This window comes from Sphingobacterium sp. UBA865 (assembly GCF_002295765.1).
Taxonomy (GTDB): domain Bacteria; phylum Bacteroidota; class Bacteroidia; order Sphingobacteriales; family Sphingobacteriaceae; genus Sphingobacterium; species Sphingobacterium multivorum.
On the sequence record NZ_DBGB01000033.1, the window covers coordinates 1 to 100728 of the forward strand.

The 100728-nt window shown below is 40.7% G+C and carries 89 protein-coding genes and 2 pseudogenes; 43 read left to right on the forward strand and 48 right to left on the reverse strand.

Annotated elements, in window-relative coordinates:
• Positions 1–505 precede the first annotated feature (505 nt).
• Entirely contained in the window at positions 506–2236 is a 1731-nt protein-coding gene (locus tag B2O97_RS18430) for a tetratricopeptide repeat protein (protein ID WP_286767857.1), read from the forward strand.
• Between the two features lie 75 nt (positions 2237–2311).
• Here the strand turns inward: B2O97_RS18430 and B2O97_RS18435 are convergent, their stop codons facing one another.
• From B2O97_RS18435 to B2O97_RS18445, 3 genes are all read right to left on the reverse strand, one after another.
• Positions 2312–3220, reverse strand: a complete 909-nt coding sequence (locus tag B2O97_RS18435) for a fimbrillin family protein (RefSeq protein WP_286767858.1) — start codon at positions 3218–3220, stop codon at positions 2312–2314.
• A gap of 80 nt (positions 3221–3300) precedes the next feature.
• The gene (locus B2O97_RS18440; RefSeq protein ID WP_286767859.1) at positions 3301–5007 is read right to left on the reverse strand and encodes an SUMF1/EgtB/PvdO family nonheme iron enzyme; all 1707 of its coding nucleotides are present in this window, start codon (positions 5005–5007) and stop codon (positions 3301–3303) included.
• Positions 5008–5069: 62 nt separating this feature from the next.
• A complete protein-coding gene (locus B2O97_RS18445) occupies positions 5070–6713 on the reverse strand; it encodes a fimbrillin family protein (RefSeq protein ID WP_286767860.1) in 1644 nt (547 codons plus the stop codon).
• Positions 6714–7446: 733 nt separating this feature from the next.
• Between B2O97_RS18445 and B2O97_RS18450 the strand changes: the two genes are divergently transcribed.
• Positions 7447–9009, forward strand: a complete 1563-nt coding sequence (locus B2O97_RS18450) for a TlpA family protein disulfide reductase (RefSeq protein WP_286767861.1) — start codon at positions 7447–7449, stop codon at positions 9007–9009.
• 31 nt (positions 9010–9040) lie between these two features.
• Here B2O97_RS18450 and B2O97_RS18455 read toward each other — a convergent pair whose 3' ends face one another.
• Together B2O97_RS18455 and B2O97_RS18460 are read right to left on the reverse strand one after the other, a co-directional pair.
• Positions 9041–10048: a S41 family peptidase gene (locus tag B2O97_RS18455; protein WP_115048413.1), complete on the reverse strand. Its 1008-nt coding sequence runs from the start codon at positions 10046–10048 to the stop codon at positions 9041–9043.
• Entirely contained in the window at positions 10045–10518 is a 474-nt protein-coding gene (locus B2O97_RS18460) for a DinB family protein (protein ID WP_115048411.1), read from the reverse strand. The genes B2O97_RS18455 and B2O97_RS18460 overlap by 4 nt, the downstream gene beginning before the upstream one ends.
• Before the next feature lie 199 nt (positions 10519–10717).
• Here B2O97_RS18460 and B2O97_RS18465 point away from each other — a divergent pair, with 199 nt between their 5' ends.
• From B2O97_RS18465 to B2O97_RS18475, 3 genes are all read left to right on the forward strand, one after another.
• Positions 10718–11014 carry a hypothetical protein gene (locus tag B2O97_RS18465; RefSeq protein WP_147282034.1) on the forward strand — a complete coding sequence of 99 codons (297 nt, stop codon included), beginning with the start codon at positions 10718–10720 and terminating at the stop codon, positions 11012–11014.
• Positions 11015–11305: 291 nt separating this feature from the next.
• Positions 11306–12856 (forward strand): PAS domain-containing sensor histidine kinase, encoded by a 1551-nt coding sequence (locus B2O97_RS18470; RefSeq protein ID WP_286767862.1) that lies wholly within the window; start codon positions 11306–11308, stop codon positions 12854–12856.
• A gap of 4 nt (positions 12857–12860) precedes the next feature.
• The gene (locus tag B2O97_RS18475) at positions 12861–13226 is read left to right on the forward strand and encodes a response regulator (RefSeq protein ID WP_286767863.1); all 366 of its coding nucleotides are present in this window, start codon (positions 12861–12863) and stop codon (positions 13224–13226) included.
• Positions 13227–13316: 90 nt separating this feature from the next.
• On the opposite strand, the gene B2O97_RS18480 is transcribed toward B2O97_RS18475, so the two are convergent.
• The 4 genes from B2O97_RS18480 to B2O97_RS18495 all read right to left on the reverse strand — a co-directional run bounded on the left by B2O97_RS18480 (position 13317) and on the right by B2O97_RS18495 (position 19280).
• A complete protein-coding gene (locus tag B2O97_RS18480; protein ID WP_286767864.1) occupies positions 13317–13679 on the reverse strand; it encodes a response regulator in 363 nt (120 codons plus the stop codon).
• Positions 13680–13849: 170 nt separating this feature from the next.
• The gene (locus B2O97_RS18485; protein WP_115048401.1) at positions 13850–16051 is read right to left on the reverse strand and encodes an ATP-binding protein; all 2202 of its coding nucleotides are present in this window, start codon (positions 16049–16051) and stop codon (positions 13850–13852) included.
• Between the two features lie 299 nt (positions 16052–16350).
• A complete protein-coding gene (locus tag B2O97_RS18490) occupies positions 16351–18351 on the reverse strand; it encodes a BCCT family transporter (protein WP_286767865.1) in 2001 nt (666 codons plus the stop codon).
• 80 nt (positions 18352–18431) lie between these two features.
• Positions 18432–19280 (reverse strand): mechanosensitive ion channel family protein, encoded by an 849-nt coding sequence (locus B2O97_RS18495; protein ID WP_070566538.1) that lies wholly within the window; start codon positions 19278–19280, stop codon positions 18432–18434.
• A 259-nt stretch (positions 19281–19539) separates the two neighbouring features.
• On the opposite strand from B2O97_RS18495, the gene B2O97_RS18500 reads away from it, so the two are divergent.
• Complete coding sequence (locus B2O97_RS18500) at positions 19540–20832, forward strand: TIGR00341 family protein (RefSeq protein WP_286767866.1); 1293 nt, start codon at positions 19540–19542, stop codon at positions 20830–20832.
• A gap of 2 nt (positions 20833–20834) precedes the next feature.
• Here B2O97_RS18500 and B2O97_RS18505 read toward each other — a convergent pair whose 3' ends face one another.
• Both B2O97_RS18505 and B2O97_RS18510 read right to left on the reverse strand, forming a co-directional pair.
• Positions 20835–21512, reverse strand: a complete 678-nt coding sequence (locus B2O97_RS18505) for a potassium channel family protein (RefSeq protein ID WP_070566542.1) — start codon at positions 21510–21512, stop codon at positions 20835–20837.
• A 72-nt stretch (positions 21513–21584) separates the two neighbouring features.
• The gene (locus tag B2O97_RS18510; RefSeq protein ID WP_204991180.1) at positions 21585–22967 is read right to left on the reverse strand and encodes a TrkH family potassium uptake protein; all 1383 of its coding nucleotides are present in this window, start codon (positions 22965–22967) and stop codon (positions 21585–21587) included.
• A 231-nt stretch (positions 22968–23198) separates the two neighbouring features.
• On the opposite strand from B2O97_RS18510, the gene B2O97_RS18515 reads away from it, so the two are divergent.
• The 5 genes and pseudogenes from B2O97_RS18515 to msrB all read left to right on the forward strand — a co-directional run bounded on the left by B2O97_RS18515 (position 23199) and on the right by msrB (position 29127).
• On the forward strand, positions 23199–24656 hold the full coding sequence (locus B2O97_RS18515) for an alanine/glycine:cation symporter family protein (protein WP_286767867.1): 1458 nt from the start codon (positions 23199–23201) through the stop codon (positions 24654–24656).
• Entirely contained in the window at positions 24640–25815 is a 1176-nt protein-coding gene (nhaA, locus tag B2O97_RS18520) for a Na+/H+ antiporter NhaA (protein WP_286767868.1), read from the forward strand. Before B2O97_RS18515 ends, nhaA begins: the two co-directional genes overlap by 17 nt.
• A gap of 132 nt (positions 25816–25947) precedes the next feature.
• On the forward strand, positions 25948–27747 hold the full coding sequence (locus tag B2O97_RS18525; RefSeq protein ID WP_286767869.1) for a chloride channel protein: 1800 nt from the start codon (positions 25948–25950) through the stop codon (positions 27745–27747).
• Positions 27748–28128: 381 nt separating this feature from the next.
• Positions 28129–28596, forward strand: a pseudogene (gene msrA / locus B2O97_RS25145) (peptide-methionine (S)-S-oxide reductase MsrA); the annotation flags it as partial.
• A gap of 33 nt (positions 28597–28629) precedes the next feature.
• Positions 28630–29127, forward strand: a complete 498-nt coding sequence (msrB, locus tag B2O97_RS25150; protein ID WP_349675900.1) for a peptide-methionine (R)-S-oxide reductase MsrB — start codon at positions 28630–28632, stop codon at positions 29125–29127.
• A 104-nt stretch (positions 29128–29231) separates the two neighbouring features.
• Here msrB and B2O97_RS18535 read toward each other — a convergent pair whose 3' ends face one another.
• The 4 genes and pseudogenes from B2O97_RS18535 to B2O97_RS18550 all read right to left on the reverse strand — a co-directional run bounded on the left by B2O97_RS18535 (position 29232) and on the right by B2O97_RS18550 (position 32359).
• Entirely contained in the window at positions 29232–29705 is a 474-nt protein-coding gene (locus tag B2O97_RS18535; protein WP_286767871.1) for a DUF1501 domain-containing protein, read from the reverse strand.
• 42 nt (positions 29706–29747) lie between these two features.
• Entirely contained in the window at positions 29748–30425 is a 678-nt protein-coding gene (locus B2O97_RS18540; protein ID WP_286767872.1) for a DUF1501 domain-containing protein, read from the reverse strand.
• A gap of 16 nt (positions 30426–30441) precedes the next feature.
• Positions 30442–31815: pseudogene (locus B2O97_RS18545) on the reverse strand (DUF1800 domain-containing protein).
• Positions 31816–32002: 187 nt separating this feature from the next.
• Entirely contained in the window at positions 32003–32359 is a 357-nt protein-coding gene (locus B2O97_RS18550) for a response regulator (RefSeq protein ID WP_070566557.1), read from the reverse strand.
• Positions 32360–32719: 360 nt separating this feature from the next.
• On the opposite strand from B2O97_RS18550, the gene B2O97_RS18555 reads away from it, so the two are divergent.
• The 5 genes from B2O97_RS18555 to B2O97_RS18575 all read left to right on the forward strand — a co-directional run bounded on the left by B2O97_RS18555 (position 32720) and on the right by B2O97_RS18575 (position 37968).
• Positions 32720–33727, forward strand: coding sequence for a S41 family peptidase (locus tag B2O97_RS18555; protein WP_286767873.1), 1008 nt, complete (start codon positions 32720–32722; stop codon positions 33725–33727).
• A 201-nt stretch (positions 33728–33928) separates the two neighbouring features.
• Positions 33929–34177: a hypothetical protein gene (locus B2O97_RS18560; protein WP_070566561.1), complete on the forward strand. Its 249-nt coding sequence runs from the start codon at positions 33929–33931 to the stop codon at positions 34175–34177.
• A gap of 668 nt (positions 34178–34845) precedes the next feature.
• Positions 34846–35037: a cold-shock protein gene (locus tag B2O97_RS18565; protein ID WP_070566563.1), complete on the forward strand. Its 192-nt coding sequence runs from the start codon at positions 34846–34848 to the stop codon at positions 35035–35037.
• A 243-nt stretch (positions 35038–35280) separates the two neighbouring features.
• The gene (locus B2O97_RS18570) at positions 35281–35640 is read left to right on the forward strand and encodes a response regulator (RefSeq protein WP_115048386.1); all 360 of its coding nucleotides are present in this window, start codon (positions 35281–35283) and stop codon (positions 35638–35640) included.
• A 168-nt stretch (positions 35641–35808) separates the two neighbouring features.
• Positions 35809–37968, forward strand: a complete 2160-nt coding sequence (locus B2O97_RS18575; protein WP_286767874.1) for an excinuclease ABC subunit UvrA — start codon at positions 35809–35811, stop codon at positions 37966–37968.
• 370 nt (positions 37969–38338) lie between these two features.
• Here the strand turns inward: B2O97_RS18575 and B2O97_RS18580 are convergent, their stop codons facing one another.
• The 11 genes from B2O97_RS18580 to B2O97_RS18630 form a co-directional block, all read right to left on the reverse strand.
• Positions 38339–38791 carry a hypothetical protein gene (locus B2O97_RS18580; RefSeq protein WP_286767875.1) on the reverse strand — a complete coding sequence of 151 codons (453 nt, stop codon included), beginning with the start codon at positions 38789–38791 and terminating at the stop codon, positions 38339–38341.
• Positions 38792–39020: 229 nt separating this feature from the next.
• A complete protein-coding gene (locus B2O97_RS18585) occupies positions 39021–39191 on the reverse strand; it encodes a hypothetical protein (protein WP_201639283.1) in 171 nt (56 codons plus the stop codon).
• Positions 39178–39477, reverse strand: a complete 300-nt coding sequence (locus B2O97_RS18590; RefSeq protein WP_286767876.1) for a hypothetical protein — start codon at positions 39475–39477, stop codon at positions 39178–39180. The genes B2O97_RS18585 and B2O97_RS18590 overlap by 14 nt, the downstream gene beginning before the upstream one ends.
• Positions 39478–39752: 275 nt before the next feature.
• Entirely contained in the window at positions 39753–40157 is a 405-nt protein-coding gene (locus tag B2O97_RS18595) for a DUF5675 family protein (RefSeq protein WP_286767877.1), read from the reverse strand.
• Complete coding sequence (locus B2O97_RS18600; protein ID WP_286767878.1) at positions 40154–40687, reverse strand: DUF6266 family protein; 534 nt, start codon at positions 40685–40687, stop codon at positions 40154–40156. Before B2O97_RS18600 ends, B2O97_RS18595 begins: the two co-directional genes overlap by 4 nt.
• A gap of 51 nt (positions 40688–40738) precedes the next feature.
• On the reverse strand, positions 40739–41383 hold the full coding sequence (locus B2O97_RS18605; RefSeq protein WP_286767879.1) for a DUF6266 family protein: 645 nt from the start codon (positions 41381–41383) through the stop codon (positions 40739–40741).
• A gap of 639 nt (positions 41384–42022) precedes the next feature.
• Positions 42023–42337, reverse strand: a complete 315-nt coding sequence (locus B2O97_RS18610; protein ID WP_070566596.1) for a MerR family transcriptional regulator — start codon at positions 42335–42337, stop codon at positions 42023–42025.
• Between the two features lie 31 nt (positions 42338–42368).
• Complete coding sequence (locus tag B2O97_RS18615; protein WP_070566598.1) at positions 42369–43112, reverse strand: LytR/AlgR family response regulator transcription factor; 744 nt, start codon at positions 43110–43112, stop codon at positions 42369–42371.
• Positions 43113–43114: 2 nt separating this feature from the next.
• Positions 43115–44122: a hypothetical protein gene (locus B2O97_RS18620; protein WP_286767880.1), complete on the reverse strand. Its 1008-nt coding sequence runs from the start codon at positions 44120–44122 to the stop codon at positions 43115–43117.
• A 28-nt stretch (positions 44123–44150) separates the two neighbouring features.
• The gene (locus B2O97_RS18625) at positions 44151–45089 is read right to left on the reverse strand and encodes a hypothetical protein (protein WP_286767881.1); all 939 of its coding nucleotides are present in this window, start codon (positions 45087–45089) and stop codon (positions 44151–44153) included.
• Positions 45090–45156: 67 nt separating this feature from the next.
• The gene (locus B2O97_RS18630) at positions 45157–45285 is read right to left on the reverse strand and encodes a hypothetical protein (RefSeq protein WP_262511804.1); all 129 of its coding nucleotides are present in this window, start codon (positions 45283–45285) and stop codon (positions 45157–45159) included.
• Positions 45286–45601: 316 nt separating this feature from the next.
• Between B2O97_RS18630 and B2O97_RS18635 the strand changes: the two genes are divergently transcribed.
• The 3 genes from B2O97_RS18635 to B2O97_RS18645 all read left to right on the forward strand — a co-directional run bounded on the left by B2O97_RS18635 (position 45602) and on the right by B2O97_RS18645 (position 47307).
• Entirely contained in the window at positions 45602–46147 is a 546-nt protein-coding gene (locus B2O97_RS18635; protein WP_286767882.1) for a hypothetical protein, read from the forward strand.
• Positions 46148–46490: 343 nt separating this feature from the next.
• The gene (locus B2O97_RS18640; RefSeq protein ID WP_286767883.1) at positions 46491–47006 is read left to right on the forward strand and encodes a MauE/DoxX family redox-associated membrane protein; all 516 of its coding nucleotides are present in this window, start codon (positions 46491–46493) and stop codon (positions 47004–47006) included.
• Between the two features lie 4 nt (positions 47007–47010).
• Positions 47011–47307, forward strand: a complete 297-nt coding sequence (locus B2O97_RS18645; protein WP_286767884.1) for a hypothetical protein — start codon at positions 47011–47013, stop codon at positions 47305–47307.
• A gap of 52 nt (positions 47308–47359) precedes the next feature.
• Here the strand turns inward: B2O97_RS18645 and B2O97_RS18650 are convergent, their stop codons facing one another.
• The 5 genes from B2O97_RS18650 to B2O97_RS18670 all read right to left on the reverse strand — a co-directional run bounded on the left by B2O97_RS18650 (position 47360) and on the right by B2O97_RS18670 (position 54883).
• On the reverse strand, positions 47360–48838 hold the full coding sequence (locus B2O97_RS18650) for a TlpA family protein disulfide reductase (protein WP_286767885.1): 1479 nt from the start codon (positions 48836–48838) through the stop codon (positions 47360–47362).
• Positions 48838–50127 carry a RagB/SusD family nutrient uptake outer membrane protein gene (locus B2O97_RS18655; protein ID WP_286767886.1) on the reverse strand — a complete coding sequence of 430 codons (1290 nt, stop codon included), beginning with the start codon at positions 50125–50127 and terminating at the stop codon, positions 48838–48840. The genes B2O97_RS18650 and B2O97_RS18655 overlap by 1 nt, the downstream gene beginning before the upstream one ends.
• Before the next feature lie 94 nt (positions 50128–50221).
• A complete protein-coding gene (locus B2O97_RS18660) occupies positions 50222–53677 on the reverse strand; it encodes a SusC/RagA family TonB-linked outer membrane protein (RefSeq protein ID WP_286767887.1) in 3456 nt (1151 codons plus the stop codon).
• A 10-nt stretch (positions 53678–53687) separates the two neighbouring features.
• Entirely contained in the window at positions 53688–54068 is a 381-nt protein-coding gene (locus B2O97_RS18665) for a hypothetical protein (RefSeq protein ID WP_286767888.1), read from the reverse strand.
• A gap of 629 nt (positions 54069–54697) precedes the next feature.
• Positions 54698–54883 carry a hypothetical protein gene (locus B2O97_RS18670; protein WP_286767889.1) on the reverse strand — a complete coding sequence of 62 codons (186 nt, stop codon included), beginning with the start codon at positions 54881–54883 and terminating at the stop codon, positions 54698–54700.
• A gap of 135 nt (positions 54884–55018) precedes the next feature.
• On the opposite strand from B2O97_RS18670, the gene B2O97_RS18675 reads away from it, so the two are divergent.
• Genes B2O97_RS18675 through B2O97_RS18695 form a run of 5 tightly spaced genes read left to right on the forward strand, consistent with a single transcriptional unit; the run spans position 55019 to position 57032 of the window.
• On the forward strand, positions 55019–55594 hold the full coding sequence (locus B2O97_RS18675; protein WP_286767890.1) for a hypothetical protein: 576 nt from the start codon (positions 55019–55021) through the stop codon (positions 55592–55594).
• A 14-nt stretch (positions 55595–55608) separates the two neighbouring features.
• A complete protein-coding gene (locus B2O97_RS18680) occupies positions 55609–56028 on the forward strand; it encodes a nuclear transport factor 2 family protein (RefSeq protein WP_286767891.1) in 420 nt (139 codons plus the stop codon).
• Between the two features lie 12 nt (positions 56029–56040).
• Entirely contained in the window at positions 56041–56412 is a 372-nt protein-coding gene (locus tag B2O97_RS18685; protein ID WP_070566626.1) for a hypothetical protein, read from the forward strand.
• Between the two features lie 41 nt (positions 56413–56453).
• Complete coding sequence (locus tag B2O97_RS18690; RefSeq protein ID WP_286767892.1) at positions 56454–56672, forward strand: hypothetical protein; 219 nt, start codon at positions 56454–56456, stop codon at positions 56670–56672.
• Positions 56673–56687: 15 nt separating this feature from the next.
• Positions 56688–57032 carry a hypothetical protein gene (locus B2O97_RS18695; protein WP_286767893.1) on the forward strand — a complete coding sequence of 115 codons (345 nt, stop codon included), beginning with the start codon at positions 56688–56690 and terminating at the stop codon, positions 57030–57032.
• 385 nt (positions 57033–57417) lie between these two features.
• Here the strand turns inward: B2O97_RS18695 and B2O97_RS18700 are convergent, their stop codons facing one another.
• The gene (locus B2O97_RS18700; RefSeq protein ID WP_286767894.1) at positions 57418–58143 is read right to left on the reverse strand and encodes an IS4 family transposase; all 726 of its coding nucleotides are present in this window, start codon (positions 58141–58143) and stop codon (positions 57418–57420) included.
• An 89-nt stretch (positions 58144–58232) separates the two neighbouring features.
• On the opposite strand from B2O97_RS18700, the gene istA reads away from it, so the two are divergent.
• The 7 genes from istA (at position 58233) to B2O97_RS18735 (ending at position 66520) form a co-directional block, all read left to right on the forward strand.
• Entirely contained in the window at positions 58233–59294 is a 1062-nt protein-coding gene (gene istA, locus B2O97_RS18705) for an IS21 family transposase (RefSeq protein ID WP_286767895.1), read from the forward strand.
• 19 nt (positions 59295–59313) lie between these two features.
• On the forward strand, positions 59314–60027 hold the full coding sequence (locus tag B2O97_RS18710; RefSeq protein WP_286767896.1) for a PDDEXK nuclease domain-containing protein: 714 nt from the start codon (positions 59314–59316) through the stop codon (positions 60025–60027).
• A complete protein-coding gene (locus tag B2O97_RS18715) occupies positions 60024–62447 on the forward strand; it encodes a DEAD/DEAH box helicase (RefSeq protein ID WP_286767897.1) in 2424 nt (807 codons plus the stop codon). Before B2O97_RS18710 ends, B2O97_RS18715 begins: the two co-directional genes overlap by 4 nt.
• A complete protein-coding gene (locus B2O97_RS18720) occupies positions 62440–63645 on the forward strand; it encodes a GIY-YIG nuclease family protein (RefSeq protein WP_286767898.1) in 1206 nt (401 codons plus the stop codon). Before B2O97_RS18715 ends, B2O97_RS18720 begins: the two co-directional genes overlap by 8 nt.
• Positions 63646–63751: 106 nt before the next feature.
• Complete coding sequence (locus B2O97_RS18725; RefSeq protein ID WP_286767916.1) at positions 63752–64225, forward strand: AAA family ATPase; 474 nt, start codon at positions 63752–63754, stop codon at positions 64223–64225.
• Positions 64226–64507: 282 nt separating this feature from the next.
• Entirely contained in the window at positions 64508–65545 is a 1038-nt protein-coding gene (locus B2O97_RS18730) for a hypothetical protein (protein WP_286767899.1), read from the forward strand.
• 45 nt (positions 65546–65590) lie between these two features.
• Positions 65591–66520, forward strand: a complete 930-nt coding sequence (locus B2O97_RS18735; RefSeq protein WP_286767900.1) for a hypothetical protein — start codon at positions 65591–65593, stop codon at positions 66518–66520.
• 180 nt (positions 66521–66700) lie between these two features.
• Here B2O97_RS18735 and B2O97_RS18740 read toward each other — a convergent pair whose 3' ends face one another.
• Positions 66701–67228 (reverse strand): hypothetical protein, encoded by a 528-nt coding sequence (locus tag B2O97_RS18740; RefSeq protein WP_286767901.1) that lies wholly within the window; start codon positions 67226–67228, stop codon positions 66701–66703.
• Positions 67229–67379: 151 nt separating this feature from the next.
• On the opposite strand from B2O97_RS18740, the gene B2O97_RS18745 reads away from it, so the two are divergent.
• Positions 67380–67784: a hypothetical protein gene (locus B2O97_RS18745; RefSeq protein ID WP_286754573.1), complete on the forward strand. Its 405-nt coding sequence runs from the start codon at positions 67380–67382 to the stop codon at positions 67782–67784.
• Between the two features lie 437 nt (positions 67785–68221).
• Here the strand turns inward: B2O97_RS18745 and B2O97_RS18750 are convergent, their stop codons facing one another.
• Entirely contained in the window at positions 68222–68545 is a 324-nt protein-coding gene (locus tag B2O97_RS18750; protein WP_286767902.1) for a hypothetical protein, read from the reverse strand.
• A gap of 231 nt (positions 68546–68776) precedes the next feature.
• A complete protein-coding gene (locus B2O97_RS18755) occupies positions 68777–69760 on the reverse strand; it encodes a hypothetical protein (RefSeq protein ID WP_286754571.1) in 984 nt (327 codons plus the stop codon).
• Between the two features lie 257 nt (positions 69761–70017).
• On the opposite strand from B2O97_RS18755, the gene B2O97_RS18760 reads away from it, so the two are divergent.
• Positions 70018–70533, forward strand: a complete 516-nt coding sequence (locus B2O97_RS18760; RefSeq protein ID WP_286767903.1) for an O-acetyl-ADP-ribose deacetylase — start codon at positions 70018–70020, stop codon at positions 70531–70533.
• Positions 70534–70740: 207 nt separating this feature from the next.
• Entirely contained in the window at positions 70741–75249 is a 4509-nt protein-coding gene (locus tag B2O97_RS18765) for an AAA domain-containing protein (protein ID WP_286767904.1), read from the forward strand.
• A 193-nt stretch (positions 75250–75442) separates the two neighbouring features.
• Here B2O97_RS18765 and B2O97_RS18770 read toward each other — a convergent pair whose 3' ends face one another.
• The 4 genes from B2O97_RS18770 to B2O97_RS18785 form a co-directional block, all read right to left on the reverse strand.
• Positions 75443–76069 carry a hypothetical protein gene (locus tag B2O97_RS18770; RefSeq protein ID WP_286767905.1) on the reverse strand — a complete coding sequence of 209 codons (627 nt, stop codon included), beginning with the start codon at positions 76067–76069 and terminating at the stop codon, positions 75443–75445.
• An 11-nt stretch (positions 76070–76080) separates the two neighbouring features.
• Complete coding sequence (locus B2O97_RS18775) at positions 76081–77199, reverse strand: lipid A-modifier LpxR family protein (RefSeq protein ID WP_286767906.1); 1119 nt, start codon at positions 77197–77199, stop codon at positions 76081–76083.
• Positions 77200–77238: 39 nt separating this feature from the next.
• On the reverse strand, positions 77239–78102 hold the full coding sequence (locus B2O97_RS18780; protein WP_286767907.1) for a hypothetical protein: 864 nt from the start codon (positions 78100–78102) through the stop codon (positions 77239–77241).
• A 270-nt stretch (positions 78103–78372) separates the two neighbouring features.
• Positions 78373–79506 carry a 2-isopropylmalate synthase gene (locus tag B2O97_RS18785; RefSeq protein WP_286767908.1) on the reverse strand — a complete coding sequence of 378 codons (1134 nt, stop codon included), beginning with the start codon at positions 79504–79506 and terminating at the stop codon, positions 78373–78375.
• Between the two features lie 81 nt (positions 79507–79587).
• On the opposite strand from B2O97_RS18785, the gene B2O97_RS18790 reads away from it, so the two are divergent.
• On the forward strand, positions 79588–80370 hold the full coding sequence (locus tag B2O97_RS18790) for an AraC family transcriptional regulator (protein ID WP_286767909.1): 783 nt from the start codon (positions 79588–79590) through the stop codon (positions 80368–80370).
• 49 nt (positions 80371–80419) lie between these two features.
• On the opposite strand, the gene B2O97_RS18795 is transcribed toward B2O97_RS18790, so the two are convergent.
• The 6 genes from B2O97_RS18795 to dinB all read right to left on the reverse strand — a co-directional run bounded on the left by B2O97_RS18795 (position 80420) and on the right by dinB (position 87706).
• A complete protein-coding gene (locus B2O97_RS18795; RefSeq protein WP_286767910.1) occupies positions 80420–80806 on the reverse strand; it encodes a hypothetical protein in 387 nt (128 codons plus the stop codon).
• 11 nt (positions 80807–80817) lie between these two features.
• Entirely contained in the window at positions 80818–81615 is a 798-nt protein-coding gene (locus B2O97_RS18800) for an SOS response-associated peptidase (protein ID WP_286767911.1), read from the reverse strand.
• A gap of 110 nt (positions 81616–81725) precedes the next feature.
• The gene (locus B2O97_RS18805) at positions 81726–82199 is read right to left on the reverse strand and encodes a hypothetical protein (protein WP_286767912.1); all 474 of its coding nucleotides are present in this window, start codon (positions 82197–82199) and stop codon (positions 81726–81728) included.
• 349 nt (positions 82200–82548) lie between these two features.
• The gene (locus B2O97_RS18810; RefSeq protein ID WP_070568761.1) at positions 82549–83475 is read right to left on the reverse strand and encodes an Rpn family recombination-promoting nuclease/putative transposase; all 927 of its coding nucleotides are present in this window, start codon (positions 83473–83475) and stop codon (positions 82549–82551) included.
• Between the two features lie 132 nt (positions 83476–83607).
• Complete coding sequence (locus B2O97_RS18815) at positions 83608–86544, reverse strand: DNA polymerase III subunit alpha (protein ID WP_112374604.1); 2937 nt, start codon at positions 86542–86544, stop codon at positions 83608–83610.
• Positions 86525–87706, reverse strand: a complete 1182-nt coding sequence (gene dinB / locus B2O97_RS18820; RefSeq protein WP_112374820.1) for a DNA polymerase IV — start codon at positions 87704–87706, stop codon at positions 86525–86527. The genes B2O97_RS18815 and dinB overlap by 20 nt, the downstream gene beginning before the upstream one ends.
• 213 nt (positions 87707–87919) lie before the next feature.
• Between dinB and B2O97_RS18825 the strand changes: the two genes are divergently transcribed.
• Complete coding sequence (locus tag B2O97_RS18825) at positions 87920–88075, forward strand: hypothetical protein (RefSeq protein WP_159332907.1); 156 nt, start codon at positions 87920–87922, stop codon at positions 88073–88075.
• A 462-nt stretch (positions 88076–88537) separates the two neighbouring features.
• Positions 88538–89695: a zinc-dependent alcohol dehydrogenase gene (locus tag B2O97_RS18830; protein WP_088161295.1), complete on the forward strand. Its 1158-nt coding sequence runs from the start codon at positions 88538–88540 to the stop codon at positions 89693–89695.
• A gap of 138 nt (positions 89696–89833) precedes the next feature.
• Here the strand turns inward: B2O97_RS18830 and B2O97_RS18835 are convergent, their stop codons facing one another.
• Positions 89834–89959, reverse strand: coding sequence for a hypothetical protein (locus B2O97_RS18835; protein ID WP_256603312.1), 126 nt, complete (start codon positions 89957–89959; stop codon positions 89834–89836).
• A 331-nt stretch (positions 89960–90290) separates the two neighbouring features.
• On the opposite strand from B2O97_RS18835, the gene B2O97_RS18840 reads away from it, so the two are divergent.
• The 5 genes from B2O97_RS18840 to B2O97_RS18860 all read left to right on the forward strand — a co-directional run bounded on the left by B2O97_RS18840 (position 90291) and on the right by B2O97_RS18860 (position 98111).
• A complete protein-coding gene (locus B2O97_RS18840) occupies positions 90291–91760 on the forward strand; it encodes a hybrid sensor histidine kinase/response regulator (protein WP_112374603.1) in 1470 nt (489 codons plus the stop codon).
• A gap of 8 nt (positions 91761–91768) precedes the next feature.
• Positions 91769–95353 carry a response regulator gene (locus B2O97_RS18845; RefSeq protein ID WP_070568397.1) on the forward strand — a complete coding sequence of 1195 codons (3585 nt, stop codon included), beginning with the start codon at positions 91769–91771 and terminating at the stop codon, positions 95351–95353.
• Positions 95354–95360: 7 nt separating this feature from the next.
• Positions 95361–95732 carry a response regulator gene (locus B2O97_RS18850; protein ID WP_286767913.1) on the forward strand — a complete coding sequence of 124 codons (372 nt, stop codon included), beginning with the start codon at positions 95361–95363 and terminating at the stop codon, positions 95730–95732.
• 2 nt (positions 95733–95734) lie between these two features.
• Positions 95735–96106, forward strand: a complete 372-nt coding sequence (locus B2O97_RS18855) for a response regulator (RefSeq protein ID WP_070568401.1) — start codon at positions 95735–95737, stop codon at positions 96104–96106.
• A gap of 457 nt (positions 96107–96563) precedes the next feature.
• Positions 96564–98111 (forward strand): AAA domain-containing protein, encoded by a 1548-nt coding sequence (locus B2O97_RS18860; protein ID WP_286767914.1) that lies wholly within the window; start codon positions 96564–96566, stop codon positions 98109–98111.
• Positions 98112–98395: 284 nt separating this feature from the next.
• Here B2O97_RS18860 and B2O97_RS18865 read toward each other — a convergent pair whose 3' ends face one another.
• Together B2O97_RS18865 and B2O97_RS18870 are read right to left on the reverse strand one after the other, a co-directional pair.
• A complete protein-coding gene (locus B2O97_RS18865) occupies positions 98396–98791 on the reverse strand; it encodes a hypothetical protein (protein WP_286709303.1) in 396 nt (131 codons plus the stop codon).
• Complete coding sequence (locus tag B2O97_RS18870; RefSeq protein WP_172462372.1) at positions 98791–99957, reverse strand: FAD-dependent monooxygenase; 1167 nt, start codon at positions 99955–99957, stop codon at positions 98791–98793. The genes B2O97_RS18865 and B2O97_RS18870 overlap by 1 nt, the downstream gene beginning before the upstream one ends.
• Positions 99958–100040: 83 nt before the next feature.
• Here B2O97_RS18870 and B2O97_RS18875 point away from each other — a divergent pair.
• On the forward strand, positions 100041–100728 hold a 688-nt coding region (locus B2O97_RS18875; RefSeq protein WP_286767915.1), incomplete at its 3' end, for a hypothetical protein.

A 100728-nucleotide genomic window follows, 5' to 3' on the forward strand; every position in this document is an offset into this window, starting at 1 on the left:
TGTGTGTTTAGGTATATTGAGGATTGGTATAATAAAGGCAGATTACATTCAGCAATTGGATATAAGACACCTCGTGAGCTAGAATTGGAAATGGAAAAAGCTGCTTAAAAAGTCTCCGATTTACTATTGCAATTCCAATCTGTCTTTGCATCCTGATTCGCTGAAGATCGTATTACCAAATTGGAAAACAGGTGAGAAAGTACTTTTGAAGTCTTCATTTATACCTGTCAAGAATGCAATTGATGTATTTACAGCGTCTTATACAGACACACTTCTTATCAACTAAGTTCTCTTTTTAACTTAAAAATCCGCTTGGTAAGTCTAGGCGGATTTTTAAAACCGATCGCCATGCGATTAATTTAACAGATGAAGCACATATTAGGCTCAGATAAAAGGAAGCATCTATTAAGCTTAAATATTTTTATTATCTTTACACGAAAATTACCTTATTAAATTAGTTAAGGTGGTTTTATTCATATTAACCGTTAAATTCACGCTATTGAGGATGAAAGTCTATTGGTATTACATTTCACTTATACTCATTATATTTTTTAAAAGCACTGACTTACTAAATGCACAGTCTATCACCCAAATACAAGCCATAAAAAATCCATTGCAGCAGATAGAAGCCGTGTTAAACCTTCCAAGCCACTTTAATCGCGACACCACTTTATTGAAAAAGGAATTAGAGCCCATAAAAACATTAGCCAAACAGCACAACAGTATTCCCCTAGAATGGGCCTATTATATGCTCATGGCAGATGGTTATTCCGTTGCTTTCGACCATACAAATGCTCGTTCTGACCAATATTACAAATACGCCAGAAACTTAATCGAAGCGCATCCAAACCCAGAACTGGAGATGATCGGGAATATACGACAGGGCTATTATAATTTCGTATACCGCAAGGTCATCGATGCTTTCCCTTATTTCTTACGAGCCAATGATCTAAATGCCAGAATAGACAGAAAAAAAATACCATTGCCCGTAAAACATTATCAATTTATGGCGAGCTTTTTTAATCATATCGGCGACCAAAAAAAAGCTGTAAACTATCTTCATGAAGCTTTGCCTTTTGCAAGACCTGCTTCAAGAGCACGGATTGATCTACTCAATTCAATAGCTGTCTACCTATCGGTAGACAATCCTGTTCCTGAAGCGCTTAAATACCTAAAACAGGCCATGGCCGAAGCTCAACAAGCAAAAGATTCTGTGTGGATCGGAATTATATCCGGCAACATGGCGGATTATAGTTGGGAAGCAGGAGATAAAAAAAAAGCAATCGAACTGGTCAAACAAAATATTGACCTCTCATTACGGTATCACGAGCCCAATGATGCCATGCGGGCAAATCTAATTTTAGCAAGCTGGTATATTGACCAGCAGGAATGGCAACTTGCAAAAAAACATATAGAGGCGAGTGAACATCTTATGGAAGACAAACCCTACTTTCTGAAATATAAGATGGATGCAGCCAAATCATTAGCTGCGATTTCGCATGGATTAGGACAGCAGAGCAAACAACTTCACTATTTAAACCGCTATATATTGTTGAGAGATTCATTGGAGAAAAGAACAAATATCAAAGAATTGCAGAAAATCATCTGGGAGAGTGAGCAGGAAAAATATAACCGCGCCTTACTGTCCGAAGCAGAGAAAAGACAGAAAGTAAAAAGTACTTATCAATTTATGAGTCTTCTACTTGTCTTAATTTTTGCTATCGTTATTCTATTAATCAATAGGTCGAGGGCAAACATCAAAATACGTAACGCAAATCTTGAAAGGGAACAACTCCAACTTAACCACAAGAAGCAGCTTGTCGATCAAGAACTCCTCATATTAAAAAACTCGCTCAGCGAATTTACGGATACTGTCAGGCAAAATGACATCACGATTCAACAGCTGCGTGAGGAACTAAAAAAGGAAGAGAATCAAAATCCAACCTATATTGCCGAAGTAAAAGCGAACCTCAATGCCTTAATGGAAACACATATTATGACAGACGACCGATGGGCAAGGTTTAGGCATACGTTTGACCAGGTATACCCTGACTATTTACAACAGATGAAAGATGAACATGCAAAAATTACCGAAAACGACCTCCGTATATTAGCCTTACAGAAGCTGGAGCTGAGTAATGCGAGTATGAGTGAGCTTCTTTGCATCTCTATAGAGGGTATAAAAAAAGCGAAACAGCGCCTTAAAAAAAAATTGGGGGCCACTTATTCTTCCTAATAAAAAAGAAAATGGGCCGATTATCCTATTAATCGGCCCAAATGGAAAAATACAATTTAAAGAGTAGGTCCAAGTTTAATCTGCCGTACCTGTACGGCTAACGGTATCCCAATCTTTAATAGTTACATTGCCCAATACGACGCCTGTTTTATGCACTGTAATCGTATAAGTATATTCTTTGCCAGGCTCGAATTGTTCGTTCGCCTGACTTGCCCAAGCATAGGTATCGTTACCTATCTCAAAGGTGAAGCGCACAGCTCCGGCCGTTGCGTAGGTAGCCGGAAGCACAATAGCTTCATAGGCTGATCCGCTAGCTTTTACAAAGGGGCTTATATCCGCAGGGCCACTAGCTGCTCCCAGTGTCCCTGTGCTCAGGTCAATGCTCGACATGGTTTGCATACCCTTTATCTTAACTCCCATCGCGGACCAATCAGCGTTGGAAGCATCCAGACCAGTTCCTGCAGTAGGTTTGATAACCACTTTACTGAGCTTATGGTCAAAAACGAGTGGAACCTGAGTTCCGGAGCTTTTATTGAATCCATTCACGCCATTTGTTGCTTTGCTCCAAAGAAAATCAATTTTGCTCAGGTCATTTTGCGAGGAAACATCGATAGGCTGCACTGTCGACAAAGAAGCTGTGGGTACAAAAGGATAATACGCTACAAAATCCACTTTGCTGTCCGAAACAGGGTAATAAATCCCCTGTCCCGTTGCTGGAGCAAATACAGTCCCATTAAAGTTGTACTGGCGATTGCTGCTATTTTCGCTTATGGTCGTGGTCCCATGATTAACCATAAAAATACCGATCTGATCGCCCGAAGCCCATACTGTGCTCGCCCCCGAAGGGTTACTTGTTGCTTTAAGCTGACTAATTTGTCCACTGAAATTGATCACCTCATGTTCCACATCAGGTGTATCATTCTTGGCGCAGGCCCCGAGTAACAGGACTGCTGCCGAAAAGGCTGTTAACAATTGTGTTTTCATATTTAATTTTCACTTTTTAATTTATTAGTTATGACAATGTGATTTACGGCAATACGCTATGGTATTAAGACAAGCTTATTTTATCGATACTTTATTATACGAAATCCGATAAGGTAGGTCGAAGAAGAAACCAACGATTGTATTTTAGCCGCTGAGCGCGCATAAATCAAACCATTATTAAAGTTCCCCCCGCGCGCAAAGCGGTTAGTTGATGTAGCATCCGGAATGGATGGATCTACAACAGCTGTTTCCATTGTCGTTGCAGTAGACGGATAGGGACCATTGCTGAGACACCATTCTGCTACATTGCCATAGGTATCATACAATCCCCATCTATTGGGTTTCAAGGTACCAACAGCGGCACTTTTGAGCCCCGTCCCTTGCAGGTTAGTCCAAGCATAACTGTTGATTTGGGCAGGGTCATCGCCAAAAAACCAGCGATCTTCCGTACCTGCACGGCAGGCGTACTCCCATTGCGCTTCCGTCGGCAACGCCCCTCCTGCCCAGGCTGCATAAGCTTTGGCTCCCTCAAAAAATACAACCGCCATAGGCACATTTTCACTACCTGGTAATGCTTTCCATTTTCCATCTATGTAATGAGGCTGACTTACTAGATTTTGAAATACGGAAAAAGCGAGTACCATATTTCCATCGAGCGGGACATGTACAGAAAGTCCCCCTCCAACGATATTCATCGCATTTAGAAAATCAGCATACTCGGCAACGGTAACCTCATACCTGCTCATATAGAAACCTTTGGTCAATTTTACCCAATGCCGTGGCTTTTCATTCGCATCTGCATTGGGGTCAGTAGCTGGGCTACCCATTTGAAAAGTACCTGCAGGAATCCATACCGCTCGCCAGAGATTTTTGAGTTGAGGCACGTCTATCCGATGTGAGGTGCCCCCCAAAAGCTGTAAAGAGCTCTTCTGCTGCTGGATATAGGATTGACCCGATTGACTCAGAAATAAGCTCCGCTTCCCACCCTCAAGCATCTGAGCTGGCAAAAGTGCACGATAGGTAAACTTCGTTTCATAATCGGTATCATCGGGCTGCTCCACGCGATACATACGTACACTACTCTGCTGCCCGGATAGCGGGGTGAAAGTGCCGCTCGCTAGCGCCAAATGCCCATCACAAATAATATTCGTCAGGTTAACGACCATATCAACATCCGGACTAGAGGCTTTCGACGTTCCTGCTTCAAGCTCTACCTGTACCAAACTCAACAGATGTTTAAAATCAAGCTGCACCGTAGCGCCCAAGTTGATGGCTTCGGCTTTTGCAAACATCAGGTCACTCTGTTGAAAATCCGACCATATAGTTTGATCTTTCTTGACCGAGAAACTGATTGAAGCAGGATTTGTCAGCCCCGCACGATAAGGGTAATAAGCGTAAAAATCAAAACTGGTACCTGCCGGCCAATTGACGGCACCCGTCCATTTAGTACCGTTAAAAGACAATTTGGCATTAGCGATCAGGCTATTTCCAGCAGTTAATGGTTGACCCGCTGGCACAACAAAGATGCCTATCGTATCGCCAGCGCTAAAACTTGCGGTAAAATCGCTCGCAGACACTGGGGGAGTTAATGCCATATTACCGTTCGATTTACTGGACTGCAAAGTGGCTTTTGTCACATTTTTTTGATTATCATCAACTTTCGTGTTATTGATGATTCCAATCTGAAACGCCATATTCCCACGCCCCGAATTAGGATCTATGACAGCTAAATCTAATTTCTCCTGACAGGACATCAGCATAAAACAACACAGAAAAAATTGAAACAAATATTTTCTACTTAAAACTGTTATGAGGTTACTATACATAATTCGGTGCTATGTTGTATAAATTAAGGGTTAATAACAATGCGAAAACCTAGCATGTTACTGAAATAAGAAGCTTCTCTCAATGAACGGTAGGCAGCTCTCGTCTGAGTTGCTGTAAAACTCGCCATGTCATAACTTCCTCCTCGAAACGCATGATTCGCTTCTGCCTCGTTGGCCGGTCCCGGTCCAAGCAGTGCATCCGTTTGATTTTGTGCGCCAGGCGGGTAATCACCCGCAGAAAAACAATATTCTGCCACCAAACCATGCATATCATATAGCCCCCAAGGATTAGGCAACTTACTTCCAACGTCAAACTGTGAACTACCTTGATTATACCAAGCATAATTGGCCAACTGATTCTCATCATCACCAAAAGACCATCGCGTTGCTGTCCCCGAACGACAGGCATACTCCCATTGTGCCTCAGTAGGCAAGGTACCTCCAGCCCATTTCGCATAAGCCAAAGCCCCGTCAAACGTAAGTAACATCATAGGATAATGTTCAAAACCAGTCGGGGGAACCCATTTCGTCCCATTGTAGCGAGGTACATTATACTGATTATTAGCGACAAATCCCCTGACCCAATTCCCATTGAGCGGCACATTAGCGATATACCCGATGGAAGGTATGGTTACATTGCTCGCATTAATAAAATCACAGTAATCTTGAATTGTAACCAGATATTTGCTCATGTAAAATCCTTTTTCAAAACGCACCCAGTGTTGTGGCTTTTCATTGGCACTGGCATCTGTATCGGTATTGGGGCTTCCCATCAGAAAACTACCTTCGGGTATCCACACCAGGTCAGCAGCAACCGGCTCGGTCTCCGTAACCTGACCTATTGTTTGCCAATCGGTAATAGCTGCACGTTGCACTTCTATCTCTTTATTCTTAACGGTAATGGTATAATTATATTCCTTTCCTTGCTCAAATGCATCAGTTACCGGAAAAGTATAATGCATCTGTTGCGCTCCAAGTTGAATGGTTAACACCCGACCACCCGTTCCGGTATGAGGTAGCAGGATAGCCGAACGATTAGTTCCCACATGAATTGTGCCCGAGGCATTCGCATTGTGCAGGACTGCAGTCGCCAAATTGAAGGTAGCGTCGGAAGAAAAGCCTTCCAAAGAAATCTGCGCTGATGAGAGTACGACAGGAGAACCCCCCAAACCAGCAGTCAAGTTAAAGTTGATCTTGGAAAGCATATGCTTAAAATTGAAATCCACCTCCTCCTTGCTCTTCACAATTCCAATACTACTATTGCTATAAAGTAGATCTAAGCTCCTTAAATCATGTTGATCCAAAAGATCGATGGACAGTGTATTACCAGTTACTTGGCGATAGGGCGCATAAGCCACAATATCAACCTGCCCTGTAGTTGGATAATAAATCGGTTGGCCCGATAAAAAGAAAGCGGCTCCACCAGCACTATAGGTATATTTACGATTGTATTCCATGCCCAAGGACAGATTGCTTTGTCCACTCGCCATCATAAATAATCCCATCTCGTCACCATCGGCCCATACACTTGAATTACTCAGACCAGCATGGGCAGTTCGAACCCCTATTTTAAGTGAAATATCACTCATCTCCAGCGGTAAATTATCCGACTGCTTACAACTTAATAAGCTAAATACAGCAAGCAAAAAATATACTATTTTATACATCCTTTTCATATTTCAACATCATTTTCCAGCAAGGTACCCCCTAATTTCCATCGTCCTGACATGCAGCACACATCGCATTCCCCAAGTGTTGCGAACAATTTAATCTTAAGGCATAAGATCCAAAATGGCATTTAACTACAAGTCCAAAATTAGCTTAAAACCATCCTAACATCACAATTATAGGGGTGGACAGAAGGTGGACAATCCCTATACAGTGTCAATACAGTCTATCTCAGATAGTGAAAACCAAGTACATTATAATTGATTCACAACCTTTTCAAACAAACAAGGTCTTCNNGAAGACCTTGTTTGTTTGAAAAAAATGTGAGTCCGCTAATTATTTACAGGGATTCTGTAAACACCCCTTATCGCCGCCTTACCATCGGTGGTTAAGACAGCCGAGGCCACAGCCGTTGCGCCATCAATTTTATAAACGGTAGACTTACCAGCACTACCCTCGGTATAATATACTTAACATAGTGCTCATTTGGTACAGATTAGCGATCCGGATTTAGTTGTTTTAGCTATAAAAGAATTACTTCCAGCAACAATTAAGTAAATTTCTTAATCAATATGTACCTGTTACTATTTACCAACTCGCAACCTGTTGCATAAACACAAAATATCTCCCCCCAAACCTTATCGCGAGATAAAAAATACAGGTATAAGAAAGCAGGAAGAGCATCATGCTAAAGATCCGATTTTTTTTTATCTTTAATTAAATAACCTAAGCATGCTTACCACAATCCCAAAACCTAAAAAACCTTTAAAAGAGCAAAAAATACATCTTTTTTCCAGATTTCTACTCATCCTATTATGTATAGTCTGTTCGATCAGTAGTGCACAAGAAAGGGCCGTAAAAGCAATTGTACAAGGAAAGATTATACATTATGATCCTTTGATCCCCTTGAATATAACCCTGAATCGGCTGGGACTTTCTGCGATCACCATTTACCCCAAGGTCAACGATAAAGGTGATTTTTACGCGGAGGTGGATTTATATATACCTACGCAGGTTTGGTTAGGCTATCGGACGAATTTTAGCATTGTACTTCATCCCCAAGACAGTCTTTGGGTCTCTTTTGATGGTAATTCTGACCAAAGAAGTTCCCTTTTGCGCACAGTCAAATTTGCCGGGACTTCCGCCGTCACCAATACCCAGATCGCACAATTCCAAAATCTTTATTTTGCTAGTGAACTCTACGACCAAAATAAGAATTTTTATGCCGTAAAAAATTACGATCCCGTACAGTATATGCGATTCAACGATACCGTACGCCAAAAAGGCAAAGCGTTGTATGACGAGTTTGTCCATACCTATAGCCCAAATGCTGAAAGTAAAAATTGGGCTCTTTTTGAGACAGAAACTCCTTATTACGATAACATACAGTTTTATTCCATAGATCACAAAAGAGCCAATAATCTAGGCCCCATGGATACCACCTTTGTTATCCCCATAGGATTTTACGACAAGTTGGCAAAGCGTCTTCCACTCGAAAAAAGCCATTTAATGAACACAAATGCGGTATCTACATTTTCCTCATTTTATGATTATTATATTAACGAAAGACGGAGATTTGAGGAAACAAGCGACGCAAATTGGGGAATTACACCAAGTGGGGAACGGTTTGCGTCCACTACTATTGCTGACTCACTACAATTGCACGGGATAGTTAATTATGTGAGCGATCCGCTCTTACGCGAAATCATGCTGAGCCATCACTTTTCAAAAAGTTTTCGAAAACAGGATTTCAAAACCTACGAAAAATTTATTACAATTGTCACCCGACATATTACTTCCCCCTTTCTGCGGGATCCACTGCAGCAGGAATACCTTGCTACAAAAGCCCGAGTCGAGCATCCTGAACTCAATAGCCGTGCTATTCTAAAGGATATGCAATCCTCTCCGATCCAAGAGATCATGGAAGATATCTTACGAAGCAACAAGGGTAAAGTAATCTACGTCGATTTTTGGGCGACCTGGTGCGCCCCCTGCTTGAGTGAATTTCCCAACTCCAAACGAATAGAAGCCGATTTTCAGAACAAAAACGTTTCATTTGTATACCTCTGTCTTGATTCAGATCAGGACAAGTACAAGGCAACGGTTAGTAGCTATGATCTGGGCGGACAGCATTATTTCCTATCAGCCAAACAGAGCGGCTCCATTCGAGACCTATTCAAGGTCAGCGGCATACCATTTTACCTTTTGATAGACCGAGACGGCACAATTCTAGAAACAGGAAACCACCTGCGACCACTAACCGCAAAAGATAAAATCAATACGTTGCTCCAATAGCGGCAGATTTCGAGAACAGCTCATACGCCTGCTATTGGCCCAAAAGTTCCAGGGCCTTGATTATTTTACGATCCTTTTCCAGCACTGTGAGGTTGTCGTCTCCCACGACTTCAAAATCAGGCGAAATATAGGATTTATAAACTTTTAAATTCCTGTCCACCACATAATCTGTTGACAAGTTAATGCCCGCATGATCATTTATTTTAAACCCCTGCACCGCGGTTGTATAATTTGCGGTCTTTTCCCCTACAATAAACGTATTTTTTCGTCCAATAAAGGATATGGCAGTCATTTCACCCGCGCTTGCCGTATAGCAGCTGGTCAAAATAACCAATGGAACATCATTTGCAATCGGATAGATCAACGCTGATTTTCTGTCCAGCATATTTCCATCTATCAGCAACTTTCCCGCCTTAATTTCCCAGTCGCCTGTAGAATGATTACCAGCGTCCCTAAAACCTCCAAAGTGTACATTGTATCCGATAAACTCTTTCAGTCCGAGTAATATCGGATACATATTTCCTCCGGTATTTAATCTCAGGTCTATAATCCAGCCTTTAATTTCTGCTGAATTGATCCCATTGATATGGGTCACAATATCATCAGCGATACTATCAACTTTTTTAAACGCAAAATCACTGTTTCCAACTATTCGGAGATATCCTATTTTATGATCAATCACCTCACTAAACGTACTCTTCTCCGTGTTAAGCCTATTTTTCAGATAAACATTGGTCATCACATTAGGATTATTCCATCCGTAGGTTTTTCCTTTGAATTTAAGACCGCCATGATAATCGTTGAGCTGCCTAAATACGGCTTCATATAATGTTGCGGCTTCATCAATCGAGTTTAAATTTTGGGCTTTATTGTATAGTTCACGTTTAATAACCTCAAGGTTTTCTTTATGAATTGAATTGGCCGATATAAGTTCAATGGATTTATCAACAAATGATTTTACACTGTCATTTTTAAACGTTTGCGGAAACGCATATCTCGAAGAAAATAAAAGTAATAATAATAAAAACAATCTGGTCATCTTGGAATTTTTGTAGCAATAAACTTCCTTATACTCATCATATAACCCAAATGCAGGCCTTCATGAAAGTTGTTCCATTCGAAGGCATCCGTTATTGAAGTGAGACGGAAGCCCGTACCCGTTGTGCGTTGCTGATAGGTCACAAACTTTTTGTTGTTAAAATCACGGATGGTCGGTTCAATCTGTTCGAGGAGCAATCTTCTCAGCAGATCAGCTTCCTGCTGCGATACCGCTGCTGAAGGCTTTGTTCCGGATTGGTAGCTGTTGAAGATTTCCTCAGGGATATGTCCTTCTACCTCAGATCCGATATAGATTAATTTATGCTGTGTGGCAATGATGTGGCCAATATTCCAGATCAGGTTATTGCTGAAACCATCAGGAATGCGATTGAGCTGTTCCAGAGAATAGTTTTCAAAGAATTTGAGGTAAGCCATCCGACTCGTTTTCCATGCGCAAAAGAGTGATTCCATGTCCTGTTAACTGTCTGTGTTTTGTACGCAAAAATAAGCTGAATCTTTAAAACTGTCAAAGCTTATTTACGGGAATCGGATGCTATACATCAATTTCTTCCAATGGCACCTGAAGACGCTGATTCTTTTTTTATTGAACTTTTTGATTTGAGTATTGTTCAATTTGAAAGGAAATGGTTCAATTCTTAAAAAAGAAAGTATGAAAGCACAAATCGGACTCGTTATCACGGCAGTTGCCGGAGCAGCACTGCTCATTTACAGACACTGGAAACAGCGTTCTGTACAAGAATCAACAGAACAAACAGATCGCAAAGAGACGGGCAATCTAACGAACCCACCTTCTTGGTACCGCCCGCTTAATATGCCCGAAATCGACAGCATGGATATTGTATCGTTGCAATATGCCCCCGTCAGGGTATCGCCCGACAGAAATAATGCGGTGCAAGGGATCAACAAACACATTTCGTATTACCATAAAGGCAATAGACATCAATAAGGCAGTGATACGGAAACAGTTGCAGTTTAAGCGATTTCGATAGTTGAAAAAGTGCCCAAGGTCAGTATACAGCGCTGAACCGCGACAATAAATGCGCGCAGTTCCGCGTTCCAGTTAAATCGGTTCAGTCAGATCAAAAATAGGTGTCCTGATATCATTTTCATTGATTATATTTTATATTTTCAACAGGAATTTATACGGTTTTTTAATTTAGACATCCCAAAATCCGCTTCAATTTCAAAATTATCGACTAAATTGGGACACCTTAATTAATATGGGAGTTTAAAATATATGAAAAAAAATGCTTCCTGCATCAACAATTCAACGCAACGTACTGAAAACAAGAACAATGATTTAGATCTTTATCTAAAAGCATTGAATTCTGCCTATTCGGGTATTATAATTACAGACAATCTGCAGTATGATAATCCCATCATTTATTGCAATAAAGCTTTCGAAACCATCAGTGGTTATGCCCACGATGAAATTATTGGCCACAACTGCCGATTTTTACAGGCTCAGGACCGTTCGCAAGCCGAACGTAAGATTATCAAAGAATCCATTGAACGCGGCGAAGAATGTAAGATTGAAATTCGAAATTATCGTAAGGATGGAACGCTTTTTTGGAATGAACTTTTTATTTCACCCGTGAAGAATGAAGAAGGTCAGGTAACTCATTTTATTGGTGTTCAAAATGATATCAGTGATCGAAAAAAAGCGGAGCATGATCTTCGGGAAGAAAAGTCACATGTGGAGCTCAAAATACAGCAAAGAACCAAAGAACTGCAAGATAAAGAAAGTTTTCTGTCCAGTATTATTGAAACAGTACGAGAAAGTCTCTTGGTGCTCGATGCCAAATATATCGTCCTGAGCGCCAATAGGCATTTTTTAAACTCATTTAAAGTCACCACAGAAGAAACGGTAGGAAATTTATTATTTGACCTCGGTAATCAGCAGTGGGATATTTCTTCGTTAAAAGAGATGCTCACTCAGATATTGCCTACCAATAACCCGGTTATCGATTATGAGGTAGACCATATCTTTCCTCATATTGGTCGAAAAGTCATGCTCCTTAATGCTTATCGTATTGAATTCGAGGGCCAGTACAAAGACCGGATCCTGATCGCCATCGAAGATATTACAGAAAAGAAGGAGCAGGATCGGCGTAAAGATGATTTCCTGTCCATTGCAAGCCACGAACTTAAGACACCCCTCACAACAATTAAGGGTCTCTTCCAGATCTTACAGCGATTGAGTGCCGAAAACACCGATCCGAAGTATGTCTCAACTTTAGATAAAATCACGGTTTATATCGATCGCTTGAACTTGCTAATAGCAAAACTCTTAGATACGTCTAAAATTCAATCTGGAAATCTTGAGCTGCACATGGAGCCTTTTGAGATCGATAAGACCATCCAAGACGCCGTCGAAAGCATGCGATTGGCGGCACCTGATTCTGACATCCACCTTATAGGAAATACAGGTAGTATCGTCGAGGGCGACGAGCTCCAGATTATCCAAGTGCTGAACAATCTGCTCTCCAATGCTATTAAATATTCACCCGAATCGAAAAAAGTTGAGGTTAGTATCCACAAAGTAGCCAACTTTGTTAAAATCTCTGTACGTGATTATGGCATGGGCATAAGCTACCAGGATAGACTAAAAATTTTCGAGCGATTTTTCCGTGTCAGCCATATACAGAAAAAGTTTCCGGGTTTAGGCATTGGGCTCTATGTTTCGCATGAGATTATCTTACACCACAAAGGAACACTGTGGGTCGAAAGCGAGCCAGGAGAAGGATCCACATTTAATTTCACATTACCCACTGTAAACAACAAATAAAAATATGCAGCCTAAAAAGATAATGATCTGTGATGACGACCGAGGAATACTCGAGATGCTGGAGCTTTTTTTAGAACTAGAAGGATATCATGTCATATGCGAAATAAATAGCACGCACTTGACAAAGCAATTAATTTTGCATGAACCAGACCTCTTGCTGCTAGACCTCTGGATGCCCATAATTTCTGGTGACCAGCTGATCAGAATTATCCGCAGTACGCCTGAAATCAAAGAAACTCCTATCATTGTGCTATCGGCAAGCGTCGATGGACCTGAAATAGCAGGGAACTTAGGCGCAAATGGCTTTATTGCTAAACCCTTTGATTTAACCGATATTACGGATAAAATTAATAGCATACTAAAAACCTAATCCCCAAATACACGCTGGCCAGGCACATAAAAGCACTTTTTAATGGAAAGTGCTTTTATGCAGCTGATGTGATCATTCAAAGCTAAACGCTTACGCTTGGCCCATTTTATCCACGAGAAGTAATAGATCGTCCAGTTCAAATGGTTTGGCCAAAAAAGCGTCGGCTCCACACTCAGAAGCTATCTGCTTCCCACGCGAACTCGCAGACATCATGATCACCGGAATATTTTGATGTTTTTCCGAACTTCGGAGTTCACGAAGGATATCGCCGCCTGACAACCATGGCATTTTAATATCCAATAGTATAATATCAGGGTCAATTTCTTCGACAGAAGCAATTAGTTCTCTGCTTTTTGACACTAAATAAACCTCTCTAAATTCATTCTTTAGAGCCAGCTCCAAAACGTGAAGGATGGTGGCATCATCATCACAAACAACAATTTTCTTTTTCATTTTTTGATTGTTTAAAAACACCGCAATGATTGAAAAATATGGTCTTGTGGGGGGATTTAAAATATAGACCTAAGCTGGGCAGATAGTTGGTTACCAAACCGTTTATATAATCTTTCTTTGAGATTTTACAAGATAGACAATTTATTGGATAAAAGTTTACGTTCCTTTGATTAAGATACTAAATGCATACGATCTGCTTCAGGCACATCTTTGAAGACGACTGAAAATGTAGTACCGACATCTAATTCGCTTTCTACATGAATAGTTGCGTTGAGCTTACTCGCAATTTGTTTAACAATGGACAGGCCAACCCCCGAACCCTCAAAGCCTTCTGAATTGGGCATTCGGGCAAAGATTTCAAAAATTTTGTCGCCCTCCTTCAAATCAATTCCGATTCCATTATCCTTGATATCATACCGGACCGTATTTCCCTGCCGCATGCTCTTAACGGACACCTGCGGGTTTTGCCTTTTGCTGCTGTATTTTATGGCATTGCCAACAAGGTTCAGAAACAATTGATAGATCAATGTTCTCTCCCCCAATACAGGCAGTGTTTCGCCCATTATAAATTCTAAATGCGGGACCTGGTATTGCTGTTTGCAATTTTCAACGATATTGACAATCTTGGACTTTGGATTAATTGGTTCGAACACAAAGTCGACATGATTTACCTTTGACATTTGGTAGACTCTATCCATCATATCCCGCATCAGCTGCGTCCCATCTAAGATATTTTTCATTGACTTTGCAAGCAGTTCCTCAGAGATGTCTTTTTTATGGAGCAACATTTGTGCAGTGAGCTGTATCGTCGTCAGCGGATTTTTAAGATCATGGGTCAGTGTGTAGCCAAAAGTATCAAGCGCATTATTAGAGCGCACCAGTTTCTTGTTCAATTCATCAATCTCTCCACCACGTTGTGCTACCGCTTGCTGAATAATTTGTGTAATATCCTCAATAAAAGCGAGTTCAGAAGATTGCCATTTTTCGGCTTTTCCTTTTGTAATTTTTTTCCATGCCTCGAATGACGAACGTGGCGAGGGAAAGGTGATCTTTCTATCTTCGTCAACCTGCATCACCTTTTCTGGCTTCCCTGCCCAGGTCTCTTCTATCAGGCGTTCTTTTCTAAAAACATATACGTACCAGTTATTTGCGGGCAGAATACTGATGCGTAGTACACCGGGAAACATTTCAACATCTTCGGAAGGACCATCCTCCTTAAATCTATCAGTCGCAAAAAACTCTGCAGTGGCTATTTTTTTATCAATTTCTCGGAGCATTTTTTTATCAGGCACCTCACCCACTATCATGATCGCACGATCACGTTTAATGAGTAGACCCTGCCCATTCATTACCTCCATAATACGCAGGGCATACTTTTCCAACACGTCATACAAGTCGCGCTTGACCAACAAATCACTTTTTAGATCATGCTTCAGCTGTGATAGATTTTTCTGAACTTTCACCTGTTTCTTCTGAAAATCTGCCAGATAATTGTTTACAGCGTATTGTGTAAGAAAAGTACATAGATGGCGCTGTGAAAGATCGACATGCATTGGCTCCCGATTCTGACAGGCTACAAGCCCCCAAAGCTCATCGTCCACGATAATGCTAAAACTTGCACTCCCCTTTACGCCGGCATTTTTAAGGTATTGTAAATGCATGGGTGAAAGCGCCCGAAGGCTGCAGCGTGTAAGATCCAGATCATCGGCACTACGCCCCATCAGCGGAATCGCTTCCGCATTGACATCCGCCGTATGGCGGGCATGAAAAATACGGTAAAGCTCGCGCGCCTGTGCAGGAATATCGAATTCCGGATAACGGTAATTCATCAAAGATTCCAGATCAGCGCTCCTGCTCTCTGCAATAACTTGTCCACTATTATCTTCCAAAAAGCGATATACCATCACCCGATCATAGTGAATAATGTCCTTAATCAATTCAGTCAATGCCTGCCAGCAAGAGTTGCCCCCGCTACGGTCATCTAAATGCTTGGCATAATAATATAATTTGGTGGTTTTGACAGCAAGCGGATTGCAGGTCTCTATTTCAAGATAAATTTTGCCATCATACCTATAGAGACTTAAAAAATAATCGTTAGCATGGATAGCTACACGATCGGCATACCTGGCAAACATGTTGTCTGAAACAGCATGTTCTATGCTCTCTCCACGAAGTTCAAAAGATGGAACAATCCGATGAAGAACATCGTCTACTGTCATGCCGAGTATTTCGGAGTAATCTTCACCTGCAATAGCTACACAGTTTTCACTTACCGCAATACACTTATCGTCTTCAAAGATAAATAAATACCCAAAAGACTGTATATTTCCACACAGGTGAATTTTTTCCTCATGACAATTGATTTCACGCATAAAGTTACTGATCTATTAAATAAAAATATGGTAAAATCAACAGAACTATCCTCCATCAATGCTATCATATGTTACTAAATTAGTAAAATATTCTGACCTATCGAAATTTGCATCTTTCACTTTAAACCCGAAGAAAAACGAACTAAATATCGACTGCTGGCCCGATTTTCGAGCTCTTTCATAAAATTCCTCCCCCAGTAATGGATAGCTTAACGCGGAATAAAAATGGTATTAAGCAGCTTCGATTTGGTTAGGCACAAGCTATCTCACATATTAAGCAATGCGTCGTAGCCTGCTGATCATCTCAGATTTTTGTTGGCATTGCTGCTAATAAACATTTCATTTTTTTCTTCTGAAATTATTTCTAAAAAGCGCTCATAATGCTTCAAAACATCACTTATCAGCTCATTTTTTGTAAAATACTGGATATCATAACCCTCACGAGCATCTCCAAAATAAGATTTCGGAAAATAAGTTTTCTTATCGGCTATATCAGGGAGATTTTCTTCTTCGACGACATAATCGGACACCACTTTAAAATGATTTTTGACCCCATATATAAAATTGTTGATTAGGTCGTGTCGGATTTCAATAGCTATCCGATTTGGTTTATCCGACTCATGAATCTTTGATTCAATACCATTCTCCTTAAACTCAGCATGCAAATCTTCGAACGCTGCCTTCACTGTACTCCTCATAAATTCATCCACCGACTCACGGCTTTTAAAAGAAACAATCTGTTGCAGGCGATCTTTCCAAAATTCGCCCGACCAGGGCACAGTACTCACCGAAAAATCACGCTCATAATAACTTCGGTCAATCGTCAATGCTTTTACCAAACTGACGCAAAAAAGCAACATGATAATTGAAAATGGCAATGCTGTTATAAGTGTCATAGTTTGTAATGCCTGCAGCCCACCCGTGTTCAATAACATGAGCGCTAAGATGGCCAACAAAGCGCCCCAAAAAACCATTTGCCATTTTGGGGACTTTGGAGCATTCTTGGTAGCAATACTATTCATAACAAATATGCCCGAATCAGCCGAGGTTACAAAAAAGATAATAATAATAAGGATAACTAGATAACTGACAATTTCCGACAAAGGCAAGTAGTCTAAAAATCGAAACATCAAGGCATCTGGATTATCTGCTAAAGAACTCAAAGCGCCTTTAGCGATATTAATATCAAACCACATGGCACTATTTCCAAAAACAGACATCCAGATAAAATTAAATATGGTCGGAATAATAAGTACCGCAGCAATAAATTCACGAATGGTCCGCCCTTTGGAAATTTTAGCAATAAACAGCCCCACATAGGGAGACCATGATATCCACCAGGCCCAGTATAGAATTGTCCAGTTATAAAACCAGGGTAATGTTGCCTCGTCATAAACATGTGTATCAAAAGTCAAACTAAAGAAATTGTTTACATAATTGCCTATTCCTTCTGTAAAACTGCCAATAAGGTAAACTGTAGGTCCAAAGAAAAGAACAAATAGCAACAGAATAATAACAGTTAGTATATTGATATTACTTAATATCTTTACACCTTTATCGACCCCTGAGGTGGCAGATAAAACAGCCAACATCGTTAACACGCCAACAATCATGATCTGATAGGTAAAATTATTATCGGGTACTAGACCCAGGGTCTGCAAGCCAGCATTTACTTGAACCACTCCGAACCCCAACGTAGTCGTGATACCGAAAAATGTACTGCAAAGTGCAAATACATCAATCGCATTACCCCATTTTCCATTGATTTTGTTTTTCAATAAAGGATAGAAGCAACTACGAAGTGAAAGCGGAAGCCGATAGCGGTATGCAAAATATGATAATGCCAAACCGACCACACCATAAATTGCCCAAGCATGTATACCCCAATGAAAAAAAGTATACAGCTGCGCATTTTTGGCTCGGTTAATATAGTGATTACCGGCAAAAGCCTCGGTCGAAAAATGTTGCATCGGCTCTGCGACACTGAAATACATCAATCCGATTCCCATACCTGCAGCAAATAACATAGAAATCCAAGAAAAGAAGGTATATTCTGGCTTACTGTCGTTACTTCCGAGCTTGATATTACCAAACTTGCTAAACATGAGGTAAACCAGGAAAATGACAAAAAGTGTCACAGCCCAGACATATACCCAATTGAGGTTCACAAAGATAAACTGTTTTATTGTATCTAGAATACTTACTTTCAACGTTGGAAAAAACACCGCTAGCAGGCAAACCCCTATAATGAAGAGCAGGCTTGGAATAATGATTCCTTTATTAAATGTCGATTTTGACAAAATCAATTGAATTAAATTTGGTTTACATTATGGTCTTTCGACCAATCATTACGTTAATCGTATGCATTATTACGCACAAATCATGCATTGCTGCGAATATGGATATCCCTTTGTGGAAATGGTATTTCAATACCAGCTTGATCCAATGCCTCTTTACAATTAATAATCAACTGTTCCTGCATGGTCCAAAAGTTTTCGTTTGACGTGGTGACACGCACCGAAAGATTAATTGCGCTGTCGCCAAGTTCGGTTACCACAACCTGCGGAGCTGGCTCCTTAAAAGCATAATCATTATTTCGAACCACTTCCATCAGAATTTCTTTCGCCTGTTTTAAGTCAGCGTTGTAGGCGACACCAATATCGAACCAAGTGCGGCGTGTGCCCAACTGGGTATAATTTGTAATGCTGCTATTAGACAATACCCCATTTGGAACTACCACTTGCTGATTTTGAGGCGTATTTAATTTGGTATTGAAAATATCAATTTCGGTGACCGTACCCGAAACATTTGAACTGGACGTGATATAATCCCCTACCCGAAAAGGTTTCAATAACAAGATCAGTATTCCACCGGCAAAATTGGATAAAGATCCCTGCAGGGCCAAACCTATGGCTAAACCTGCAGCTCCAATAATGGCAACAAATGCTGAGGTTTGAACGCCCAACTGTGTGACTACAACGATAAATAACAATATATTTAAAATCCAGCTGATCAGATTACTTAAAAAACGCTGCAAGGAGACATCCATCTGCCGGCGTTCGAAAGCCTTATCAATCATGCGCTTGACCAGTCGAATGATCCATGATCCAATTAAATATATCAGTAAAGCTGAAATTACGGCAGTAATAATTCGTGGTGCCCAGGCAATGGCTGAGGAAATAAAATTATTCCAATGTTCCTGGACGTCGTTCAATGCTAAATTGTTCATAGTTATATTTTATTAAAAATGTAAGGCGTAGGGCTTAATATATTTATTTATTGTTATAATCACAAATTAATATACCAATGATTATAATTTCAACAATTAGTTTGCCTAATTGTTTGTTAAAAACCCAAAAACGAAATTTATCTTTTTCAGGTTTGAAAACCTGTAGCTATTATACCACGCTTTTCCAAATAATTTGGTCGTATGCTCTATAAGATAAAGGATGTTTACTATATTCGTTTAAATCTAAGGTGAAAAGTGTATGAATAAAATTTTGAGCTTTTTTGATCTGCATCAAGGTGAAGAAAAAAAGGAGACGGTATTAGAAAACGTCGTTGCAAACATTTCCTTTCGGGGTTCCAATGCTTGGATCTTGGCCTGTGCTATTGTCATAGCTTCTGTGGGCTTAAATGTCAACTCAACAGCAGTAATTATTGGAGCTATGTTGATTTCTCCACTTATGGGCCCTATCGTCGGAGCAGGCTTCGCATTAGGAACATTTGATTTTCCTTTGCTTAAAAAATCCATTAAAAATCTACTGATTGCGACAGTCATCAGTCTTGTTGTATCTTTTATCTATTTCCTGCTTAGTCCATTCAAAGAAGCCCAATCCGAATTGCTCGCGCGCACATCTCCAAATATTTATGATGTAATGATTGCCATATTTGGTGGCCTCGTGGGCGTTATAGCCATTACTCGGGTTGACAAAGGCAATCCAATCCCTGGGGTAGCCATTGCAACAGCCCTTATGCCTCCCCTATGTACAGCGGGCTATGGTCTTGCAATTGGCAATTTTGCCTATTTTGCAGGGGCATTGTTTTTGTATATTATCAACTGTGTATTTATCTGTATAGCGACTTTTATTATTGTTAAATATTTGCGTTATCCAAAAACTCATTATGTAGATCAGCAACGAGAAAAAAGGATTACGCAAAGCATAACAATTATCACGCTAACGCTCGTCATACCAAGTATATATTTTGCTTACAATCTGCTGCAGGAAAAAAAATACACCAATAAAGTGAAGCAATTTGTACAGCAGGAACTAAGCAACAAAGGGTATACTGTCATTTATGAAAAAATGCAGCTCAACAGTAAACCGAAAAAACTAGAATTAGCCTTTTTGGCAAAAAAGTTCAGTAGTCAAGAGATAGAATCATTGGAACAAACAATGCATACATTCGGAATTGAAAACACCAAACTTATTATTCACCAAGATAGCCTGGATTTAAAGTCTAGTATTCTTAGCGAAATAGACAAACGTACCGCAGCTGTCAGTGAGAAAGATCTAACGATTCGCGCGTTAAACAACGAACTTACAAAATACCAGGTCGTAAGTCCGGAGCTCGATCGGGATATTAAGGTTCTGTTCCCTGAATTAAATTCATATAGCATGGGAATGCAACAGCATTACGCAAAAACCGATAGCGTGGCAAATCTCATTGCATTTATTTATACTTCCCCCGCCGCGTTAACACAAATCCAACAAGATAAATTGCAAAAATGGCTAAAAAACCACTTTCCAAAAGACAGTGTCGAAATCATTAAAAGATAGCATTAGAGGAACGCTTTGATATGATCGTTGTAGCCATAAATCACCAAAATATCTCCTTCCCGCAATCGCGTATCCGGACGAGGAATACCATGGAGTACTGTGGTTACAACACTTTTTCCAAATGAAGTCTTTTTTTCCGTATTTTTTAATATCGTAAGCACTAATAGTTCATACTTTTCTCGGAAACCGATCTCCTGAATCGTTTGTCCCACATATTTTTTAGGGACGATGGCTTCTACAATCGAATAATTACTATTAAGTTCAAAAGAATCTACAAACCCGGTCATACACAAGCGCTTGGACCACCGTTCTGCAGACTCTTCTTCCGGATGAGCTATCTCTGACACCCCTAGCGCACCTAGTACTTTTTCATGCAGTCTGTTTACGGCCCTACTGATCAGGCGTTTCACGTTAGCCTCTTTACACAAAGCACTGACCATAATATTGGCACCTTCATCCTCACCGATCGCGACGACCACAACATCCGTATTTTTTAACGGTAAAGAGTGAAAAGCCGTTTCGTCGGTTGCGTCCAAACAAATCGTATGTGTAATCTTTTCCTTCAATGCCGTCACTTTAGCGATCTGACGATCAACACCTATTACTTCATTGCCTTGTGCAGTGAGCTTTTCTGCCAGAGAAGCTCCAAAATTCCCCAATCCTAAAATGATAAATTTCATTCTTGTATGTTCTTTACAAATTATACGTACATCCCTTCCTATAGTTATTAAAACTAATACGGGAACCTTTACCTAATATATTGTCAATTCTTCTTCAGCATATCGATAGTGCGTATAGCGCGCCTTTTTGATAAAAGCGATTAATACCGATAGCATGGTTACTCGTCCAATAAACATCAAAAGAATTAATATGACTTTGCTTCCTTCCGCCAGATCACCTGTAACTCCCAAAGAAAGGCCAACGGTACTGTATGCCGAAAAACATTCAAATGCGATCTCTAACAAAGGCCGATTGCGCTCAAAAAATGAAATTGCGTATACTCCCATCCCTATAATTATAAGCGAGAGAAACATCGTAGCAAAAGCACGCTGAATTGAGATCCCTGCTATTTCGCGTCTAAATATTTCAGTTCGGTCTTTCCCTTTTGCCAAGCTGATCGCATTCAGTATGGCGAGCGCAAATGTACTCGTTTTTATCCCCCCGCCTGTGGAGTTTGGCGATGCTCCTATCCACATTAATAGCATAATAAACAAAATGCTTGAAAAATGCAGCTGTGCAAAATCAATACTGTTGAAGCCTGCCGTTCGCGGTGTTGTCGCCGTTGCGAAAGCTACTACCCATTTTCCTATACCACTATGATCAGCAAAAACATGATTATATTCGGAGATAAAGAGCACCAAAGTCGCAAACGCAGTGATACAAGACGTCGTGATCAGGTTGAGCTTGCTGTTAATGGTCATTACCCAAGGACGGTAATAATTTTCCTTCGTTGTCCATTTATGGAACAACCTATTTATCAAGTGTTTGATATATTTAAGTACATTTATAACAATTGGAAATCCTAAACCGCCAAATATATATATACTGGCTACCGCCAGTTGGAACCCATAATTATAATAAACCTGTTGATGCATCAGGCCATTTGACAACGTCGAAAAACCAGCGTTGCAGAACGAAGACACCGAATGAAATACAGCAATAAAAATGCGTTCGGCAGTACCTGCCCCGTTAAAACCATCCATAGTCCAAAAGATGACGGCAGCACCGACAGCTTCTATTCCGAATGTAATTGCGATCGTGCGCTTGAGTAAAGTAAATACTTCACCCAGTCGTTGCGTGTTCGAGAAATCCCGTATGGCAAGCTGATTTTCATAACTGCTTCCCCCTTTTAAAAAATAGGCGAAAAGACCAGCAAAAGATAGTATTCCTATTCCACCAGCTTGAATCAGCAATAAAATAAAAACTTGGCCCCAGCCAGTGAAATGGGTAGCTGTGTCAACAACAACAAGCCCTGTAACACAAACTGCACTCGTTGCAGTGAAAAGCGAATCAGTCCAGGAGATTGGTTTATTAAGGGCAATGGGAAGTTTCAACAACATAGTTCCCATAACAATCAATGCCAAGAAACTAAAGATGAACAATTGCGCCGGATTATAGAATCGTTTTTTGATCAAAATATTTTAAGGTATACCGGTAAAATTAAAAAAAATAAATTATCCGGCGCAAGCCGGAAACAATATAAAAATTTTCAATAGCAAAAATATTCCTTGTAGATGCGGCAAAGGACACATATAAATTATACGTATTAGATATTTAAAATACATAAACAAAATCTATTCGATATTTAAAGCAGCCTTGGCTGGTTTTCCCTACTTTTAGCCAGCCTACGAATTCAATGATACAACATGGACGTAATAATCAATAAAATTTATGATATCATCTGGAGTGATGCACTTGTCTACCTCTGTCTACTGACGGGCATCTACTTTACGGTACGATTTCGCTGCCCGCAGCTTATGCAGATAAGAGAAATGGTGCGATTGCTATTTAATGGAAGCAGTTCCGACAAAGGCATCTCTTCGTTTCAGGCCTTTTCGCTTGCTATTTCGGGGCGCGTTGGCACAGGCAATATCGCTGGCGTCGCTACAGCGATTGCTATGGGCGGCCCAGGAGCTATTTTTTGGATGTGGGTAATTGCGTTTTTAGGCAGTGCGTCGGCCATTGTCGAAGCTACCCTTGGTCAGATGTACAAGGAGGTAAACGATGGCGAATACCGGGGCGGACCTGCATTCTACATCCTGAAAGGGTTACGATCCAAGACTTTTGCCTGGACCTTTGCAATCGTGACGATCATCAGTACCGGATTTTTATTGCCCGGTGTGCAGAGCAACAGTATCAGCGCAGCGGTCGAGTCCGCTTTCCATGTGTCGCCGAGTATCACCGGATTGGCTATTGCCGGGCTACTGGCGATTATTATCATCGGTGGAGTAAAACGGATCAGCACCGTTGCCGAATATGTTGTACCGTTTATGGCGGGCGCCTATATTCTTATGGCTTTAGTTATTATTGCCCTCAACTTCACGGAGATCCCTGGCGTCATCGCCCTGATTGTAAAATCGGCTTTGAACATGGAAGCTACTTTCGGCGCTATCGCCGGCATGGCAATTTCGTGGGGTGTTAAACGGGGTATCTATAGCAACGAGGCCGGCCAAGGCACAGCACCACATGCAGCAGCCGCTGCAGAAGTATCCCATCCGATCAAGCAAGGCCTGGTCCAAGGATTTTCGGTGTATGTGGATACCATGTTTGTATGTACCGCCACGGCTTTAATGATTCTCTTTACCGGCCAATACAATGTTGAAAATCCAGCCGGAGGATTTCTCGTTCAACATCTTCCGGCAACGGAAATGGGACCAGCTTTCACCCAACAGGCCGTGTCACATCATTTCCCCAGCATTGGAGATGCTTTTGTCGCGCTGGCACTGGCCTTTTTTGCGTTCACGACTATTATGGCTTATTACTATATTGCCGAAACCAATATCAGCTTCGTTAGCCGAAAAAAACAACATAAAACCGTACTTATCTGGATTCTGCGACTGCTCATATTAGTATCTACCTATGTCGGATGTATCAGTACAGCAAAATCTGCCTGGACCCTGGGTGACATTGGTGTCGGTCTCATGGCTTGGCTCAACCTGATTGCAATACTCCTGCTTCACAAAAAAGTTGTCGCCATCTATGCAGACTATCGGGAGCAGCAGAGGTCCAAGAAAGATCCTATATTCGACAATTCCAAATTTCAATTTCCGAACATGGACCTATGGTCCAAAAAGAACACGCAACACGATGAGCCAATTGATTAATCTTACCGTATTCAAAAATTTTTTCAAGTCAAGTAACGCTGGCGGCATTTTATTATTTATCTGCGTCATTTTATCCCTCATCGTAGCCAATACCGCAGCTGGTCCTGGGCTGCAATCATTTTTGGATACACCCTTTGGTTTCGATTCTGACACCGTACATTTAAAATATAGCATACTGCTTTGGATCAATGATGGATTAATGGCTATCTTTTTTCTGCTCGTGGGACTGGAGATCAAGCGCGAGATCGTGGAAGGCGAACTCTCCTCGCCTAAACAAGCATCGCTCCCGATCCTTTGCGCTACTGGTGGCGCCATTGTACCGGCGATCATCTTTTTAAGCTTCAATTCAGGGCAGGCGACAGCAGGTGGCTGGGGTATACCCATGGCGACAGATATCGCCTTTGCATTGGCCGTAATCGGTATGCTAGGTAACCGGATTCCAGCAAGCTTAAAGGTATTTTTGGCCGCTTTGGCTATCGTGGACGATCTGATCGCCATTTTGGTGATTGCTTTTTTCTATTCTTCGGGCATTGAAACCACCTACTTACTGTATGCAGGTATCGGTATGGTTATTCTGTTTGTCATGAACCGCATGAATATACAAAACCCCTATCTGTATCTGATACCAGGTGTATTTATCTGGTATTTTATTCATCATTCGGGTATACATGCTACTATTGCTGGTGTGATGGTGGCGATGACTATCCCGACCAATGATACAGACCTTGAGTCGCCCTTAGAACGTCTGGAGCATGCGCTTGTCAAGCCTGTCAATTTTTTTATTATACCCTTATTTGCATTTGCCAATACCAATATCAGCATTGAAAGCGAGATGCTTACAGGATTGGTCGCTCCGATGGGCCTGGGTATTAGCCTTGGCTTATTACTGGGCAAGCCGTTGGGCATTTTAATCATGACTTTTGTCTGCTCTAAACTGGGGATTAGTAGTCTCCCGGAAGGAAGCTCATTTAAACATATCCTGGGTGTAGGCTTATTGGCTGGAATTGGCTTTACGATGTCTATATTTATTTCCATCCTGTCCTTCAGCGACGCGCTGCATATCAAAGAAGCGAAGTTATCGATTCTGCTGACCTCACTGCTGGCGGGAATTTTAGGTTATTTGGTATTGTCGGTGTTCGGCAAAAAAAGTCGTGTATAAGCCTATTTATGTAACAATACGTTAGTATTAATACCTACTATAAGACGATACAAATTATTTGCTTGCAATAATGACTATATTGGCGCACGCTACTTCATCTGTGCGTAAGTTAGTGTGCTGAATATTTCAAAAATGGCAAATTTTAAAAAGACTTTCTATAAAAAAATAGACCATATCAACCAATGGCGTATGAGAAAAGTTTCGAATCGGAACTTTATCATCATCTTGGCCTTTTTGGTCGGTATTGTTGGCGGGCTCATGGCATCCGTTTTAAAAAGACTGACTCATTTTATTGCGACAAGTATCCAGAACGATATTGACTGGAAATTAAAGTATTCTTTGTATCTGGTTTTTCCGTTGATCGGTATTCTGCTGAGTGTATTATTTGTCCGAAAATTTATCAAAGGCAAAAAGATAGAACATGGTATAACGCCGATTATTTATGCGATCAGCCGAAAAGGAAGCCGACTGGATCCCAGTAATATTTATTCACAGGTGGTGACTTCAGCGATCACTGTCGGATTTGGAGGTTCCTGTGGTTTGGAGGCTCCCGTTGCCTTGGGCGGATCTTCTATTGGTTCAAATATTGCGCGTTTTTTTGGATTACAATATAAAGAAGTGACCATGCTACTGGCCTGCGGTGCAGCTGCAGGTATTGCTGGTGCATTTAATAGTCCTTTGGCAGGAATGATCTTTGCCATTGAAATTCTGCTACCCGAATTTTCTATTCCTGTGTTTATTCCACTGCTAATTTCCTCTGCAATGGCGTCGGTGGTTTCGCGGCTGCTCTACAGTGAACCCCTATTTACGAACTTTAATTCCTACTGGCAGGTACCCGCCTTATTCTTCTACCTGCTAATGGCTGTACTGATAGGCTTATACACCGTATATTTTGCGCGCGTATCTGTTGTTGTCAACCAATGGTTTCGGAAAATCAAAAATCCTTATAACAAGGTATGGGTGAGCGGTATTGCGCTGGGACTGATGATCCTAATATTTCCTGCGCTATACGGCGAGGGCTATCTGACCATACAGCAAATTTTGAATGGACAGTTCAACGCAATTGTCAAAAATAGTTTATTCTCCGAATACCATAATATCGGCTTCGTTGTTTTTGGATATACGCTATTGACGCTCTTCGGAAAATCATTTGCCGCACTCTTTACTCTTAATGGAGGTGGCAATGGTGGCGTTTTTGGTCCAAGCTTGGTGATGGGAGGGCTCTTGGGGTTTGCATTTTCTTATGGCATCAATCTGACAGGGCTTGCAGAGCTGAACGTTCCTAATTTTGTTGTAGCTGGTATGGCCGGCGCCATGAGCGGCATTATGCATGCGCCTTTGACCGGTATGTTCCTTATTGCAGAGGTGACCGGTGGCTATACATTGATGGTCCCTTTGATGCTTGTCTGTTCGATATCTTACCTCATCAATAGAACAATGCTCAAGCATTCTATCTATACCAAGGTGCTCGCAGAATCAGGTGATTTGATCTCTTATGAAGATAAAGATCGTTCCGTATTAAGCATGATGCGTATCAAATACGTTTTGGAAACGAACTTTGTGATTTTGCGTCCTGATGAAACCCCTAAATCTAGACAGCACGATATTATTCATAGCAAAAGAAATATATTTCCCATTGTGAGCCATGATGGCAAATTCATCGGGCTGGTCAACAGCGAATATCTATTCTCGATTCTACTTGGTGAATTGGAAGGACTGGAAAGTACCTTTGAAAAACTCGCCCAGAAACCCAATGATATTGTGCTGATAAATGAAAATATGGAATCCGTGATGAACAAAATGAATAAAGAAGATACCTGGATCCTACCTGTGCTCGGACTTGAGAATAAGTATATGGGTTTTGTGTCAAAATCAAGTGTGTTTAATAAATATCGGGCATTGCTAATCCGCCAGGGGCATTATCTCGAATAGGAAACAATAAACATCCATTTAAGTTTAAAAATGGGAAGCACTATCCGTCAACTTTTAGCAACTCAACTATAGATTTCTATCGGTAACTGTATCGTATTGTCTGCTTCAGGTAAAAAAAGTACCATCATCCTAAAACGCTCTATCGATCTTTATGGAATTTCATAACTAGATATATCTTACCAATAACGAAGCAAAGAATCCCAATTTTTAAATTGATTAAAACCGATCTGGATCTTTACATCGTATATTAAAAAACAAGAATGGAGAAACGCTATGAAACAGGTATTTTTATTATTATTACTAGGATTAGGCTTATTTATGCTCAGCAAATTTGGTTTTTCACAGAAAACTAATGATTCCAAAACAATTAAAAAACAAGCTATGAACCCTAATGGTGAGAACGAGCAGGTTATTTATTTTGCAGGGGGATGTTTTTGGGGTACGGAGCATTTTCTTAAGCAGGTCCGCGGGGTGACCGCTACCGAAGTTGGTTATGCCAATGGCAATCTAAAAAACCCAAGCTATGAGCAGGTTTCCACAGGAAAAACAGGCTTTGCGGAGACTGTCAAAGTCACTTACGATCCACAAGTCGTTGACTTAAAGCTGCTCGTAGATTTATTCCTAAAGACTATCGACCCGACCTCGCTCAATAAGCAAGGAAACGATATCGGAACACAATATCGTACCGGTATTTACTATACAAATGATTCAGCAATTCCGGTTATCAAGGAAAGCCTTGCCGAACTGGCCAAAAAATATCCGGCAAAAATAGTTGTTGAACTGGAACCCTTACAAAATTACTACGACGCTGAGACATACCATCAAAAATATCTCGACAAAAATCCAGGTGGCTACTGCCATATTGATCCGGAATTATTCGAGATGGCTCGCAAAGCCAATCCTTCTCCCGCCAAAGATACAGTTGTGTTACCGACCTACAAAAGAAAGGACAAGAGCACACTTAAAAAAGAACTTACAGCACTACAATATGATGTAACACAAAATCAGGCAACCGAGCGTGCATTCGATAATGCATACAATGATGAGTTCAGAGATGGAATTTATGTAGATATTACTACCGGTGAACCGCTATTTGTCTCGACCGACAAGTTTGAATCAGGCTGTGGATGGCCCAGCTTTTCCAAACCGATCAATCCAGACTTAGTCGAAGAATTAACTGATAATTCTCATGGCATGCGCCGCACGGAAGTACGTAGCAAAACTGGCGACGCTCACCTAGGACATGTCTTTGATGACGGCCCTGCCGACAAAGGGGGGCTACGCTATTGCATCAATAGTGCCTCTCTCCAATTTGTGCCTAAAGAAGAAATGAAAGCCAAGGGTTATGAAAAATATTTGCCCTTGCTAGCCAAGAAGTAAATGGTATATTTTAAAAGGCTCTTAGCAAAAACTGATGCAAGTCTGCATCAGTTTTTTTGTGCGCTGCTACCCCGAACAGTACCGTATTCATACAGCTGTGTTTTTTAAATAAAATCATAAATCCCATTTTTCCATCCCAATATTTTGGCGGAATCCGCATGTAGCCAGTTTTTCAGCACTGTTGCATATACTTTTCGAAAATCTTCCGTATACTGGAGATCCCCCTCATTGAGCTGAGTCAGGTCAGGCAAGGCATTGAGCAGTCCCTGTCTTTTCAAGCCTCCGGATAGAAAGAAAAGCTGGTTGGCCGTACCATGGTCTGTGCCATTGCTGGCATTCTGGGCCACCCTGCGCCCAAACTCCGAAAAGGTCATGAGCATGACATGCTGAAAAAGACCATTTTTCTTGAGGTCGTCCACAAAAGCTTCCACGGCATCATTGATGGTGTGGAATAGGCTCTCCTGCCGCTGCTGCTGATTGATATGCGTATCAAAACTACCGACCTGCAGATAATATACCTGTGTATTGATATCTGATTTAATTAAGGAAGATACCGTCTTCAGATCCTTTCCAAGCACAGAATCAGGGTACGCTGCCGCGGTCTTACTGGCTTTACTCTGTTAAAAAATATAATCGGCATTGTTTATCGTATCACCCAGGGTCTGATACAGATAGGCTACTGTTTCCTCTTCATGCTGATGCTGATGTTCCTGATAGAGTGTATTAAAGTACTCTTCACGGCTGGTCTGATAAAGCTTTTTGGGGTCTTTAAACGCAAACGCTTTTTTCTTTTTTCCCTTGAGAGCAAGACTTAGCATATCATTCACTTCGAGCGCCTGCGTCGGATGATCGCAGTCGTAACAGGCTTGATCCAGGTAGCGGCCTATCCAGCCACTCTCCAGATACTCATCGCTACGGCTCGCACTATGCCATATATCCATGCTGCGGAAATGCGATTTATTGGGATCGGGATAACCGACATTGTTGAGTACAGCCAGTTCGCCACGATCATAAAGTGTCTTGAAAAAAGGCAAAGCCGGATGAATGCCCGCTTCATCCGTAAGGGCCATCGCATTATTGACCGCAATCGTCTGCCGTTCCCGAAAATAAATATCATTGCGTATCGGCACAATAGTATTCAGCCCATCATTGCCGCCACTAAGCTGCAAGATGACCAACACCTTATTTCCCCTTTCCAGTGCTTCGGGCGAGGACATGGCTTTTAAGAAATTGGGCAGCAGCAGCGATGCTGTTGCGAGTGTACCTGCTTTAAGAAATTGGCGTCTTTTGATAAACATGGTTTCCTATTTACGATTAACAAAGTTGAAATTCGGGGATGCTCATGACTTCAATAATAGTTCTACGCCGGCTTCCACCAGCGTAGCTATCGCGCAGTTTCTTACCAAACGAAGGCTGCTGCGACAGCAAGAGCTCAAAGGGATCCCGGTCGGCAAATACAGCCTCGACCCCAGCCCAGTCAATGGATATTTTGGGATTTTTGTAGGCCTTAGCCAGCGCCCGAGACTGCTTCAGCCCCATGTCGAGGTCGTCGTCATTCTGCGCATCAAGGTCCAGCGGGCGCAGGCCGGTCCATATCTGTGGAATCTGCATGCGTAGTAATAAGGTCGAGCTGTCGATCCAGGCTTTTCCCGACGGCCATCCCGCCACATTCGGCGGATACAAGAGCATCTGCCCCAGCAACTTTTGATAAACAATCAGGTTTTCAGGATTCGCTATTTCCATGGGTAACATGCGCATGATACCGGCCATGAGTTCTACCGGTTACTTTATTTTATTACCGACATTCTTGGAGTCGTAAAACCAGCCTGCTGTAAACATGCGGTCGAGCAATTGCTTGATATTGTATCCAGAATCGTAGAAATCTTTACTCAACGAAGCAATGATGCCACTATCTACGTGTTCGTTGACTAGAAAACGGTAGAGTTTTGCTGTGATAAAACGGGCCGTAGCGGGTTGATCCAGTATAATATCCAACACGGCATTACCGTCAAAATTCCCGGTTTTCCCCAAAAATGTTTTGCGGCCCGAGTCATGAAACTTTTTACGCTCCAGGAACTGGCCATCCTTATCATACGACCAACCCGTAAATGCGCGTGCAGCTTCCCTTACATCCGATTCGGTATAGTTACCAGGCCCCATGGTAAAGAGTTCCATCACTTCGCGGGCAAAGTTTTCATTGGGGTGATCTTTTTTATTCCGCTGGTTGTTGAGGAAATTGAGCATCGCCGGAGCTTTGGAAACGGCAAACAGCAAATCCCGAAAATTTCCGAGCGCATTTTTCCTGATTTCGTTGAGGATATGAGCGCTAAAATTGGAGTTGATAACCCGGCTAGCAAAATGGCCGTGCCAAAAAAAGGACATTTTCGCCCTGAGCTGATCTTCGCTATGCACCATTTCATTCAGAAAGTTGAGGTTGATTTCAATATTACGCTTTCGGTTGAGCTGCTGAACCTGCTTTTTTTCTGCGGCATTCAACTTGGAAAGTGCAGTATAGTCGAAATCGTTCTGCTCCATATTGAAACTGATCGGATGAAATTCACGTTTTTGGGCATATTGGTTCCAGAGGACTGCGGTAGACTGCTGGTCAAAAATGGGAATCTGCTGTAGGCTCATCCCAAATCCGGCACGATTTGCCAGGTGCATATTTTTTTTAAAGTCGGACATCATCCTGTTTACTTTTATACCTAAATAACGAATTATTTAGCTATGTTAGCTTACAGGAAGGTTCGATTTAACAAACATTAAGCTAAATTAACAAAGTGACTACCAGCCCGAAACTGCGACTTTAAGTTGGCCGCAATATGTTCTGCCCGCTTTTTTCATGAAAAGCCGATACATTTTTAAGTTTGGTCCGCTACATTACTTTCTCTACTAAATCATAGAGATCATCAAGTTCAAATGGCTTTGCCAGAAAAGCATCTGCTCCGCATTCGTCGGCTACTCTTGGCGCTCTAGCACTAGCAGACATCATGATAATGGGCATGTGGCTATATTTTTGCCCAGTTTTTAGCTCGCGCACAAGTTCATCACCGGTCAACCAGGGCATCATTAGGTCGATAATCAACAAGTCAGGTTGCACAATTTCAATGAGGGCGATCAGTTCTGTGCTTTTTGATGTGCTGATCACTTCAACGCTGTCACTTTCTAAGGCAATGGCTAATACATCTAAAATAAGAAGTTCATCATCGCAAATGACTATTTTCTTTTTCATTTTTTCGAATCTTTAATACGTTTATAGTTTCCTGAGATGTGCCTTCGTGGTTATACAATAACCGCGTAAACCATTATATAGCAGACTTTGCATCTTGTAAACAGTACACTATAGACAGCCGAGGTTCCACTATAGTTTTAATAAAGACGAATCAAAATCAGCAATAAGATTCATCCGTACTAATGCATCTTTTCTTCGCTGTGTACGCGTGTATTTTCTATTTTTAGTCTATATTTGTAGGATCAACAATTATTAACATTTCTTATTATACACATGAACACACGCGTCCTATTTTTATGGCTATTGCTAAGTTTACCTATCTTAAATTTCGCCCAAAACTGCAATTGTGAATCCAATTTTTTGTGGGTAAAAAAAACGTTTGAAGAGAATGATGCCGGTTTTCAATACATCATCAGCAAGAAAGGCCGGGATGCTTATGAATTGCACAATGCGCTATATCTAAAAAAAGTAAAACAATTGCCCAATAATCAGGAATGTGCTACATTGCTCAATCAATGGATCCGTTTCTTCCGTAATGGACATATCGGCGTAAATTATATTGGAAAAACAAAGAACGTCAAAAAGGCTACCGAACAACATAAACAGCCGATCGAAAAGGACCTGAATCCATTAAACGCCACAAAGCCATTTTTCGAAAAATTAAATGAAAACACGGTTTACCTCCGTATTCCTGATTTTGAAATATCCGAAAAGAAGGCGATTGACAGCCTTATATTGGCCAACCGAGCAACCATCTTATCGACCGAAAACTTTATTATTGACGTCAGAAATAATCCAGGTGGAAGTGATGCGAGTTATGGTAGCCTTATCCCCTTCTTATACACGCAACCGATCAGAACCGTAGGTGCATTATTTTATTCGACTGATTTAAATAATCAACGCATGTTGGAGCTGAGTCAAAACCCCGATTTTGACGAGGAGTCTAAAAAAACATTCAAAAACTACTACGAAAAATTGCAGGCCAATAAAGGTGAGTATGTTGATTTATTCAATAAAAAAGTAAACATAACCAAGCTGGATACCATTCAGCCCTACCCCAAAAACATAGGAATCGTTATCAATGAAAATAACGGGAGCACGACAGAGCAATTTCTATTGACTGCCATGCAAAGTAAAAAGGTAAAATTGTACGGTCGAACAACAAAAGGGATGCTTGATATTTCTAATGTAAATATCGTCACATCTCCTTGTGGCGATATTGAACTGTATTATGGATTATCTAAAAGTTACCGTATTCCGGACTTCCCTGTAGACGATATCGGATTACAACCAGACGTCTTTATTGATAAAACCATTGATCCTAAGAATTGGCTAAATTTTGTGCGCGACCACCTCAATGGAGAATAGAATTAAGATAAAAAGTTTAGTTACATATAATTTTTTTTGTGAGCTGCTTTACGATGGGTATTCCGATGCCTGAATCGCCAAATTTTAGCGCCGGATCCATAAAAGAAGGTACATTTGCGTTAAAATTGTCCGGACGTCGAACAGGTCATCAACTCAACTTGGCACATCCTGTTTCATATTTTTTTTGTATATTATCTCACTATGAAAATAGTAGACATCACAAAAGACACTTTAATCAGTGCTCAGAAAGAAGGATTTACCGTATTAATCACCAAATTTAATTCCGATCCGTTAAACCCAACCTGGATTGTCGACAAGGTTGAAAAAGACAAAATAGAAGCTAGCAAAAAGGCACTGAGCGAAAGCTACCAGCTATGCTATTCCCTTAAAGAAGCTATTCTAACGGTTGATAACCGCCCCTTCATCGGAAAGTTACAGCTAAGCCATTAATAGCGTTTGGTCAACGTATAATCCAATGCACAATCAGCAGCATGTATTGATTCATAAAGTAGGTGAGCTAATGCATAACAAAGAGGATTACTGTGAAACATGCGTAAGAATTATTAAAGCATGATATTTTTTTAACCTAGCGGACCAAACTATCCTTAAGTTTGGTCCGCTTCCTATTTCTGCTTTTCCAACTCATTCAATCACTTAGTGGCCTGAACCAACCTTAAATTCTAAAACTACGCTTACCTAACTTTCTCTACTAAATCATAGCGATCATCAAGTTCAAATGGCTCTGCCAGCAAAACATCAGCTCCGCATCGGCGGCAACTCTTTCTCCTCTAGCGCTTGCTGACATTGGCAGAAGAAAATAAAAAACTTTGTTTTTCAATAATTTATAACTACATTTGAATAATAATCAGGCTTCTGCCATTACTTCTTCTGACACTTTTGAGTTTACTCATTCTTCTCAGTCTTCGTTTTTCCAGCTGCTATTGTGTTATCAACATATAAAGTCAATTGCCTTTTTCAGATTGATAGTATCAATACGAAAAATTGCAAACTTCATTTTTTGTTGACAGATCGATTTATCCTTTACTAACGCGTATGGTTAAAGGAAAGGTATGCTGCAAAAGCGTTCTAATAAATACATAATTTAATACATATATACAATGCAACAAGGAACAGTAAAATTCTTTAATGACACCAAAGGTTTTGGTTTTATTACACCAACAGATGGCGGTCAAGATGTTTTCGTACACTCGTCAGGTTTAATCAATCATGTACGTGAAAACGATACTGTAACATTCGATCTAGAAAACGGTAAAAAGGGCATTAACGCAGTTAATGTGCGAATAGCATAATTAATTAAGTAGGAAGTTTAAAAACTTCTTTAAGTTAAGTTCAGCAGATAACATTCATGTTATCTGTTTTTTTTTGTTAAAAAATTAGCCAAAAACGACGACCTAACCCCCCTAATAGCCTACATTGCTATCAGCTCACTGATAGCCTTACTTTTGTTCTGTTTCTCCGAACTGAAAATTGCGCGTTCCCCTGTTTTTTGTATCCGCTTTTTTCCTATATTTACGCGATAAATTTCAATAGAAATGACGAAAAAGAAGGCTATAGTTATTCAAGATAATGAAGATATCTTGAATATCATGGATGAGGTCTTAGTAGATGAGGGTTTTGATGTGATTCCATCGCTTACGACTGAACCAATAGAAGAGCTTGCAGATATTGATCCCGACATTCTTATTGTGGATGACCATATTAAAGGAAGTAAAAAAGGATCCGAGGTGATCAAGGAACTCAAAGCTGATCCAGATACCGAAGAGCTTCCATCTGTCCTGACATCGACAGCCAGCGATATTGCAAAAACCGCCGCCGAATGTAAAGCCGACGACTTTATTGAAAAGCCATTTGATTTAGATCATATGGTCGATGTGGTTAAAAGAAATAGTTAAAACAGCATAAAATATACCTGACCTACGGAGCGCTATAAAAGGGACTATTCTTGAAACGCAAGTCACATTATACATGCCCGACAAAATAATCTCAAGAATATTTCTCTCCAGATCGCCAAGAAAAAGATCAGTGTTTTTACAGGAGTCTCCGGATCGGGCAAGTCGTCTTTGGTCTTTGAAATCATAGGTGCTGAAGCCCAAAGGCAGTTCAGCGAAACACAGGGCAGTTTTATCCGAAACCGGCTGCAGCACATCGGTGTTCCGGATGTGGACAAAATCGACAACCTGAATGTCCCTATTATTATCAATCAAAAAAGATTGGGCGGTAATGCACGCTCGACTGTAGGAACGGCTACCGACATATATGCTTCCTTGCGCCTGCTTTTCTCGCGCATGGGAACACCCTTTGTAGGCTATTCAAGCGCTTTTTCATTCAATAATCCTTTGGGCATGTGCAAGGCCTGTGAAGGCCTTGGCATTGTGCAGACCATTGATACGGATTCCCTTATCGACAAACAAAAATCGTTGAACGAAGGGGCTATCCGATTCCCGACCTTTCAACCGGGCGGCTGGCGCCTGACGCGCTACACCCAATCAGGCTATTTTGACAACGATAAAAACCTGCACGATTATACCCCGCAGGAATGGGAGCTCCTTTTGCATGCAGCCGAACACAAACCCAAACATCCTGATCCGGAATGGGGGAAAACGGTCCAATATGAGGGTATCATTCCCCGTATTGAAAAAGCATTCCTCAAAAAGCAGTCTAAGGAAATCATGAACCGAAAAGAGGCTTTAAATACCATTATCGTTACCAAAACTTGCCCCGTATGCAAGGGAAACCAGTTGAATGATACGATTCTGTCCTGTAAAATAGGGGGCAAAAACATTGCCGACTGTACGGCCCTTTCGATCGATGAGCTCTTGGCATTTGTTGCTTCTTTACCATCCAACGCTTTTGATGTTATTCTGACCGAACTGAAAAAGAAACTGCAGTATATCGTCAACATCGGCTTACAGTATTTGACCTTGGATAGAAGAACAGATACGCTGTCGGGCGGAGAAAGTCAGCGCATCAAAATGGTGCGAAACCTGGGGAGCAGCCTGACGGATTTACTCTATATTTTTGACGAGCCGAGCATCGGACTTCATCCAATGGATTTACAGAACATAGCCGCAATTATTAAACAGCTGCGTGATAAAGGCAATACCGTTTTACTTGATGAGCACGACCCCGATCTGATCCGCATAGCCGACCATGTAATCGATATGGGGCCAGAATCGGGAAAAAACGGCGGCGATATTGTCTATAACGGCACGGTTGCGGGACTAAAAACATCCACCGGAAAAACAGGCCTGTACTTTGCCAAACAGCCTCAAATTAATCATAAGCCACGATCGGCAAAGGGATACCTGGAAATCGAGCATGCCAATCTGCATAATCTGAAAGACGTCGATGTAAGCATTCTCCAAAAGGTGATGACCGTAGTTACCGGCGTGGCGGGTTCGGGCAAGAGTACGCTGATCAACAAAGTGCTGCCCAAATTTTATCCCGAAGCCACCATTATAGACCAGTCGTTATTTTCAACGGGTGCACGCTCCAATCTGTTGACCTACCTGGGCTTATCTGACGCGATACGTACCCTGTTTTCAAAAGCAAATCAGGTATCCGATAAGCTTTTTAGTCGAAATAGCCTCGGCGCCTGTGAAAACTGCAAAGGTATCGGTATCGAAAAAATTGATCTGGCCTTTATGGATGATATTGAACAGACCTGCGAGGTTTGCGGTGGCTCTGGCTTTAAGCCAGCGGTCTTAACATATCATTACCATGATAAAAATATTGTTGCGGTGATGGATATGACTGTAGCAGAAGCCTATGATTTTTTCCCGGACAAACTATACCGTCAGTCGTTTGATATGTTACTCCAACTCGGTCTGGGCTATTTGACTTTGGGGCAACGGTCAGACAGTTTTTCGGGTGAGGAAAGACAACGGCTCAAACTGACCAAAGAACTCAAGAACTCCAACAAGATTATCGTCCTCGATGAACCAAGCACAGGCTTACATCCAAATGATACCGAAAAGCTATTAAACTTTATCGATAACCTGGTGGACAATCACAATACGTTGATCGTTATCGAGCATAACCTTGATGTTATCGTCCAAGCGGACTGGATTATCGATATTGGGCCCGGAGCGGGCAAGTATGGCGGAAATGTGGTGTTTACAGGTACCGTTGCCGATTTGCTCAAAGATACTGTCTCGCTAACGGCAGCCTGTTTACGGCAACATATCCATTCTGCAGCCTCAATCGGCCGAAAGAAGTAACCCTCACATTGAAACTTAGGATAAGCGATTTAACGACGCTTGTTCTTGGGTTTTGAATCGTTGAAATCCACTATAAATTCAAACTGGATTCCCCTGATGTTCTAACTACGCTTTGTAACGTAAAAGTCCGCTATCCGCCATGCTCCAAGTTGGCATTTGCAATCAGTGCCAATTCAAGTTCGCCAATTTCCTGAATACTAACTCCAACGATGCGTTGTCGCCGTACAATCAATTACCACCGATAATCTAACTGCTCAAAAAACTGAGCGAGTAATACGTATCGTCCAAATTTCTTCAAAATAATAAGAAGGGCCAAATAATTTTGATCCTGCTTATTATTTAAACCTGTAATTGTACTATTTAAAACTGATCATTGGCTGATTAAAGTCCGATCTGTATTCCTAGATTTACGACACGTTGATTCTGATGCCTGGGTAAACAATCCAGAGATGGAAAGAACAAAAGCCAATTTGACTTGGCTTTCGGTCATGAGCTTCTGATCGTTCAATTGTTTGGCTATTGCGATATTGCGACCGATATAGGCGAGCGAAGAATCACAGTTTAAGGTTTGATATTCAAAAATTAGCTGATTTTGGATCTCATAGCGATCTTTGGCTGCTGAGTGATTTCTCAACCGATCTTTGATTGAATCAATCTGACGAATCTTGGTATCTAAATAAACTGTCCGATTATTTATAGCTTTATCCAAGACTTGCAGTAAGGAATCTATTTTGCTTGCCTGTAATGGTGTACAGTAAGCTATCGCAAAAATGCATAGAAGAATAAGTTGTTTCGCTTTCACTTGGTTATTATAATTGATCACCGTCACTCAAATATAGACAAAAATTTATTGGTAAAAACCCAAGCTTATATCGTTAACTTTATTTCTTTTCCTCATAAACTGCTGAATTTTGCCGCCGACCTGCCAGTAATAATGCAAAAAAATTCTTTTCTATCTGATCACGAACGCATTCCAAAATTGATAACAGTACAATATGTCGAAGCCTTACAAAAGTTAGGCGCACCCGTAGATACGCCTAAATTACATTCGTTCACCGCTTTCGTTTGCCTAACTTCGCCAATAATCTACTTGTAGCAAAACTGACCAAGGTGCCTAAAGCGGCTGTCAAGGCAGTCTGCAGCACATCACCCAGCGAGATACTGGCCCAGATGGAACATAGCGTACCACCTAGTGCTGAGATGCGAATATCATTCCATCGCATCAGCTTCGCTCCTTTCTGCATTTTGCTGGATTGCCTCGCCGTCAGACCGTCGATAAATCTCGTCTAGGTTGTTCTTTTCCTGCACATTGTCACGCGGTAGATCGATAGGATCCTCCTTTTCAGGCGAAGGTTCAGGAGGCGGCTTTTCCTCTTCCATAACTGTTTCCAAGATGCCCAGGCCCACAGCGATATATTTTAAAATGTTACCCGCCTTTCCGGGCCATTTAACGGGAGCCGCAAGAACCACTTGCAACACCTGTCCTATTTTGTTTAAGATTTTTTTCATACCTATTCGTTTTTAAAAACATTCCCTTCTTTATTCGAGCAATATAGGAGGACAAAGAATTGAAAGCCTGCTATTACTACCACCAATCTCTCCTAATACCAGCCTCGATAAATCTGCAGGTAAAGGAATAGAAAATATAGCGTTCTGACTGTCAAGCTTTGACGGGATCTGGCGTATATATGAATCACTGTCTGAGCGCAGCGAGTTTGATTCATATAGCCAGAGAACTAAAAAGATGACACCAAAGAATGCAATGATCTATTCCATACCTCCATTTATCGAATATTCAAATACACTTCATCCCCCATATCCCACAGGCTATACACTAGCGCTTTAAGTTTTGCTAAAGCTTTACCGCTGTAGTCCCCTCGACCTTCACCCGTTAAGGTGGTGACCGGTGCAATGCAGCCTTGCAGTTCTTTCAACGCATCGTTGGCTGCATGGATCAGGATCGCCTCTCGGCCCAGCACCATCGGGATGCCGATCTGCTCACCATGCTTGGGGTAACGCCGCTTTTCAAGTTTATACTGCCCAATAGGGATACAGCTGATCCGCGGAATATTATTTCTGTCGGGTAGCTCGATTGTATGACAGATTTCTTCACCCTGATACGTGATGGTGCCGTTGGTTCCCTGCGCTCCGTATTTACGTTGGAGCAACAGAATATGTTTTGTTTTCATAATGTTGAATAACCTAGATATTTTGACCTTGAATACTTTGCGCCCTTGCGATCTGACAGCAAGAGATAAAGATGGAATCCATCCGCACGAAATCCTTCAGGAATCGGCACCTTTACGCGCCCTTCCCGGCGTTGCCAAACCTGCTCATTGACGTAGGCATAGCCTTTCTCCACCTGGTAGGCGCAGAGTGTCAGCCGGTCATCCGGTTGCAAAAAACTGTAAAACATTACCTCATGCGTCAATTCAATGGAATCCGCATAACGAGTTATCCTGATGCCATATAGACCAGGCAAAGCCCCTTCACTGAGGCGCACCAAAGCAGGATCGACTACTGGTCCGTCCTCCTCCTGTCTGATGGCCACCTTAAGCAAATACCCAAGTGCCAATCCCCCTGCGAGACTGCTCTTTCTTTTGGCCATCTCGGAAAATCCGTTTTTGACCAATCCATTTAAGGGCGCCAAAAATGCCACCCCCGCTTTGAAGGCCGCACGTACCCGCTGCTGCCCGGGACTGATTGTCTTTTTTGCCATAATTAAGCGGTTAAAAAGGGACTGAGCCCGATCGGCTCAGCCCACAGTTCACTAAATAAGCTGTATCTCGCCTAGATACACACTTTTCGAAACCCGGGTTTTTGACCGATTGGACAAAAACATCCAGGTATGCACTGAACCTGTAGCTAGGTGATCGGGCACCAGAAAGGTCACCATCCCCGTCGATCGTGTGCTCGGTGCCGGCGTTGAAATAAACTCATCTTTTTCGGGATGATAAGCCAGCACATAAACCAAGTCATCCCCAAAGGTTTCGAATGTTTCACTTGCACCTGTTGACCAGGTAAAGATCAGTTCACCCGAGTCATAGGAGACTGCGACCGTACCGCCACCGTACAGGCCGCCATCTGAAATACTGATCTTCGCATAGTCAAGCGCGAAATTCGGGTAGATACCCGTAATCGCCATTTTTTGATTGAATTGAAATGCGGCATTCATCGGGGTCACTTTCTCGGTGTTTTTACCGCCAAATCCGATTTTCAGAAAGACATTGATCGGCAGCAGAAAACGCATCAGCGTCCTGAACTTTTCCTGCTGCATAAGCTGTGCTTCTGATGCGGGCTTCGTTCTTTTTTTATAAACCCCTTTGATGTAGTTGATGCTCTTCCAGCTGCTTCCAATTATAGAGCCGGCTTTACCCTTAAAGCCACCATTTGCTCCGTTTACAATAGTTCCCATGTGTTAAAATCAATCCTTTTTTATACCGGTATTCCTGATTGACATAACAAACATAAAACACTTTAAATCAACAACAAATACACAAAACACATTAGACCGACAGCTGACCGAAAGGCATCGGAAAACTGACCGATTACAGACCTTATTTGATTTCACTGCAGTTTTTTTTTCCACAAAATTGCCTACATTTGACTGCTAAATGATAGCAAATACAGCAGCAATTAACTTGGGATTTTATAGCATTCCATTAGCTGGATCGATAAAAAAGCATGGGCTCAAAAGAAGCAGCTACAGCAAGCCTCCACTGTGATGGAAGTAAAACATCTTTTCGAAACACTTCTGGTAGAACTAGAGGTTACTGCGGTCAAATAAAATCATTCACTCGATTACCTACAACTGGCTATTGATTACGGCCCAATGCCTACCTTCGATCGTATTTTCATCGGGATTTCATCGGGTACTGATCGGATTATCCCGATGAAATCCCGATGGCAACCCGATGAAAACAGCTGGAAAGGTAGAAGCTGAACAGGAGAAAGTTCGAAAAAGGTCGGGATGTGACTAAAAAACGTCTCCCCGTTAAGGGAGACGTCCGAAGAAAGTAATCGTATACAGGTAAAAATCGATTGATCGAGCAGGCTATAGGCCGCGGTAGCTCCTGCGCAACCGCTCCACATCCGTATCGCGATAATAGCGCTTGTTGCGCTCGCGCTTGGCGATGCAGATATAGCCATCCCGCTGCAGCCGATAGAGCGTTTCGGTAGAGATCCCGACATGCGATTTAACATATTCAGCATCACGAAGCAGTACATTTCCCGCATCCAGCTGCTCCCGTAGCTCGAGATAAGTTGCCAACTGACGCTTGACCGCTAACAGTTCCAGCAAGATCAATTCTTGGGCATAGGATTGCCCTGGGCTAATCGAAAGCCCTTTCAAACAGCGATTTTTACGCATACATATTTATTTAGGGTTTATAATAGACAGGTTATTCAATCGATTTTCCCATTCCAGCAATGTTCTTTCTACGCGATCGACTGATCGGAAGACTAATTTTTTCACCTTCGGCAAGCCATAACTTGCCACCATTGATATACTTAACAAATTTGAAGTTGACAATATAACCTCGGTGGATACGCACAAAATCGGCATGGGGCATATTTTCTTCAATCTCTTCCATGGTTATCCTGCAGATCAGCCGCTCATTACGAGTCACTATTTCTACATAATTGTCTATACTGTGAATATAGATGATATCTCGATATTTCAAGACCCTTTTACAACGAGAGTCTTTGACTTCGTACACGTAATATTCGCGCTGTACCGCCGGCGCGATCATGATTGGTGTCCCTAATCGTTTAAGGCATTTATTTAAAGCCAAGAATACAGCATCAAAAGTCACATTCTTTAACAGATAATCACAGGCGTCCAATTTGTAACTATCCAATGCAAATTCGGCATAAGCGGTGACAAAGACCAGTGCCGGTCTCATCGGCTGCGGCAAGATTTTGTAAAGCTCAAATCCCGAGATTTCGGGCATCTGTATATCCAGAAAAAGAATATCCACTTTATGGTGCATCAGATAGTTGAGCGCCTCCTTTCCATTCTCGAAAACTTTGACATCTTCAAAATCACCTATTTTGTGAATGTCTTTTAATTTTAAGATCTGTTCGACAACCTTGTTGGCATCCGATCTCTCGTCGTCGACTACAACAATACTATATTTAGGCATAATTAATCCATGAATTTTAACTCCACCACAAAATACATCTCTTCCTCAATACGATACGTTACATTTACATGATCTTCTTGTAAAGGTTCAAAGAGACGATTGACCAGTTCCAATCCTTTGCCCGTACCTTTTCCCTCAGTACTGCAGGCTATACGATTGCGTACCGTAAAAACGATAGCATCCTTTTGTCGAATCCACTCGATGACAATAGGGATCGTTTTCCCAATCGGGCTATAGGAAACTGCATTTTCAATCCAGGTCATCAGCGAAAGCGTGGGGACAGACCTATTCCAGATGTAATCTGTAACAAGTTCCTCTCCTTTGATCTCTATTGATCGATGCACACACATAACCACCAATTGTTTGAGATAAGCCCATTCCTCAGCCAACGCTACCCGGCTATTGCGCGAGGCGATCTTATTGATAATGTACTGAAAGAAATCCAGCACTTTAAGATCAAAAACAATTTTCTTCTCCACTGAAAACTGATAGAGTTTGAATAAAAAATGCCCCGACAGCAGTGCGTTGTCAGAAATATCTTTTACAGCGAGCTCAAGTTCATTTATTTTTATTATTTTTTGTCTCTTCTGCCACAAAACGGTATCAAGTGCGAGGAAAAGCAGCACGAATGCAAGCCCACGAACGATTATAATAAATAGCTTTTGTGCATCCCCATCTTTCCAAGGGAAATAGAACACGACCCCATGTGCCGTTAGAAAACTGTAATAATACCATTTTACGATAGGATAAACCCATATAAGCAGCACAACACCGGCCACCAATATAAACCAGAGTCGATATTTGTGCAGCCTTATAATATGGAAAGTGACAAAACTGACAGTAAAATAGGATACATACGGAATGATAAACAATATAAAGATGTTAAAAGAGTGATTTAACCACAAGTGTTTGAATACGCTGCCAAGCAATAAGATAAATAAGGTGACTCCATAAATATATCTGTAATGCAATTGGTTAAAAAAATCCAGATTGAATGAATAAGTCTTCATAATTAATTGGTCAAGTTGTTAACCCAAATTAGAGAATATCGTTCTTTTTAACAATAATTTCATAAAAAATCTTTCTAGATAAGTCAAACAAATATCCTTTATCCGCAAAAGAAAACGGAATCATCCAGCTTCCTTTACACTTTGTGCCAGATCCCGTCCGCTCGTCAAAACCCTTATAATGGTGCATAAGTCCCCAGTTTTCCCAGGCAGTCCAATCATTATGCATCATTGCCTGAAAGATTTCCTGCAGTTTTGTAAAAGCATTTAAGATCGCCGTCGGATTATTTTTGTCCGCTGAGGTTAATATGTTTATTGGATTCCCCATTTGCCAGGCTGGTTCTGTATGATGGAGTTTAGGGCTTAGATGAATGGCGTATACAGGTAAACCAAAACGATGGGCGAGCTTAAGCAGGTTACTACGCCAATAAAAATAACTTCCACCGAAAGAGACCCTTAGTCGCCCCTGCTCCTCTTTACTTTCATTGTTGCCCACTGATTCATTCGCATCCAAGAATACGATTATCAGCCGATTGAGTGAAATAGCCTGAAGCATCTTGCGTATGACCATGGTGTCACTCGCCTCCAGGCATTCGAACCTATCTGCTGGCAAGCCCATATCGGCGAGGTCTCGGGCATATTTTTTACGTTCTCTTTCCAATACCGTATTCGAGACCACCATGGTGAGTCGGTATCCTGCTGCGACAAGATAACGTGGGAGCAGACGATATGGCCCATAATGAAATGAGAAGACGATGCTACCAGCCAAAGTAGCGGGTTCAATGGTAGAAGATCCTATCCCCTTATTTTCAGTAGAAAAATCTCGATCCAATTGGGCAAACTGTTGACGGTGTTCTTTCCAGCGTTGATAGCCTGTTTCAAGTTCAACTGCGGGCTTATCCGGATAAAAGCCTTGCACATTCGCCATCCACAGCAGGCGTTGTAGTTGTTCTTTTTTTTGATTGTTCATTTGGTTTTCGGTTAATATGGCCCAGGTGAATTTGAATCACCTGAGGCCATTGGTGTACGATGAAGAACTATAGAGATCCTGTCCAACATTTATCATCATCCAGATCGCCCAATATAGGGTCGTCACCAAACAGTTCAAAAGCTGTATAGCCTTCAAATAGATCACTTGTTACGCTTGTTTGCAATTCATTTGCCATGTTTAAATCATTTTGTTGACTCGAAAGATGCAGGTCGAATCTATCCTGCTCTATCGTACGATATATTCATTTAATGATCAGCTGATAAACAAATTTGCAACAAGCAAGGAAAAAAAACAAGTCGGGGGAAACAGAGCAAAAAAACAGCACTGAACTGAAAATTAGCTAACAATCGTAGCTTAAAATACCATTTACCCATGCTATAGGTATTTCACCCATCAAATAGGTTATCTATCCCTTAATAGCACAGATTGACTAAGCATTCGTAAATTGCCTTTTCCTTTTTTATGATAAAAAATCCAATATAAACTAAACAATGAAGAAAAGTAAAGAATACCTGCTCGATCCCTTTTTCAGGGACATTGATCCCCAATGGCAACATGAAATCCCTGAATTATCTGCTGTATTTGAAGAAGAGCGTTTTAGCCCAGGAGAACGGCTCATCAACGACTGGGGTGACTTGTATCTAATCGTTGGTGGCCTCTTTGGGAAATATGAGAAGACCTGTCCCGTACGCTACGCCATTTCTGGCGAATCATTGATGATCCCCAATCATAAGCACCGCTATCAGTTTATCGCGCTGAGTGATTGCCGTACATACCGTACCTCGCTCCGGCAACTGGAAGAAATTAATACGTACAACCCGAAAGTCTTTCACCTGTATGCCAATCTCACAGACAAACAGCAGACCTATTTGGACTATCGGCATAAGTTGTTATCGTTGAACAATCAGGATAAATACGACTTTGTCTTTGACAAATATCCCGATCTTAGAAGCTATGTGAAGCATCATGAACTGGCCCTGTTTATGGGAATCAGCAGCGAGCTGCTCCGTCGGCTCTTGCGAGATCATGATTGCTAATGGCCCAATTTTTTGGGCATCCCGTCAAAATCTTTTGTCGGTGTAAACACAAAACTTAGTCTTCAAAATCCCAACATAGCTAATTAGCTGTGCTCGAACTTTGTAATAGCAGCTCGGATAAAGCAGAACAATACCATCAAGCTTAATCGAAGAAAGTAATATGTACAGGTGAAGCTTGATCCGAAAAGCCCCAATAAAAAACAAAGTTATGAAACAGCACAAAAGAAAATTTGCCCTATTCCCGCGATGTCGGTGAATGTAAATCCAAGCAGGAAATCCGGCAGTGATAAGCTGTTGGCTCCGCAGAAAAACAAAAAGAAAGAACAACAACACCAACAAGCTTATGCAAAAGCGCTTCAGTATTACAGTCAATCAACAGGATCAGCCTGCAAGCTTCCCAAAACGCGGTAGTTTAATCCGCTCGGGTGCACATTGGGTTTATCGTCGCTTACCTGATCTAATCATTTATGGTTATGCCTTTCTGTACATGTACACGGGATGGGCCAAGTTTATGAACATGGCTACTTTCATAAGAGGCAATAGCAAGATCCCCTATCTGGGAGCTTATGCGAAATTGATCGGCTATGGCATCCCCTCGCTGGAGATTGTGCTTGCGATCCTGCTCGTTATTCCTGTATACCGAATCAAGCGCTTTGCACTGTGGACATCTACACTTTTGATGGTCGTATTTACTGTCTATCTCAGTTTGATGGTCAAGTTTGCAGAGAAAAAGCTTTGTCACTGTGGTGGTGTGATCGAATCAATGGGCTGGAAAACGCATATCGTCTTTAATATTATTTGGCTGATTGCGGGAATATTTGCCCTTGTAAAAACAAAAGTTAAACATTTTAAAATTTAAACCCATGGTAAGAATTAAAAAATATGGGAAATTGCTACTGGGAGTAGCAACAATAGGCGGCGCGATATTGACGCAGTCGTTTACAAATAATTTAACTCCTCCTTCAGGAGATTATGTACTGATTAGCGGAACATGGGAGCCGAAATCCAACTATCCTCTAGGGGATTGTACGGAAAATCCATCGGCTGATTGTTCTTATGAGAAGATTGGAAGTGCACCTGGACCGATGAACGACGAGTTTAGAAATCCTGCCAATTTCCAAACTGTGGATCATGGTCAGTTTGAGACGAACGAGGAATAATAGGAGTAAATTTAATGGAAGGCGCCTGATAAGTCTATCAGGCGCCTTTCTTTTACTTTAACTTTGCAATTAAAGTGCTAAACGCCAAATCATTTTTAGCATTTCCCACTCGTGGTATCTGCGTTGAAATTATACGCATTTCCTTATCAACTAACAGCTGTCTCGGATAGCTCATCACGTTCAAGAATTTTATGATCGGATGGTTTGATTTTTGACCCATCGTATATAAGCTTACATCTGTGGAATCGGTATAAGCTCCGCTAGCCACCGATGCCTTCCATTGCGCAAAGTTTCCATCAATGGATACATTCACAAAAACCAGGTCTTTTCTATCCTTCAGTTGCTCTTTGATCGGTTTCAAGTTTTTATTCAAAATCCGGCAATTACCGCAGCCCGTATACCAGAAGTCAAGCAACACATATTTCCCCTTAAAGTCAGCAAGATGAACAGGATTACCTAAACTATCTTGAAACTGGAAATTAGGCAGTGCTACCCCGTTGGAAATATTTTTCAAAAAGGATTCCAGCTCCTGTTTATAGCTGGGATCAGAAATCTGACTTATCACTTGTTGTCTTTTCAAACTATCCATTTTGGCGTAACTTGTATAAAAATGACGGTACAATGCCCGATTTATCAAGTCTTTGTCGATCATACTTTCATGCCATTCGTCTTCGAATATCGATCCTAACCAGTCGGCATACCTAAACCGAAGCATAAAGTACAACTGCATATCATTAGCACAGTGGAAACGAGCATTTTTCAGATTATCTAAACCAGTTTTCCGCTGCGTATAGGCCTGTAACAACAAAAACTTTTGGTCTTCCAGTTCAGGGTACTTTTTACTCAACCAATTAAATTGCATATGCAGCGTTGTCAATATATTAGATTCGCATCTGCCAATCACATTTAGTTTAAATAGCGAATATAGCTCATTATTTAACAAGCGCTTATATGCATTTAATACCACGAACTGGCTATCCCTTTTTGCATAATTATACTTGATGCTTGATACCAGTTTATCGTAGAGAACGGGTGACAGATTTGCGGGCGAAGGTAAAATCATTTTACTTTCTTGTTGTTTATTGAGCAATACAAATGTTTTTTCAATCTGTGCCAGTTTATACTGCAAAGTAAACTTCTCGGATCCCTTACCCTTAAAGGAAAGGCCACCATGACCATCATCCAAAATGACAACCTGATCTCCTGGGCAAATCAAATAATCTAACCAAAATAATTTGTCTATACTATCCTTATCTGTCCCGATAAATGAGATATTGCGAAACTTCAAATCGTTATCAAAGGTAATCGTGTATCGATTTCCTTTTCTCTTGGCTATTTGTTTCTGCAAAGGTATGTGACTATTAAACTCAAAATTGTCTTCAGTCCAGTAGCAATTAATGGCTATTATTCCCTTGCTTGCCACTTTTGTTTTAACGGTGACGGTGGCTGTCTGCGCATATAATTTGCTCCAAAACGCAATGCTTAGGCTTAAAAAAGCCATAAATAGTGTGGTTTTAATCGATTTCATCATTACTTAGCTTTTGTTATTAATTCTTGTGGGATTACAGGAAACGTGTATCGAGGATCATTTGGCGGAAGTGTATAAACGCTGCCGGCCAGTTTCCGCGTTAGGCTCTTCGCAAACCGAGGGTCTTTATTAAGCCGTCTCAGATCTTCCCAACGGCAGGTGCCGGTAAAAACCAACTCTTTGTTCCTTTCCTCAAGTATCCGTTGGAGTGCAGCCTCATCTGTTTCATCAACTACTGGCGAATAATTTTTATAACGCTTTCCACAGAGCGTATTCAATAGGTCGGCTCCTTCCTTCCACTTTCCAGTACGGGCTAAGCATTCCGCCTTAATAAGCAGTATTTCATTTGTTGCCAAGCCTGAAAAAAGTCCCACAGTACCCGTATAACGCCCTTTAAAGGATTTTGTCCCGTCGGCGTTCAGTCGGAAAAAGGCGGCTTTCCGAAGATCGTTGGCTTGATAGCTGGAATAAAGAGACTCATTGACTCTAAGATTGCCAAAGGATAGCAGGGAATAACTAATCGGACCAGCATAAAAAATCACCTCCTTATTCCCTATATCTAGCGTAGGAAAAGGCAACGTCGCAGCTGTATTCAAGGTCGAGAAATCGAGCAGTTCGCTTTGATTTTCAAGATACCTTTCTACATAATCCTTGGCCTGTTCATACTTCTCCATCAGCAAATACACCTTTGCAAGCATCGCCAAGACCGCAAGCCGTGAGGGCCTGGTCTTGTTTGCAGGAACAAGTGGCAATAGTGCGAGCGCAGCATTCAGATCGGTAATCACCTGGTTATAACAATCCTCTACTGTCGACAACGTGCCCGATACGCCAACATCCGACACATCCCTTAGCGGTAGTACACAAGGCTCATTTGCCCCATCCTTATATGGCGGGGCATAAAGTTGCAGCAGCTGGTAATAGTGGAAACCGCGGTAAAATAAGGCCGAACCCCGCACATTGTCTCTTTCGGCACTCGTTTGGGTCAATTTGTCCATCCCTTCCAAGGCAATATTAGCATAAGCAATTGCCCGATAAGGAACGGTCCAATCTCCAGTTCCGACACCAATGGCTCCTTCATAGATATCTTCTTTCCAGATATAAGCATTACGCTCAGCTGGTAGGCCAGCTGTCAAAGCTGTATTTTCTAGCAGCTGAATATTATCAGACGCGACAATATCAATGCCCGGTGTTGTATTCATGACAGCTGTATTATCCAATAAGGACTGGTAGTCTGCGACGGAATTCAAAATGACGTCGCTATTTTTTGATTTTACATCGAGCCAATTATCCATTTTTTTGCATGAGCAGCAAAACAGGATCACAGCAAGATAAAAGCTATATTTTTTCATCTATTTATTTGTTTATCCTAATCATCAGTGTTAATTCTTAAAATTGAAATCGGGCACCTAGTGAGTAACTCCGCGGTACGGGATAAGCTCCCCAATAGTCGTTTACCTCAGGATCAAGCCCCCATTTATTCTTGCGCCAAATGATACCGATGTTATCGACATAACCATAAAGTTCCAGTTTAAATGGTTTAAAAGTAAACCTGTAAGACAGGGAGATATCCTGAAAACGAATATGATCACCCGGTAACGCCAAGGCTTCCGAATTTTGATAAAAAGTATTCCGATTTACATTAAGAGGATAAACAAGCGACGGCATTGTCGTTTTATCATTGGGATGTGCGGGATCAAAGGCAAGCAGATAGTCTGCATTCGGATCAACAAGTACTTCCGTTAAATTTGTGCTACTACTTTTCTTACGGAAAAAGAAACCTGCTTTAAATAGCACGTTAGCAGACAGCGACCAGTTCCCGTAGGAGAAGTTATTACGCAAAGAACCAAAAGAACTCGGTCGACTGCTTCCATGATAGATCACATTATCCATGGTATTACTTGCGATGATTCCTGTGTAATCCTTACTGATCGCCCCGTTCAGATAGCCTTGAGGATCGCCGTTTTCATCGAGTCCTGCGGACCGGTAGCTATAAACACCGTATAGTGAATTGCCCTCTTTGATGTATAATCCATAACGAGCAGAACCGCTGATGGAGGCAGAATTTGACACGAGATATTGCGTCGGATAATCTTCACTAAAAGATTGCACACGATCTTTTAAGAAGCTCCATAGCAGCACTGTATTCCAACCAAACTTTCCTTTTACGTTCGTTGTATTTAACTGGATGTCCATTCCCCTATTCCGTACTGCTGCGGCATTTCCTTTGTAACTTTCGAATCCTGTAGACGGCCGCAGAAGCACTTCCTCGATCAGATCCATGCCGTCCTTATGAAATAATTCTACTGAACCTGAAATCCGATTGTTTTTAGATGCAAACTCTAACGCTAAATTGACGTTACGAACCCGTTCCCAACGCAATGAAGGATTAGGCGGATTTTGGATTGTAGCCTGCCGGAAGCCATTGACTGCGTTGCGATTGAAACTGGCGATCAAGTATGCAGCCTGATTATAGGAGTTGCCATTAAATCCATAGGTAAAACGAAGTTTGAGCGTCGGCAAAAAGCTCAGTTTATAAAAGTTTTCTTTGGAAATATCATAAAGCAGGCCTACTGACCAGAGGGGCACAAATTTATCATTTGACTTTACGCCATAGAGATTTGCGCCGTCCTTTCGTGCGGATGCTGAAATAGTATAACGTCCCCGATATTGATATGCCCCGTTAAAAAAATAAGAAATAAAGCGTTGGGATGTCAGGCCAATGTTGCCTATACCATCATCTATCAGCTGCGAACCCAATCCTGCAGGGTTAACAGGATAATATTGATTGAAATTGAGATTTCCAGAAATCGTGCCTGTTTCCTTATCATAACCATAGTAACGCCCTGTATTCGAGCCGACTGTAGAAGATTTTATCTCCGTACCCAAAAGCGCATCAAGATGATGTATATCCGACCACGATTTGTTTACAGCGGCATTCAAGCGAAAATTATAAGCTTCCATCCGATCGTGGCTATAGTCAAATATGTCGGCATCAGGAATGGGATAAGTCATGGTTGTTCCATTCACCTGAGTAAAGCGGTTGACTAAATTTCGCACATAATAGCTATTTCTATTTTTCACATCCTGATAATCACCCTGCTGCCGTTCGTACTGAAATAAAGAAGACAGGGAGAGCCATTCCAAGGGCTGATAGTTCAATTGCCCCTTTAAAATGGTGTTTAGTCTTTTCAGGCCAGTATCTTTCAGTGCTTTCTCCTCCAATGGGCGAAGTGACCAATCTTTGAACCCCTTCGCTTCCATGTTCTTTAAGTATGCCTCTCTATAAGGCCCAGGAACACTGGCCGGGCTTCCATCGTCCTGCAGTATAGAAATGTAAGGAATTGAAGCACTATAGCTGTAGCCATACGACTGCTTGGTATGCGCTACCCATATCGATGGCGAAAAAGAAAGGTTGGATAATATTTTGAACTGTGGAGCTAAGGTCATTGTCCAACGTTGAAGGTTTGCACCTTGCACTGCTTCCCTATTATCATCATAGCCCACCGAAAAGTAAGTATTTGATTTAGGTCCACCCGACCTGATATTAAGTGCATACTGGCTTTTCCTTGAAGTTTGATAGAAATATTTAGCTGTTTCATCACGGGCATCCCTCCGCGCAAACTGACTCTCCATTAATTGGAGATCATTGTCTGTCAGATTACCCGAGCGAAGGCTGTTTAGCAGTTCTACGTATGGACTCACAACGGGGTAAGTGCTTGTATTGGACAACATATCGTCATAGAAGCCTTTATCGAATAACTGTTTCTCCACAGCCATAAATTGTGCACTGGGAATAAAATTTCGGTTATACTTGAAATTTGGGTGCGATCCTACTATTGTGGCCGTATTAAAATCCACTTTTGTTTTTTCGTTAAAAGCGGCTTTTTTAGTTGAGATAACAATAACGCCATTTCCCGATCGGGCACCCCAGATGGATGCGGCAGCGGCGTCACGTAAGACGGTAATACTTTCTACATCGTTTGGATTGATCTGATCTAAGCCCCCCTCAAAAGGAAAATTATCCAATATAATTAGGGGATCGGCACTTACCTTATCGTCAATTGTTGATCTTCCACGAATTGATAGGCCCGTTTGCTCGTTTGGAGGAAGCATGCCACCCGATCCACCCGAAGAGCGGTTAAAATTTACACCGCTTGTTACCCCTTCGAGCCGATCGAGGATGTTTGTACTTACTTTCCTATTTAACAGCTTATTATCCACCTGCACAAAACTCCCCGTCGCCCTCTCTTTCGGAATCTTTTGGTATCCTGTAGAGACCACCTCCACCTCATCCAATTGATTCTCTATCGGTATCAATTTTACTTGCAATGATACCCCAGCAACATAAGGCAGTTCTAATCGCCTGAAACCCATGTGGGAGAATGCAACTGTGCCTTTAGGATTGGAGACGTGTAACGTAAAGGAGCCGTCATTTTTTGACGAAGCCCTACCCTTTTCACTTTGCACTTGGATAGACACCCCTTGGATAGGTTTTCCGTCACTGGAGGATACGACAGTACCGCTGATAGATAACAGCCCTTCCGCCCCGCTGTCCTTGCGGGGCGTCTGAGCTGATAAACTAAACATATGAAAACTGAACATCATAAGGAACAGGATTAGAATTGTCCTTATGGTAAACATTCCCTTTACGATCTTTGGCATCGGCACAGGGGTACATGCCGACATCATCTGCCTCAAGCTATATACTATACAATCGAAGGGGTGCTTTTTACCCCACGTAAATGGTACTTTTTTAAAATTATTATTTGCGGCATCCTTTATAGCTGCCAGATATGCTACCTTATCCAATAAGGCAGCCATCAGATTTGATCTGTGTTTCATCTGCTTATTGTTAAAGGTTAGTCTGTATTCGTCCAAAAAACTCATGGATCCGCTTGGTGATCTCCAGCTCATCCAAACTAAAACCTGTTGTTTCTGCGTCTGAAAAATCTAATTTGCTCATGTCCACATAGTCTTTATGCACGTGGAAATAAGCAATCAGTACAGCTAATAGATCGAAGCCGAACATCTGCTTGTGACAGAGTTCTAATACATTTTCATTCGGCCAACGGTCTGCTGACTTCTTAAGTAGTAAAGAAATGGTATTCTGGATGGTACGGATATCATACTTTTTCCAAAAATCAGCAATCTTATCCGTAGGATCATAGTTCTGATCGTGTACTTGGTATATGGCTAGCTCTAGCGCTAGTACATTTGAATATTTTTGGTTCATTTTATAGGTTCAATAAAGATGACTCTAACCCCGCTCAATATTGTAAAAAAAAAAGAGCATAGCTTCCCCAATTGCGATTTTTTTGCATTAAAAAGGGTTGTCATTTGCAGCATTTTTTAAATACTGCTTATCCAACAAGAAAAAATTAACAGATCCGCAAAGCGCCCTCAAATTGGTTACAAGTCATCATTAGGGGTTATTATGGCGCTCCCTCCCGGAAAGAATTAAAAACCCGACCTACTTAGTATAGAATAACAATACAAAATTATAGTATTTAATTTTGTTGTTTAGAAATAAAAGTGCTACATTTAAGGTGTTCAAAGTCTCGTAAGAGCAATTTTATTAATTACACAAAATTAAAGGGCGTAGTGTATCTGATACAGATCGGGAAACCTAGTCTAAGGGCCTTTCTAGTGCTTACCTGTTCGGCACGAACTATTTTGCGAATGCCGCTATCCCCTATTTTGGTTTTATATGGTTTAACTAATTATTCTGGAGACCGAATAATCTTGCTTATTAGAATTGAATTGGAAAACTTAAGGCTCACCTCCTTGAGGTAAGTTCGGTGTTTTTGGTGGTCTTTGAATCGTTTTTTCATAATCCATTTGGTTATAAAAACGATGAAACTCCTAGGCTGGAACGTCGGATTGGTTAAAAACCAATAGGGCGAATCCCAATGCTCCGTTAGTGGTGCCGCTAAGTACCCCATGATCAAAACCATGGCTCCCCGGAGACTGACAAGGGAATCGCCCTATTGGACTAATATCTACAAAGATAAAAAAATCCAATAGAAAGCGAACCCAAGGTCGACTCATAGGGAAAAATTTAGCGGCTTCCTAATATGAGTGACATCGTTTAAGTAGAGATATCCTCTACCCTAGTTGTCGCTATATGTTGCTGAAACAAATATAGGTAATAAATATAAAATATAAAAATATTTTCAATAAATTATGAGTAAGAATATAGTTGATGAGTATGTAGATATTTTACAATATTATCTGGAATACTATGGACTCTATCACATAGATATCAAAAACCTTCTTAATACCTCTACAGATATTGTTCAAGATATTAAAAAGGGTAAAAATGGTCCTACCCTGAAAAAATTGGGAGAAATAGCTCAACTTTTTGGTTTAAATTATTACGAGTTTGGAAATCCCGAATTCAAGCTGCCTGAAAAAGAGAATTTGCCAACGCTCACCCAAGAGAAGATTTTGTGGAGAGCTGAAGTAGGACCGCCTCAATCTAAAAAATACAATAAACTTGACTTAAATAATGCTGTTATTGATGCACTAGAAGCTATTAAAGATATGGAGAAATTTCTTCCTTCAGAAGTGTATGATAATTTACCTCAAGAATTAAAAGAAAAATTAGGCTCTACAATACGCATTACTGGTCTTTTTTCTGATGAACTTAGCGAAAACGTTGAAAAAACAGGAGAAAAACTTGACAAGGGAGAGGTTGGCCGAAAACAGGAATATTATAAAGTAATATCGTTAGAAAAAGGTCTGAAACGTAAAAAATAAATCTTACTTAAATTATGGACGCAAACGGGAAAGCGCTTACTGAGCCATCCATCTTAAATAATAGAACGGAAAAGATTTTCAAATATGTCGAGGCCTATAATCAGATGGATGCGAAAAATATGATAGCAGATTTTTCTGATGATATTATTTTCAAGAATGTTGTGAATGGTGAGAAAACGATGGAATTACAAGGTATTGAAGAATTTAAAAAACAGGCTATTGAGGCGCTCTCCTATTTCAGCGAGAGAGAACAAGTCATTGAGTCAATAACTCATAATTATAGTACTACCGATATCTCAATCACCTATAGAGCAATCGCGGCGATGGATTTTCCAAATGGATTGAAAAAAGGTGAAGAGATAAGCTTGGATGGGAAGTCGATCTTTGAGTTTTCTGACGATGGTAAGATAATTAGGTTAACGGATATAGTCTAAAAAAGTACAAATATGAAAAAAGCGATCGACTGGGTAAAAGAAGCATTTGAAGGTCAAAAGATTGAGTCCATTTACCTTTACAATACAAGTCAGGGTGTTTGTATCGGCGGCATTGAGGTAGAAAGCGGTGATCTACTTTTGTTCAATAAAAATAAAAGCCCTGTTAAAATTGCTTATAAGCCTGCAAGTTGGCAAGAGAGCGATGACATTCTGGAATTGTTATCAAAAATGGAATTGGGGGAGAAAAAAACAATTGTTTTAAAGCATATAGATCCTTTCAAGCTAAGAGAAATGGCAATTCCTTACGCAGCTGGATTAAGACATAACGATCCTTACAATGTTGTAAAAATCGATGGCAACACCTGTACTATAGATTTTACTTAGTAATAATTTTTTACAATTCTAAACCACTAAACTTATAAATTATGTTTTCTTTCGGGTTATTCATGTACCTCATTTACGGAGGATTTATTGCAATCTGTCTTTACGGGCTGTTCCTGGTTCTTTCAAATCTCCTTGAAAGATACCTAATCGTCAAACGTGATTACACCGCAGCGTTACGCGAGCAAAATGAAATTTTAAAGGATATTGCAAAAGCTGTTAAACCTAGCGACGACAATTTGCCCGCTCCTCCTGCCGTATAATTAATTTAATATTTAATGAATTACGTTGTCATCACTGAAAATGACGTTTCCCAATGGAAGGACAATACAGGAAGAGAGTATCACTTCCCAAAACCTTATTTAAAATATTTAACAAAAGGAACTGTCATCGTTTACTATAAAGGTCGAATGAAGGATTCCTCATTCGCTTCAAAGCGAATGACTCGTGATCCTCATTATTTTGGGATGCCGGAAATAGGAGAAGTTAAGAAGGATAATGATTCTAAGAAAAATGATTACTATGCTGAAATTATAAATTTTAAGCCTTTCTCCTATCCTATACTTGCTAAACAAAATAGTCAATTTATTGAGAAGCGGCTGCATACACTTGCTTATAATTAAATTTTTGATTATTTTTACTAATAAAACTTTTAAAAATGAAATTTTTCGTGATATTAATAGCTTTATTTTGGTTTATTAGTTATATAGTGGCGGTCGTTCAAATAGCTAAATCAAAAGGGAGAATATCTTTTTTGAGTATCATACTAATGTTTCTGTTTCCTTTCTTATGGGTGTTTTTTGCAAAACAACTTTCTCTTATGGAAGAAATATCGAAGACCAAAAAAAAGAAATATATTTAAGCGTTTGTTATAACTTCTACAACCTAATAGAACATTAGGTTGTAGAAGTCTTTCAGACATCACATCTGTCCTAAATAAATTTTAGGATTGGATTTCTGTGGTACAAGCATAGCTTTTTTCATCATTTCGATATTGACCCCTATTTTTCAATCTGCGAAGATCTTTAGCTGTCCCTTTTTTCCTTTTATAGGCGGCCTGAGAAAGGGATCATCTATCCATTGCCAGATGTTTATTTTCACGAAGATATTCATTCTGATGAATGCGACCAGATTGGACAGGTTCCAGTCATATTTGGCCTTTTTTTGTAAGTATTTTAACAGTAATATGCCAATGAGTGAAGTCCAGATCTGGATCATCACTGCATTTTCAGAAGTCCCTATGAATGTCGATACTTTTAAGCGCTGCTTTAGATGCTTGAAGAAGACTTCGATATGCCAGCGTTGTTTATAGATGTTTGCCACCAAAGAAGCCTTCCACTTCGTATTATTGGTCAAAAAGTGGTACTCATTGCCAGTGGTGCTGTCCCAAAAGTGGACTAGGCGTAGCGGCTTGCCGTTGTATTTATTGCAGGCAGCACCGGATAGCTCAATGAGCTCATCCTTAAGGATCCCCTTTTCCATGAGTGCTTCACTCTGATAGGACTTGATAACCTTGTACATCATATTAACTTTACTCCTGGTAACGAAATAATAACCCCTGCTGTCCAAATCCCCAAGCCAGCTGTAATCCACGTAGCCACGGTCCACTACCACCACGCTTCCCTTGGAAAAACTGTACCTACCGGCTCGCTGGCTCTCATGTACTTTTCCATCGGTAATCTGCATAAAAACAGGTAGGCAGCCATCATAATCCAAGACAGTGTTAATTCGCATATAAATACCCCCAGCGATTCGCATTAAAATGCCACCACCTTAAACAATTAAGGTTTTACTTGTTGAGAGTATAATAAACTCTCAGCGTTATGTATAAAGTGGCTATGTACAATACGATAAAAACACTTTTGGAACACGGCAAATCTTTGCGGGAGATCTCAAGGGAACTTGGGATGTGCCGCAAGACCGTTTCGCGTATCCAAAAAGCGCTGCTGAATGGAGATTCAGCTCCGAGGCAGCAGTCCCGTTCCAGTGGTCTTGATGTATTTCATGAACAGATCGAGCATTATCTGGCCAGTGGACTTTCGGCACTGCTGATCCACCAGAAATTGATCCAGCAGCATGGGCTTACCCTGTCTTATTCGAGTGTCGCCCGTTACATTGGTAAATTCAAGCGGGCAGAATGTTTTGTTCCGCTGCCCAGCCTTCCTGGTGAAGAGGCACAGGTCGACTTCGGCTACTTTGGTGAGTTCCGCAGGAATGGCCGTGGTGTTAAGGTCTGGGTGTTCAGTATGGTACTCAGCCATAGCAGGCAATCCTATTATAAGGTTGTTACCAGTCAACAGGTCCGGGAGTTCCTGGACTGCCATATCAGTGCTTTTGAATATTTTGGGGGTGTCCCAAAAATGGTCAAGCTGGACAACCTGCGCTCGGGTGTAACCAAGGTAGATCTCTACGAACCCACCCTACAGGCACAGTATGTGGAATTTCTCAGTTATTATCATTGTGCGGGTATTGCCTGCAGACCCCGCCGGCCAACAGACAAAGGTAAAGTAGAGTCTTCCATAAAATATGTCAGGAACAACTTTCTGAAAGCCTTTGAAAGCAAAAGCTATGAGGACCTGATCTGTGGTCTGCGCGTATGGAATGATGAAATATGCAATAAACGTGTCCACGGCACCACCAGGCGCAGGCCTCATGATATCTTTCTTGAATCGGAGAAAGCTGCGCTGCAGCCCCTGCCTTCCAGACGTTTCCAGATACAGGATGTCAGCCACCGCAGGGTAAACCGTATGGGACATGTCGCCTATAAGCAGAATTATTATTCGGTTCCGGCTGACTATATGGGCATGAATGTAAGGCTGGAGAGCACAAACGGTAAACGAAGATGCGAAAGTGTCAACAGCGTTGACACCATCACACACCCCTGATAAATTGTATGAAAAGTTTGTGTCAACAGTGTTGACACAAATACAATGGTCATCTCATTTACACATTCTTAGCAAAACCAAAACCGCAGAGGAAAGCCTCTTCTATCTTCTGCAGACTATTACTCAAAAATTGTCGGTAAGGGAATTGGAACGACAACTAAATACGGCAGCTTTTGAGCGCACTATGTTGTCAAATAAATTAATAGCTTCCACGACATCAGGATTGCCAAAAGACTTATTCCGTGATCCGTATATGTTTGAATTTTTAGATTTACCTGATGGGCATACGGAGAAGGACTTGGAAAAAGCAATAACACTTAATTTACAGCGATTTATATTGGAAGTCGGAAAGGGCTTCACGTACATGGGGAATCAGTACCGCCTGCAAGTAGGCAATAAAGACTATTATACCGACTTATTATTTTACCATCGAGATTTACAGTGTTTAGTGCTGTTTGAATTAAAGATTGAGGATTTTGAGCCAGAATTTTTAGGTAAACTAAACTTCTATTTAGAAGCCTTGGACAGAGATGTGAAACGACCTCATGAGAAAGCAAGTATAGGAGTTTTGCTTTGCAAAGGAAAAGATAATGAAGTAGTAGAATATGCTATGGCACGCAATACAAGTCCATCTGTGATTGCCGATTACGAAACAAAATTGATAGATAAAAAAGTACTAGCGAAAAAATTGCATCAATTAGCACAGCTCTTAGATAAACCGGAAGAAAAATGAATTATTCGATCGAACTGCAACAGGTTATTAATTCTCTAGAATTGAAAAAAGAGAATATTCTTTATTTGACCATTAAGAATGTCTATCTGGACGAGATGCGTGCAGGTACCAAAAATGTGGAATACAGGGATATATCTGATTTCTATCTCAAGCAACTGTACAAAAGAGACAAGGATGGTAATTATGCTACGCCCAAGCCGCTAACGCATATTTTATTGCAAGGCGGATACAATGCTGATAGTCCACGTATCCTGATTGAATTAAAAGGGTGGGTAATCGATAAAGCTGGATACCCCTTAGGACTGGACCCTACTGGCCATGAACTTTATTCGGAAACGATTAACCTGTTGTTGGGAAAGATTGTCTACGACTCGGCTCAGCATGGTGCTACGGTTGCAGTTAACACAACATCTCAAGAAAAGAAAGTAAAAGAAAAAATAGAAATTCAACATCCCGAATATGTCAAGCCGATCAATCTGGTTAATGTAACCTATGCACAGACTGGGCAAAGCAAATCGACCAATGAATTGGGTATGCGTGAAATGCAAGCGAAAGCTTATGAGGCTCGCTCTGCTCAGTATATTTTACTGAAGGCGCCGCCCGCTTCAGGTAAATCTCGTGCTTTGATGTTTTTAGCATTGGATAAACTGATTAAACAGGGTATCAAAAAGGTAATCGTTGCTGTACCGGAGCGTTCAATAGGTAACTCTTTTGCTCCTACTGAATTGGCTAAACATGGATTTTACGCCAACTGGGAGCCTAACCAGCGATTTAATTTATGTACAGCCGGAAGCGATAAGAGCAAAGTAAAGGCTTTTCATCTTTTTTTGGAATCTGATGAGCGTATTCTGATCTGTACACATGCCACACTTCGTTTTGCTTTTGAAGGATTGAAGGAGACGGATTTTAACGATTGCTTGTTGGCGATAGATGAGTTTCACCATGTTTCAGCCAACGGAGAAAATATTCTCGGCAATGTTTTGCGGAACATTATGTCTAAGTCCAGCGCACATATTGTAGCGATGACAGGCTCTTATTTCCGGGGGGATAGTGTTCCGGTACTGTTGCCGGAAGATGAAGCTAAGTTTACGCCGGTTACCTACAATTATTACGATCAGCTGAATGGTTACGAATATCTTCGGTCATTGGGGATAGGGTATCATTTCTACCGAGGCCGCTATTACAAATATGATCCGGAAAAGGGAACGTCGGCATTAGAGGAAATATTGGATGAAAACCTTAAAACCATTATTCATATACCGAGCGTGAATTCAGCTGAATCCTCTAAAGAGAAGTTGGAAGAGGTTAATCATATTATCGACTGTATAGGGGATTTGGAATATCAGGATACGGAAACAGGTGTCTTGTATGTGAAAAGCAAACGGTCTGGTCAGATATTGAAGATAGCTGACCTCGTAAATGACAACCAAAAAGAACGGGATAAAATCGTGGCTTATTTGCGAGGCGTCAGCTCGCCGGATGATATCGATATGATTATTGCGCTAGGAATGGCTAAAGAAGGCTTCGACTGGCCTTATTGTCAACATGCCTTAACGATAGGCTATCGAGGATCATTGACAGAAATTATCCAGATCATTGGGCGCGCGACGCGTGACAGCAGCAACAAATCACACGCACAATTTACTAATTTGATTGCGCAACCGGACGCAGTTGATGACGATGTCAAATTGGCCGTCAACAACATGTTAAAAGCCATTACAGCTTCTTTGTTGATGGAACAGGTGTTAGCCCCCAACTTTAAGTTTAAGCCTACGGATGATGAGGATGAATTGGGCGATGATGAAAATACAATAAAAATTCGTGGCTTTAAGAAACCATCTTCACAACGAGCCAAGGATATTATAGAAAGTGACCTGAATGACCTCAAAGCTAGGATTTTGCAAGATGACACCATGTTGAAAGCGATGCCTGGGAATATAGAGCCGGAAGTGATCAACACGGTTATTATTCCGCGGATTATCCGGGAAGTTTATCCAGATTTGAGCACAGATGATGTAGAGGCGATAAGGCAACATGTTGTTGTGGATTCTGTTATAAAAAATGGTGAAGTTGAAGATCATGGCTCTAAGAAATTTATCCGGATGGCTGGATCGTTTGTCAATATAGATTATATTTATATTGATTTGATTGATACAATTAATCCTTTTCAAAAGGCTTTTGAAATCTTATCCAAGAGTGTGACGAAATCTGTTTTGAGATCCATTCAGGATGCCATTAATATTATCAGAATTGAAATGACAGAGGAGGAAGCTATCGCTTCATGGGATGCGATTAAGCGATGGAAATTGAATACAGGGAAGGCTCCTGATATCAATTCTTATGATCCCAAGGAGCAACGATTAGCCCAGGCTTTGTTATTTTTGAAGGACGCTAAACGGAAAAGGGCACAGCATGGCTAAGACATTAGATGATATTTTTGATGATGACGATTTTGGATTGTTAAATGCGAAGGAACCACATCATCATTATTTGAAAACAGATGAGGATCGTTTAATTGACTCTTTTGAAGAATTGAATATATTTTTCGAAAAAAACAACAGAGAGCCAGCCAGAACATCGATGTCAGAGTACGCATTGTTTGCTCGATTGAAAGATTGGCGGTCGAACCCAGCGAAAAGGAGTTTGTTAAAACCGTTTGACCGGTATAATTTATTGGGAGAAGAGGAAGTTGTTGAAGTCGAATCGATCGACGATATATTGGAAAATGATGATCTAGGCTTGCTTGATTTGGAAGGCGATAGCTCAATATTTGATTTTGTCCACACGCCAAAAAGTGGAAGTAGAGCGGATGCGGAGTATATTGCACAGCGTAAGGCATTGCCGGAAAAAGAATTTCAGCGATACGATCAGATGTTTAAACAGGTGCATCAGGAACTAAAACTAGGGAAACGACGCTTACTGCCATTTTCTGATGCTGAAAGAAATTTAAAAGAAGGGCATTTCTATCTTGTGGATGGTTTGCTTGCTTACTTAGAAGTTTCGGATGCTGAAAAGGTATTGAAAGAAAACCGATCAGGCGATCGGATGAGACTGGAGGGTAGGACGGTAACTATATTCGAAAATGGAACGATTAGTAATATGTTGTTCAGGTCTTTAGGCAAAGCTATTCAGAAGAATGGTAAGATGATCACCGATACGGATGAGAATCAGCAGAATCAATTGTTTCAGAATGCCAATATTGCCCAAGAAGAAGCATTGCAGTCAGGATGGATCTATGTACTGCGATCTAGATCATCCAATCCTGATATTAATGGCTTAAAAAACTTATATAAAGTTGGGTTTTCCAAGTTGCCGGTTAAAGAACGTATTAAAAACGCTAGCAAAGAAGCGACCTATCTGTTCGCTGATGTAGAAATAGTGGCTAGTTATAACTGTTACGGAATTGAGGTACAAGCTTTAGAAACTCTCTTACACCGTTTTTTCGGATCCGTATGTTTAAATCTAGACATTTATGATCAGAGTGGAAATAGATTTGTTCCAAGAGAATGGTTTTGCGTTCCGATTGATATTATCGATGAAGCTATTGAACTTGTTCTGAATAACACTATTTTCAATTATAAGTATGATGACACACAGGAGAAAATTGTGTTAAAGTAAATTAAAGATTCAAATTATTACAAAAACTTTACGAATAAAGTTTAATCAGTTATGATAACCAAGATAAACCTAAACAAAGTAGCAAGCTACAAACCTAACAGCTTTAATAACTGACAAAAAGGTAAACCTAATATATGGTTTAAACGGTACAGGAAAAAGTACGTTATCAAATTATTTACACCAACGAACAGACGACAGATTTAAAAATTGTTTGGTTGAAGGATTGGACGACGATCACGAAATACTCGTTTATAATCAAACTTTCATTCAGGAAAACTTTTTTGAAGCTGAAAACTTAAAAGGAATTTTCACACTTTCAAAAGAAAACAAAGAAGCAGTAACAAAGATTGCAAATGCTCTGAAAGAAATTAAAAAACTTGAGGAAGATAAAGTAATCAAAAATGCACAACTAGAAACGGAAAAATCTTCTATAAATCAAAAACAGGAGACCGCTAAAAATACGATTTGGAAAATAAAAACTGATTACAGCGGTGGTGACAGGGTTCTTGAATTTTGTTTAGACGGTTACAAAGGTTCAAAAGATGTAAATCGTCAGCAAAAAGTGGACACGTTATTTTAAAATCATAAGGTGGAGTTGCTAACTTAGTCGGCAAATCAAGTTAAGAACAATAAAATATCTTAATTTTGAAATAATGATACTGCATGCAAACAGTATGAGCATTCCCAAATAGAGGATACATTAATTTCTTCTTATGAAGAGCTAAAAGGTAAAACGACAATTCAAAATTATGATTTCACTTCCAATTGGAGCAAAAGACAAAGCGTAAACGGTGGATATTATATTCCATTGTCATCAGACAATAATCGATTCTCAAAAACGTCAGATAGCACGATATATTCATTGGCAGATAAAACTTGGTTATTTGCTTTCAAAAATGATGACAAATGGGAATTTAAGGTTCTAACCGTATTTCCAGATGATATAAATGAGGTAAAAAGTGGCGGAGTGATTGTTTCAGAAGACTTGTTAACTGGAAAGACCTCGTTTGTAAATTATTTGAACAATAAACTAGTTTCAAGAAATGACATTGTAAAAATTTATGCATCTTCGAATAGTAAGCTTGCAAAAGAAAGGCTTAAGAATTGTCGAATGATGTGGTATCAAGTCTGTTTAGACGGTACTGATATATGTTCTTCAGGATGGAAAGAAGTTTGTAGTGATGATATTGTTGATCCAAGTTTTCCTGATTTCCCACCTTTTCCTGATGGATGCGACGGGTGTTCGAGCGGAGGTGGCAACGGCGACGGTGGCACTAAACCACCCATTGATCCGACTCAGGACCAAGAAATCATAGATTCTTTACAAGGATACCCTTGTGCTCAATCCATTTTGGCAAATATTCCTAATTTAGAAAACGAAATCTCAAAATGGTTAAATTCTGTATTTAGTAACAATACCGCATTTAACATCACTTTCTCCGATGCTCCGCAATTTGTCGGAACTAAAATTGATGCAGAACACAGTTCTTTTGGTAGTGTAGGCGGTCAAACGCATAAAATAATTATCAACCCAGATGTCCTTAATAAATCTTCAAAAGAGTATATTGCAGCAACGATGTTTCACGAGGCGTTACACGGCTTTTTAAATTATGAACGCACAAGATTAATAACGGAAGGAAAGGGAGACCAATTTGGAATATTATATTCTGGCTGGACAGCAGTCAATGTGAATGGTCAACAAAGATTTGTAAACCAACATAACAGCTTTGGCACCCAGCTGGATAAGCTTGTACAGGCAATACAATCTTTTAATCCTAATTTGAGCAAATATGATGCATTGGCGCTAGCAAAAAATGGAATAGTAAATAATCTCGATGCAGTTGAGTCAAGTGTAAATTCGACTCATAGAGATGGCAAAGCAGGTACTAAATGCGACTAATTTTTAATTGAAAGAAACTAATTAACAAACAAAATGAACATTGCTATGCTTAAAACTAAGTGCCTTATAATTTGGTTGATCCTTATCTCCCTATTTTCCTTCAATAAAGGATTTAGTCAGACCAAATATTTCCTTTTTGAAGAAGATAGCAAAGAGTTTACAGCCTCATCCTTTAGGTTAAACACCTACCCGCTATATAAGATTAAGCGTGAAGTGCATATTTTCAATGTAATGAGTAAAGTACAAACGTTTATTGGTAATAAGGGTATATATAATGGACAACTTGATTATAATATCATGCTATTTTCCATTCTGCCTGATTTAGATGGTTTAGAAGATTGGTATGAAATCAACCCTGATACTGTACGTTCTTCAATGATTAACTTTAAAGATCTGGAAGAGCTTCATAAAAAAAATACGTTATCGTACTTCAACACCACTGTGAAGCAAACAACAAAGTATTTTAATGCGTATAAGCTAATTATAAAAAAAGGAGATACTTATTATGCACCAAAATATTGTTTGTTACAGTTTTATGCAGTCCGCAATCGTCCGCAAGCTTTTACGAATGTCTATGGGACTATCAATACCCAAGATTCGGCCTATAGTGTACTTCAATTCGAAAAAATATTTAAAGGCGCTTATCCTAGTTTACAATTCCCCTTATATCGGATAGGTGAAGACCCGCTCTCCTTTTTAGATTGGTCCCGGGACAGAAGAGAATATCTATCCAAAAAAATCACCTTAGCACAGCATGCAACAGGATATCAGTTTTGGACCTATGTAGATTGGACACAACATGAGTATAATTATGATTTTGAGCGAGGAATTGATCGATTTGTATATGCTCCGGATAAGGGAATCATCGGGGGCTCATTTGACTTCTATTTTTATTACAACAGAAAAAAGCTACCCATAAAATACACGAATTTTCTAAATAATATCAAGGAGGAAAAGGTGATGATTGCTGAATAATTTAATTTTAATGCCGGTAAACAGCGGCATTAAAATTGTCTGAAACCAATATTTACTTTTTCAGTAATAAAATAACCTTCCTTCTTACGTGAAGAAGAAAGGTCACAAACAATTTTCCATTTGATTTCTACAAGAAAAATGTTTATTTGTATAAACCGTTGTTCGTTCCAAATTAAACGGTTAGCTCGCTAAAATTCCTGCGCTGCGCAACTTAGCTTTTAAATCTCTAAGTTCGGCCAGCACACCCTGTGCCTCAGCCTGGGTATAAACCGTGCTTGGACTAGGTGCCGAATCCATAGATGTAGCAGCCTGATTAACGACTCCTTTTGCGGTCGTTGTTGCATTACCATTGTCAATTCGCACCCAGCCTGTACTACCATTTGTGGATTGTTTAAACCAAATCGAACCTGGAATCAAACTCCCTCCTGATTTAGCAGACCGGATATATATTGTTGACGGATCAGCAGTAACGTTACCTTCTGGTATAAGCTCTCCGTTCATAATTACATAACCTGCCTCATTTAAATTTGACACCTTAATAGTCCCATTATTAAAGACGCTTAACCGATCTCGTCCCAAAAAATCCAGCGAGGTATGAATTGGATAATTTGGATTATCTGATGCTTTTTGCTTCAACGTAATACCACGATCTAGCTGATAGGTCAATTCAGCCAAATTACTCTTTGAGTCGACATTAGTTAAGTTCAATTTCGTCGATTTCAAATATGGAAAATGGGAGCCATTTTTTGTAATTATTGAATTAGCTCTACTGCTGTAAAACAGGAGCTGTGGCGTGAAAATAAAACCAGAATAGATAGGTATTAATTATTACTTTTGACGACATTACTCCTACTGCACCATGATGAGCTATCTGCATAAAGTTAAACCAGTCGATCAAAGATTCCACGAATGGGTGGATAACATCAACAAAATTGAAAGAATTGATAAATCAATAATTGCGTTCAATTTCGGGCTTTTCGAATCTAAAGAGGGTTTCACCATGTATCTCACCGGCTCCAAAATATTCGATAAAGATGATGACGATTGGGCTGCAAATATGGACTTTGAACCTAAACAGAAATATTTTTCATTCGGTAATGAGTTGTTAAAAGATAAAGACTGGCAGGATATTTTAAAATGTGCTGAATCGTTAGTCCAATCGTATGTAAAATCCGAAGATTTCAAAACTTCAATTTTTGCCCAGGCGATAGCAATAACGTTGGGATTTGATGATGGCGAGTTAACGATAATAAAATCTCAATAACTATGGATCTTATCACAATTCTTAACTTTATTTGAAAAAAAGATTCCAGTTATAAGGAACATAACTGGAATCCATAGTTTTTATTCACATACTTATTGGGACTGCCCCGAAAAAAATGAAAAAGTTTTTTACTTGGTTAATGTATGTAGCTGCTTTTTTTTCTGTTATTATTATATTGTCGTTTATTTATTTGTCTGTTGACCCATTTCGTAAACAAAAACAAAGAAAACTTTATTATAAAAGGATCGAAGAAATAAAAACACATAGGAATCTTTACTGACAATTATATTGTAAAAGTTCTACATCTTCTGCGCCAAAGGCCCATCTTTAGTGACCAGGTTAGACCAACCGGGACACGATCCTACGGTTAGCTTTGCGATCAATCTGGACGCTAAAAATATCTTAGCCACTGTTTCTTCTCCAAAATCCCAGATTACCTAGACAAGTGAACTCGCATCAAATGGTTCAAGATTCTCTTTGACAAACGCTGCAGGATTTAAAAATGGTAGATTTTCCCTTTTATGCCATTCGGGTTCGCTCGGCGTAGGAACGCTATTGTATAACCATATATCTCTTACTATTCTTTCCTCATTCAATAAGTATGCGTAACAAACCTTATCGTCATACGGCGTAAGGAGAAAGCCTGTCTTTTCCGTAACGTCGGGCCACTCCAAGCGCTGCAGCACAAAATCGGCATAGCCCGACTCGACAAGCTCGCGAAAGGAACTTTTGGTGACTTGTTCAAAGGGATTGTACAGCATAGGACTAAGATAGGAAAGTCATCCATTAATGCAATGGTTTTATAATTTCAATACGATAATAAAAATGTATCTTAAGCTTATCAAAATCTATTGTAAAATATGAAGCAGAACAAATATGACGAGCAGACATTTCGATTGAATTGCTAACAAGCCAATGATAACCGATAAAACAGCAATTGCGGCACAACCATCAGAAGGGTGAGATTTATTTTTTTACGAGATTTCCATCTTTTAAGATCGACAATAAAAACGTAAATAGTTCCGAATCTTAAAATTCGTTTCATCGCCCAACTTTCGAAATGTAGAGGCAGCTTTTTCCTTTTGATCCGTCAATAAATACGCAATTCCAAGGTGGATAATATAATCGTGGTAAAATACATTGCCGTATCGCTCCATATCAATTTTTGTGTCTATACCCTTTTCGTATTCAAAGATTGCTTTTTCAAATTCCGAATTCCCAAACCATTCTTCTCCCTGTTGATAGGCTCGATAAACTCTTTTGGTTTCAGGATCAAAAAACTGATACATTTTAAAAAAATTAAAAGGTAGTGTGATCAATAAATCTTTCCCCGTATAATTTTTATAAAATTTACTGCAACGTTCTATTGATTTTATGACTTGCTGCCTGATGTCATCTTCTTCAATGTTTGAAACAACAATATTTGAAATCTGATTACGCCGGTCAAGGATAAACGCGGCCTTCATAAAGTAATTTTTGGATGTTTTCTTTTTCAATAGTGGTGCCCCATTCGTGATAAAAGAATTGGGATCTATGGTCCCATTATCGAATACTAATTTGGAAAGCGTATTTGCAATATATAATTCTCTACCCTCACTAAGTATGCGTTCTTCTTCAAATTCAGGATATTTTTTAACAAAATCGTCTCTCTTTAAAAAATAGAGTTTGATTTCAGTACCCTTCTCAATAACTGTCAAATAGCCATCGCTGAATGTATAACTTAGCTTCATATGACCCAGGTCGATCTCGTTATCGCCAATGTATTTCGCGTCAAATGTAAAAGCTGATATCTTCATCTTATTCCGACTTATTTCATAGATAACCTCATTGGAAAAATAGGGATTATCTAGAGGAACAAGCGAATTTTGTTCAGTCAGCGCAAAGTCTAAAACCCATTGACCTAACAATTTATCGCTTTGTGAAAACGATGGATAAACGAATAGCAGTGAGACTAAAAAAATAAATAGGATCTTCATGTAAATTAAAATGTTATATGGCCTATGGCGTAATAAATTTACATATTGATATCGAAACAGACAACAATAAAATTGACGATCTGTACTAGCGTTATGAATATTATTTAATCACATTAATCTAGCTAATTTTTACAAAAGAAGAAACCAATATTGTGTTAAGCTGATAAAGGAAGCTTTAATGGGTAACTTTTATTAAATTTAAAATATTATTGTCATCGGATACGCCAATGCAAATTTCCGAACATTATCCATACCAAATGAACAAAATAGTAAACGTTGTTAAAGGAGATATCACTAAGGTCGAAGTCGATGCAATCGTAAACGCTGCAAACAGCTCCTTACTTGGTGGTGGCGGTGTAGATGGTGCCATTCACCGAGCGGGTGGTTCAGCTATTCTGGAAGAATGCCGAATGATAGTAGCTAGACAAGGGGGCTGCAAAACGGGTGAAGCAGTTATCACCACAGCTGGCAATCTACAGGCTAAATATGTCATCCACACCGTCGGTCCTGTTTGGAACGGCGGCCAAAAGAATGAAAAGAACCTCCTGGCAAATTGTTACTTCAACTCTCTTCGACTGGCTGCGGATAATAACTGTACAACAATTGCTTTTCCGAATATCAGCACAGGTATATACAGATTCCCGAAGGAATTGGCTGCCCAAATATCGATTAACGCGATAAATCAGTTTCTTGAATCAAATACTACAATCAAACTAATTACAATAGTTTGTTTTGATGATGAAAATTTTCAGCTATTCAAACAATTACTTTGACGATAGGACTATGCTTTTACCATTAAAAAGCCTCCCTTCCCATGACTAACTGTATCGGCCAAATACCCATTACAGATGCCGAGTAGTGCAAGATGGTAAAGCGGAGAGCAGGACTCTTACAATTGGTATTCTAGGAGACCAGCAATTGATTGCATTGCTAATTGTACCGAATATTTGTATCTTAGGTTAAATACAAATATTACAATTATGTCATCCAAGATTTTCCTGCAATCTTTACAAAGTAAATTAAAAGGCGGTAACGCCCGTTCTATTCATTTAAATGCATTGCCAGGAAGGCTGGCCACCCGGTTAGACCTGCAGCAGCTTGACCTCATTGAGGATGGTCTCGCCAAATCATTTTTGGATACCTTGTTGACCAAAGCAAACTTTGAGTTTAAGATTTCATTTGATACGATAGATCTCAATGAAAAAGATACGGAGACTCAAAAGAAACTAACCTTAATTTCTAAGCGACTGAACTCCATCATCATAGAAAATGAAGATTATTTTAAAGAACATGGGATGAAGACCCTCGGATTTGGCTATCCTATTCTTATAAAAAGATCCTCAAAAGATCCTTCTAAGATCATAAAAGCCCCATTATTCATTTGGCAACTAGAGGCCGTTAAATCTAAAAACAAAGTCAATGAATGGTCGTTTTTGCGAAATAAAGCGATTCATGCAAATGGAAAAATAGTGGATTCAGATATTCACCCGATTAGTATCAACGAGGTCCTCCTTTCTTTTATCAAAAGTGAAGATGACATTACATTACCCAATCTGACCAATGAAGCCTTAGATGACGCGCTGATCGACAACAACGAGTTAGTGAACGCTTGTGCTGAAGTACTGGAAGCACTCAATTCGAATAGTAAAGAGCAGATACTTGAGGTGCTAAGCAAAAACTTTGAAACAGCTATCAATGTATTACCCGAAGCATCCCAGATAGATGCTATCGCCAATAACAAAGCTTACATTCATTTTGGTGGTGTTTTTGGTTTGTTCAGAGCGCAAAAAGAAAGTATTATCACCGACATTTCCCGCTTATTGGATCGCTTCGATGCCTTTGAATTTGATGAGCTTAAAGTGGAAAATCTATCGACAACACCTTTCAGCGCCGTAGATACAGACCCAAGCCAACAGGCCATAATAAGTGCTCTTGGAAATGAACCGAACCAAATAATACAAGGCCCTCCAGGTACGGGAAAGAGCCAATCGTTAACTGCACTGATCACAAATGCACTTGCCAATGGTCTGAAATGTCTTGTCGTCTGCGAAAAGAAAACAGCGCTTGATGTGATTAAAGCAAATATCGAACGTACGAATCCTCAGATCGGCGCGCTAGTCGGTGTAATTGATGATGTGAACGATGCGCGTGAAGCGATCGTAGATTCCGTCAGAGATCGTCAGATCGGAGTTCCGTTTCACATCTCAGGAAGGCAAGCCCAAAACCAATATGATGCGATAAAATCAAAACTCAAGGAATCAGCTGAACTTATCAATGCACAGCATGCTGCCTTAGCTCAAACGGTCTACGGCGATAAGAGTTGGCCGCAGATTGTCGGACGGTATTTGGCCTTATTAAAACACTTTAATCAAGTACCGCTCAAGAATATTATACCGAAAGAGGATTTTAATTTTGCTCAGGATCATGCAGAGCTGGAAAGGACACTTGTTGTTTTAAAGCGTAGCCATAATTTATTTAAGCAATCGCAGCAAGTCCATTCTATATTTAGACCATTGGCAGACGATCTATTTATAGATCAACAGGTTGGGCCATCGCGTGTAAGAATTGAGGATTTTGTTGCATACGCGCATAAACAGCTACCAACTATTGAACAGCTTATTACTGAACTTCAAGTGAGTGGAAAGCAGTGGGCTGATGATTTTTTGAGCGGCATCCCCACAATAATGCAGCAGGATTTTAAGTCCTATTTAGCATTTTGTATTGGAGATTCAGTGAAAGAAGAGGTATTACCATCCACTTTTCCTCAGGAACAGCGCATCAATGAAATTGTCTTAGGACTACAAACAGTAGGGATAAAAGCGCAACAATTTTTCAAGCAATATGAAGATGCTCTGCAACAACATTATAGCAGCTATCATTCATCGCTAAGCAATGCAATATCAACTTATCTTGCCTACGCTGAAACAAGCATTGCTCAATATGGCAATAACTTATTAAATAATAGTAGTGGTGCAAAATTTAAAACAAGTTTATTAAGTATATTCTCGGGAAAGCATAAACAGATAAAACAAACGAGAATCGAATTAAAGAATCGTATCGCGCAGGTAAGATCAGCCCATGTTCAGAAAAATTATATTGAACATCAATATAACGATCATTTGGAAACAACTGACTTATCTATATATCTAAACAATATAGAGGAACTCAGACAAAAGGCAGCCGCTTGGAAAGAGCAATACCCACCTACGATCAGTAACTATCTGTCCAATATTAATGATCATCATTTTCATGTTGAACTGAATGAACTAAAAGCGCAAATAGCTCCCCTACTTCAAAAATTGGATAGCATAGAGCAAATGCTAATCGCCGATTACAATATTGTTCCAACGACTCCAGTTACTGATATCAATGGGGTGATAAAGGCAGTACCCTACCTAACTGAAAGAGTAACTTTTCAATTAAGGTATTTTAATAATTTTCGTGACTATTACGCTGCACGCGCTGAAGCCTATCGAAGTCTACAAAACTCGTTTGACGATATCGAAGGTAACCGGTTAACAGGAAATATAACAAACGGGGTATTTTTGCCGTATACAAGTCTTCAGGCGGCACAGGAACTCTGTGATAAGATTAAGCATACCGTCACAACGTTCATTGACCATATGGGTGATTTCCGTAGCTATCATGAGTGGAAATCATTTTTCCTTTCAGTGGACGAAGCGCAACAAAGGCTTATTACCAGAATCAGCATACATCTTAAAGATCATTGGGCTGAAGCATTTGAATGCTGGTATCTGTATTGGGTACTCACGACAAGTGAGCCACAGGAATTGCCAAAAAGTGATTACCAATTACAACTATATCAGCAGCAAAAACAAGAGTTTAACCATGCACAGCTGAATAGTATTATTGCCTTATGGACGGAAAGGCAAGCTGACGCCGTCGGACATTTTAAAGCCAGAGGACAAAACATCAATAGTTTGTTTAACAAAAAGGGATCGAAGGGAATGCGTCGCAATTCACTCCGCACTATTGTGAACAGAGAATTTGAACTATTTACAGATTTTTTCCCGGTATTGTTGGTCAATCCATCTGTCTGCAGTTCTATCCTACCACTGGAGGAAGGAATTTTTGATGTGGTCATATTTGATGAGGCCAGCCAGTTGCGTCTCGAAGATACGTACGCGGCCCTGATCCGAGGAAAGGCTAAAATCGTTTCCGGTGATAAGCACCAGATGGCTCCCTCCTCTTACTTTGAAGGAAGTGGAGCGCTACTTGACCCGATTGATGATGAGATAGAAGATTCGGAAGACGAATTTTCAGATCGGACTGCGCTACAAGCGGCTCAGCTTAATCTTGCAGATAGTGAATCCTTGCTAGCTTATGCTGTAGACAAGGGTTTTGTAGAGTCTTATTTAAAAGTCCATTACCGCTCTAAACACCCTTATCTTATCGACTTCTCCAATCATGCGTTTTACGGAAATAGGTTGATGCCTGTCCCAGCAAAGGAGCACTACACGCCTATCGAATACTTACAGATTGATGGATTATATGAGGGACAAGTAAATAAGCAAGAGGCATTGAAAGTGGTCGAATTGTTACAACAGATCATGAAGGATGCAAAAGATAGTATCCCAAGCGTGGGTGTTGCTACTTTCAATATCTACCAGCGTAACTTGATCCTGGAGGAGCTGAGTGCAGTTCGTCAGAACGATTCTGTATTCGATAGTTTAATGGCGCAGGCAGGGGATTCATTTTTTGTTAAAAACCTCGAGAACATTCAGGGCGACGAACGGGATATTATTATTCTCTCAACGACATTTGGACGAAAAGCCGACGGTTCGTTTAGTCAAAACTTTGGTCCGATTATACAGGGCAAGGGACATCGCATGTTGAATGTAATCATTACTCGAGCACGGTCAAAGGTATATGTATGTACCTCTTTCCCGCAGGAGTATGTTGGTCAGTACCCAAATCTTATCCAACAGAAGGGCAATAAAGGCCGTGGAATTCTGTACGCTTACTTTACCTATGCGAAAGCGGTAAGTGAGGGGAATGACGAATTGCGAAGGGGCATTCTACAGCTGTTGAGTCAGTATTGTACAGATAAACTGTATGAACCAGCGGAATTTAGCTTGGGGTCTGAGTCTCCATTTGAAGATGAAGTATTCGAACAACTTGCACAGCATATCGGTGCAGACCGTTTAGAACAGCAGCATTCCGTAGGCGGTTTTAGGATTGATATCGTTGTAAAATCAAAAATAAGCCACAAACCACTCATCGCAATAGAGTGTGATGGTGCGAAATACCATAACAGTCCTGAAGCTTACGCTTGGGACAGCTTCCGCCAGGAGCAACTTGAAAGACATGGATTTATATTCCATAGGATATGGTCCATTAAATGGTGGGATGATGCCAATGGAGAATTGAAGCGACTACTTGATTTTATCCGTCAACAGGATGAGGAAGAGGCAAATTTAGGTAAGCATGTGCATGCCGCAACGAGAATCAATATAAATGATAATTAGCGTTGAATGAATAATCTAACTATACCAAAAACAACACATATGGGTTGAGTCAAAATTTTAGCATTTCATATATGTAGAATTGTTATCGGAAGCTGTCCCATTTTTATTAGTGGAGCAGTCAGTTCTTGTCCTATGGCAAGTGATAGAAAATGATTGAACTTGTATATTCGAACTACTAGTGCGGCTTTTTTATTCATAGGTTAGTAGAATTCATCGTTCCCACCAAGTACTTGACCAAGTACCCTACTTTATAAACAAAAGTTCTTTCCCGCCACGCTTGCGTGCTGAGAAACCGATAATGGTCAAATCCTAATACGTGCATGTATTCGTGTGCATAATGACCCGCCAAGGCGGCTAAATCATTGGTGGATGCCCAATGTTCTAATGCTGTTGGACAAATAGCCATAACTCCATCTCCAGCGCCATCAATGCCGATTGTCTGATTCCCAAATATGGATGGTTTTTCACAATTATCTTTCCATCTGGAATCTCTTCCATCTATCTCCAAGATCCTGACCCAAAGGTCCACTATTCCATCAGTTGCTATACTATCTTTTGGAATGTTTTTTTCATGAGCTTTCATTATTATCCCATAAAGCTGCCCCGTCGTATAGCCCTGTGTCTTTTCGGCTTTCATGGCCTCAATACCCTCTTTAAATTCATCGGAATTCAGTACCAGCTCAAATGCCTTAAAAGCTTTTTGGGCAAATTCGGTATGCTTTCCATATCCGGTTACAGAATGGACCTTAATTGTTATTTTTTGACTCAAGCATAACTGGGATGACAATAGAAATCCGAGGAATAGAATGATTTTTTTCATAAAAACATAATTTAAAAAAAGTTATAAACTAAATACACGCCGCCCCAATAATGTGTTCTTTTCAAATCAGTTTTTAATTCGGAGGTGCGTCCTGAATTAATCGCCCATGTAATATCCAATGAGCGGTAACTGCTAAATGGTATGTGGCATTGTATTCCCGTATTCCATTCAAGAATCCAGGGATTGGTTTGTTTCCAGGAGAGCTTGTGAACTGATGACCTAAGTGGTGTACCGTGCAACATGGTATTATAGGCCATGAATGTTGGTCTTGCTGCTGCAAAGAAATATAATTCCCACAGGTCCTTTTGCGCATTATCAACTAGTTGATTCATGTTTCCTAGAGGATTGAAATTCTGAACCCATTTCCTTGAATCCAAGAGTCCCATCCTCATCGTTGCCATACCATGGACTTGGGTATAATATCCGATTGAGCTACCAGCGCCAACTTTAAAATTAAAATAAGAACGTTCCGCGTGTTCAATTCCTGGATTACCAAAAATCAATTTTTCAAAATCTGCAGCGTAAAGGAATACGGGAGAAAAACCGTTGGCAATTTGATTATGCCAGCCCTCGGGATTATAAGGGGAATGCGTATTATTATCATTCATCAATTTGTGTATCCCGGTTTGGACCCATTTTCCAATGGGAAGGCCCAAGGCACCAATATTTAGCTCCGTTTGAAAAGCAACTCCATTTTTAGGCTTTACATATCCCCTCCTGGTTGATAACCCTAATAGAAAGGCATAGGGCCGATCATTGTAAACCGGGTCTTTGGCTCTAAGGTCATCAGGCGTAAACGCAACACCATTGACCATCCATGAAGGGTCAATAGGCACCACATCATTATGCGCTACATTGGTTTTCCCTAGTATCCATTGATCCAGTTTTGAAATTGGATAAAACAAAGGAGAATTGATATAATTTGAATTTGAGAAGCCAAATCCTAAACCTAATGTATAATTTTGATCTGTGGCAGGGGGAAATAACTGGAGCGGATTGAAATCTTCATCTAAGTACAATCGAAACGACTTCTGATTGCTTTGCTGCTTATTTACCCTTTCCTCCTGGCAATAACAGCAAAAGGAGATAAGCAAACAAAAAACTGTGGTGTATAATTTATTTGCGATCATAAAAATAGATTAAATAATAAAGGATAATCTCATAATATGTTATAGTACAAAGGAATTAATAAGCTTCTTAGCACTACCGCTAAATTTAAATCCCATTTCAGATCGCAACCCTATAGATATGATTCTAGTATTCTGAAATGAATTATACTTATCTGAATTTAAGAGACCGCGCCATTCTATATATAAATAAGTGGGCATTTTTGATGTAGTATTTGTTAGCTTGGTTTGTAGATTTAAATTCAAATATTGTATATCTGTCGCATCCTTACCAAATATGGATCGAAAAGCACTACTGGATTCCGAAATAGAGTTATGCCATCCATAAGTATACTGGACACTTAGGGTGAATTTATCTTTGAATTGAATTGCACCGATGGTGCGAAGATTATGCTGAGCAACGGTTACAGTAGTATCAGCAAAATTGGAAATCAGTTTGTATCCAAAATTGATCGGTGCAAGCATGAAAGAAAAACCGTCCTGATTCTCATATCTATAGGATAAATCCACTTTAATCCCTGCAACTCCTGGAAGCATTAATCCTGGAATATATGATGAGGAGTCCCGCATATTAATTTGTCCTCCAGCGTATGGCTGAATTTCCAATGCAATTTTTGATTTTTCTCTTAACTTCCATTTTTCAATCCAACCATAATTTACAATTGGGGTCAAATTGGACAACCCCTTATTATTCCCTGAAAAATTGAAAGAAAGGAGTGCATTTAAAGCCTGGAATGAAGACTGGTCCTCTTCATCAGCCCCCTCCTCATCAGCATAAAAGGCCAAAGAATTTTGGTTTTTAACTTTTAAAATTGCAACATTTGAAGTTACATGAAGGGTATCAACCTGACTAAAAACAGGCATAGATAAAGCACAAATAGTGCATAATAATAGAACTCTTTTCATAATTTAGATTAATATGGTTTTACACTACTAATCTAATATTAGAAAAATTTAATTACAAGGGTTTTGATGAAAATTAATTCACATATTTTTATCCTGATCCTATTGATCAACGTCCAATTTATAAGCATTATAAGAGCCTTTCTTATCAGCCGCTAAGAACGTGCTATGAGCTAATGTGAACTCGTATCTTTCAACCGGTTCGGCGTTTGTGCTAATATGCATCGAAAAATTTGTTTACTAAAACTAAGTTTGGATGTTCATTCATATTTTTTAAACCAAATTCCGTAGATCGTTATCTTCAATAAAACGTTTCTGATCTGCTAAAACAAGAAACTGGTTATAGATATTTTCAAAATTTTCAGCCGGGAAATCTATCTGCATACTTTTTAACCGATTTTTCAATGCTGCACGTCCGCTCCTGGCAGATAAAAACAATTCAGGCAACTTTCCTCCTATGATTTGGGGATCAATAATTTCATAGTTTCTACGGTCTTTCAGCACGCCATCCTGGTGGATGCCGGAAGAATGTGCAAAAGCATTTTTGCCGACAATGGCCTTATTGGCCTGTATAGGATTTGACATCGCCCGTTCCACCATACTACTTAATTCTACAATATATTTTGGATCAATTCCGGTCGCAATACCTAGATTTTCCTTTACAATGAGTGTCAAAATAATTTCTTCTAAGGCAGCATTTCCTGCACGTTCTCCCACGCCATTAATCGTTCCTTCCACCTGAAGCGCACCTGCCATTAACCCAGCTATACTATTCGCGGTAGCCATACCTAAATCATTATGACAGTGGACAGAAAGAATTGCGTTCTCTTTTTCCTTTCTATTTTGGTTCACGTAGGCTATCTTTTCAAAGTACTCAAAGGGTGTACAAAAACCATTGGTATCAGGAAGATTCACAACTTTCGCTCCCGCTTCAACCACCGTATTGGTCATTTGAACCAAAAAATCATTGTCTGCGCGGCCAGCATCTTCTGCAAAAAATTGTACTTCATCACATTTATCAGACGCATAAGCCACCATTTCATAAGCTTTCGCCAAGATTACCTCACGAGTGGTATTAAACTTATGTTTAATATGAATGTCCGATGTCCCAATTCCCAGCTGAATCCGTGCCACCTTAGCCGTACTCAAGGCCAAAGAGGCCTGTTCAATATCTTTCCTATTGGCTCTAGCTAATGCACAGACGGTTGCCCTTTTCACCAATTTACAAACCTCTGTGACTGCCTTGAAATCTCCGGGTGAACTTATTGGAAACCCTGCTTCTATCACATCTACCCCCATTGCATCGAGTTTTTCTGCAATTTCTAATTTATCATTCAGTGTCAATTGGCAGCCCGGGCCCTGTTCTCCATCACGTAAAGTAGTATCGAAAATCTTAACTTGTTTCATATTCAACTTATTGTTATAGATCAAAAGTACCAGAACTATAAAATTTAATATATTTGAAAATAAAACAATTGTTATTCAATAATGCCAAAATCTACCATCCCCTTCGTTCAATGTGCCAAAAACTTCCGCGATGGCACAATTGAATTACGTACCTATGGACAGTTCAATACAGAAATGCATGCTCATGAACAAGTACAGGTACTTAGCCCAACAAATGGTACCCTCTTTATCTATACTGAAAAAGCCAGCTTCTGTGTACCGAGTACTTTCTTTGTATATATTCCAGCACATGTTCCGCACAAACTCATTTCCCGCTCACAGCAACTGTCAATAAAAACCATTTTTGTCGATATGAACAATATGCACGAAGACGTTAAGGTGTATCCATCAAATGAATTATTGAATCATTTTTTGCTTTTTGGCCAGCAACATTGGAAGTTGAAAGACCACGACACGTTGACAGCATCTACCTTAGAGGCCTTTAAGTCTATGCTCCCGATACTATTGGCAAACCCGATCCTGTTGCAAATTACGCCTGCAAAAAGTGAATTGATGATCCAGGTATGCACGTATATCCTCCAACATCTCGACAATAAATTGTCAATAGCTGAGATTAGCGCTAATTTTTTTCTTTCGGAGCGGACACTTTTTAGACAGTTTAAGGAAGAAATGCAGATCACCATATTCCAGTTCATAAAACAGCATAGACTTCTAAAGGCGCTTCAATTATTGGAAAATAAGGATATGCATATCGCTGAGATTGTTTATCAAATTGGGTATGAAAGTGTACCGAACTTTTCCAATCTATTCAAAGAATATTTTGGGCTATCACCACAGCAGTATCGGGCGAGACTATGCAAATAATATTATTGAATATATCTTCTACCTACTTCCGATTCGAATCGTGAAAACGTTACATCTTCTGCGCCAAAGGCCCATCTTTAGTGACCAGGCTAGACCAACCGGGACACGATCCTACGGTTAGCTTTGCGATCAATCTGGACGCTAAAAATATCTTAGCCACTGTTTCTTCTCCAAAATCCCAGATTACCTCGACAAGTGAACTCGCATCAAATGGTTCAAGATTCTCTTTGACAAACGCTGCAGGATTTAAAAATGGTAGATTGTCCCTTTTATGCCATTCAGGTTCGCTCGGAGTAGGAACGCTATTGTATAACCATATATCTCCAACTATTCTTTCCTCATTCAATAAGTATGCGTAACAAACCTTACCGTCATCTTCGATAAGCACCGCGAATTCTGGGTGATCGTTTGATATATATTTCGTTAAACTTCCCATTGAACACTGATTTAAAACAACGAAGTCTGCACTGTATCACTTCCCAACGGCGGCAATCCTTCCCAGTCAAATTGCTCGTAACGATGCTTTCCATCCGGGCGGTTTGGATATCCTCTCAAGGTAAATACCGGATACTGCTTCAATTTTTCATTGGGAATTTCAAAAAGGAAAATCGGTGGCATATCGTCCTCCTGAATATCCTCGATCCATTGACGCTCGAGATCCTCCGGTAAGAACAAAGGCATACGATGTTTATTAGGCCCATCATTATGGATATTGGCCATCACTTCATTGGCTGCTCGTGTAAGCATTCCAAAGGAACCTACGCGTTCCACCACGCCATCCTCATCCACCGTCTCATGCCACTGGTACAAACCTGGTAAATAGAATAGATCTCTCCCCTCTGCACCGATAAAATAAGGCACTTTCTTTTTCCAACCTTTTACCGCTCGATGCTCAAAAGTACCACTCACGGGGATAAGGCAACGCTGCTTGCGCAAGCGATACCAATAGGATTTTTTATCTTCCAGGATACGCTCGCTACGGACATTGATCATATTGCGCCGGCGATCGGCCTGCAGCTTCGGATCGTCAATATAGGTAGGCAATACCCCCCACTCCATCTCGGCCAAGGCCAGCTGGCTTGAGTCTTTGTCCTTATACAGGATCGGATACTTGGGAAAGGTAATGGCCTGGACGTTTTCCAGATAGTCATAATTATAATCCAATTGACGACGCTCATCCCGCAACTGCGGAAAGGTCTTTTTGATAATCTCAATATCGGTATGGAGGCTAATATCCCAGCACATAATGGTATCCTTTCTTCTTTGGCTTTGATACGAATATACACAATTTGTGCTGTAAATAAGGATTGCCCCAAGGCAAGAAAATAGTGGATTTCAATTGGAACTAGATCTAGCTACCGAAGAATCTCTATAGCAAATACTTTCTTTTGGGTCTGCCCATCGGTGATGGTAGCCACTACCCGACCATATTCTAGCGAGAATAAGATGTCGATGGGATTTTTACGCTGAAACCTGGTCTTGGTACGCAGGTAATTGATAATATTTTTCTCGTAGAGCTTAAGCATGCGCTTGTCCCAGTTCTCCTCCTTAATGCGATTGAGAAAAATCCGATAGCGTGCTTCTGTGGTTAACAGGCTTTCAATTTTATCGGCATCTTGCGGCAGCTGCAGGGTTCTTCCCTCCTTTGCCTCCAGTTGATGGGCATGCCGATCGGCGGCATCCTTATCATCGTAAGGTGTGAGCAGAAATCCTGTCTTTTCCTTAACATCGGGCCACTCAAAGCGCTGCAGCACAAAATCGGCATAGCCCGACTCGACGAGCTCGCGAAAGGAACTTTTGGTGACTTGTTCAAAGGGATTGTACAGCATAGGGCTAAGATAGGATTTATATCCTAAAAAAGGCCGGAATAAACCAGCCCTCATATTTATAGTTATGATCCCAATAATGGGATAGTCGGTTTCAAAAAAATGCTGGCCTAACAAGTGCAAATCAAGCCAGCAAAAGCAATCTTCTCATTTTTCGAATAAAGGACAACAGAAATATAATATTCGTTTGATCTTTTTATAAAAAGGTTTCGTCTCTTCGACCTTACAATTATTTTATTTAAATGAGAGCTTATTCAAAACGGTATTGTCTAAGACCAACTTAACCTATAAAAAGAAAAAGGCCACTTAGACAGTATCCAAGTGGCCTTAAAATCTTATATTGTAATCTGTTTTATTTTCCTTTAGCCTTCTCTGCCTCGATCTGCTTTACAAACTCTATAGTGACGTCCGCTAATTCGGCTATCTCCGATATCGAAAACTTATTCGAAGACAAAAGATTTTTTATTACTTCCGCCTTTCCTTCAGCTTTTCCGATAACTTCTCCCTCAGCCATTGCTTTTTCGCGCGCTCGTTTCAATTGCTCCTCCTGACTACTTCGGATACTCTCGGCATCCCATTTATTCCTTAAACTTACGTTGTACATCTCTCGTTCCTCCGGTTTTAGTTTGCTATACTCTGCTAACTGAAATAACTTCTCAAAAATAGGCTTACGCAAATAAGTGGAAAGTCCATTTAGCGAAGACATATTTTTGAGTACATAAAGCCAACGATCTAAATCATTAACTAACTCTGCCTCAGCTTTAACAAAGTTAACCAATTCCACATATATAAAGCCTAGATCGTCATAAAATATTTTACCATGATCTCGATAACATAAACAAATATCGTGCAGAAAATACTTCTCATCCCCCGCATCAGGCATTGCAAATCCATCCATCAGTACAATGATATAAACTTCACTAATTGCATAATTCCAAGCCCTTCGGTTGCCTTTGGGTGCCTGATCCGCTATCAATTTACTGCTGTAATAAAGCATGCGCTTTTTCAAATTATCCTGCGCCGTGCGCTGCACTTCAATAATAAAACGTTCGCCATTGTCTGCCGTGCAGGTCAGATCAAAAATAACGGTACCGATATCCTCTGTATCCCCGACATGCTCATTTTTGTTATAATACAGGTCGGCAATAATCTTGCGTCCTCTAAACAGTTCGTTTAAGAAAGCGATCAGAAGATCTTTATTGGTATCTGATCCGAAAACTTTTTTAAATCCATAATCTGTTGTAATATCGATATATTTCGACTGTTTCAACTCACTCATAATACATTGTTTTTAAATTGGTTAACAATGCAAATATAAGTAAAAAAGCATTTTAATACTAATATTTTTAGCGTAAAAACATTAGTATGTATATGAATTAAAACAACTTCCCCAATGAAGATCATTTCCGTCCTATTCACTCCTCGGATCGGGTTTTAGTGGCATCTTGGCACAGCGGATCACCTCAATAGAAGGGCAACCATATTCCAGAACAATTTTGCCTTCAACCAAATAGATTCCGGCCCCACGGAGCGGATATTTGGCTAAGGTCTGTGGGAAATGGACGGTATCAAAAAATCGTCCCTCGGCATCGAGGAAAGTACCAAATTTCATCAGGTCGCCACGCTTGGTCTTCACAAATTTCTCACAGACAAAATCCCCCACCACACGGACTATCTTTCCTTCATGCAGATGGAGTTCCCGAGCGGGCATATCGCCCCGGTAATCGCTTTTGGTAAGATCAAATAGCGTACCCGTTACGCAAAAGCCAATCAGCTCCATCTCGTCATAATAATCCTCCAGGATATCTTCTTCCAAAGGGGGAAGAATAGGCTTGCGACTTTCGGTCTCAAAGAGCGCCATACCTGCTGCGACAGGCTTATGCTTGCTCATCATCAGGTGAGCTGCCCACAGCAATTGCTTTTTCCCCGTCCCCGTAAAGCGCAAGGCACCTACACGAATTAGGATAACAACCTGCTCAATACCCGTCTGTGTGCGCTTAACAAAATTTTCCAGGCTCGTGTACTTGCCATTGGCTTCGCGCTCCTCAATAATGCGATGGGCCAGTTTACCTTCCAAATTGAGCAGGCAGTCAAAACCCAGGTAAATATCCTTACCCTGAATGGAGGTATTAAAGACCGACTGATTGACACACGGCAGGCAGATATTGCCCCCTGAAATTCGTGCTTCATTGACATAGACCTTACGATTGTAAAACCCACCATAATTGTTGAGCACCGCAACCATAAACTCCAAAGGATAGTAGGTCTTGAGGAAAAGACTCTGATAACTCTCTACGGCAAAGGATGCTGAATGCGCCTTGTTAAAGGAATAACCGGCAAAACTCTCCATCTGCCGCCATATCTCGCGGCTAGTCTTCTCGTCATAGCCTTTGGCCTTACAGTTGGAAAAGAATTTATCCTCGATTTCGATCAGGTGGTCTTTGCTCCGGTATTTGCCCGACATCATCCGCCGGAGCACATCGGCATCGGCCATATCGAGCCCGCCATAGGCATTGGCGATCTTCATCACATCTTCCTGATAAACCATCACGCCGTAGGTCTCTTCGAGCTGCTCCTTAAATACGGGGTGTGGATAGACGACCGTCGTGGGGTCGTGATGCCGACGGATGTACTCGCCCATCATGCCCGAACTGGCCACGCCGGGCCGAATGATGGATGACGCAGCCACTAAAGTCAGGTAATCATCGCAACGTAACTTGGTGAGCAGCTGCCGCATAGCCGGACTCTCGATATAGAAGCAGCCGATGGTATTGGCCGATTTGAGCTGGGCGGCAATATGGACATCCTGAAAAAAACGCTTGGGGTTATCGGTATCAATGACCACGCCCAAGTTTTCCCGCACAATGGTACGGCAATCTTTGATATGGCCGATGCCACGTTGCGAAAGGATATCGAACTTTTCAAAACCGATATCTTCGGCCACGTACATATCAAACTGCATGGTAGGCAATCCCTTGGGCGGATTGTCCATCGCCGAATAACAGGTTAATGGTTCCTCTGAGATCAGCACGCCACTGGCGTGTATGGTGCGTTGATTGGGGAAATCGGCCATGCGGTTGTACACGCTTAATATGGTGTTGGTTACTTCATTCTTGTTGAGCATATGCTCGGGTTCATGCACGAGACGGTCGATCTCGGCCTTGGGCAGTCCATACACCTTACCCAGCTCGCGCAAGATGCTGCGGGAGCGAAAGGTGCTCATGGCCCCCATCAATGCCGTATGTCCTGTCTGATAACGGTTAAAGATATAATCGTACATCTCGTCGCGCTCATTCCAGCTAAAGTCCACATCAAAATCAGGAGGACTCTTGCGCTTGGGATTGAGAAAACGCTCAAAGGGAAGTTTGAGTGCTATGGGGTCAACATCGGTGATCCCTAAGCAGTAAGCAACAGCAGAATTGGCCCCCGACCCGCGGCCTACGTAGTGAAAATTGCGGCCACGCGCGTAGCGGCAGATATCGTCCGTAATCAGGAAATAACTGGAGAAACGCAGGTTTTCGATAATCTCAAGCTCGCGCTGAATGCGTTCGGTTGCGACCCGATCATTGCGGCCATAGCGCCTGGTAAAGCCATCCATGCAGTACTTGTGCAGGAGCTGCTTATCGTTGTAGCGGTTACCGGTAAAGGTTGCTTTATTCTTGACACTGGTAAAATCAAAGCTGAAAGAACACTGGCCCAGTATACGGTTGGTGTTGGCCAGCAATTGGGGCAAGTCGGCAAATAAGCGCATCAGCTTCACACGAGGAATAAATACCTCGTCCTCAGCAGCTATCTGCTCATCGCCGAGCTGCGAGATCAGCAAGTTGTTATCAATCGCCCTCAACTGCCGATGTAAGGTATAATCGGCCTTTCGGAAACTGACTGGTGCGAGTATCACACAGCGATCGAGCACCTTGCGGTCCATCAGTTGGGCGCGGGTACGCTCGCTGGGCCGGATGCCAATGTATTCAAAATCCCGCAATGGAAAGCTATCGAGCTTGCTAAAGGGATAGATCACAAAGACCTGCTCGAAGTCAGGCGATCGCTCCGGTGTAGGGCGATTTTCCATGTTGAGCTTGGTGCGGTATTCATTGATCTCACGAAAGCCCTGTTCGTTTTTGGCAATGGCGACAAAACAAAGCTGATCGCCGTTGCGGAATTCCATTCCCGCCAGTAAATTCAGTCCGGCAGCGCGGCCCAGTTTAATGAAGTCCAGCGATCCCGAGCTGTTATTAATATCGGTAAGCACGGCAGTGTCATAACCGCCGGCCAGCATGCCCGAAATAAGATCCTGCAGGCTGAGCGTGCCAAAACGCAGGCTATAATAACTATGTAGATTTAAGAGCATGCTCCCCTCCTTTCTCTGGCAGCGGTGCACAGATGGCCTTCATCAGAAATTCGGCCCCATAGCGTTTTCGGATCTTGTCCATGGCCTGCATCAGGTTGACCTCCTCCGCGCTATCGTCAAAGAGATCGGTCTGATAGGAACCGTATATTAGGCCCGAGAACTTGATCCCGATAAGCCGTATCAGCATCCTGCGGCTATAGAGTTTCTTTAAGAGTGCAAGTACCACATCGGTAAGCTTTCGATCCGAATTGGTATAACCGATTTGCAACTGTTGGGTATGGGTATCGAAGTTGCTGTAACGGATCTTGAGGGTAACGCAGCTCGTCAGCTTCTGCTCTTTGCGCAGATCGAAAGCGAGCATATCGACCATACTGATCAGCGTTCGGCGAAGGACATCCATATCGATAGTATCCTGCTGGAAGGTGTTCTCCTTGGACATGGACTTTTGCTCCCGAAAAGGTACCACCAGCGAATCGTCCAGGCCATTCGCTTTACGCCAGATGTTGATCCCGTTTTCCCCGAGGACCTTCTGCATGGTGAACACTTCCATCTGCTGTAAGGTTCCGATTTTGGAGATCCCCATATTTCGGAGCAGGGTAAAGGACTTCTCGCCTACCATGGGAATTTTACGGATGGATAGTGGTGCGAGGAAACCTTTTTCGGCACCATTTTGCACCTGCTTTTCACCACAGGGTTTGGCCGTACCGGTGGCAATCTTGGAGACGGTCTTGTTGACCGACAGGCCAAAGCTAATGGGCAATCCAGTCTCTCGGATAATACGCTGGCGGAGTTCCTGGGTCCATTTCCAACAACCAAAAAAGCGGTCCATACCGGAGACATCAAGGTAATGTTCGTCTATACTGGCTTTTTCGACAATAGGCGTTTCTTCCTCGATAATTTGTGTAACTATACCCGAATAATGACTGTACCGATCGTGATCGCCCCGGACTACAACGGCTTCGGGACACATGCGTAGTGCCAGCCGCATCGGCATAGCGGAATGCACGCCAAACTTACGGGCTTCATAGGAACAAGACGCAACTACCCCGCGGTCACTACTTCCTCCTATGAGCACGGGTACTCCGATGAGCTTGCTGTTCTGCAAACGCTCGACAGATACAAAAAATGTATCGAGATCACAATGTACTATACTCCTCTCCATGTTTTTTTCAATTGTATCAAAGGCCCTGTATTGTCGCCTTTGATTTTTGGTAATTGCCGCATTCAAAATTACTAATATTATTAGCAAACAATCAACAGCGAGAAATGATTTAATTTTTATCACATTCATTGTCAGCGATATAATTTATAGTAAAGGATTGGCTTAAACTTCACTTACTTATGGCGGAAATGCGGTGCGCATGCCTATAAGCCCATGAAAGGAAATCTGGAGCAACTGCTCGCTCAAACCTGCACAACTCCACTTTGGGAGGACGATTTATTGTCAATAGACGATGCGCGATTATTGGTGGGTACAGAAAGCGTACAAGATGATTGGATCGTGCTGGTAAAGCAGAAAAGGGAAAAATAAAAAGCCTCCCTTGTTAATTGGTTACATGTTAACGGGCTTCGGCGGCTTTGAGCTAAAGCAAAAGACCTTACCTAATTACCTTATCATTGCTGTTATTGATTAGCCTTAGTATTGTTGCGAGCGGAAAGAACTCAAAAAAACAATAGAGCAATTCGAAGACTCTTCGACAGAGATTGATTCTAGTGAATTTAAAAATAATATCACTCCGCCATACAACCTATTCTATTTAATCTTCATCACCTTCATTTAATGAATTATTCTTTCACCGTGAACATCACCGAACACCTAATGGTTTGACACATATTGATGTTGCATATACGTTATCTTTTGAGAAAAATACCCTTCATTGAGATGTGAATAGTTGTGTGCTATTATTTTTTGAACCAAAATTGTTTTGGATGTGTTCCTTTAAAACACAGATTAATAATTGGTTAAATGTACACACATTCTAAAATATAAATTATGAAAGCAGCAGTATTCCATAAGCCCGGCGATATCAGGGTCGATAATGTACCTGACCCAGCTATACTTGACCCAAGAGACGTCATTCTAAAAGTAACCGCGACCGCAATATGTGGCTCCGATCTACATATTCTAAGCGGTGCAGTCCCGCAGAAGGAAAACCTGATCATGGGACACGAATTTATGGGCATCGTAGAGGAAGTGGGCTCAGAAATCACCAATCTAAAAAAAGGCGACCGTGTAGTAGTCCCCTTTCCGATCGCTTGCGGAAAATGTTTTTTCTGTACGCATGAAGCATCTCCTGCCTGCGAGAATTCAAACTTTAAACACTATGGTCCCAACGGGGATTTGATGGATCAAAAAGGTGGTGCACTCTTTGGCTATACTGATCTTTACGGAGGATATTCTGGCGGTCAGGCTGAATATGTACGCGTTCCTTATGCCGATATCAGTCCTCGGATTATTCCCGAACACCTGACTGATGAACAGGCTTTGTTTTTAACAGACATTTTTCCTACCGGATGGTCTGCGATTGATTGGGCAAATCTGAAAGGCGGTGAAACTGTTGCAATCTTTGGTTCGGGTCCTGTCGGCCTGATGGCTCAAAAAGCAGCATGGCTTAATGGTGCTGGTCGAGTTATCGCTATAGACCCACTGGACTATCGATTGGAGAAAGCGAAAGCAGTCAATAACGTTGAAATCCTAAACCCACATAAAGTAGATGTTATTCAGGCAATTCGTGAAATGACTGACGGAAGAGGAGCCGACGTGTGCGTAGATGCAGTAGGCTTTGAGCCCGAACGAAATTTTATGGATAAAGTAAAAGCAACGATAAATTTTGAAAAAGGGTCGATAAAAGTATTGGAAATGTGCTTTGAAGCGGTCAGACGAATGGGAACAGTATCGATCATGGGCGTATATGGTTCACCATACGATAATTTCCCACTATTCAGGATTTTTGATAAAGGTATCACCATTAAGCAGGGTCAAGCCCCTGTTCTTAACTATATTGACAAGCTTGTGAACCTCGTCAGCGAAAATAAAGTAGTTCTCGATGATATTATCACCCACACCATTCCGCTTACTGAAGCGGAGCATGGCTATAAAATCTTCAATGAGAAAGAAGACGATTGCGTTAAAGTAGTTTTGAAACCCTAAGATAAATTTGCGAGGAAAAATCACGAAAAACGAGCAGGCTTGCTGTAAACATTAAATGATTTTTCCTCGCGGTTTATCGTTCGGTTAATGCTGCTAGGCCTTTTCGCAAATCGCTAAAATAGCTTCGCAAGTATTCCTTCAAAAGTTACCAAAATATTTTATCCATATTTTTGCTGTGCTTTGGTCTACTTTCTCTTCAAGCGTGTAAGCTGTAATCCCCCCTTTAAAATTAACTGCAGCACTTTCGATCTGGGACCACCCCATCTGCAAATATTTTTTGTAAATCAATCATACGCTTTAAGACGATAGTAAATACTATATCAGATAATTAGAGTTTATTTCTATGCATTATTGAAGCTACAATAGTTCATTTATTTTTAAGTAATACCGCAAAGCTAGTTTTGGTAGACTTGTATCGATTTTCTATATTACCCCAATTTATAAACGGCTAAATCTATATTTGCTGTCGGCTTTTATAATTTATCAAAAATTTTCCCTTTAGGACAGAGTTGAATTCGTTGATACAAATAAACTGTGTATATTTAACATTTACTTATACAATCTCAAACTACCGTTAAACATAAATGCAGAAACCATGATTTTAATTGTAGATGACCAAGAAGAAAACATATTTTCATTAAAGAAGCTCTTAGAATCAAAAAATTTTTTAGTGGATACTGCCCTCTCTGGTGAGGAAGCGCTAAAAAAATCCCTGAAAACCGACTACGTACTCATTATTCTGGATGTCCAGATGCCGGATATGGATGGATTTGAAGTTGCAGCAACCCTACGTGGCCTCAATAAAACAAAAAATATCCCGATAATATTCCTATCGGCAGTCAGCAAGGACAAAAAATTCATTACGCAGGGATATGCTTCCGGTGGTCATGATTACGTCACTAAACCTGTCGATCCGGATATCCTGAATCTGAAAGTCAAAACTTTCTATGATCTCCATGAAAAGACAGTCGCTCTCAATAAAATGCAGGAACAGCTTCTATCTGAAATCGAAGAACGCAAAAAAGCCCAGCGTGCCCTTGAAAAACAGGTTGACCAGCTCCACCTGACACTCGAATCCTTACCGCAGCTGGCTTTCACTGCAAATTTTGATGGGGGCATAAAATTTGTCAATTCCCAATGGTACCGATTTGCTCGGTCCGCTGAATCTTTTCCACCCACACATCCCGATGACGAGGAGATCAAAATGCTATGGACTGACGCTGTGTCACACAGAACGGTTTATGAAAAAGAAGTCCGCATCAAAGAGCTTAGCGCAGAAAATTACAAATATTTTCTTCTTCGCATAGCACCGATACGCGAGCAGGAATCGGGCCCAATTTGGGTGGGAACCCTGACGGACATTGACCACAGAAAACAATTGGAAAAAAAGAAAGACGAATTCTTGAGCATTGCCAGCCACGAACTAAAGACACCTCTGACCAGTATTAAGGGTTATGTGCAATTTATGATGCGTCTGATCGGCTTAAACGACATTTCTTCTATCCAAAAACATCTCCTTACCCTAGATGGACATGTAGATAAATTACAGGAGCTGATAAAAGACCTGCTCGATATTTCTAAAATTGATAGCGGCCAGCTAAATTTAAGAAAAGAGGATTTTGTAATTGAAAACCTGATTGAAGAGACTATATCCTCAATGAGACAGATGAATGCCGATGTTGATTTTTATTTTCATTACGATCCCAATCTTATCAACCACATGATAAAAGCTGATAAGAGGCGTATAGAGCAAGTCTTGATCAATTTTCTCAGTAATGCGATAAAATATTCAGTCAATAGGCCCTGTATAACAGTAGACATACAATATGAATCTGACTCAGTTAGTGTATTTGTCACCGATTGCGGTATAGGTATCCCGGAAAACAGGCAAAAACACGTGTTTGATAAGTTTTACCGTGTGGAAGAATCGTCCGTAAACTTTCAGGGTCTGGGGATTGGTCTTTATATCTGCGCTGAAATAATTAAGCAGCACAATGGAACTATCGGTGTACGCAGTGCCCCCTCAGGAGGATCTACTTTTTATTTTTCTTTACCTTTAAATTGAACCAGGCAATGCCAAAACGTTTTTTAAGAGATCTGCAGATCGGCTTTGGATTTTCACTGGCCCTGTTATTGACCAGTTCGACAGCATCATATCTAAGTATCCGTAATCAGATTCATAATAGTCAAATGGTTGATCACAGTAGACGTGTCATTGCACGCTCGAACAGAATTTTGATCGACCTACAAAATGCCGAGACTGGACAGCGGGGGTTTCTGCTCACCGGAAGAGAACATTTTCTGGAACCCTATTATAGCAGTTCCCGCTCCCTCCCTCAGTCAATTGCCACCGCCCGTGACCTGGTATCGGACAATCTCCCGCAGCAAAAAATAATAGATAGCATCGGCCAGCTGGTCGAGTCCCGATTGAATAAACTGGCCGGACTGGTTAACATAAAAAAGGCCCGGGGTACGGTGACCTTAGCGGACATGGAGGAGGGCAAGAAATATATGGACAGATGCCGTGCGCTTCTCGCCAGACTTGTGGACAATGAGGAGAAATTGCTCGACAGTAGGTCCGGAAGGCTCAATACGGCATCAACATTGACTTCACTTTTTGTGATCATCGCTGCGATTTTTTCGCTGTTCATTACCATATTTTCTTATATAAGGCTTAGAAGGGACCTGGCGAAACGGGTACAGCTCGAACAAGACCTTAAGAAAAAAGATAGGGAGATCACCCAAAGACTCGTCGCAACACAACGTATTGCGGGACAGATTGCTGCCGGAAACTATTCGGTTAAAATCAATGACCAGGAGCATGATGAACTAGGAAGTTTAGCCGGTTCACTAAACAATATGGCAGATTCGTTAAAACAATCTTTCGATGAACTTAGCGACAATGAATGGCGCCAGACCGGGCTCGCCTTGCTAAACGAAGTTTTAGTCGGCAACAAAGTGAAAGAAGATCTAGTTTCCGATGCATTGCAAATCTTAGTCACTTATGGGGAATGTGCCAACGGCTCCCTTTATATCCTTGAGCATACGCAGCTAGCACTGATAGGAGCCTACGGCCATGAAGATTCGATGCGGCAATTTATCGCACCCGGAGAAGGCGCTGTCGGTCAGGCGTTTGTGGACGGCAAAGTACGGATCATAGAAAATCCATATCCTTCGAAAAATGTGGTCAGTTTTACTGCAGGATATTTACCCCTGCATTCGATCTTATTACTTCCAATTTTTGATGGTCACACCTGCATTGGTGTTATTGAACTTGGTTCTTTCAGGAAATTCGAGGAACCCCAGATGCCATTTTATAGAGAAGCGGGCCGTCATATTGGTGCAGCGATTGTTGCAGCTCAGGCGCGGCTGAAAGTACAGCAGCTGCTTGAAGAAACGCAATCGCAGACAGAGGAACTTCAGGCACAGCATGCCGAGCTGGAAAATCTCAATGCAAATCTTGAAATCCATACCCAAAAACTCCAGACGTCCGAAGAAGAACTACGCGTACAACAGGAAGAACTGCTGCAAGCCAATAAAGAACTGGAGCAACGCTCTGCAATGCTAGAAGAAAAAAATATACTGATAGCAGACCGAAATCAGGAAATTCAGAAAAAAGCGGAAGAACTGGCGCGGAGCACGAAATATAAGTCAGAATTTTTGGCAAATATGTCACATGAGCTGCGTACACCGCTCAATTCAATTTTGCTTCTATCACGCCTAATGTCGGATAATCCCGAAAAGAACCTGACAACCGAACAGATTGAATCGGCCGAGGTGATCCAATTATCGGGAAAAAACCTATTGACCCTTATCGACGAAATTCTCGATCTTTCAAAAATTGAGTCCGGTAAAATGGAACTCGATTATCAGCAGGTTGCAATTTCGGATCTCACAAAAGACCTGGACAATCTATTTTCTCCGATTATAAGGGAAAAAGCACTCTCATTTACAATAAAATTGGCAGACAACCTGCCAAAGACAATACGTACTGACCGCCAGCGACTGGACCAGATCCTACGGAATCTATTATCGAATGCCATCAAGTTTACGAAAGAGGGACAAGTCACACTTTCCGTCTTCCCAAGCGAGGCACAAGATGGACAGATTGCTTTTGCCGTAACTGACACCGGTATAGGAATTGCACCGGACAAACAGGACGTCATATTTGAAGCTTTTCAGCAGGCTGACGGATCCACACGCCGTAAATTTGGCGGGACAGGTCTTGGGCTTTCGATCAGCCGTGAACTCTCGCGTCTGTTGGGCGGAGAGATCCGTTTAAGTAGCCAGGAAAAAAAAGGAAGTACCTTTACCCTTTTAATTCCCGAAAATCTGGAAGAAAATACTGTTACGACAACGGGAGAGCTTATACAGTCCATTGCGGAAAACATCGAAAAAACACAGGACATCATAATGTCCAGTAGTCCGCATACCGTTGACATTATCCCGCCGGATGTTGATGATGACCGGAATGATATAAAAGAGGACGATAAAGTGATATTGATCGTGGAAGATGATGTTAATTTTGCTAAAGCGCTGCTTAGGTATACCCGGCAGCAAAAATATAAAGGGGTAGTCATCGTGCGTGGAGACCAGGCAGCTGATGCAGCGATAAGGTATAAGCCTACGGCGATTTTATTGGATATTCAATTACCTGTAAAAGATGGGTGGCAGGTTATGGCAGAGATTAAAAACAATCCAATTACACGTCCGATTCCAGTCCATGTTATGTCATCTTTTGAAGTTAAACGGGAAAGTCTGCTCCAAGGGGCTATCGATTTTATGGATAAACCTATTGCGCTGGAACAAATGGCGCAGATGTTTATAAAAATTGAGGAAGCACTTGCCCGGAATCCGAAAAAGGTGCTTATTGTAGAGGAAAATTCAAAACATGCAGCAGCACTTGCTAACTTTTTGGAAAGCTATGATATCATTTCTGAAATAAAGACTACCGTTACAGAAAGTGTCGACAGTCTCTATTCTGATAAAGCAGATTGCGTTATACTGGACATGGGCGTTCCGGGCAATATGGGATATGACACATTAGACTCGATACGACAAAAACCCGGTTTAGAAAATATACCTATCATTGTATTCACAGGGAAGAATCTTTCGAAATCTGAAGAGCTAAAATTGAAGCAATATGCCGATTCGATTGTCATCAAAACGGCAAATTCCTACCAGCGAATACTGGACGAAGTTGGACTGTTTTTGCATTTAGTAGGAAACCATCCTGGTGAAGAATGGTCAAAAAAATCGTCTTTAGGAACCATCAGAGAAGTACTGCAAAATAAAAAAGTTCTTATCGTCGATGACGATATACGCACTATTTATTATCTCTCTCAAGCGCTTGAAAGGTATCAGATTAATGTTGTTTCTGCAATGGACGGAAAGGAAGGTCTAGACAAAATTGAAGAACACGATGATATTTCTGCTATTCTTATGGATATGGTGATGCCCGAAATGGATGGGTATGAAACGATTAAAATGATTCGTCAAAATCCCCATTATAGTGAAATACCGATAATTGCCATAACAGCAAAAAACATGATCGGTGACAGGGAAAGGTGTATCATAGCCGGGGCCTCTGATTATATTTCAAAGCCCGTGGACACCGATCAATTGCTTTCATTATTACGTGTATGGTTATACAACTGATTAAAATATGGACAATAAAAAATTGATTCTGATCATCGATGATGAACCTTATAATATTTTTGCCCTAAAATTGGTTCTTAAGTCAAAAGGTTATGCTGTACTAAGCAGTGCTTCCTTAGCAGAAGGGCTTGAAATACTCCATCAGCATAAAAATATCAATATCGTGCTGATGGATATGATGATGCCTGAAATAGATGGATATGAAGGCATTGCCAGGATCAAGGGATCCAGCGAAATATTTAACGATGTTACCATAATTGCGGTTACTGCTCAGGCCATGTCCGGTGACCGGGAAAAATACCTAAGTGCTGGCGCAGATGGTTATATTTCTAAACCTATAGATATCGACGAACTTATTCCGCTGATCGAAAAATTTTAAGAATGGAAAAGAAGAAAATATTATTGTTTGACGATGACAAACAATTGCTGGAGATGATTTCTATGATATTGGAGAGCTTCGGATATTCAGTAGCTGTGTCCTCTACCTCCCACGACGTGATAGAAAAGGTTACTGAGACAAAGCCTGACTTAATTTTAATGGATAACTGGATACCCTCCATTGGAGGAATTGAAGCGACTCAGTTACTCAAAAACCATCAGGAATTCAAGAGAATACCGGTAATTTATCTTTCCGCGAACAAAGATATAGAAAGCTTGGCTAAACTGGCAGGAGCTGATGACTACCTGGAAAAACCATTCGACATCGTCGATCTGGAGAAGGTGATCAATAAAATGCTAAATTTAAATTATTAAGATCTTTTACTCCCCAAAAATTTATCAATCTGGGGCACCAATTTTATTATTTTAGGGATTAACGACATACTTGATATTTGCACTAATGCTTTACCTGGTATAGACACTATGCTATCACAGCGATTTCAAGTATTAAACGATCTATATTGCGTAGTTTATCAGTTAACGAAACCGATCCCAAGAAGGTTCACTTTATATATAACAAAGGCTTATTACCAGAATCAGCATACATCTTAAAGATCATTGGACTGAAGCATTTGAATGCTGGTATCTGTATTGGGTACTCACGACAAATGAGCCACAAGAACTGCCAAAAAGTGACTACCAACTACAGCAATATCAACAGCATAAACAGGAGTTTAACCATGCACAGCTGAATAGTATTATTGCCTTATGGACGGAAAGGCAAGCTGACGCCGTCGGACATTTTAAAGCCAGAGGACAAAACATCAATAGTTTGTTTAACAAAAAGGGATCGAAGGGAATGCGTCGCAATTCACTCCGCACTATTGTGAACAGAGAATTTGAACTATTTACAGATTTTTTCCCGGTATTGTTGGTCAATCCATCTGTCTGCAGTTCTATCCTACCACTGGAGGAAGGAATTTTTGATGTGGTCATATTTGATGAGGCCAGCCAGTTGCGTCTCGAAGATACGTACGCGGCCCTGATCCGAGGAAAGGCTAAAATTGTTTCCGGTGATAAGCACCAGATGGCTCCCTCCTCTTACTTTGAAGGAAGTGGAGCGCTACTTGACCCGATTGATGATGAGATAGAAGATCCCGAAGATGAATTTTCAGATCGGACTGCACTGCAAGCGGCTCAGCTTAATCTTGCAGATAGCGAATCTTTACTCGCTTATGCTGTAGATAAAGGCTTCGTTGAATCGTATTTAAAAGTCCATTATCGTTCGAAACATCCTTATCTTATCGACTTTTCCAATCATGCGTTTTACGGAAATAGATTGATGCCTGTTCCGGCAAAAGAACACTACACTCCTATTGAATACTTACAGATTGATGGATTGTATGAAGGACAGGTAAATAAGCAAGAGGCATTGAAAGTGGTCGAGTTGTTACAACAGATCATGAAGGATGCGAAAGATAGTATTCCAAGCGTGGGTGTTGCTACATTCAATATCTACCAACGTAACTTGATCCTGGAGGAACTGAGTGCAGTTCGCCAGAACGATACTGTATTCGATAGCTTAATGGCGCAGGCAGGAGATTCATTCTTTGTTAAAAATCTCGAAAACATTCAGGGAGACGAACGGGATATTATCATTCTGTCCACGACATTTGGACGGAAAGCTGACGGCTCGTTTAGTCAAAACTTTGGTCCGATTATACAAGGTAAAGGACATCGCATGTTGAATGTAATCATTACTCGAGCGCGGTCAAAAGTATATGTATGTACCTCTTTCCCGCAGGAGTATGTTGGTCAGTACCCAAATCTTATCCAACAGAAGGGCAATAAAGGCCGTGGAATTCTGTACGCTTACTTTACCTATGCGAAAGCGGTAAGTGAGGGGAATGACGAATTGCGAAGGGGCATTCTACAGCTGTTGAGTCAGTATTGTACAGATAAACTGTATGAACCAGCGGAATTTAGCTTGGGGTCTGAGTCTCCATTTGAAGATGAAGTATTCGAACAACTTGCACAGCATATCGGTGCAGACCGTTTAGAACAGCAGCATTCCGTAGGCGGTTTTAGGATTGATATTGTTGTAAAATCAAAAATAAGCCACAAACCACTCATCGCAATAGAGTGTGATGGCGCAAAATACCATAACAGTCCTGAAGCTTACGCATGGGACAGCTTCCGCCAGGAGCAACTTGAAAGATATGGTTTTATATTCCATAGGATATGGTCCATTAAATGGTGGGATGATGCCAATGGAGAATTGAAGCGACTACTTGATTTTATCCGTCAACAGGATGAAGAAGAAGCAAATTTGAACAACCACGTGCATGTGGCAACGAAAATCAATATAAGTGATAATTAGCGAATCGCCATTGATAGAACCGATAATTCGCAGGTAACCAGCACAAATAATGTTATCTCATTGGTTTCCGACTCCTATTAAAGGTTATCGAGGCAACAATCGTAACCACAATAACCTTTAAAAGGGAGCTATTCACACCAAATGACGAAGTCTGATCTCACGTTCAGGCTTGATAACTTAAAAGATGCATATTAATTATCACTTTTGATGGCATTACTCCTACAGCACTAAATCTAGTTTCGCCAGAAAATCAGGTAGTCAATTTGCAACTAAGAATCGCATGGTCATTTGATACGAAATTTACATATAATAGAAGTTACTCGATATCCTAAAAATACACAGGGTAAAATACCTAAAATCAGCAATACCCAAAACCATATAGGATTTTTAGTCGACAACCATAGCCAACCCAAGACCAGTATTATTAAACCACCAACTATAAGATTTTCTCTTGGCTTGCCCCCTATCCTCGTAGTAGCCATTCCACCCAACACACAACTAACCCAAACACAAAAAAGTTTGATGATAAATTGGGAAAAATTGGTGGCAGCGATTTCCTGACTGGCAAATATTTCTAAAGATGACGTGAACAGCAAGCCTTGCATTTTTGCAAAAACAGAACTCATTAATCCTATCGTTCCGAATCCAACTATGACGGAAAATATCTTTCTAAAATTCATTATCTAAAATTTAACTGGTCTTCCGTTAATACAATTGGATCAATCATTATTTTTTGCACATCAGCCTCAGAGGCGGCTCTGAATGAATGGACAAAACTGTTTAATTTTTCTTTACTATCAGGGATAAATGATGCTGAATTATTTTTTGCATTAGCCTGAAATTTCTGAATTATTGGCTGCATCATGGTATCATAATTGCAACAAGCCGTTTTTAAATCATTCGGATTTTGATGAATAAAATGAGCTAGCGCCTTTGCTCCATAAATTGATAAAGATGCTCCCATTCCCGATAGCGCAGTGGGACAATACCCCGCATCTCCCAATAAAACCACATTACGATTTACTAAAGTGGATGAATTTATCATCCCCATTTTATCAATAAACATTAGACCGTTATCCACAAAGCGACCTAACAAATGCTGTATATCTTCATTATACCCGGCAAAAGAAGTTTTGAGTATTTCATTAGCTTTATTTTGAACAGATGGTAAATCTCCTGTATCATGTAAATAGCACTGAATGGCTATTTCATCGGAAGCAATTGGATAAATAGACAGCATCTTATTCACATCAATATAGATATTGAATTTGCCAACCTCATAAGAATGATGCTCTCTCAATCGTCCACCCATATAAACAAATTTAAAATCCGCTAGCGTACTTTCCGGAAAATAATTTTGTCTTGTTGTAGAGCGTAACCCTTCTGAAACGATAAGGAGATCGGCCTCCAACACGGTTCCGTTGTTGAGTAATATTTGAACTTTGTCTTCATCATGCATTACGTTTTCAACAGAAGATGAGAAATGAATACTCACTTCATTTTTTACGTCGTTGTATAAAACGTGATGCAATCCGCCTCGCGTTATCAGTACGGAACGTTCAATATTCTCGTTCATTTTCTCATAGCTAAGACTTTGTATAATTGAATCGTCTGACTCCCTGAAATTTACAAATTCAGAGGGTGACGATGCTTGTTGTAATTGTTCTGCTAATCCTAATTCTTCAATAATACGAACGCCAAAACTCTTAAGCGAAATAAGAAATCCGGATTTACTGAATGATGCCGCTCTTTCCAAAACAGTCACCTTATGCCCTTGTTTGCTCAACAGTTTTGCAACAGTCAATCCAGCGATGCCACCTCCTGAAATAATAATATTTTTTTTCATTTTTTTCATTTTTATACAGCAAATATCTTTCTATATTTACAGATAAAATAGACCAAATTAAACTAATAATAGTCCAAAAAATTATGTTTGATGAAAAGCGTAAAATGAGAAAACTTGCTGAAAAACTTGGCATCTCCTTATCTTCTATTGAAAATGAGATAAAATTTTTGAATTTCAACGAATTGAACATTGTGGACTTGATGCCCGAGATGTTAATAATGGTTCGCTCTTTAATTGCCAGCAAGACTTTTGCTTATAAAAGAAAACCAATCAGGACAATAGAAAAAGGACTACTCATTTCGTTTCAAAATATTCTTATTAACAAAAAATCGGCAAATGCCATTAGTAAAAGATCTTTGAACAATCAGCCTCATGTTCGTATTATACCTTCACATTTGGAAAGTGAAGTGTTATTTCCTAAAGATGTCCACGTACAGCAAATCAGCATTTTAGTTGAGCTGGAATACCTGAAACATTTTGTAGGAAATGATGCAGATAAATTGTCTTATCTTTTTGATATAGAAAAAACCTTTTGGATAGAAGAATTTTTGTCACCTGAAATGACTGATTTAATTGCTCAATTAGCTGACCTTTCAATAGAAAACATTTTACCGCAAGCTTTTTATCGGTTAAAAGCACTTGAACTTATTTATCTGCTTTTCAGCAATTTATTAAAAAGGAAAAAAACAGATTATTTCCATCTTAACAACGCTGAAATTGATGCGGTTTATTTGGTTCGGAATACGATATGCATATTCCGCACCATACTAC

Excerpts from the sequence above, each read along its gene's own strand:
- B2O97_RS18430 (WP_286767857.1), top strand. The coding sequence starts at position 506 with ATGAAAGTCTATTGGTATTACATTTCACTTATACTCATTATATTTTTT.
- B2O97_RS18435 (WP_286767858.1), bottom strand. The coding sequence starts at position 3,220 with ATGAAAACACAATTGTTAACAGCCTTTTCGGCAGCAGTCCTGTTACTC.
- B2O97_RS18445 (WP_286767860.1), bottom strand. The coding sequence starts at position 6,713 with ATGTATAAAATAGTATATTTTTTGCTTGCTGTATTTAGCTTATTAAGT.
- B2O97_RS18450 (WP_286767861.1), top strand. The coding sequence starts at position 7,447 with ATGCTTACCACAATCCCAAAACCTAAAAAACCTTTAAAAGAGCAAAAA.
- B2O97_RS18455 (WP_115048413.1), bottom strand. The coding sequence starts at position 10,048 with ATGACCAGATTGTTTTTATTATTATTACTTTTATTTTCTTCGAGATAT.
- B2O97_RS18460 (WP_115048411.1), bottom strand. The coding sequence starts at position 10,518 with ATGGAATCACTCTTTTGCGCATGGAAAACGAGTCGGATGGCTTACCTC.
- B2O97_RS18465 (WP_147282034.1), top strand. The coding sequence starts at position 10,718 with ATGAAAGCACAAATCGGACTCGTTATCACGGCAGTTGCCGGAGCAGCA.
- B2O97_RS18470 (WP_286767862.1), top strand. The coding sequence starts at position 11,306 with ATGAAAAAAAATGCTTCCTGCATCAACAATTCAACGCAACGTACTGAA.
- B2O97_RS18475 (WP_286767863.1), top strand. The coding sequence starts at position 12,861 with ATGCAGCCTAAAAAGATAATGATCTGTGATGACGACCGAGGAATACTC.
- B2O97_RS18480 (WP_286767864.1), bottom strand. The coding sequence starts at position 13,679 with ATGAAAAAGAAAATTGTTGTTTGTGATGATGATGCCACCATCCTTCAC.
- B2O97_RS18485 (WP_115048401.1), bottom strand. The coding sequence starts at position 16,051 with ATGCGTGAAATCAATTGTCATGAGGAAAAAATTCACCTGTGTGGAAAT.
- B2O97_RS18495 (WP_070566538.1), bottom strand. The coding sequence starts at position 19,280 with ATGAACAATTTAGCATTGAACGACGTCCAGGAACATTGGAATAATTTT.
- B2O97_RS18500 (WP_286767866.1), top strand. The coding sequence starts at position 19,540 with ATGAATAAAATTTTGAGCTTTTTTGATCTGCATCAAGGTGAAGAAAAA.
- B2O97_RS18505 (WP_070566542.1), bottom strand. The coding sequence starts at position 21,512 with ATGAAATTTATCATTTTAGGATTGGGGAATTTTGGAGCTTCTCTGGCA.
- B2O97_RS18515 (WP_286767867.1), top strand. The coding sequence starts at position 23,199 with ATGGACGTAATAATCAATAAAATTTATGATATCATCTGGAGTGATGCA.
- nhaA (WP_286767868.1), top strand. The coding sequence starts at position 24,640 with ATGAGCCAATTGATTAATCTTACCGTATTCAAAAATTTTTTCAAGTCA.
- B2O97_RS18525 (WP_286767869.1), top strand. The coding sequence starts at position 25,948 with ATGGCAAATTTTAAAAAGACTTTCTATAAAAAAATAGACCATATCAAC.
- msrB (WP_349675900.1), top strand. The coding sequence starts at position 28,630 with ATGGCTCGCAAAGCCAATCCTTCTCCCGCCAAAGATACAGTTGTGTTA.
- B2O97_RS18540 (WP_286767872.1), bottom strand. The coding sequence starts at position 30,425 with ATGTTTATCAAAAGACGCCAATTTCTTAAAGCAGGTACACTCGCAACA.
- B2O97_RS18550 (WP_070566557.1), bottom strand. The coding sequence starts at position 32,359 with ATGAAAAAGAAAATAGTCATTTGCGATGATGAACTTCTTATTTTAGAT.
- B2O97_RS18560 (WP_070566561.1), top strand. The coding sequence starts at position 33,929 with ATGAAAATAGTAGACATCACAAAAGACACTTTAATCAGTGCTCAGAAA.
- B2O97_RS18565 (WP_070566563.1), top strand. The coding sequence starts at position 34,846 with ATGCAACAAGGAACAGTAAAATTCTTTAATGACACCAAAGGTTTTGGT.
- B2O97_RS18570 (WP_115048386.1), top strand. The coding sequence starts at position 35,281 with ATGACGAAAAAGAAGGCTATAGTTATTCAAGATAATGAAGATATCTTG.
- B2O97_RS18585 (WP_201639283.1), bottom strand. The coding sequence starts at position 39,191 with ATGCGATGGAATGATATTCGCATCTCAGCACTAGGTGGTACGCTATGT.
- B2O97_RS18590 (WP_286767876.1), bottom strand. The coding sequence starts at position 39,477 with ATGAAAAAAATCTTAAACAAAATAGGACAGGTGTTGCAAGTGGTTCTT.
- B2O97_RS18595 (WP_286767877.1), bottom strand. The coding sequence starts at position 40,157 with ATGAAAACAAAACATATTCTGTTGCTCCAACGTAAATACGGAGCGCAG.
- B2O97_RS18600 (WP_286767878.1), bottom strand. The coding sequence starts at position 40,687 with ATGGCAAAAAAGACAATCAGTCCCGGGCAGCAGCGGGTACGTGCGGCC.
- B2O97_RS18605 (WP_286767879.1), bottom strand. The coding sequence starts at position 41,383 with ATGGGAACTATTGTAAACGGAGCAAATGGTGGCTTTAAGGGTAAAGCC.
- B2O97_RS18610 (WP_070566596.1), bottom strand. The coding sequence starts at position 42,337 with ATGCGTAAAAATCGCTGTTTGAAAGGGCTTTCGATTAGCCCAGGGCAA.
- B2O97_RS18615 (WP_070566598.1), bottom strand. The coding sequence starts at position 43,112 with ATGCCTAAATATAGTATTGTTGTAGTCGACGACGAGAGATCGGATGCC.
- B2O97_RS18620 (WP_286767880.1), bottom strand. The coding sequence starts at position 44,122 with ATGAAGACTTATTCATTCAATCTGGATTTTTTTAACCAATTGCATTAC.
- B2O97_RS18625 (WP_286767881.1), bottom strand. The coding sequence starts at position 45,089 with ATGAACAATCAAAAAAAAGAACAACTACAACGCCTGCTGTGGATGGCG.
- B2O97_RS18630 (WP_262511804.1), bottom strand. The coding sequence starts at position 45,285 with ATGGCAAATGAATTGCAAACAAGCGTAACAAGTGATCTATTTGAAGGC.
- B2O97_RS18635 (WP_286767882.1), top strand. The coding sequence starts at position 45,602 with ATGAAGAAAAGTAAAGAATACCTGCTCGATCCCTTTTTCAGGGACATT.
- B2O97_RS18640 (WP_286767883.1), top strand. The coding sequence starts at position 46,491 with ATGCAAAAGCGCTTCAGTATTACAGTCAATCAACAGGATCAGCCTGCA.
- B2O97_RS18645 (WP_286767884.1), top strand. The coding sequence starts at position 47,011 with ATGGTAAGAATTAAAAAATATGGGAAATTGCTACTGGGAGTAGCAACA.
- B2O97_RS18650 (WP_286767885.1), bottom strand. The coding sequence starts at position 48,838 with ATGATGAAATCGATTAAAACCACACTATTTATGGCTTTTTTAAGCCTA.
- B2O97_RS18655 (WP_286767886.1), bottom strand. The coding sequence starts at position 50,127 with ATGGATAATTGGCTCGATGTAAAATCAAAAAATAGCGACGTCATTTTG.
- B2O97_RS18660 (WP_286767887.1), bottom strand. The coding sequence starts at position 53,677 with ATGAAACACAGATCAAATCTGATGGCTGCCTTATTGGATAAGGTAGCA.
- B2O97_RS18665 (WP_286767888.1), bottom strand. The coding sequence starts at position 54,068 with ATGAACCAAAAATATTCAAATGTACTAGCGCTAGAGCTAGCCATATAC.
- B2O97_RS18670 (WP_286767889.1), bottom strand. The coding sequence starts at position 54,883 with ATGAGTCGACCTTGGGTTCGCTTTCTATTGGATTTTTTTATCTTTGTA.
- B2O97_RS18675 (WP_286767890.1), top strand. The coding sequence starts at position 55,019 with ATGAGTAAGAATATAGTTGATGAGTATGTAGATATTTTACAATATTAT.
- B2O97_RS18680 (WP_286767891.1), top strand. The coding sequence starts at position 55,609 with ATGGACGCAAACGGGAAAGCGCTTACTGAGCCATCCATCTTAAATAAT.
- B2O97_RS18685 (WP_070566626.1), top strand. The coding sequence starts at position 56,041 with ATGAAAAAAGCGATCGACTGGGTAAAAGAAGCATTTGAAGGTCAAAAG.
- B2O97_RS18690 (WP_286767892.1), top strand. The coding sequence starts at position 56,454 with ATGTTTTCTTTCGGGTTATTCATGTACCTCATTTACGGAGGATTTATT.
- B2O97_RS18695 (WP_286767893.1), top strand. The coding sequence starts at position 56,688 with ATGAATTACGTTGTCATCACTGAAAATGACGTTTCCCAATGGAAGGAC.
- B2O97_RS18700 (WP_286767894.1), bottom strand. The coding sequence starts at position 58,143 with ATGCGAATTAACACTGTCTTGGATTATGATGGCTGCCTACCTGTTTTT.
- istA (WP_286767895.1), top strand. The coding sequence starts at position 58,233 with ATGTATAAAGTGGCTATGTACAATACGATAAAAACACTTTTGGAACAC.
- B2O97_RS18715 (WP_286767897.1), top strand. The coding sequence starts at position 60,024 with ATGAATTATTCGATCGAACTGCAACAGGTTATTAATTCTCTAGAATTG.
- B2O97_RS18720 (WP_286767898.1), top strand. The coding sequence starts at position 62,440 with ATGGCTAAGACATTAGATGATATTTTTGATGATGACGATTTTGGATTG.
- B2O97_RS18735 (WP_286767900.1), top strand. The coding sequence starts at position 65,591 with ATGCTTAAAACTAAGTGCCTTATAATTTGGTTGATCCTTATCTCCCTA.
- B2O97_RS18745 (WP_286754573.1), top strand. The coding sequence starts at position 67,380 with ATGATGAGCTATCTGCATAAAGTTAAACCAGTCGATCAAAGATTCCAC.
- B2O97_RS18750 (WP_286767902.1), bottom strand. The coding sequence starts at position 68,545 with ATGCTGTACAATCCCTTTGAACAAGTCACCAAAAGTTCCTTTCGCGAG.
- B2O97_RS18755 (WP_286754571.1), bottom strand. The coding sequence starts at position 69,760 with ATGAAGATCCTATTTATTTTTTTAGTCTCACTGCTATTCGTTTATCCA.
- B2O97_RS18760 (WP_286767903.1), top strand. The coding sequence starts at position 70,018 with ATGAACAAAATAGTAAACGTTGTTAAAGGAGATATCACTAAGGTCGAA.
- B2O97_RS18765 (WP_286767904.1), top strand. The coding sequence starts at position 70,741 with ATGTCATCCAAGATTTTCCTGCAATCTTTACAAAGTAAATTAAAAGGC.
- B2O97_RS18770 (WP_286767905.1), bottom strand. The coding sequence starts at position 76,069 with ATGAAAAAAATCATTCTATTCCTCGGATTTCTATTGTCATCCCAGTTA.
- B2O97_RS18775 (WP_286767906.1), bottom strand. The coding sequence starts at position 77,199 with ATGATCGCAAATAAATTATACACCACAGTTTTTTGTTTGCTTATCTCC.
- B2O97_RS18780 (WP_286767907.1), bottom strand. The coding sequence starts at position 78,102 with ATGAAAAGAGTTCTATTATTATGCACTATTTGTGCTTTATCTATGCCT.
- B2O97_RS18785 (WP_286767908.1), bottom strand. The coding sequence starts at position 79,506 with ATGAAACAAGTTAAGATTTTCGATACTACTTTACGTGATGGAGAACAG.
- B2O97_RS18790 (WP_286767909.1), top strand. The coding sequence starts at position 79,588 with ATGCCAAAATCTACCATCCCCTTCGTTCAATGTGCCAAAAACTTCCGC.
- B2O97_RS18795 (WP_286767910.1), bottom strand. The coding sequence starts at position 80,806 with ATGGGAAGTTTAACGAAATATATATCAAACGATCACCCAGAATTCGCG.
- B2O97_RS18800 (WP_286767911.1), bottom strand. The coding sequence starts at position 81,615 with ATGTGCTGGGATATTAGCCTCCATACCGATATTGAGATTATCAAAAAG.
- B2O97_RS18805 (WP_286767912.1), bottom strand. The coding sequence starts at position 82,199 with ATGCTGTACAATCCCTTTGAACAAGTCACCAAAAGTTCCTTTCGCGAG.
- B2O97_RS18810 (WP_070568761.1), bottom strand. The coding sequence starts at position 83,475 with ATGAGTGAGTTGAAACAGTCGAAATATATCGATATTACAACAGATTAT.
- B2O97_RS18815 (WP_112374604.1), bottom strand. The coding sequence starts at position 86,544 with ATGCTCTTAAATCTACATAGTTATTATAGCCTGCGTTTTGGCACGCTC.
- dinB (WP_112374820.1), bottom strand. The coding sequence starts at position 87,706 with ATGGAGAGGAGTATAGTACATTGTGATCTCGATACATTTTTTGTATCT.
- B2O97_RS18825 (WP_159332907.1), top strand. The coding sequence starts at position 87,920 with ATGAAAGGAAATCTGGAGCAACTGCTCGCTCAAACCTGCACAACTCCA.
- B2O97_RS18830 (WP_088161295.1), top strand. The coding sequence starts at position 88,538 with ATGAAAGCAGCAGTATTCCATAAGCCCGGCGATATCAGGGTCGATAAT.
- B2O97_RS18835 (WP_256603312.1), bottom strand. The coding sequence starts at position 89,959 with ATGGGGTGGTCCCAGATCGAAAGTGCTGCAGTTAATTTTAAAGGGGGG.
- B2O97_RS18840 (WP_112374603.1), top strand. The coding sequence starts at position 90,291 with ATGATTTTAATTGTAGATGACCAAGAAGAAAACATATTTTCATTAAAG.
- B2O97_RS18845 (WP_070568397.1), top strand. The coding sequence starts at position 91,769 with ATGCCAAAACGTTTTTTAAGAGATCTGCAGATCGGCTTTGGATTTTCA.
- B2O97_RS18850 (WP_286767913.1), top strand. The coding sequence starts at position 95,361 with ATGGACAATAAAAAATTGATTCTGATCATCGATGATGAACCTTATAAT.
- B2O97_RS18855 (WP_070568401.1), top strand. The coding sequence starts at position 95,735 with ATGGAAAAGAAGAAAATATTATTGTTTGACGATGACAAACAATTGCTG.
- B2O97_RS18865 (WP_286709303.1), bottom strand. The coding sequence starts at position 98,791 with ATGAATTTTAGAAAGATATTTTCCGTCATAGTTGGATTCGGAACGATA.
- B2O97_RS18870 (WP_172462372.1), bottom strand. The coding sequence starts at position 99,957 with ATGAAAAAAAATATTATTATTTCAGGAGGTGGCATCGCTGGATTGACT.